General features: G+C 57.3%; 101 protein-coding genes, 11 pseudogenes and 1 riboswitch (1 of these 113 cut by a window edge). Of the genes and pseudogenes, 52 read left to right on the top strand and 60 right to left on the bottom strand.

The window, feature by feature from the left end; translation table 11 throughout:
• From INS80_RS19535 to INS80_RS19215, 5 genes and pseudogenes are all read right to left on the bottom strand, one after another.
• A pseudogene (locus INS80_RS19535) lies at positions 1 to 131 on the bottom strand (DUF736 family protein); the annotation flags it as partial.
• A gap of 154 nt (positions 132 to 285) precedes the next feature.
• Positions 286 to 671, bottom strand: a pseudogene (locus tag INS80_RS19440) (DUF3768 domain-containing protein).
• A gap of 88 nt (positions 672 to 759) precedes the next feature.
• Positions 760 to 924, bottom strand: a pseudogene (locus INS80_RS19435) (DUF6330 family protein); the annotation flags it as partial.
• Positions 925 to 1,017: 93 nt separating this feature from the next.
• Positions 1,018 to 1,908 (bottom strand): ArdC family protein, encoded by an 891-nt coding sequence (locus INS80_RS00835; RefSeq protein WP_226892512.1) that lies wholly within the window; start codon positions 1,906 to 1,908, stop codon positions 1,018 to 1,020.
• A 120-nt stretch (positions 1,909 to 2,028) separates the two neighbouring features.
• Positions 2,029 to 2,515: pseudogene (locus tag INS80_RS19215) on the bottom strand (hypothetical protein).
• Between the two features lie 444 nt (positions 2,516 to 2,959).
• Here INS80_RS19215 and INS80_RS00830 point away from each other — a divergent pair.
• Together INS80_RS00830 and INS80_RS00825 are read left to right on the top strand one after the other, a co-directional pair.
• Complete coding sequence (locus INS80_RS00830; protein WP_027264271.1) at positions 2,960 to 3,310, top strand: MbcA/ParS/Xre antitoxin family protein; 351 nt, start codon at positions 2,960 to 2,962, stop codon at positions 3,308 to 3,310.
• On the top strand, positions 3,310 to 3,828 hold the full coding sequence (locus INS80_RS00825) for an RES family NAD+ phosphorylase (protein WP_226892500.1): 519 nt from the start codon (positions 3,310 to 3,312) through the stop codon (positions 3,826 to 3,828). The genes INS80_RS00830 and INS80_RS00825 overlap by 1 nt, the downstream gene beginning before the upstream one ends.
• Before the next feature lie 167 nt (positions 3,829 to 3,995).
• Here the strand turns inward: INS80_RS00825 and repC are convergent, their stop codons facing one another.
• The 4 genes from repC to INS80_RS00805 form a co-directional block, all read right to left on the bottom strand.
• Positions 3,996 to 5,051: a plasmid replication protein RepC gene (repC, locus tag INS80_RS00820; protein ID WP_085870099.1), complete on the bottom strand. Its 1,056-nt coding sequence runs from the start codon at positions 5,049 to 5,051 to the stop codon at positions 3,996 to 3,998.
• A 240-nt stretch (positions 5,052 to 5,291) separates the two neighbouring features.
• A complete protein-coding gene (gene repB / locus INS80_RS00815; RefSeq protein WP_223229246.1) occupies positions 5,292 to 6,260 on the bottom strand; it encodes a plasmid partitioning protein RepB in 969 nt (322 codons plus the stop codon).
• The gene (gene repA / locus INS80_RS00810) at positions 6,260 to 7,459 is read right to left on the bottom strand and encodes a plasmid partitioning protein RepA (protein ID WP_043754158.1); all 1,200 of its coding nucleotides are present in this window, start codon (positions 7,457 to 7,459) and stop codon (positions 6,260 to 6,262) included. Before repA ends, repB begins: the two co-directional genes overlap by 1 nt.
• Before the next feature lie 342 nt (positions 7,460 to 7,801).
• Positions 7,802 to 8,710 (bottom strand): recombinase family protein, encoded by a 909-nt coding sequence (locus tag INS80_RS00805; protein ID WP_043754160.1) that lies wholly within the window; start codon positions 8,708 to 8,710, stop codon positions 7,802 to 7,804.
• A 226-nt stretch (positions 8,711 to 8,936) separates the two neighbouring features.
• Between INS80_RS00805 and INS80_RS00800 the strand changes: the two genes are divergently transcribed.
• The 3 genes and pseudogenes from INS80_RS00800 to INS80_RS00785 all read left to right on the top strand — a co-directional run bounded on the left by INS80_RS00800 (position 8,937) and on the right by INS80_RS00785 (position 12,232).
• Positions 8,937 to 10,004: a hypothetical protein gene (locus INS80_RS00800; protein ID WP_192963732.1), complete on the top strand. Its 1,068-nt coding sequence runs from the start codon at positions 8,937 to 8,939 to the stop codon at positions 10,002 to 10,004.
• A gap of 314 nt (positions 10,005 to 10,318) precedes the next feature.
• A pseudogene (locus INS80_RS00795) lies at positions 10,319 to 11,500 on the top strand (alpha/beta hydrolase family protein).
• A 9-nt stretch (positions 11,501 to 11,509) separates the two neighbouring features.
• The gene (locus INS80_RS00785; protein WP_226892499.1) at positions 11,510 to 12,232 is read left to right on the top strand and encodes a hypothetical protein; all 723 of its coding nucleotides are present in this window, start codon (positions 11,510 to 11,512) and stop codon (positions 12,230 to 12,232) included.
• Positions 12,233 to 12,238: 6 nt separating this feature from the next.
• Here INS80_RS00785 and INS80_RS00780 read toward each other — a convergent pair whose 3' ends face one another.
• A complete protein-coding gene (locus INS80_RS00780) occupies positions 12,239 to 12,640 on the bottom strand; it encodes a MerR family transcriptional regulator (RefSeq protein WP_278829616.1) in 402 nt (133 codons plus the stop codon).
• Between the two features lie 95 nt (positions 12,641 to 12,735).
• Here INS80_RS00780 and INS80_RS00775 point away from each other — a divergent pair, with 95 nt between their 5' ends.
• From INS80_RS00775 to INS80_RS00720, 12 genes are all read left to right on the top strand, one after another.
• Positions 12,736 to 13,143 carry a mercuric transporter MerT family protein gene (locus INS80_RS00775; RefSeq protein WP_192963728.1) on the top strand — a complete coding sequence of 136 codons (408 nt, stop codon included), beginning with the start codon at positions 12,736 to 12,738 and terminating at the stop codon, positions 13,141 to 13,143.
• Between the two features lie 12 nt (positions 13,144 to 13,155).
• Entirely contained in the window at positions 13,156 to 13,461 is a 306-nt protein-coding gene (locus tag INS80_RS00770) for a heavy-metal-associated domain-containing protein (RefSeq protein WP_192963727.1), read from the top strand.
• A gap of 22 nt (positions 13,462 to 13,483) precedes the next feature.
• Entirely contained in the window at positions 13,484 to 13,774 is a 291-nt protein-coding gene (gene merT, locus INS80_RS00765) for a mercuric ion transporter MerT (RefSeq protein ID WP_192963726.1), read from the top strand.
• 246 nt (positions 13,775 to 14,020) lie between these two features.
• Positions 14,021 to 14,260 carry a mercury resistance system transport protein MerF gene (gene merF, locus INS80_RS00760; RefSeq protein WP_192963725.1) on the top strand — a complete coding sequence of 80 codons (240 nt, stop codon included), beginning with the start codon at positions 14,021 to 14,023 and terminating at the stop codon, positions 14,258 to 14,260.
• A gap of 33 nt (positions 14,261 to 14,293) precedes the next feature.
• Complete coding sequence (locus INS80_RS00755; protein WP_192963724.1) at positions 14,294 to 14,446, top strand: hypothetical protein; 153 nt, start codon at positions 14,294 to 14,296, stop codon at positions 14,444 to 14,446.
• 27 nt (positions 14,447 to 14,473) lie between these two features.
• Positions 14,474 to 15,823 (top strand): dihydrolipoyl dehydrogenase family protein, encoded by a 1,350-nt coding sequence (locus INS80_RS00750; RefSeq protein ID WP_192963723.1) that lies wholly within the window; start codon positions 14,474 to 14,476, stop codon positions 15,821 to 15,823.
• Positions 15,824 to 15,874: 51 nt separating this feature from the next.
• Entirely contained in the window at positions 15,875 to 17,332 is a 1,458-nt protein-coding gene (gene merA, locus INS80_RS00745) for a mercury(II) reductase (protein ID WP_423806104.1), read from the top strand.
• A gap of 4 nt (positions 17,333 to 17,336) precedes the next feature.
• Positions 17,337 to 17,603 carry a hypothetical protein gene (locus INS80_RS00740; protein WP_192963721.1) on the top strand — a complete coding sequence of 89 codons (267 nt, stop codon included), beginning with the start codon at positions 17,337 to 17,339 and terminating at the stop codon, positions 17,601 to 17,603.
• Entirely contained in the window at positions 17,572 to 18,462 is an 891-nt protein-coding gene (locus INS80_RS00735) for a patatin-like phospholipase family protein (protein WP_192963720.1), read from the top strand. The genes INS80_RS00740 and INS80_RS00735 overlap by 32 nt, the downstream gene beginning before the upstream one ends.
• Positions 18,463 to 18,502: 40 nt before the next feature.
• On the top strand, positions 18,503 to 19,204 hold the full coding sequence (gene merB / locus INS80_RS00730) for an organomercurial lyase (RefSeq protein ID WP_192963719.1): 702 nt from the start codon (positions 18,503 to 18,505) through the stop codon (positions 19,202 to 19,204).
• Complete coding sequence (locus tag INS80_RS00725; RefSeq protein WP_192963718.1) at positions 19,201 to 20,043, top strand: cytochrome c biogenesis CcdA family protein; 843 nt, start codon at positions 19,201 to 19,203, stop codon at positions 20,041 to 20,043. The genes merB and INS80_RS00725 overlap by 4 nt, the downstream gene beginning before the upstream one ends.
• Before the next feature lie 705 nt (positions 20,044 to 20,748).
• Positions 20,749 to 22,368 carry an ISL3 family transposase gene (locus tag INS80_RS00720; RefSeq protein ID WP_420824325.1) on the top strand — a complete coding sequence of 540 codons (1,620 nt, stop codon included), beginning with the start codon at positions 20,749 to 20,751 and terminating at the stop codon, positions 22,366 to 22,368.
• A gap of 30 nt (positions 22,369 to 22,398) precedes the next feature.
• Here the strand turns inward: INS80_RS00720 and INS80_RS00715 are convergent.
• Together INS80_RS00715 and istA (INS80_RS00710) are read right to left on the bottom strand one after the other, a co-directional pair.
• Positions 22,399 to 22,842 (bottom strand): annotated as a pseudogene (locus INS80_RS00715) (ATP-binding protein); the annotation flags it as partial.
• Positions 22,832 to 24,361: an IS21 family transposase gene (gene istA / locus INS80_RS00710; protein ID WP_110732346.1), complete on the bottom strand. Its 1,530-nt coding sequence runs from the start codon at positions 24,359 to 24,361 to the stop codon at positions 22,832 to 22,834. The pseudogene INS80_RS00715 and the gene istA (INS80_RS00710), both read right to left, overlap by 11 nt.
• Before the next feature lie 309 nt (positions 24,362 to 24,670).
• On the opposite strand from istA (INS80_RS00710), the gene nthA reads away from it, so the two are divergent.
• Genes nthA through INS80_RS00695 form a run of 3 tightly spaced genes read left to right on the top strand, consistent with a single transcriptional unit; the run spans position 24,671 to position 26,293 of the window.
• A complete protein-coding gene (gene nthA, locus INS80_RS00705; protein WP_192963683.1) occupies positions 24,671 to 25,294 on the top strand; it encodes a nitrile hydratase subunit alpha in 624 nt (207 codons plus the stop codon).
• The gene (gene nthB, locus INS80_RS00700) at positions 25,291 to 25,956 is read left to right on the top strand and encodes a nitrile hydratase subunit beta (protein ID WP_192963684.1); all 666 of its coding nucleotides are present in this window, start codon (positions 25,291 to 25,293) and stop codon (positions 25,954 to 25,956) included. The genes nthA and nthB overlap by 4 nt, the downstream gene beginning before the upstream one ends.
• Complete coding sequence (locus INS80_RS00695; RefSeq protein WP_192963685.1) at positions 25,949 to 26,293, top strand: nitrile hydratase accessory protein; 345 nt, start codon at positions 25,949 to 25,951, stop codon at positions 26,291 to 26,293. Before nthB ends, INS80_RS00695 begins: the two co-directional genes overlap by 8 nt.
• Here the strand turns inward: INS80_RS00695 and INS80_RS00690 are convergent.
• Positions 26,273 to 27,448 (bottom strand): amidase, encoded by a 1,176-nt coding sequence (locus INS80_RS00690; protein WP_226892503.1) that lies wholly within the window; start codon positions 27,446 to 27,448, stop codon positions 26,273 to 26,275. The genes INS80_RS00695 and INS80_RS00690 overlap by 21 nt on opposite strands.
• A 235-nt stretch (positions 27,449 to 27,683) precedes the next feature.
• Between INS80_RS00690 and INS80_RS19210 the strand changes: the two genes are divergently transcribed.
• Positions 27,684 to 28,454 (top strand): IclR family transcriptional regulator, encoded by a 771-nt coding sequence (locus tag INS80_RS19210; RefSeq protein WP_226892489.1) that lies wholly within the window; start codon positions 27,684 to 27,686, stop codon positions 28,452 to 28,454.
• 79 nt (positions 28,455 to 28,533) lie between these two features.
• Here INS80_RS19210 and INS80_RS00675 read toward each other — a convergent pair.
• Positions 28,534 to 28,926: pseudogene (locus INS80_RS00675) on the bottom strand (ATP-binding protein); the annotation flags it as partial.
• A 42-nt stretch (positions 28,927 to 28,968) separates the two neighbouring features.
• Here INS80_RS00675 and INS80_RS19530 point away from each other — a divergent pair.
• Both INS80_RS19530 and INS80_RS00660 read left to right on the top strand, forming a co-directional pair.
• Positions 28,969 to 30,044 (top strand): annotated as a pseudogene (locus INS80_RS19530) (DDE-type integrase/transposase/recombinase); the annotation flags it as partial.
• Positions 30,045 to 30,125: 81 nt separating this feature from the next.
• Positions 30,126 to 31,506: pseudogene (locus tag INS80_RS00660) on the top strand (DDE-type integrase/transposase/recombinase).
• A gap of 159 nt (positions 31,507 to 31,665) precedes the next feature.
• Here the strand turns inward: INS80_RS00660 and INS80_RS00655 are convergent.
• The 6 genes from INS80_RS00655 to INS80_RS00630 all read right to left on the bottom strand — a co-directional run bounded on the left by INS80_RS00655 (position 31,666) and on the right by INS80_RS00630 (position 37,172).
• Complete coding sequence (locus INS80_RS00655) at positions 31,666 to 32,325, bottom strand: ABC transporter ATP-binding protein (RefSeq protein ID WP_192963691.1); 660 nt, start codon at positions 32,323 to 32,325, stop codon at positions 31,666 to 31,668.
• A complete protein-coding gene (locus tag INS80_RS00650; RefSeq protein ID WP_192963690.1) occupies positions 32,325 to 33,110 on the bottom strand; it encodes an ABC transporter ATP-binding protein in 786 nt (261 codons plus the stop codon). Before INS80_RS00650 ends, INS80_RS00655 begins: the two co-directional genes overlap by 1 nt.
• Position 33,111: 1 nt before the next feature.
• Positions 33,112 to 34,005, bottom strand: coding sequence for a branched-chain amino acid ABC transporter permease (locus tag INS80_RS00645; RefSeq protein WP_369411343.1), 894 nt, complete (start codon positions 34,003 to 34,005; stop codon positions 33,112 to 33,114).
• An 83-nt stretch (positions 34,006 to 34,088) separates the two neighbouring features.
• Positions 34,089 to 34,985: a branched-chain amino acid ABC transporter permease gene (locus tag INS80_RS00640; RefSeq protein ID WP_192963688.1), complete on the bottom strand. Its 897-nt coding sequence runs from the start codon at positions 34,983 to 34,985 to the stop codon at positions 34,089 to 34,091.
• Positions 34,986 to 35,134: 149 nt separating this feature from the next.
• Positions 35,135 to 36,424: an ABC transporter substrate-binding protein gene (locus INS80_RS00635; protein ID WP_192963687.1), complete on the bottom strand. Its 1,290-nt coding sequence runs from the start codon at positions 36,422 to 36,424 to the stop codon at positions 35,135 to 35,137.
• A gap of 127 nt (positions 36,425 to 36,551) precedes the next feature.
• Positions 36,552 to 37,172: a pyridoxamine 5'-phosphate oxidase family protein gene (locus INS80_RS00630; protein ID WP_192963686.1), complete on the bottom strand. Its 621-nt coding sequence runs from the start codon at positions 37,170 to 37,172 to the stop codon at positions 36,552 to 36,554.
• Between the two features lie 235 nt (positions 37,173 to 37,407).
• Here INS80_RS00630 and INS80_RS00625 point away from each other — a divergent pair.
• Positions 37,408 to 38,156: pseudogene (locus INS80_RS00625) on the top strand (IS3 family transposase); the annotation flags it as partial.
• Positions 38,157 to 38,212: 56 nt separating this feature from the next.
• On the opposite strand, the gene INS80_RS00620 reads toward INS80_RS00625, so the two are convergent.
• Positions 38,213 to 41,098 (bottom strand): Tn3 family transposase, encoded by a 2,886-nt coding sequence (locus INS80_RS00620; RefSeq protein WP_192963715.1) that lies wholly within the window; start codon positions 41,096 to 41,098, stop codon positions 38,213 to 38,215.
• 94 nt (positions 41,099 to 41,192) lie between these two features.
• Here INS80_RS00620 and INS80_RS00615 point away from each other — a divergent pair, with 94 nt between their 5' ends.
• Positions 41,193 to 41,801 carry a recombinase family protein gene (locus INS80_RS00615; RefSeq protein WP_009824440.1) on the top strand — a complete coding sequence of 203 codons (609 nt, stop codon included), beginning with the start codon at positions 41,193 to 41,195 and terminating at the stop codon, positions 41,799 to 41,801.
• Positions 41,802 to 41,952: 151 nt separating this feature from the next.
• Here the strand turns inward: INS80_RS00615 and INS80_RS00610 are convergent, their stop codons facing one another.
• The 3 genes from INS80_RS00610 to INS80_RS00600 all read right to left on the bottom strand — a co-directional run bounded on the left by INS80_RS00610 (position 41,953) and on the right by INS80_RS00600 (position 44,162).
• On the bottom strand, positions 41,953 to 42,891 hold the full coding sequence (locus INS80_RS00610) for a cation diffusion facilitator family transporter (RefSeq protein ID WP_035253420.1): 939 nt from the start codon (positions 42,889 to 42,891) through the stop codon (positions 41,953 to 41,955).
• Positions 42,881 to 43,642 carry a transglutaminase-like domain-containing protein gene (locus INS80_RS00605; protein ID WP_035253419.1) on the bottom strand — a complete coding sequence of 254 codons (762 nt, stop codon included), beginning with the start codon at positions 43,640 to 43,642 and terminating at the stop codon, positions 42,881 to 42,883. The genes INS80_RS00610 and INS80_RS00605 overlap by 11 nt, the downstream gene beginning before the upstream one ends.
• 91 nt (positions 43,643 to 43,733) lie before the next feature.
• A complete protein-coding gene (locus INS80_RS00600; RefSeq protein WP_035253418.1) occupies positions 43,734 to 44,162 on the bottom strand; it encodes a MerR family transcriptional regulator in 429 nt (142 codons plus the stop codon).
• Between the two features lie 206 nt (positions 44,163 to 44,368).
• On the opposite strand from INS80_RS00600, the gene INS80_RS00595 reads away from it, so the two are divergent.
• The 13 genes from INS80_RS00595 (at position 44,369) to INS80_RS00535 (ending at position 53,225) form a co-directional block, all read left to right on the top strand.
• The gene (locus INS80_RS00595; RefSeq protein WP_439650924.1) at positions 44,369 to 44,872 is read left to right on the top strand and encodes an SCO family protein; all 504 of its coding nucleotides are present in this window, start codon (positions 44,369 to 44,371) and stop codon (positions 44,870 to 44,872) included.
• Between the two features lie 32 nt (positions 44,873 to 44,904).
• Positions 44,905 to 46,037 (top strand): IS3 family transposase gene (locus INS80_RS00590; RefSeq protein WP_226892497.1). Its coding sequence is split into 2 segments (ribosomal slippage): positions 44,905 to 45,172 and positions 45,172 to 46,037, totalling 1,134 coding nucleotides; the frame shifts between segments, so codons are not numbered across the junction.
• A 147-nt stretch (positions 46,038 to 46,184) separates the two neighbouring features.
• Positions 46,185 to 46,607, top strand: coding sequence for a disulfide bond formation protein B (locus INS80_RS00585; protein ID WP_035253416.1), 423 nt, complete (start codon positions 46,185 to 46,187; stop codon positions 46,605 to 46,607).
• Positions 46,604 to 47,263, top strand: a complete 660-nt coding sequence (locus tag INS80_RS00580) for a DsbA family protein (RefSeq protein WP_035253415.1) — start codon at positions 46,604 to 46,606, stop codon at positions 47,261 to 47,263. The genes INS80_RS00585 and INS80_RS00580 overlap by 4 nt, the downstream gene beginning before the upstream one ends.
• Positions 47,264 to 47,309: 46 nt before the next feature.
• On the top strand, positions 47,310 to 47,750 hold the full coding sequence (locus INS80_RS00575; protein WP_035253414.1) for a copper chaperone PCu(A)C: 441 nt from the start codon (positions 47,310 to 47,312) through the stop codon (positions 47,748 to 47,750).
• The gene (locus tag INS80_RS00570) at positions 47,750 to 48,382 is read left to right on the top strand and encodes an SCO family protein (protein ID WP_035253406.1); all 633 of its coding nucleotides are present in this window, start codon (positions 47,750 to 47,752) and stop codon (positions 48,380 to 48,382) included. The genes INS80_RS00575 and INS80_RS00570 overlap by 1 nt, the downstream gene beginning before the upstream one ends.
• Positions 48,383 to 48,590: 208 nt before the next feature.
• Positions 48,591 to 49,745, top strand: a complete 1,155-nt coding sequence (locus INS80_RS00565) for a M23 family metallopeptidase (RefSeq protein WP_370001670.1) — start codon at positions 48,591 to 48,593, stop codon at positions 49,743 to 49,745.
• A gap of 3 nt (positions 49,746 to 49,748) precedes the next feature.
• Entirely contained in the window at positions 49,749 to 50,204 is a 456-nt protein-coding gene (locus INS80_RS00560) for a DUF411 domain-containing protein (protein WP_035253402.1), read from the top strand.
• Positions 50,205 to 50,303: 99 nt separating this feature from the next.
• A complete protein-coding gene (lspA, locus tag INS80_RS00555; RefSeq protein ID WP_035253400.1) occupies positions 50,304 to 50,786 on the top strand; it encodes a signal peptidase II in 483 nt (160 codons plus the stop codon).
• 265 nt (positions 50,787 to 51,051) lie between these two features.
• Positions 51,052 to 51,387 (top strand): DUF1636 family protein, encoded by a 336-nt coding sequence (locus tag INS80_RS00550; protein ID WP_035253399.1) that lies wholly within the window; start codon positions 51,052 to 51,054, stop codon positions 51,385 to 51,387.
• 144 nt (positions 51,388 to 51,531) lie between these two features.
• Positions 51,532 to 51,745: riboswitch (cobalamin riboswitch) on the top strand.
• 34 nt (positions 51,746 to 51,779) lie between these two features.
• A complete protein-coding gene (locus tag INS80_RS00545; protein WP_074964317.1) occupies positions 51,780 to 51,950 on the top strand; it encodes a CbtB domain-containing protein in 171 nt (56 codons plus the stop codon).
• A gap of 4 nt (positions 51,951 to 51,954) precedes the next feature.
• Positions 51,955 to 52,653 (top strand): CbtA family protein, encoded by a 699-nt coding sequence (locus INS80_RS00540; protein WP_035253423.1) that lies wholly within the window; start codon positions 51,955 to 51,957, stop codon positions 52,651 to 52,653.
• Between the two features lie 68 nt (positions 52,654 to 52,721).
• Complete coding sequence (locus INS80_RS00535; protein WP_035253397.1) at positions 52,722 to 53,225, top strand: hypothetical protein; 504 nt, start codon at positions 52,722 to 52,724, stop codon at positions 53,223 to 53,225.
• 138 nt (positions 53,226 to 53,363) lie between these two features.
• Here INS80_RS00535 and mntR read toward each other — a convergent pair whose 3' ends face one another.
• Entirely contained in the window at positions 53,364 to 53,813 is a 450-nt protein-coding gene (mntR, locus tag INS80_RS00530) for a manganese-binding transcriptional regulator MntR (protein ID WP_035253395.1), read from the bottom strand.
• 254 nt (positions 53,814 to 54,067) lie between these two features.
• Between mntR and INS80_RS00525 the strand changes: the two genes are divergently transcribed.
• The 4 genes from INS80_RS00525 to phnE are packed head-to-tail and all read left to right on the top strand — an operon-like array spanning position 54,068 to position 58,174.
• On the top strand, positions 54,068 to 55,804 hold the full coding sequence (locus tag INS80_RS00525; RefSeq protein ID WP_226892496.1) for a cytochrome c peroxidase: 1,737 nt from the start codon (positions 54,068 to 54,070) through the stop codon (positions 55,802 to 55,804).
• Positions 55,804 to 56,664, top strand: coding sequence for a phosphate/phosphite/phosphonate ABC transporter substrate-binding protein (locus tag INS80_RS00520; protein WP_035253390.1), 861 nt, complete (start codon positions 55,804 to 55,806; stop codon positions 56,662 to 56,664). The genes INS80_RS00525 and INS80_RS00520 overlap by 1 nt, the downstream gene beginning before the upstream one ends.
• Positions 56,661 to 57,431, top strand: a complete 771-nt coding sequence (locus INS80_RS00515) for a phosphonate ABC transporter ATP-binding protein (RefSeq protein ID WP_035253388.1) — start codon at positions 56,661 to 56,663, stop codon at positions 57,429 to 57,431. The genes INS80_RS00520 and INS80_RS00515 overlap by 4 nt, the downstream gene beginning before the upstream one ends.
• Positions 57,431 to 58,174, top strand: coding sequence for a phosphonate ABC transporter, permease protein PhnE (phnE, locus tag INS80_RS00510; RefSeq protein WP_046212119.1), 744 nt, complete (start codon positions 57,431 to 57,433; stop codon positions 58,172 to 58,174). The genes INS80_RS00515 and phnE overlap by 1 nt, the downstream gene beginning before the upstream one ends.
• A gap of 240 nt (positions 58,175 to 58,414) precedes the next feature.
• Here phnE and INS80_RS00505 read toward each other — a convergent pair whose 3' ends face one another.
• Both INS80_RS00505 and INS80_RS00500 read right to left on the bottom strand, forming a co-directional pair.
• Positions 58,415 to 58,891: a L,D-transpeptidase family protein gene (locus tag INS80_RS00505; protein WP_046212149.1), complete on the bottom strand. Its 477-nt coding sequence runs from the start codon at positions 58,889 to 58,891 to the stop codon at positions 58,415 to 58,417.
• A gap of 94 nt (positions 58,892 to 58,985) precedes the next feature.
• Complete coding sequence (locus tag INS80_RS00500) at positions 58,986 to 61,334, bottom strand: heavy metal translocating P-type ATPase (protein ID WP_081806556.1); 2,349 nt, start codon at positions 61,332 to 61,334, stop codon at positions 58,986 to 58,988.
• 184 nt (positions 61,335 to 61,518) lie between these two features.
• Here INS80_RS00500 and INS80_RS19195 point away from each other — a divergent pair, with 184 nt between their 5' ends.
• Positions 61,519 to 61,791, top strand: coding sequence for a hypothetical protein (locus INS80_RS19195; RefSeq protein ID WP_081806555.1), 273 nt, complete (start codon positions 61,519 to 61,521; stop codon positions 61,789 to 61,791).
• 73 nt (positions 61,792 to 61,864) lie between these two features.
• Here INS80_RS19195 and INS80_RS00495 read toward each other — a convergent pair whose 3' ends face one another.
• The 17 genes from INS80_RS00495 to INS80_RS00415 form a co-directional block, all read right to left on the bottom strand.
• Complete coding sequence (locus INS80_RS00495; RefSeq protein WP_046212120.1) at positions 61,865 to 62,527, bottom strand: L,D-transpeptidase; 663 nt, start codon at positions 62,525 to 62,527, stop codon at positions 61,865 to 61,867.
• A gap of 388 nt (positions 62,528 to 62,915) precedes the next feature.
• Positions 62,916 to 64,301: a transposase gene (locus INS80_RS00490; protein WP_192963713.1), complete on the bottom strand. Its 1,386-nt coding sequence runs from the start codon at positions 64,299 to 64,301 to the stop codon at positions 62,916 to 62,918.
• A 128-nt stretch (positions 64,302 to 64,429) separates the two neighbouring features.
• Positions 64,430 to 65,506, bottom strand: a complete 1,077-nt coding sequence (locus tag INS80_RS00485; RefSeq protein WP_035252574.1) for a TrbL/VirB6 family protein — start codon at positions 65,504 to 65,506, stop codon at positions 64,430 to 64,432.
• Between the two features lie 12 nt (positions 65,507 to 65,518).
• The gene (locus INS80_RS00480; RefSeq protein ID WP_035252576.1) at positions 65,519 to 65,932 is read right to left on the bottom strand and encodes a hypothetical protein; all 414 of its coding nucleotides are present in this window, start codon (positions 65,930 to 65,932) and stop codon (positions 65,519 to 65,521) included.
• Positions 65,929 to 66,123 carry a DUF4177 domain-containing protein gene (locus INS80_RS00475; RefSeq protein WP_035252579.1) on the bottom strand — a complete coding sequence of 65 codons (195 nt, stop codon included), beginning with the start codon at positions 66,121 to 66,123 and terminating at the stop codon, positions 65,929 to 65,931. The genes INS80_RS00480 and INS80_RS00475 overlap by 4 nt, the downstream gene beginning before the upstream one ends.
• A complete protein-coding gene (locus INS80_RS00470) occupies positions 66,120 to 67,106 on the bottom strand; it encodes an ATPase, T2SS/T4P/T4SS family (protein WP_035252582.1) in 987 nt (328 codons plus the stop codon). Before INS80_RS00470 ends, INS80_RS00475 begins: the two co-directional genes overlap by 4 nt.
• A gap of 4 nt (positions 67,107 to 67,110) precedes the next feature.
• Positions 67,111 to 68,496, bottom strand: coding sequence for a TraB/TrbI/VirB10 family type IV secretion system protein (locus INS80_RS00465; protein ID WP_192963712.1), 1,386 nt, complete (start codon positions 68,494 to 68,496; stop codon positions 67,111 to 67,113).
• Positions 68,493 to 69,188 (bottom strand): TrbG/VirB9 family P-type conjugative transfer protein, encoded by a 696-nt coding sequence (locus tag INS80_RS00460; protein ID WP_058320090.1) that lies wholly within the window; start codon positions 69,186 to 69,188, stop codon positions 68,493 to 68,495. The genes INS80_RS00465 and INS80_RS00460 overlap by 4 nt, the downstream gene beginning before the upstream one ends.
• A gap of 101 nt (positions 69,189 to 69,289) precedes the next feature.
• The gene (locus INS80_RS00455; RefSeq protein ID WP_058320091.1) at positions 69,290 to 69,943 is read right to left on the bottom strand and encodes a VirB8 family type IV secretion system protein; all 654 of its coding nucleotides are present in this window, start codon (positions 69,941 to 69,943) and stop codon (positions 69,290 to 69,292) included.
• A gap of 15 nt (positions 69,944 to 69,958) precedes the next feature.
• The gene (locus tag INS80_RS00450; protein WP_058320114.1) at positions 69,959 to 70,768 is read right to left on the bottom strand and encodes a type IV secretion system protein; all 810 of its coding nucleotides are present in this window, start codon (positions 70,766 to 70,768) and stop codon (positions 69,959 to 69,961) included.
• Positions 70,768 to 71,856 carry a lytic transglycosylase domain-containing protein gene (locus tag INS80_RS00445; protein WP_369411344.1) on the bottom strand — a complete coding sequence of 363 codons (1,089 nt, stop codon included), beginning with the start codon at positions 71,854 to 71,856 and terminating at the stop codon, positions 70,768 to 70,770. Before INS80_RS00445 ends, INS80_RS00450 begins: the two co-directional genes overlap by 1 nt.
• 55 nt (positions 71,857 to 71,911) lie before the next feature.
• Positions 71,912 to 72,079 (bottom strand): hypothetical protein, encoded by a 168-nt coding sequence (locus INS80_RS00440; RefSeq protein ID WP_162841715.1) that lies wholly within the window; start codon positions 72,077 to 72,079, stop codon positions 71,912 to 71,914.
• Entirely contained in the window at positions 72,076 to 74,451 is a 2,376-nt protein-coding gene (locus INS80_RS00435) for a VirB4 family type IV secretion/conjugal transfer ATPase (protein WP_192963737.1), read from the bottom strand. Before INS80_RS00435 ends, INS80_RS00440 begins: the two co-directional genes overlap by 4 nt.
• Positions 74,441 to 74,719: a VirB3 family type IV secretion system protein gene (locus INS80_RS00430; protein WP_192963710.1), complete on the bottom strand. Its 279-nt coding sequence runs from the start codon at positions 74,717 to 74,719 to the stop codon at positions 74,441 to 74,443. Before INS80_RS00430 ends, INS80_RS00435 begins: the two co-directional genes overlap by 11 nt.
• A complete protein-coding gene (locus INS80_RS00425) occupies positions 74,712 to 75,005 on the bottom strand; it encodes a TrbC/VirB2 family protein (protein ID WP_192963709.1) in 294 nt (97 codons plus the stop codon). Before INS80_RS00425 ends, INS80_RS00430 begins: the two co-directional genes overlap by 8 nt.
• Positions 75,002 to 75,616, bottom strand: coding sequence for a lytic transglycosylase domain-containing protein (locus INS80_RS00420; RefSeq protein WP_192963708.1), 615 nt, complete (start codon positions 75,614 to 75,616; stop codon positions 75,002 to 75,004). The genes INS80_RS00425 and INS80_RS00420 overlap by 4 nt, the downstream gene beginning before the upstream one ends.
• A gap of 43 nt (positions 75,617 to 75,659) precedes the next feature.
• On the bottom strand, positions 75,660 to 76,013 hold the full coding sequence (locus INS80_RS00415; RefSeq protein WP_192963707.1) for a hypothetical protein: 354 nt from the start codon (positions 76,011 to 76,013) through the stop codon (positions 75,660 to 75,662).
• A 203-nt stretch (positions 76,014 to 76,216) separates the two neighbouring features.
• Here INS80_RS00415 and INS80_RS00410 point away from each other — a divergent pair, with 203 nt between their 5' ends.
• From INS80_RS00410 to INS80_RS00400, 3 genes are all read left to right on the top strand, one after another.
• Positions 76,217 to 76,477, top strand: coding sequence for a hypothetical protein (locus tag INS80_RS00410; RefSeq protein ID WP_192963736.1), 261 nt, complete (start codon positions 76,217 to 76,219; stop codon positions 76,475 to 76,477).
• A gap of 124 nt (positions 76,478 to 76,601) precedes the next feature.
• Entirely contained in the window at positions 76,602 to 76,859 is a 258-nt protein-coding gene (locus INS80_RS00405) for a helix-turn-helix domain-containing protein (protein ID WP_192963706.1), read from the top strand.
• A gap of 167 nt (positions 76,860 to 77,026) precedes the next feature.
• Positions 77,027 to 77,254, top strand: a complete 228-nt coding sequence (locus INS80_RS00400) for a hypothetical protein (protein WP_192963705.1) — start codon at positions 77,027 to 77,029, stop codon at positions 77,252 to 77,254.
• A 159-nt stretch (positions 77,255 to 77,413) separates the two neighbouring features.
• Here INS80_RS00400 and INS80_RS00395 read toward each other — a convergent pair whose 3' ends face one another.
• The 14 genes from INS80_RS00395 to INS80_RS00330 form a co-directional block, all read right to left on the bottom strand.
• Positions 77,414 to 78,145: a hypothetical protein gene (locus INS80_RS00395; RefSeq protein WP_192963704.1), complete on the bottom strand. Its 732-nt coding sequence runs from the start codon at positions 78,143 to 78,145 to the stop codon at positions 77,414 to 77,416.
• Between the two features lie 199 nt (positions 78,146 to 78,344).
• Positions 78,345 to 79,040: a hypothetical protein gene (locus INS80_RS00390; RefSeq protein ID WP_226892493.1), complete on the bottom strand. Its 696-nt coding sequence runs from the start codon at positions 79,038 to 79,040 to the stop codon at positions 78,345 to 78,347.
• 372 nt (positions 79,041 to 79,412) lie between these two features.
• Positions 79,413 to 80,545, bottom strand: a protein-coding gene (locus tag INS80_RS00385) for an IS3 family transposase (RefSeq protein WP_226892492.1) whose coding sequence is annotated in 2 segments (ribosomal slippage) — positions 79,413 to 80,278 and positions 80,278 to 80,545 — 1,134 coding nt in all. Because the reading frame shifts where the segments join, the coding sequence is not laid out codon by codon here.
• 392 nt (positions 80,546 to 80,937) lie between these two features.
• Entirely contained in the window at positions 80,938 to 82,008 is a 1,071-nt protein-coding gene (locus INS80_RS00380; protein WP_096708181.1) for a sialidase family protein, read from the bottom strand.
• Positions 82,009 to 82,162: 154 nt separating this feature from the next.
• Positions 82,163 to 82,615 (bottom strand): c-type cytochrome, encoded by a 453-nt coding sequence (locus tag INS80_RS00375; RefSeq protein ID WP_027238598.1) that lies wholly within the window; start codon positions 82,613 to 82,615, stop codon positions 82,163 to 82,165.
• A 76-nt stretch (positions 82,616 to 82,691) separates the two neighbouring features.
• Positions 82,692 to 83,132 (bottom strand): c-type cytochrome, encoded by a 441-nt coding sequence (locus INS80_RS00370; protein WP_027238597.1) that lies wholly within the window; start codon positions 83,130 to 83,132, stop codon positions 82,692 to 82,694.
• Between the two features lie 14 nt (positions 83,133 to 83,146).
• Complete coding sequence (locus tag INS80_RS00365; RefSeq protein WP_027238596.1) at positions 83,147 to 84,451, bottom strand: ABC transporter transmembrane domain-containing protein; 1,305 nt, start codon at positions 84,449 to 84,451, stop codon at positions 83,147 to 83,149.
• Between the two features lie 9 nt (positions 84,452 to 84,460).
• Positions 84,461 to 84,994, bottom strand: coding sequence for a cupredoxin domain-containing protein (locus INS80_RS00360; protein WP_027238595.1), 534 nt, complete (start codon positions 84,992 to 84,994; stop codon positions 84,461 to 84,463).
• A 109-nt stretch (positions 84,995 to 85,103) separates the two neighbouring features.
• The gene (locus INS80_RS00355) at positions 85,104 to 85,820 is read right to left on the bottom strand and encodes a copper-binding protein (RefSeq protein WP_027238594.1); all 717 of its coding nucleotides are present in this window, start codon (positions 85,818 to 85,820) and stop codon (positions 85,104 to 85,106) included.
• Between the two features lie 46 nt (positions 85,821 to 85,866).
• Positions 85,867 to 87,225 carry a multicopper oxidase family protein gene (locus INS80_RS00350; RefSeq protein WP_027238593.1) on the bottom strand — a complete coding sequence of 453 codons (1,359 nt, stop codon included), beginning with the start codon at positions 87,223 to 87,225 and terminating at the stop codon, positions 85,867 to 85,869.
• 11 nt (positions 87,226 to 87,236) lie between these two features.
• The gene (locus INS80_RS00345; protein ID WP_027238592.1) at positions 87,237 to 88,700 is read right to left on the bottom strand and encodes a TolC family protein; all 1,464 of its coding nucleotides are present in this window, start codon (positions 88,698 to 88,700) and stop codon (positions 87,237 to 87,239) included.
• A complete protein-coding gene (locus INS80_RS00340; protein ID WP_226892491.1) occupies positions 88,700 to 88,921 on the bottom strand; it encodes a putative periplasmic lipoprotein in 222 nt (73 codons plus the stop codon). The genes INS80_RS00345 and INS80_RS00340 overlap by 1 nt, the downstream gene beginning before the upstream one ends.
• A gap of 73 nt (positions 88,922 to 88,994) precedes the next feature.
• Positions 88,995 to 89,255: a hypothetical protein gene (locus INS80_RS19190; RefSeq protein WP_226892490.1), complete on the bottom strand. Its 261-nt coding sequence runs from the start codon at positions 89,253 to 89,255 to the stop codon at positions 88,995 to 88,997.
• 334 nt (positions 89,256 to 89,589) lie between these two features.
• Positions 89,590 to 89,733: a hypothetical protein gene (locus INS80_RS00330; RefSeq protein WP_175304855.1), complete on the bottom strand. Its 144-nt coding sequence runs from the start codon at positions 89,731 to 89,733 to the stop codon at positions 89,590 to 89,592.
• A 350-nt stretch (positions 89,734 to 90,083) separates the two neighbouring features.
• Between INS80_RS00330 and INS80_RS00325 the strand changes: the two genes are divergently transcribed.
• Positions 90,084 to 90,725 carry a hypothetical protein gene (locus INS80_RS00325; RefSeq protein ID WP_027238588.1) on the top strand — a complete coding sequence of 214 codons (642 nt, stop codon included), beginning with the start codon at positions 90,084 to 90,086 and terminating at the stop codon, positions 90,723 to 90,725.
• Between the two features lie 11 nt (positions 90,726 to 90,736).
• Here the strand turns inward: INS80_RS00325 and INS80_RS00320 are convergent.
• Positions 90,737 to 91,576 (bottom strand): annotated as a pseudogene (locus tag INS80_RS00320) (APC family permease); the annotation flags it as partial.
• Between the two features lie 106 nt (positions 91,577 to 91,682).
• On the opposite strand from INS80_RS00320, the gene istA (INS80_RS00315) reads away from it, so the two are divergent.
• The 5 genes from istA (INS80_RS00315) (at position 91,683) to INS80_RS00295 (ending at position 96,746) form a co-directional block, all read left to right on the top strand.
• Complete coding sequence (gene istA / locus INS80_RS00315) at positions 91,683 to 93,212, top strand: IS21 family transposase (RefSeq protein ID WP_110732346.1); 1,530 nt, start codon at positions 91,683 to 91,685, stop codon at positions 93,210 to 93,212.
• A complete protein-coding gene (istB, locus tag INS80_RS00310; RefSeq protein WP_439650923.1) occupies positions 93,202 to 93,918 on the top strand; it encodes an IS21-like element helper ATPase IstB in 717 nt (238 codons plus the stop codon). The genes istA (INS80_RS00315) and istB overlap by 11 nt, the downstream gene beginning before the upstream one ends.
• Before the next feature lie 53 nt (positions 93,919 to 93,971).
• A protein-coding gene (locus INS80_RS00305; protein ID WP_192963700.1) for an IS3 family transposase occupies positions 93,972 to 95,098 on the top strand; the annotation gives its coding sequence in 2 pieces (ribosomal slippage) (positions 93,972 to 94,236 and positions 94,236 to 95,098; 1,128 coding nt in all).
• Positions 95,099 to 95,119: 21 nt separating this feature from the next.
• Entirely contained in the window at positions 95,120 to 96,118 is a 999-nt protein-coding gene (locus INS80_RS00300) for a hypothetical protein (RefSeq protein ID WP_192963699.1), read from the top strand.
• Between the two features lie 79 nt (positions 96,119 to 96,197).
• On the top strand, positions 96,198 to 96,746 hold the full coding sequence (locus INS80_RS00295) for a hypothetical protein (protein ID WP_192963698.1): 549 nt from the start codon (positions 96,198 to 96,200) through the stop codon (positions 96,744 to 96,746).
• A 79-nt stretch (positions 96,747 to 96,825) separates the two neighbouring features.
• Here the strand turns inward: INS80_RS00295 and INS80_RS00290 are convergent, their stop codons facing one another.
• On the bottom strand, positions 96,826 to 97,154 hold the 3' portion of the coding sequence (locus INS80_RS00290) for a hypothetical protein (protein ID WP_192963697.1). It continues 256 nt past the right edge of the window; the window shows 329 of its 585 coding nt (coding positions 257–585); its start codon lies off the right edge, out of view; the stop codon is at positions 96,826 to 96,828.

The raw sequence follows: 97,154 nt of genomic DNA, 5'->3' as shown, positions 1-97,154 counted from the left end.
ACAGCGATGCTGGCCTTCAGATGCGCGATGTTCTCGGGGTCATAGGTTTCCGGCGAGTGGCTGCGCACATTTGCGGGATGCGAGACCAGATCGCCGATGGCGACGGAGACGGGTTTGAAGCTTGTGGTCATGGCGTTTCCTTTTCGGTGGGTTTGGAGCGGCCCGCGCATTCAGATGCGCGGCCAATCCCCGTCTTCAGGGATCACCACGACAAAAGGCCCGCTTTGCCTTTTTGGGGGCAGCGGGCCTTCATCGTCTGAGATGTCAGGGGAGGCGTCCCCTGCCCTACCAGTCGCGCGCCAGCATGATGGTCAGCACGCGCATGGTGGTGCGGGATTGTCCGGGGCCTCGGCGCCATAGCGGAAGTCGGAATCCGCTTCGTACAAATCCAGTTTCCAGAACACGGTCTCGCCGCGGACCTCGACCGCCGAAATCATGCCATCCTTCGGGATCGTTCTCGGGCTCGAAGGTCTCGAACATGCCCGTGGCCTTCACCGCCTCGGCCATGAAGCCGTCACCGGCATTCATAATTGAGCGGGTGACATGCATGCGCCCTGAATAGACTGGGCGGTTGGCACACCGAGGCACGCGAGCTTGCGAAACGCGTCGTTCTGCGCTGCGATCACACTCGGATCAGGGCGGTCTGTCTGGGGTTGTCCTGTCATGGACATGGGGTGCTCCTTTGAGAAGTTGAAACACCTTCCAAAAGCCAGCTTTTTCTTTTTCCCCTGGCGGCAGGACAGAAGCAGAAGGGGCCCTACCGAACAATCGCTTGGGTCTGTAATTCGGGTTGGGGATGGTTTCGATCCAGCCGCCTTGGTCCGTGATGCTCTCGAGTGCCGCCGAGAGCGGGTAAGCGCCCTCGGACGGGCTCCACCAATAGGCACCGCGTTTGAAGGTGATGATCTTGCGGCGGCCATCTTTGAGTTCGCGCTGGTCCGCGAAGCGGCAAACTGTCCGGGGACAGTTTGAGGCAAGAACGGGCGGAGCCCGGCCACCCGCAGCGTCTTGGGTTCCTTACGTGACATGGGCGTCTCCGTTCTCCCTGTGGTCAGGCGGCCTTGGCTCGGCCCCTGCCCTGCCCGCCTCCGATCTGGCGATCAGGTAATCACAGGCGCGCTGCGCATCCGCGGCGTGCTTGAAGATCGCACCCTTGTCCGACCGAAGAACGCGCAACCAGTTATGGAGGTAGGCAGCATTCATCTCGAGCGTATGCGCCGTAAAGCCGAGCGTCTGACCCAGGAACACCGAGGTCAATTCCGCGACGATCTCCTCGCGCGCGTAAGAGGTGTTGCCAAACTTCGAGAACCCGAAATCACGGTTCAGTCGATGCCGGGCCTTCGTGGCATGGGCCAGCTCATGCGCCCAGACCCCGTAGAAATTGCGCGGGTCCTGGAACCGCGTGATGGATGGCATGTAGACCTTGTCCACGGGGGGCAAATAGTACGCCTCCGTGCCCGTGAAGACGGTCGTGATGTCGATGGCATCGAAAAACGCCTGCATGTGCGGGATGGGCTCGGACGGCGGATGCTCGGGCGCGGGCTCCGGTCTGGGGAAGAAGCTGTCGGGCAGGCCATCGATCTGGCAGGCATTGAACACGCGGTAGGATTTCTGGAAGCGGAAGATGCGGGCTTCCTCGGAGCGATCATCGCCATCGCTGCGGTCGTCCTCGCCGCCCGCGTCTTTCCGGCTTTGGCCGTAATAGACGACGACAGAGGATTCTCGCCCTTGCGGACCTTTGCGTCCAACGCATTGGCCTGAGGCAGAGGTCATCCAGAAGGGAGAGCTGTGGCCCGCCATCACGGTCCGCATCGTCAGCAGGAAGTTGTTCACCCCCTGGTAGGGTTCGCCGCCCACGCGCAGGGGGCGTGAGCTGCCGCCTGCGGTCCAGGGCTTGCGCCACGGCAGGACGCCGCGCTCGATGATGCGGATGATTCGTTTGTGATGACCTCGGAGGCATCGAATTTGGGCGTGGGGGATCGGGCCATGGCTGGCCTCCTTTCGAATGTTTGTGAGAGGGAGTGGTGATCAGATTGACTGACGGGGCCGCGGATCGTTGACGATCCTCGCGCCGAGCCGCTCGACCGTGTCGATGTAGGTGGTCAGCGAGACGCACCTGCCGGCACCTGAAAGGTCAGGATCGACAGATCTGTCCCGCGCCACCCGCGGCAAGTTCGCGAATGCGATAACATCGGTGACGGGTCGGATATCGATGAACGGGGTCCCTCGTGCGACCGCAAGAGCGGCCAAGGGGAAAGCGTTCGATCGGCGCGAAAGTCGACACTGTGGTCCAGCCGAGATGAAGGAACGTCCCACCCTCCCCGCAGATCACATGCGCGTTTGGCAATAATGCCGCCGGCCTGAGGTAGCCAAGATCGCGCAGGACGGTCTCGCGCTCGAGTTGCCGCGATAGCGCCGTATGGCCAGTTCTGCGCAGCTCTCTATGCCGCCACCAGGAGGCGGCGGTTGTGCGGAGCACGCGCAAGACACCTGTTTCCATTAGAATGCCCTTCATTAGGAAAGACAGACCGGAATCCGGTCCGGACCCATCCGAGGGACCCCAAAGGCCCTCATCCGTCAGTCACAAAACCCGAAGGACACTTTTACTTTTCAGCAGCCAACTGGTCCGGGGTAACGGCCGAGGGTCCGACACCACCGCGGACCCCAGTGACGGCATGCAGTAAGTGGCGGTTTCGATCCAAGATCGGCAAGCCATATCGGCAACTCCGGCCCGACTGCTGCAGTCTTTCTCATATTATCAATAGCTTATCTGACGTTCTCGATCGGCAAAAGCGCTCCAACGGTGACCTCTCAGGCCCAAAGATCAGGATTTGCTTCGTTCAGAGCACTGCAGCGTTACGGATAAGCACGGGAAACGAAGGCGCAGCGCCTCCTGTCAGCTTGAATTTCAGCGATGTTGCCGCTATATACCGTCAGTATCACCGTAGGAGCATAGATCATGCACATCACGAACTTTGCTGAAGCTGGGCAATTCGAACCGCGCAAGATCGCCGCGGTGCTACGCACATCAGCAGAAGAGATCGCATTGACCGTCGGCTTGGGCAAAGACGCGTTGCAGAGGCGAGCCCGCATCGGTTCGGACAAGACGCAGCGCCGCCTGCGCGAATTGGTAGAGGTGCTGAACAAAGTTGAGCCCCGCTTCGGCTCGGAACTGATGGCCTATGCATGGTACCGGTCAGAGCCCCTGCCCGGCTTTGATGGCCGGACAGCCATGCAGCTGGTGCAGGAAGGCAAAGCTCAGCAAGTTCTGGAATACATCGATGCGGTCGATGCGGGCGTCTTTGCCTGATGCCGTTGAAAGATGGACGCTACACAGGGCCACTCTATCGCGCCCTGAACCCGGTCTATGCGCGTGAACCTCTGTCCGGACGAGGCGCTGAACTCTATGGAGGGCGCTTTAACGCCAAGGGCACCCCTGCCCTCTACACCTCGCTGGATCCCGCGACCGCTCTTAGAGAAGCCAACCAGGTAGGCAGCCTGCAACCCACGATCCTGGTGTCCTACAAAGCCGACCTTGGGCCTATTTTCGATACCCGCGATCAGGACAAGCTCGAACGGTATGGTGTGACCGAGGCGATGCTTGCCGACTCTGCATGGCGCATGAAGATGCTCGATGGCCAATTGGTACCGACACAGGAGCTAGCACGCGCCCTTATAGCAGATCGGTTTGCGGGGCTTCTGATCCAAAGCTTTGCGAAGGTGCGTCATCAACGGACTTCAACATCGTCCTGTGGGCCTGGACTGCCAACAAGGGTTCTTTGGAAGTGGTGGATGACGAAAAGCGGCTGTCGCGCATGTGAGTTGTGAGACTTGGTGCCGGATCTGTCCACCGCGGTGGACATCGGCGGGTCGGAGGTACATGGATTGACTGTGTAGTATCGCCCTAGTGGAATTTGGCTCTGTCGCTTTGATGCATGTGGCGAGACCGCGCGTCATTGGACTAGTTGATGGCCAGACGTCCACCGCGGTGGACACTAGGCGGTTTGCATAGCAGTTTTGGATAGACGCTTGATCAAAGCCACTGGATCAAACTGGTCTTGACGTTGGCCCAAGGTGATACTGTGAAAGTACGCTCCAAAATCCCTGATGCGTTGTCCAAGTTGTAGCATGATGAAGATCGCGCATGACGCTTTCTGAGCTCCTACTGCATTCTTGGCTTTCTCAAATGTTTCTGGGTGAATCCCCATCATGGGTGCAAGAGTTCGAGCATGGTTTTCAATGTCCAACCAGTCTCTAAGTCTCTCTGTGGAGAACGATGTCGCTTGATCGCAGACTGAGGTTAGCAAGTCTGGTTTCAGAGCTTCATTGCCTGTGTTGCTATCTAAATCTTTTTTTTCTTCTTCAGACATAGATTGGTGCCGGACAGTTTGTCCGTCATTGGCGGGCAACTCCACAGTTTCTGGTGGGTTATCTGGGGTATACAAAGTCTGGCATTCTTTGTCCGTGTCGGCGAGCAGCGCGTGGTATTCGGTAAGGCTCAGCTTCCTGCGTAGAGCTCTCCGTGCGTGGTTGATGAATGTGTTGCTGGGATCATGCTCTTCCAAATGGGCGAGCTTTGTCAGGATCTGTTTGCGGACAAATATCCGATCCCGCCGGTTATTTTCCATCTCATGTGCGATGGCGATAAGCTCGCTCGCACGTTGGAGGAGGGGGGTTAGAGACAGTCCATAGCTGATGCATTCCCCGCTGGATGAGCGAACGCGGTAGCGCTTTCTGTTCGAGCTGTCATTGCGTTTGATGAACCCGAGTTCGACGAAGCGGTTGATGTGCCTGCGGAGTGTCCGTTCGTCGATTCCGCCGACGCGCTGGCAAATCGAGTCGTTGGACGCGAAAACCGTTTCGCCATGGCCGGGCTTCAAGAAACTGAGCATGGCTTGAAGTGTTTGGATATGGCCAGGACGCAGACCGAATACGCTACGTGCATCTCTTAGTGCCCTGAAGATGGTCCAGATGTCGGTTTCAGCCGCAGAAATTGAGCCGCGTGATGCATCAGCATCAGCGGTTCTGATCGATAGTTTTGTAAATGCCATGGTTTCTTCACGACGACCGTTCGGCCCACAACTTCCCAGTCTCTTCCCGAGATTTCGCTCAGAAAAAGGCAATAAAAACCCGTCCACCGAATCGGTGACTCTTGACCGGTTTGCTGGAGGTTGCTACATCATGAGTGCTAATCGAATGATGAGGGCTCTCCAGGGGAAACTTTGGGGGGCTCTTTTCTTTCTGGTCTTCGCTTTTCTCCTCTGCTCGAGTTACTCTGTGTGGCTCGGGGCTTAGGACCCAGAGCCGCTCTCATTCCGCCACTGTTCGAAGAGCTTCAAAAGCGCTGCCTCCGCGCGCTCTTCGATCCATTGGCCGAATTCTGGGTTGTCCTTCTTGGTGATCTTGATAGCGATCGTTTTCTGGTCGACTGTCAGCGTTCCCACAGAGCTACCGTCCCCATCTTTGACAACGGACGTTAGGCTGCGGTTGGCTTGCTTCTTGTCGCTACGCGCCTTGTTCGAGCAAGCCGAGTAGACTGCCTGAAACTTATCCGCGCTTGGAGTGTCGTCGGGCAGGGCGGCGATCACCTCTTTGGCTGTGTTCACCAGATCTATCTTTTTCGACAAAGCGGCCAGGTCACCCCATTGCCGTCGTCCGATGCCATGTGCCGGCCCGATCAGCTGTACAAGCCCTTCTGGCAGTTGCTCTATGACGACGCGATGATTGGACACGCCCTGCCGTGTCAAGCCGAGAGCATCCTGAATGACGTTTGGCTTGTAACCTGATTCCTGCATCTCTTTGATAAAAAGAGATTTCTCAATGAAAGACGGGTCTAGTCGGAGGTTGTTCTCTTGGCCCTGTGCGATCAGAGATGCGTCGTCATCCAGGCTTCGAACGATCGCCTTGACCGTTCCGCCGACCATGCGGATCGCTGCGAGCCTGCGTCGTCCGTAGATGATACGGTATCTGTCCGGTTGCGCTGATGGACGGACCATAATTGGTACTTGTTGCCCATGCTTGCGAATGCTTTCGGCCAACTCATCAATACTGGAATCCTCCAGCACCAACCGATCGCGCAGACCATCCATGTCAATCTGATCGGGCTCGATGTCACGGATCGAATTCGCGGTAATCTCGCGCAAAGAGTCGCGCAATCCGCCAACAGATCCTGGCAGTTTTGCTGCTTTTGGCGGGGTAGGGGAGGGGGCCGCGCTCTCCTTCTCGTCCTTTGGAGGCTGATTGAAGATATTTCGGGCCATCAGCGACGCCCCCATGCCATTTGGATTGTCTGTTCCAACTCATCTCCAACGCCATTCACGCTGGTCAGAGCGCGATCAATCGTTTTTCTAATGAATTGGCTCGGATCAACTTCGTAGACGGTTTGCTGGGTCATACCGGCGTCCGAGATTGCTGTAGATTTCAGCATTGGCTCAGTCATGACCTGTCCGGCCAAGATCGATCTCAGGTAGCCCGCCATCTGGGTCTGAGGCCCGTCCGACGGCTCGTATCTCGTGATCAAGAACTTTACGAAGTCCCATGTAACGCGCCTGCCAATGGCTTCTTCGACAGCCTTTACCGTTTCCGAAGCAAGTTTCAGGAACTGGCTCATTGAAGCAATGTCGAGCATGCCAGGCACGACCGTTACTAGGAGTCCCGTCGAGGCTGCCAACGCCGTTAGGGTCAGAAAGCCAAGTTGAGGTGGGCAGTCGATCAGAACGATGTCGTAATTCGCCTCTACTTCCTCAAGCGCTAAGGCAAGACGCTCCGCAAATATGGGTTGCACCCGGCGGGCGAGGGCGTTTGCCGTCTCAGTTTCGTATTCCGAGAGCATCAGGCCCGCTGGGACCATATCGAGCTTATGGAAGTAGGTTTTTTGGATGACGGCTGAGAGCGGAACTTGTTCCTCATATCTCAGGGCATCATAGATTGTGCCGCCTTCGGCGAACTCGAGCTCTGGCCGAAAGCCGAAAAAGGTGGTCAAACTTGCCTGCGGATCGAGATCCAAGACCAACACTCGGTAACCTCGCAAAGCATACCGTTGTGCAAGATGGATCGTTGCTGTTGTTTTTGACGATCCGCCTTTGAAATTGACGACAGATATCACCTGGAGACGATCGCCTTCACGTCGACCGGGGCGGTAGCTTTCTGCGTTCTTTCCGGTGCGCCCCAGAATGTCGCGCAGCTTATCGATCTCTTGGGCTGTGTAGAACCGGTGTCCGCGGTTGTCTGTATGAACTTCCGGGAAGCTGCCGTCCTTGTGCCGGTTGCGCAGGTTAGATGTGCTAACGCGCAGGAGGCTGGCAACTTCGGTAGAACTGAATCGGCGCAGGGACTTTCGTTCTTCGGGCTCGAAAGCGATCTTCATCTGGCGATCCAAAGATTCAGCCAGATTGTCGGCAAATGCTCCGATGTCGGAAGAGCCTATGCCTTGCGCGTATCCAACGTTACGATCATCCATGTCCTGCCGCCCACTCTCGGCCTCTGTTGAGGCTCTTGGTCATTCTGACGGTGTACAGCGCGACTGACGCGTTTTACCGTCAGAATGGGAATGCCACGATCAAGTGAGTCCGGCAAGAAGAATCTAGATGTAGTGTGAAAGTTATCCACAGCACCAATACGTACAGTCACATCAAGATAACTGCAAGTTGTTGATTTTATGGTGATAAATCCAAAAGACCGTGCTTCAAGCCATTCATGGGGATTGTTTGGATGGTATTGGCTAAACCCATGCAACCAATGGCACAATTGACCTTCTGACGGTGTTTAGAGCGATAGATTCAGCTGTTTGAGCCTCTGCTAGTTACAGTTGGGAGTGAGCCGATTCTGATGAAATTAGGCCAAGCCGCTCCGCTCGTTCGAGCAACATTTTGACCGAAGACGGCTGCCAGCTGGCACGACCTCGAGGGGTCCGTTCGCGCATCGACTCTAGCCGATCGCAGATCGCCTGCAGCGTGATTTCGGGGTCCGCGCCTTTGATCGCTGCGACGATGGCCGGCAGGCGGTCATCGGTTTCGCGGCGTCCGGCGCGGCCAAGCACCTCGGCAGGAAGGAACCCGTCGCGCACATATGCCTTCACAGCGCGGAGCAGTCGGCCTTGTGTCCAATGGTGATCTGGGGGCAGGGGGGCATTGATAATTCGCAGCACGTCTTCCCAAGCCATATCGGGGCGCAGGCGGCGCACATGAGGCACCCAATCCTGCGCGGTCTCGTTCAGGCGTTCCATATAGCCGTCCTGCCGTGCCAGCCGCACCTTGCGCAGCGCGGCGGGATCCTTGGCGCGTAGCCCTGGGTTGCCGCCTACGCGCCCTTTGGCGCGCGCAGAGGCAAGCCCGGCCTTTGTGCGCTCGCGGATCAGAGCGCGTTCGAACTCAGCCGCAGCGCCCAGAACCTGCAACGTGAACTTGCCCTGGGGCGAGGCAGTGTCGATCGGGTCCTGGAGCGAGCGGAAGAACGCCCCCTTTCCCTCCAGTCTTTCGATCACCTCCAGCAAGTGCGACAGAGATCGCGCAAGCCGGTCGATCCGCACAACGACCAGCGTATCGCCGCTCTGGACGCGTTCGAGCACGCGTGCCAGCACCGGTCGCGCGCGATTGCCGCCCGAGGCGTGCTCTTCAAAGATCTCGGCGCATCCCGCAGACTGCAGGGCCTCAGACTGGGGCAGGGGGGTCTGATCCTCTGTGGAAACACGGGCGTAGCCTATCAGGGGCATGAAAACGGGCCGTTTGCAATTTTATGTATCATCAATAAACGACCATTTGTAAACGAATGCAAGCAAGTGTTCTCTCGTCGTGCTGGCGCACAATCCCTTGGTTTCCTTGCGCTGAGCGCGATCTGAGAGGTTCCGCCGGCGGTCGCGCGCGCATACTACATAAAGAGCATGGGCAATGACCATAAAACTGCTTGGGTAATGTGCATAATAATAGTATTTTGCATATATGAAGCCGCAAGCATCTACTTTTCTTGATGATTTCGACGACCCCCTCATCACTGTCGAGGGGGATGAGGAGACTCACGAAGACGACCTCTGGTTCCTGCCGGGGCCGCTCGAAGAGGGACCGGATGATTTGCCTCCCGGGCCACGGGCGGAACCGCCTGATACCGCGGTCATCGACGATTGGGCAAAGGCAGAGGGGGCTCACTCTGCGCGGCTGGCAAAGGTGGCTGGACGCTTGGGTGCGCTGGATGACCGGTTGCTGCGTGGCCCGAATGGCTGGCGAAACAGACTGGCACTGATCGAGGCGGCAGACGTCAGCTGGCTTGCAGGGGATCGGGTGAGTTCTGACCGCCTCGCTCTTTGGATATCAATGCGATTGTCTGGCGCGCAGGATGATCCGGAAGCGCTGGCCCGAATTGGGTGGGCTGTTCGTCGCCTGACAGGTGGTCCCGGCCCGAAGGTCGATCTTGCAGCGTTTCTTGACCGCCGCGATCCCGAGAACATCGAGGACAGCGCCGAGCGTTTCGAAGATCGCGCTCGCGGATGGCTAGCTGTGATGACGGCAGCTTCCGATCTGCACCCAATTACACGCGCCTGTATGGGATATCACCTTTGGAGCATGGCGGGTCTCGGGCAACACGGCGACCAGATCGAAGCGGCCGTCACAGCTGCCAGGATCGCGGCCAGCGACGGAAGCGGTGCCATCTTTGCACCGCTGGCCATGGGTGGGGCAGGGGGGCTGCGTGCCTCCGGCTTGCCGTTAGAGCGGTTGGACCGCTGGCTAGATGGCATGGACAGCGCCATTTTGACTGCGATGCGTCACCTGGATGGTATTGAAGAATGGGGCGTTCGCGCGAAGAGCGCGATGGCGCAACTGTCGGGTCGTACACCTGTAGCTTTGCGCAAAGTCCTCACGGAATGGCCTTTGGCCTCGGCTCCTATGGCCGAGGCCTTGACCGGTGCGAGCCGGGCTGCTGTGCAACGCAATCTGATCAGGCTGGAAGAAAGGGGCTTGATCCGTGAGATGACAGGGCAGCGGCGCTTTAGGATGTGGCGGATCGACATCTAGGTGCTTTGACAAACCCGGCGCCAACCCGGCCTTGCGGGAAACAGCCATTCGTTCTGCGCGCAGATAACGACGGCAGAGAGCCCCAAGTTGTGAATTCGAACTTCTCGCTGCGCTCGCCTGAAGCGAAAAAATGCTGCAGTTGCCAAAAATTTGATGCTGCCAAGCAGCAGAAGAACCGGTCGCTCAAGAAGCGTACGGCGATGCTGGCAATAGCAACCTACACCTTGCGGGACAAATCCGTCCCTACCTGACATTACATGTACGCGCGGTCTTGACGGGTTGAGTGGGCAGCGAAGTGCCCATCTTTGCATCTTATGAAGCAGCTCGCATTTGAAAATAAGGGTAAGGGCTTGATCAGCGCGACCAGATGGACACTGCGCAAACCGGCCCCCGAAGAGAACCCCTTGACTCTGTACTCACTACAGGCCGTAGGACTGCCATTGAGATATTCGGAACTGATCAAATCTGGCAAAGCATTGACGCAACAATATGAAACAACCAACCGTAAACATCGGCGAACTCTTTGGTCCGTATGCCGCAGCTCTGTCGTGTCTGTTATGATAGCCTCGGCGACAGCAGCGTCTGCGCAGCAGGGTACCGAGCAAAACGCGCCCCAAGCGCTCCTGACTTCGACGGAGGTGTCGCTGTCGATTGGAGCCGACGTTCTCGAGACGCTGCCTTTGCTCAACAACGATGCTTTGGCCCGCGTGAGAATCCGGGAAATAACATACGATAGCGGCGGGCTGCCAGTGGCCGGTTTTCTTTTTGAACCAAACGCTCCTGGTCCGCATCCGGCCATTATCTACAATCGCGGCGGATACGGTACATTCGGCATGCTCGCCCCTAATCTAGATTTTTTGCAACTTGTTGATTTGGCGGCGGAAGGGTTTGTTGTGGTGGCGAGCCAATACCGGGGAACCGCAGGAGCCCCTGGCCACGATGGGTTTGGAGGCGAAGATGTCGGAGATGTGCTTTCGCTGATTGATGTGTTGGATCGACTAGAGTCGGTCGATGCGGACCGTATTGGGGTGATGGGCCATAGCCGCGGCGGCTTGATGACATATCTTACCGTGACAAGAACAAATCGTATCCACGCCGCCGTCGTGATGGCCGGACCAACTGATCTTCGGGCAGGATTGGAAGCCCGGCCGGAAATGATGCGGGTCTATGCGGAAGCTATTGACCGGCAAGGTGCGGAGCTTGAGATTGAACTCGATGCTCGCTCAGCACTCAATCTCGTCGATAAATTTCCGTAGACCACTCCGCTTCTTATCCTGCACGGCACCGCAGACTGGCGTGTGCCTCCTTCGGACTCCCTAAGGCTATCAGAAACTTTATTGGACCGCCGCGTGCCCTTCCGGCTCGTTATGCTTGAAGGCGGTGATCACAGCATGTCCGAATTCGAGCTTGAAGTTCAGATCATGGTCCGGGACTGGTTCGATCGCTACCTCAGCCCCGATGCGAAGTTACCCAACCTCGCGCCGCATGGGCCGTAGGTGGTTGCGATGATGAACGAGACTTTCAAGTCGGATACCAAAAGCCAAGGGCAAGAATCTGCAGAGAAGTATTCATCCAAGTCGACGTCGCGGCTTACTTCTTTGCTGCGCTGGTCCGTGCTGATTGCTGCAATCTTGCTGCTCAATTTCCTGCTTGGAAAGGGTTTTACCGAACTTATCGAAGGACAGCTTGATGCCGGATTGTCTTCAGGGGTCTGGTTCGGCGTTGCTGCCCTCGTCGTCTACGCCTTGCTACTGGCAATTCCATTTGTCCCCGGTGTGGAAATCGGAATCGCACTCCTCATCATGCAAGGACCAGCGATCGCGCCCTTCGTGCATGCTGCGACTGTAGCGGGATTGTTGATTTCTTTCGCAATCGGGTGGGCCTTCGCGACAACATTGCCGTGCAAGTTTTTGGACACAATGGGGCTCCACCGCGCTTGCGCCTTTGTAGACGCGATGAAGGTGATGAGCCGTCAAGAGAGGCTAGAGTACCTCAATGCGGCGGTGCCGCGGTGGATTGGGCGATGGATATTGCGGTATCGCTATGTGCTGCTGGCCGTGTTGATCAACCTGCCCGGCAATAGCTTGATTGGTGGAGGTGGTGGAATACTGCTGGTTGCGGGGCTGAGCCGGTTGTTCTCACTGCCCTCTATCTTGGTTACGGTGATCCTAGCGACGGCACCGGTTCCGCTGGCCGTCTGGTTAATTGGCGTGGACATTCTCAAGTGACGTCTTTCATGCCACTTCGGTCAGCGCGTCAATTACGGGACACTCGGGTACGTTGTCGCCGGTGCATTGCGCCACGGTAGAAGACAAGACGTGCTCGATTCGCTTGAGATCGGCAATCTTGGTGCGAACCGAGGTAAGATGCGTATTTGCAAGAACTTGCATTTCGCCACAGGTCTGAGCGCCTCCATCGACAAGCGCCAAGAGATCGCGAACCTCTTCCAGCGTGAACCCCAATTCACGCGAACGCATAATAAAGCGCAGCCGCGTGACATGACTGTCATCGTAGACGCGGTAGTTTTTGCTGGAGCGTGGCGGCTCAGGCATGACGCCTATGTTCTCGTAATAACGAATGGTCTCCAGGTTACATCCTGTCATCTGCGCCAATTCTCCGCGCCGAATGATCTTCACAGGTTTATGATGTTTTTTCAAAATTACCCCCTTGAGCCTGTACCAACTACAGACACTAGTTTGAAAACATCAATGAGGCAAGGACGATTCGAATTATGACTGAAACCACATCTACAGGCCGGGAGACGGCATTCGACGAAACGCCGGGTGCCGATAAAAAGGCATGGGCAACAACCGGTCTGGGGGTGCTGGGCGCGCTGGCGATGACCTCGTGCTGCATCCTGCCGCTGGTGCTGGTGAGCTTCGGCGTCACCGGCGTGTTCATCGCCCAGTTGGGCGCCCTCTACCAATACAAGTGGATCACCTTCGCGCTGAGCGCCGCGTTCATCGGCTACGGCTTTTACAAGGCCTACCGCCCGATACCGGCCGAATCATGTGCCGATGGAACCTGCGCGCGGCCCATGAACCGAACATTCATGCGATCCATTCTTTGGATTGCAACCGCCATCGTCGCCGTCGCGATGATCTTCCCCTATCTCACCCCATACTTCCTGTCCTACTGAAAGGCTTAAACCATGAAAAATCTTCACCTCGTTCTTGCGACGCTTGGAATGTTCGCAGCAATCCCGGCCACCGCAGATGAACAGCGCATCAATGTTGGTGTTGGCGAACTGACCTGCCCGTCCTGCTCCTTCACGGTGGCGGCGGCGATGCGTGGGGTGCCAACGGTCGAAATCGTCGACTTCCTTGAGGGGGAGACGTGGGGGGAAGGCATCTATGTGGTCGCTTACGACGATCAGGCGGCCAGTCCCGATATGATCATCAACGCGGTTCTTGCCAACGGCTATCCAGCTGAAGTGCTTCAGTCAGGCGACTCCTGAGGGTTGAAGGAGGGCGAGGGCCATGGATGACAAGCACATGGGGGGTCTTCTGGCCTTCATCATTGCCGCGCCGATCATGGTGATCTGTTGCGGTGGCGGCGGTGTCATCCTTGCTGCCATTCTCGGCGGCATAGGCGGGTGGCTGACCGGGCTCGGCGGCATCGCCACGGTGGTCGCTGCCTTCGGTGCAGTGCTGCTGGTTCGGGAGATCCGTCGGCACCGCGCCGCAAAGGCCGATGGCGCGCAGGACGAGACCTGCTGCCTTCCCAAAGCCAAGGTCGCGCCCGGCTCCGCCGATATCGGACACCGGTAGGATGTCGGCCTGGTCGGCAATCGGCAAGGTTGCCGGGGTGGTCGCCTTTCCCGTGGTGTTCGGCGGTTGCTGCGGCGGTGGTGGAGCCTTTCTTCTCGGATCCGGCGCGATGAGTGCTCTCGGCACCTGGCTCGGCGGCGGAGGTTTGGTCGCCGCGGTAGGCGTCGGCCTCGTAGTCGCCTATGCAATCAGGCAAGTAATTCGCCGCCGGACCCGATGTTCGGTAGAAACAGAATTGGAAAGTTCATGAGTTCAGACGACAAATCCCCCAATACTCTCCTAAAGGTTGGCGTGATCGGCACGATCGTCGCTGCACTGTGCTGCTTCACACCTGTCTTGGTGGTCCTTTTCGGCGCGGTCGGCCTGGCTGCAGTTGTGGGATACCTGGACGCTGTGTTGTTCCCCGCATTGGGGATCTTCATCCTACTGACAATTTACGCACTTTGGCGGAAAAGCGCCCGCAATTCGGCATCTCAAAGGAACTGACATATGATGAATTCTGCAAATGAAATGATGCCAATGGCACCGCAGATGATGGGGTGCTGCTCATTCGGATTTTTTGGCTTGTTCGCCGGCCTCATCTCCATGGCAACGCCCCTGATCGCGGTTGCCGCGATTGTATACCTGCTTGCAAAACGCCCGCAGGCCGCCGTCCGCCCGAATGAAGCCTAAGACGAAAGCCAGGTAGGTAAGCAGAATATGAAGAGTAGTTACGACCTTATCGTCATCGGCGGTGGAACTGGCGGCAATGGTGTCGCCCGGATGACGGCGAACGCCGGATGGAGCGTCGCCAGCATCGACAGCGAGCCCCATGGCGGCACCTGCGCATTGCGGGGCTGCGACCCCAAGAAGATGCTGATCGCGGTCACCGAGGGCGTCGAGTGGGCGGAAAACATGAAAGGCAAGGGCCTGGAGGCGCAACCTGCGGTCAACTGGCCCGACATGACCGCTTTCAAACGCACCTTCACCGACTCTATGCCACTACGCATCGAAGCCGGGCTGGAAAAGGCGGGGATCGACGTCTTGCACGGGCAGGCACGGTTTACCGGTCCCGATACGATCGAGTTGAACGGCGAGACCCTGAGGGCGAAGTATTTTCATATCGCCACAGGTGCCCGGCCGATGACGCTGAACATCCCAGGCGAGGAGTATCTTGCCACCAGTACCGAATTCCTGGAACTGCCTGAGCGACCGAACCGCATCGCCTTTGTCGGCGGCGGCTTCATTGCCATGGAATTCGCGCATATCGCCAAACGCTCTGGCGCAAGCGAAGTCACTGTGCTGGAGATGATGGACCGCCCCTTGGGTCCTTTCGATCCCGACCTGGTCGCAATGCTTGTCGAGGCGACCGAAGAGCTGGGCGTCGATCTGCGCACTAAGGCGAAGGTGGCAAAAATTGAAAAGCAGGGCGACGAATTTTTGGTCACCGTGGAGCGTCCCGACGGCACCGAAACCGTGACTTGCGATCTGGTGGTGCATGGCACAGGCCGGGTGCCCAATATCGACCGACTGAATCTTGAGGCTGCCGGCGTCGAATACACACGCCGTGGCATCAAGGTGAACACCGCAATGCGCACCAGCAATCCGGCGATCTTCGCCGCCGGCGATTGCGCCGACAGCGGGCTGAATCTGACCCCGGTCTCGGCGGCAGAGGGACGCGTCGCGGGCAAGAACCTGCTCGCCGGTAAAGACGCGCGCAAGGTCAAATACCCGCCGATCCCGTCGGTTGTCTTCACCCTGCCGATGGTTGCCACCCTAGGCTTGTCGGAAGCGGCAGCCAGGGAACGGGGTCTGACGTTCGACACGCATTTCGAGAAGACCGAGGGCTGGTATTCGTCGCTGCGCGTCGGCGCGAAGCGGACCGCCTACAAGGTTCTTGTCGAACGGGGCAGCGGGCAAATACTCGGCGCGCACCTGATCGGACCAGGAGCCGAGGAGCAGATCAATCTTTTTGCCATGGCTATGGGTGCCGGGCAGACCGCAAATCAGATCAAGGCGATGATTTTCGCTTATCCCAGTTACGCCTCCGACATCGGTTCGATGGTGTGAAACGAAATTTGACCGGTCCACGAGGACGGCACCGGTTGTCAAGAAAAGGAAATGAAAATGGACCAAACTGTAACGAAAGACGACTGCTGCACTCCCAGTGAAACCGGCGATGACAATTACGATCTCATTGTCGTGGGTGCTGGCTCTGCCGGGTTCTCCGCCTCCATCACCGCCGCCGAGGCTGGAAAACGGGTTGCACTCGTTGGCGACGGCACAATCGGCGGAACTTGTGTGAACGTCGGTTGCGTGCCGTCCAAGGCGATGATCCGCGCCGCCGAAGCGGTGCACGGTGGCGCATCCGCTGCCCGATTCCCCGGCATCTCGCCATGTGAACATGCCGTGGACTGGCCAACCGTGGTGAAAGGCACCGCCGATCTGGTCGCGGAAATGCGGGACAAGAAATATATCGCCTTGCTGCCCGCCTATGACAACGTCACCTATATAGAGGAAGGCGCGGCGCGGTTGGTCGAGGGCGGCGTTGCGGTCGGCGGACGTGTCCTGTCCGCACCGCGCGTACTGGTCGCCACCGGTTCGCGCCCGCATATGCCGAATATCGACGGGATCGAAACCGTAGAAACGCTAGATTCTACCAGCATGCTAACGCTGCCCACCCGCCCTGAGAGCATCATGGTGCTGGGCGGTGGTTATATCGGTTGCGAAATTGCGCAAATGGCGTCGCGACTGGGCGTGAAGGTCACTTTGGTGACTCGCTCGCGTCTTTTGCCCGGAGTAGAGCCAGAAGTCGCAGAAGCCCTGACCGATGCGCTGAGGGCGGAGGGCATATCGGTGGAGACCGGGTTGACCTATCGCTCGGTGTCGCAAGGCGACGACGGTGTCATTCTGTCGATCGAGCGTGACGGCCAAGTCGAGACACTCACGGCAGAGCGTTTGGTGGCAACCACGGGCCGTGTGGCGAATACCGAAAACCTTGGGCTGGCAGAACTGGGTATCGAGACCAACGCGCGCGGGTCCATCACCATCGGTGAAGACATGGCCACTACGCTGCCCGGTGTTTGGGCAGCGGGGGATGTCACCGACCGCGACCAATTCGTCTATATGGCGGCCTACGGCGCCAAAGTGGCAATCAACAACGCCCTTGGACTGCAGCAGATGCGCTATGACAATGCCACAATGCCCTGGGTCGTGTTCACCGACCCGCAAGTGGCCGGTGTTGGGCTGTCGGAGGCGGAAGCGAAGGCTGCAGGGCACGAGGTCAAGACAAGCGTAATCACACTCGACAACGTGCCACGTGCCGCCGCCGCACGAGACACCCGCGGCGTGATCAAGCTCGTGGCTGACGCCAAAACCGACCGCCTGCTGGGCGGCCAGATTGCGGCACCCGAGGGCTCCGACACGATCCAAACGCTGGCTATGGCGCTCAAGTTCGGGATGACCACCAAGGCGCTTGGCGAAACGATTTTCCCATACCTGACCACCGTAGAAGGGCTGAAACTTGCCGCACAGACCTTCGACAAGGACGTAGCCAAACTCAGTTGCTGCGCGGGGTGACGGGATGAATGAGACTGGTGGCAAGAAAACTCTGGCGGCACTGATCGGGCTCAAGCTGGTCTGTTGCGGCGGGCTCATTCTGGCTGTCGGAGGGTTTTCGCTTGGCGGTTTTTTGTCGCTGATAGATCAGCCAGTGGCCAAAATCGGAGGCGTGCTCCTTCTGGTATTGGCGGCGGGCTGGTTAGTGCGGCGGACGCTTTCGAACAGACCAAACCGTGGGTCGCTGAACGAAGGCGGGCATGCCCATGAACACCGCCGAGACATTGCCTGACGGTGACGCCAGCCGGGTCTGTTTGACCTGCGGCGACACGGCGCTTGTCCTCTGTGGCGGCGGCGGCCACGGGGCTCTGGAAGTCGGATTCGTCCGCGCACTGTCGGATCTTGGCATCGGGTACGACCGGATCCTCGGAACCTCGATCGGTGCCGTGAATGGTGCGTTTCTGGCGGGTGGCATGTCCGTCGATGACCTTTCTGATCTGTGGCGAACGGTTCGGCTGCGACAAATGCTGCGGCCAAATTGGAGTTGGGTTCTGCACCCGCGCTCCCGACCCGGCCTGCTGTCGCTCGGCGCCTTCGGCCAGTGGCTGGAACGAAAGCTTCCCGTTCGCCGGTTCGAGGACTTGCGCATCCCGTTGACCATCGTCACGACTGACCTGATCACCGGCAAGGCCTGTTACTGGGAAGGGTCAGGCGACATCGTAACGCCGCTTCTTGCCTCCGTCAGCCTTCCCGGCATCTTCCCGCCGGTTGAGTTGGGCGGGCATCCGCACATCGACGGTGCCGTCGCCGAAAACGCGCCGCTGGTACGCGCGGCCGCGACCGGGGCGCAGCGGGCATTGATGATCGACTGTGCATGTTCAAACCCCTGCAAATTGGCGCCATCCGGACTGATCGGCACCATTGGCCGCGCCTTCGAAATCGCCCTCGCGCGCAAAGATCGAGCCGAATTCAAGCTGCATCAGCGCCGGATGGAAATTGTCCGGATTGTCCCCGATTTTGACGACGAACCGGGCATATTGAACCTCTCCCGGACGCCGTCCCTGCTGGAGACGGGATACCAGCAATCGGTGGCGGCATTGTCTCGGCTTCCCAAACCGGTCGTCAGAATTGCGACTGCGGACGTTGGTTAGGCCTAGGAAATTCAGACACGTGGAACTTAAGGAGAAACCAGTGACGAACAGCACTGAAAGCATATTGCCAGACACTTCGGTCTTTAAGGACCCGGTACTCCGGAATATCCTGCCCGAGCTAATGAGCGAATCCAGATTTGCAGAGCGCTGGGATGGTCTTTCGGGCGCGCCGAGGCAGGCGCATCTAACAATCCTGCAGTCTTATATGACAAACGGCGCGCCGCCCCCGGCGTCGCAGTTTTCCGCGGAGGTACTTGCCGAACTGGCACGGCGCGATCTCGTGCATGTCCGGAACGGAGAGATCGCTCTCGCATATCCGTTTTCGACCAGCCCAACCGATTTTCTGGTTCGCTTGGGGGATGTCACAGTCTACGCCGTCTGTGCCGTTGATGCGCTCGGCACCCCTGCGATGGTCCGCAAACCTGCCGAGATCGTCTGCAACTGCCCAACCTGCGGGGCCCGCGTCTGCCTGAACGTTTCGTCGGATGGCCTGACAGTCGAAAATGCCTCGACATCCGACCCTCGGGTCTGGGCCGGGGTCGTGGCGGTCGAATCCTGCGCCGCAGACAGCCAATGCAAGTCGATGCTGCTGTTCTGCAGCCCCGAACATCTGGACACCTGGAAACGATCCCAGCCGCAATCCGCGCGGGGGTTTGACCTGTCGCTGGCCCAGGGTGTGCAACTGGGCGCTGCGGTCTTTCGGCCTTTCCTGCATGCCCAAACCAGTACGGCTGCGTCATGAGTTCCCTCGTCATCTATGGATTCACCGCCGGCGCGGTTGCGACGGTCAACCCCTGCGGTTTTGCGCTTTTGCCCGCGTGGTTCGCCCGAGAAATGGCGGAGCACGAAGGTCGTCCTGCAGGAGAGCGCCTAATCCGCGCGGTAATTTCAGCAGGGCTGGTATCGCTTGGGTTCGTCTTGATCTTTGTGATTGCCGGTGTTCTTCTGGCCGCCGGGTCCGAGTGGCTTGGTCCAGCGTTGCCATGGATTGGTGTCGTTCTGGGAGCGATGTTGGCACTGATCGGCATCAGCTGGATTGCGTCGGTCCGGCTTCCTGGGCTTCCCGTCATTGAAACCTGTCGCAAGGTCAGCACGCGCTACGGAGCGTTCGGATTTGGTCTTTCATACGGACTCGCCTCTATCTCCTGCACGCTACCAGTGTTTATGTCGGTTGCCGGGCTGTCCTTTCTTTTGGAGAGCGAAATTTCATTGGCTGGATTTTTGGCCTATTTGGCCGGAGCGACCGCAGTGCTGACACTTGTGGCAGTGGGAGGAACGCTGGTTGGATCGGGTTTATCCACGCTTGTACAAGGTCGCGTCGGCCTCTTGCGACGAACGGCTGGAGCAATGACCTTTTTGGCCGGCCTATATATCGCCCTCTACTGGGGGAGGCTTTTCCTGGATGAAGCTTCATGGGCAGACCAACTTATAAATTCTGTAGTCGGATTTTCCTCACGAGCAAGCATGTTACTATCCTCGGGAACTGGGTTGCTCATCTTGTTTTTTGGAATCGCTGCACTTGTCGTGAGCGGATGGATAGCGTGGGTCAGGAACCTGCAGCGCAAAAAGGCAGATGCCTGAGATACCCAAACCGGTGGGTATCCCGATTTGGTTAGGCGCGTTGGCGATTTCTTGGGCAGTCTACTCGCATCTGCAATCGCGGGTATGCTTGATCGGGGCTAGTATCGCTTGGAGATTGCGGCATTGGCGACCATGTGAACGTTACTCTAAAGCTGGCCAAGTGGCTCAAGGATGAAATCAAAACATATGACATCAGAAGCAGAAATACCGCCAAAGGAAGACAAGGGGCCGAGCCGTGTTTTGATCGGTGGTATCGGGTTGCTTGCCCTGCTTAGTGCGTCGTGCTGCGTTTTACCTATTGGCCTGTCAATCATAGGATTGGGCGGAGCCTGGCTAACACTACTTGGACCGTTTATTGCCTATCGTCTTCCGATCCTCGTAGTGGTTGGCCTCGCGCTGGTTTGGGCCTGGTATCGTATACTCAGACCCAGGCCCTGTTCAGTTGGAAGGAATTCTGCCGTAGTTTGGACGATACTGGCGACGCTTTCATTCCTGATTGCTTTGACTTCACCATACTGGGAAGCTTCGGCACAACGTTTCATGTGGGATCTGTGGAGATCTACTCGGTAAAAACGTAACGGCTTGTATTAGGTTGCCCAACCTATGTTTTCTTCGGGAACTTCTGTCGCGTAGCCCTTAATTGGGTTCTGCCTCAATTTGTGTGGCGCAACTATCCTGAGCTTGGAACATTCGGGAGGGATAGTCGTGATTTCAAAAAAGCACTGGTCGCCCGGGAGCGACGTTTCGGTTCAAGGCGTTAAGCGACGTGATTCCGGCGGGTGGCTTGTATCCGGTGTTTTGGCACCCAGAGGCATCTGCCCAGATTGTGGTTTGCATTCTCGGCGTCGTCACGGGTGGCGGCAAAGGCGGCTACAGGATTTACCTGCACTTGGCGACAAGGTAACAATCGCACTCTGGGTCTGCAGGTGGCGATGTCGCGCTTCCACGTGCCCGCGGCGGACTTTTTCGGACTACACCTCGTCAATTGCGCGTCCATTTGCACGTCGAACTTCGCGTGCTGATGACATTGTAGTTCATCTGGGGCACGCCACGGGTGGACGGCCTGCCGAGCGGCTCTTGCGCCGTTTAGGCGTCGGTGTCAGCAATGACACGGTGCTGCGACACCTCAAGAAGTGTGCGGAAAGCGTCGCCCCGCCGCCAACGGTCATTGGCATCGACGATTGGAGCTGGCGCAAGTCGCAGACTTACGGAACCATCATCGTCGATCTCGAGCGGCAGACCGTAATTGATATTCTTCCGGATCGGAGCGTTGAAAGCTGTGCGAGCTGGCTGCGGCAGCACCCTGAGATTGAAGTCATCAGTCGGGATCGTTGTGGCGGATATGCGAAGGCCGCACGTCAGGGTGCACCGCAAGCCCTGCAGGTCGCAGACCGTTTCCATCTCGTCCAGAACCTGCGCCAGGCCATTGAAGAGCAGATGAATATGCATGGCCGCGCCACCGGGCGGGCGCTATTGTCAGATGCCGAAAACATCAGCACGGCCAATCATCTACTGCGATCGCGTCTTGCTCATCGGAAATCACGTGAGGAAATTTTCCGAAACATCCATGCGCTTCGTGATCAAGGGCTGTCTTGTAGCGAAATTGGACGTCGGACCGGCTTCCCGCGTCGTAGTGTGGCGAAGTGGTTGAGCTCCGACTCGCCACCAGACCGCCGCCGAGCTGCATTGAAGCCCACGTCGCCGTGGTATTTTGAGAGCATACTGGCCGATCTCTGGAAACAGGGTATCCGGTCCGGCCAGGAATTATTGGTCGAAATTCAACGCCATGGCTATGAGGGCAGCTTGTCTCATTTGCAACGTCTGCTGGCCGGATGGCGAAGGGATGAACAAACCGTTCTAGCAGGCCCGACCGACACGCCGCTGCCCCTGGCGCCTGTGCGGGACCCGCAAACCGGTCACGCCATTTCGCCGGTTGTCGCAGCGGCGCTCTGTATCAAGCCGCGACGCAAATTGACCGCAGACCAGGCCCAAAAGGTAGATGCATTGAAGGCCGGATCGCCAAGCTTTGCCACGATGCGGAGCCTTGCCATGCGGTTTCAGGGCATTTTGCGCGGCGACCAGTCCGCCCCGCTGGACGCATGGATCGACCTGGCCATTGAGACTGGCATCCCACCAATCATGCGCTTTGCCCGCACGCTGCACCGCGACATCGAGGCCGTGCGCAATGCCATCGAACTTCCGTGGAGCAACGGTCAGGCTGAGGGCCAAGTCAATCGCCTGAAGACCCTCAAGCGCGCCATGTACGGTCGCGCCGGACCAGAACTCCTCAGAGCCCGAATGCTGCCACTGCGCCACACAGATTGAGGCAGAACCGATTTAAGGGTAACGCGACACCTGCTCCAGCGCGTTGACCAATTCCACGGTCGAGAAGAAGCGCACCTTACGCCGGTGATGTTCGATGGCTTGGACGCCGATTGCTGTGGCTGTGTGGCTCTTGCCCGTTCCGGGACCGCCGATCAAAACGACATTCTCGGCCGCTTCGATAAACTCGCATCGGTGTAGCTGCCGCACTGTCGCTTCGTTGATCTCACTCGATGCAAAGTCGAAGCCCGTCAGATCCTTGTATGCGGGGAAGCGGGCGACCTTCGTGTGGTAGGCGATGGACCGTACCTCGCGTTCGGCGATCTCGGCCTTGAGCAGCTGTGACAGCATTGGTGTGGCAGCTTCGAACGCTGGCGCGCCCTGGGCGACCAAGTCTTCAATCGCATTTGCCATGCCATAGAGCTTAAGACTGCGCAGCATGATGACGATAGAGGCTCCTGCTGGGTCATGACGCATGGCGCTTCTCCTCAGTCTGTCGCAACCCGTCATAGCGACCGACGTTGGCCACTGGCGTTGTCTGCAATGCCAGTGCGTCCGGCGGATCGACCTCGGGGTGATCTGTCGGTCTGCGGTCGATCAATCGATGCAACAGGTTCAGGATGTGCGTCTTGGTGGGGACGCCTGCTTCAAGTGCCAGCTCCACTGCACACAAAACGTCCTCTTCGTTGTGCTGAAGGACCAAAGACAGAATGTCGACCATCTCTCGGTCACCGCCTTCTTTACGCAGCATGTGATCCTGCAATTGACGGAAGGCATCCGGCATCTCCGTGAACGGCGCACCATTCCGAAGTGCGCCCGGTTTGCGTTGGATAACAGCGAGATAGTGGCGCCAGTCATAGATGACCTTGCCGGGCTTGCGATGAGACCGCTCGATGATCCGCGCATGCTTGCAAACCGTTTGCCCTTCAGCGACCACGATCAGCCGTTCGGGATAGACATGCAAACTGACACGGCGGTTCGCAAAGCTGGCGGGAACGCTGTAGCGATTGCGTTCGAAAGTGATCAGGCATGTGGGTGACACACGCTTACTGTGTTCGATAAAGCCATCGAATGCCGGCGGCAGTGCCATCAGCGTAGGCTTCTCGGCCTCCCACACGTCAGCGATGGACCCCGGCAAAGCCTTGTGCGGCGTCTCTGTCCAAAGGGCGATACAGCGATCTTCAAGCCATTGGTTCAGCTCTGCCAGATCGGCGCAGACCGGCATGACCTGCCACATGCGGTTGCGCGCATCCTGCACGTTCTTCTCAACCTGGCCTTTCTCCCAACCGGCCGCCGGATTGCAGAACTCGGGCTCAAACACGTAGTGGCTGGCCATAGCCTTGAAGCGTGCATTGACGTCCCGCTGCTTGCCTTTGCCCACACGATCAACGGCGGTCTTCATATTGTCATAGATCCCGCGACCAGGCACACCGCCGAACACGCGGAATGCATGCCAGTGGGCGTCAAACAGCATCTCGTGCGTTTGCAGCGGGTAGGCCCGCACCAAGAAAGCGCGGCTGTGCGATAGCTTGATATGAGCGACCTGAAGTTTGACGCGCTCACCGCCGATGTTGGCCCAGTCCTCGCTCCAATCGAATTGGAAGGCTTCGCCGGGCGCGAACACCAAAGGCACGTAGGTGCCGCGCCCCGTCGTCTGTTCCGCTCGATGCCGATCTTCACGCCATGCCCGGGCGAAAGCTGCCACGCGTTCATAGGAACCATTATATCCCAGCTTCACAAGATCAGCATGCATTTGCTTCACTGTCCGCCGCTCTTTGCGTGACTTCCGCGTCTGGATTAAAAGCCAGGCTGACAGCCGATCCGCGTAGGGGTCCAGCTTGCTTGGACGCTTGGGCGTCTTGAACTGCGGTTCCACCGCACCTTCACGCAGATACTTCTTGATCGTGTTCCGAGACAAACCCGTCCGCCGGGCAATCTCCCTGATTGGCATTTTGTCACGCAATGCCCAGCGTCGAATGACACTCAAAAATCCCATGTCGATCACTCCTAATCCCCCCAACCAAAACCGTCGGGGAAGTGTGTTCACATGGGTCAATTCTCAGTGACAATTTATAGGGCTACCGGGTCAGTTCTCAGTGACAATCAACAAGTCCACCTTTGATCTTGGTCCTCGAATGCCACAGATGGCTTGCGTAGAAGAGTTACCCTGCCCGTCATGACCATGTCCCGGTTGCGATCTGACGTTGAAAACACCCAAAGTGAAATTCTTGATATTGAATATGCTTCATTATATAGAATAATATGGAATAAAAGATAAATTGAAACCAGCGGTAATCACTTCACGATGTCAGATCATGATCACAAGCACAGCCATCATTCACACCTGACTGAAACCGAGGGACGGGTGCGCGCCTTGGAGAGCGTTCTCAGTGAAAAAGGCTACATAGACCCTGCAGCGGTTGATGAAATCGTACAGACTTACCAAACGAAAATCGGACCTCAAAACGGGGCTCATGTGATTGCCAAAGCTTGGACTGAGCCTGATTTCATGGATTGGTTGAAGTCAGATTCCACGGCAGCAATCCACTCTCTTGGTTATACATCACGCCAAGGAGAACATATCGAGGCGGTCTTCAATTCCGAAGAGGTGCACCATGTTGTCGTTTGCACCCTGTGCTCCTGTTATCCATGGTCAGTACTTGGTCTGCCGCCGACATGGTACAAGTCACCTCCTTACCGCTCCCGTGTAGTCAAAGAGCCGCGAAAGGTCCTTGAGGAATTTGGAACCATAATACCTGCAAACCGGAAAATTGAAGTCCATGATTCCACCTCTGAGATGCGGTATCTCGTGGTTCCGCAACGTCCTGACGGCACTGAGGGGTGGGACGCGCAAAAGCTGGCAACGCTCGTCACAAGAAATTCGATGATCGGAACAGAGTTTGCGCTTAACGCTGGATCCCTTTCATGAGCAGCGCTGCCGATCTGGGCGGCGTCAGGGGCTTTGGAGCCATTGGCCAGGAAGAAAACGAACCCGTGTTCCATGCCGATTGGGAAGCACGCGCCATGGGGATCGTGATTGCTTTGGGAGCCTGCGGACTGTGGAACCTGGATATGTCGCGCAGCGCACGCGAGACCTTGCCAAAACCCTTTTATCTCACCGCAAACTATTATCAGATTTGGCTTGAGGCCGCGATCAAGTTGATGAAAGAACGCGGGATGGTCAGCGATGCTGAGATTGACGCGGCCAAAGCCATGGAACCACCCATAGCCGTTAAGCGCATGCTTGCCGCAGGCGATGTTCAAGCGGTTCTATTCGCCGGTGAGCCTGCGGATCGAAAACCTGAGGGGCGTCCTCAATTTGAAATCGGTCAATCTGTCAGGACCATCAGCGATCTTCCGCAAACCCATACGCGCCTGCCGAGCTATGCCCGCAATAAGCAAGGCATCATCACAAAGATACATGGGTTTCACGTTCTGCCAGACATGAACAGTCAAGGTTTGGGAGAGCACCCCCATTGGCTATACCAAGTGACGTTCTCATCACACGCCCTATGGGGCGCTCAAGGCAATGAGATCGATACAATCACGCTCGACTTGTGGGAGCCTTATATGAGTATTTCCGATGACTGATCTTGATCTGAAACGCCTCCCAGATATCGCGCTAAAAGAAGATGAGCCCGTCTTCAACGAGCCTTGGGAGGCGCAAGCTTTTGCAATGGCTGTCAATCTGCACCAAAATGGACTCTTTGGTTGGAACGAGTGGGCCGACACGCTGTCCGCCGAGATCCATTCAGGTCTGGAACGCTCGTATTATGAACACTGGCTTGTCGCTCTGGAGAAAATTGTGGTGGCCAAAAAACTCACCACCGGCCAAAAACTAATTGAATGTGAAGCCGCCTGGCACCGAGCCGCCAAAGCCACGCCACATGGAGAGGCAATCGTCCTCTCAGCTGGCGACACTGTGTGACGTCATAATTTGCTCACCGAGCGAAACCAATTCTCGATCTGATCCTTTCGGGCCAAGCAGGCTGATGCCGAAGGGCGCGTTATCAACGCTCATTAAGGGCAATGTGATTTGAGGCAGTCTGGCAAGACCTGAAAGACAGAGCAATTGTATCATCTGCAAGCGAAAAGCTTGAAGTTCCGATGCATTGCTGGTCTTCAAAGGCGCGCAGCTGGGCACAGTCGGCAGCAACAAAACGCCATCTTCGCCAAGTATGGTCTCAAGCGCCTCTTCAATTGCTGATCTTTGCGTTGCGACATCCAAAAAATCGTCATGCGTGATGGTTGACCCAAATCGAAACCGCTCCTTGATCGCATCATCAAGATCAGGATTCACGCGACTGACCCAGGGGCCCAAACTTTGCCAAGCCTCATAAGACTGATGCGTGATGAAAATACGTGAGGCCTCTTCAAACGAGAACCCAAGCGATGTGAGGGTCTTTGTCACCTGGAAATGCTGTGTCACCTTCTGTGCCCCGACCTCAAATACGCGTCGCTCCTGAGGTCCGGACAGAAGCGTGTTGAAAGGGTCAAAGGTCAACAGACGGGTCAGTTTGGCGGGCACTGGCGGACCCAGTAGCACATCAGCGACCATGGAATAGGTTTGCGCATCTTTTGCATACCAACCAAAACAATCAAAGCTTGGGGCAAGCGGCATGGCTTTATCGAGGGACAGAACACCATGGGTGGGTCTGAGCCCAATCAATCCACAAAAGGATGCCGGGGCCCGGATGGAGCCGGCCGTGTCCGTGGCCGTTGCCATGTCAACCGCGCCGGCTGCCACAAGGGAGGCAGACCCAGAAGATGATCCGCCCGTCAATCTGTCGGGGGCGCGGCTGTTGACCGGTTGCCCATAATGTTTGTTTGACCCCATCAGCGAATAGCACAGTTCCTCGCACTGACTCTTCCCGACGCATACAGCGCCCGCATTTAGCAGTCGTTGCACCTCAATATGCGTTTCGCGATCAATTGGCGCTTCCGCCAGTCGGCTTGGCTGACCCCACCCATTTGGATAACCCTCTACAGGAAACACGTCTTTCACAGCCAAAGTGGTTCCAGAGAGCGGACCGCTTCCAGCATAATCGACGCTGACCGGAGGGTAGTCACACCACGCGTTCAGCTCATGGCCTCGGGATTGAGGGGCGATAACTCAGCTCCTTGTTGTGTGTTAATGTTCAGTATATCGAATATCATTCTTTATCGCGAAGTGGCAAGCCGTTTCCCGCTTATGCCCCCGTCCACGGCCTGATGATCGTTCATGATTAGATTGCTTTTGATCTCCGACAAGGATAAGAATTCGATATACTGAATAATAATCCTGCGACCTGCCTAAGGGACTGGAAAGAGAACAAAAAATGAAAAGTCCCAAAAAGAGCCCCGCACCGGCACTCAGCAGAGGATTGCACCTGCTGGAATTCATCGCCAAAAGCACAAAACCCCAGAATCTGACAACAATATCAAATCATATGGGTATCGCTATGAGCTCGGCCCATTCAATTTGCACCACGCTCTTGCAGGAAGGCTACCTCGAAAAGCAGAGCGACGGCTCGTTTCATTTGACACTGAAGGTTCTCGATCTCGCCAGTTCGAAAATCAAAAGCTATGAGATCGTTGAACATTTCAACAAAGCCTGTGAAGAAAACGAGCTCATTCGCACAAACGGGGCAACGCTCACAGTCCTGGAAGGCCCTGATGTTTTCTTCATCGCCACGCGAAACAGCCCTCGACCCTTCGGAATTAAGTTCCGGCCTGGTACGCGCTTGCCTGCTTGTTGCATGGCCTCCGGTCGTGCGCTTTTGGCCAATCTTACGGACGACGAAGTCTGTGAGCTTTACCCAGCTGAAGAGATTCCGCAAGTAACCAAGGCCCATCCCAAATTTCGCAGTGAACTATTAAAAATTCTGCAGCAGGTTCGCCAAAACGGCTATTCGCAAGAGATCAAAGGCACCGCGCCAAACATGATTTCTTATGGGGCGCTCGTTGCTAAACCCTCCGGTGAAGCCGTCGCAGGCGTTTCCATCTCATTGCATGAAGACAATGTGACCGACGCGGTATCCCTCGAGGCAATTGAAGCCATCAAAAATCTGGCGGCTCGCCTGTCCAGCTTCGCAGATTTGGTCACATAAACACCCTTGTTGATTTCCGCTGAGAAGTGACCCGGTATTTTCACCGAGATTTGACCCACCCTTGTTTATGTCTCAGCGGTTATGTTGTGGTCGATGTTGGCGTCTCCTTTCTCTTTTTCTTTGCGGCTTCGGAGCTGGCTTTGTAGCGGTAGCTGTCGTTGCCGGTTTCCAGGATGTGGCAGCGGTGTGTGAGGCGGTCGAGCAGTGCGGTGGTCATCTTTGCATCGCCGAAGACCTGGGCCCATTCTGAGAAGCTGAGGTTGGTGGTGATGACGACGCTGGTGCGCTCATAGAGTTTGCTCAGGAGGTGGAAGAGCAGTGCGCCACCGGATGAATTGAACGGCAGGTATCCGAGTTCATCGAGTATGAGCAAGTCGATCTTGGTCAGCATCTCGGCCAATTTCCCGGCCTTTCCAAGCGCCTTTTCCTGCTCCAGGGCATTGACGAGAGAGGTGGTCGCGTAAATTCGGACCAGCGTTTAAGGTGGATCGCATGACGAAAGAGACGATCCAGAATGACGAAGAGAAAGAACCATTCGGCGGAGTTCAAATCCAAGGTTGCGCTTGAGGCCATCCGCGAGGAACTGACGCTGGCCGAGCTGTCGCGCAAATACGGCGTGCATCCGAACATGATCAGCGGCTGGAAACGCGCGGCGATTTCCAACATGGCGCAGACCTTTGAGCGCGGCAAATCCGATGAGGCCCGCGCCTCCGAGGCCGAGATCGAGAAGCTGCATTCGAAGATCGGACAGTTGGTTGTGGAGCGGGATTTTTTGGCGAGTGCCTCGCATCGCCTGACGGCCTCGGGACGCGAGGCAAAAAATGGTGAGCGCGGATCATCAGTTGAGCCAGAGACGGCAATGTGCGCTGCTGCGGCTGACGCGGTCGGGCCTGTATTACCGACCAGTCGGCGAAAGCGCCGAGAATCTGCGGTTCATGGCAATCATCGACAAGCAGTTCCTGGAAACGGTTGCCCGTTGAAGGCGCCATTGGTTCAAGCCCAATGGGCGACGGTACGGATCGCGGCAGATGGCGCGGCACATGCAACGTCAGGGGCACAAATGCGGTCGTCATCGTGTTCGGCGCCTGATGCGCAAGATGCGGCTAAAGCACATGCCGAAAAACCTGAATCACTTAACGCTGCCTGAAATTAAAGATTTCAACGCGTTAAGTGATAAGGCATGCTTCAGGTATTCGGCATGATGCTGTAATGCCGATTTATCAGACGCCCAACACCAGCAAGAAGCACCCGCAGCACAAGGTCTGGCCCTATCTTCTGAAAGGGCTCGCTATCACCCGGCCCAACCAGGTCTGGTGCGTCGATATCAGCTACATCCCGATGCGGCGGGGCTTTCTGTATCTCGTCGCCATCATGGACTGGTACAGCCGCAAGGTTCTGGCCTGGCGGCTATCAAACAGCATGGAAGCCGACTTCTGCATCGAGGCCTTGAAAGAGGCCCTGGCCGCATACGGCCCGCCCGAGATCATGAACAGCGATCAGGGTAGCCAGTTCACCGGCTTCGATTGGACGAATGCGCTGACCGAAGCCGGGGTGGAAATCTCGATGGATGGCCGGGGCCGTTGGATAGAGGTGGCTCGACAAGTCTGAACAGTCGAGTTAGGTGGATTTTCCGCTCTTGATCCGGCAGCGAGCCGGGACGAAGGAGCGAACATGGCAAGACGACCCAGGCGGAACCACAGCCCTGCTTTCAAGGCGAAAGTCGCATTGGCAGCCTTGAAGGGCGACAAAACGATGAGCGAACTGGCGACGCAGTTTGACGTTCACCCCAACCAGATCAAGCAGTGGAGTGAGGAGGAACAGAAAACCATCCGGTGAATGGTTTTCCCGACGAACCAGCTCGTCGACGGCGTGGCGGATGTTTTCGACGACAAGCCGAAGGCGTCGAAAGAGCCCGAGATCGACATCAAATCGTTGCATGCGAAGATTGGCCAGCTGACGCTGGAAAATGATTTTTTGGGATTGAAGAGGGACCGTGGCCCCGGTGGGGCCGCGTAAGCCCGATGAAAGCTCGCCAAGGCCGGTCTGTTGGGGAGCGCAAAGAAATGACCAACCGTGACCACAAGCTGAGCCTCACGCGTCAGGCCGATCTGCTCGGGATCAGCCGCGGCAGTCTCTATTACGAGCCGCGTCCCACCAGTGATGATGATCTCAAACTGATGCGTCGGATTGATGAGCTTCACATGGAGTATCCGTTCGCGGGCAGCCGGATGATGAAGGGCCTCCTCCGTCAGGAAGGCTTCACCACTGGGCGGCTGCATCTGGCCACCTGCATGAAGCGGATGGGCATTCAAGCGCTCTATCGCAGGCCGAACACCTCAAAACCAGCACCGGGTCACAAGGTCTTCCCGTATTTGCTGAGAAAGCTGGCTGTGACACGACCGAACCAGGTCTGGGCGATGCCTTGCCCGGCAGGCGCATCCGCAGGATGCTGCCGAGAGGGACATTACCTACATCCCCCTCTCGGGACCTTGCTTCGCAAGGCCCTGCCGGGCAAGGCATGGCCCGTGGCTTTGTCTATCTGGTCGCTGTGCTGGACTGGTTCAGCAGGAAGGTTCTGGCCTGGCGGCTGTCGACGACGCTCGAAACCGGACCGTGCATAGAAGCTTTGAAAGACGCCATGCGCCGCCACGGCAAACCCGAGATCATGAACACGGATCAGGGCAGCCAGTTTACATCCATCGACTTCATCAAAACGCTGAAGGATGCCGACATCCAGATCAGCATGGACGGCAAGGGCGCGTGGCGGGACAATGTCTTCCCTCTCATCGTTTGCTATGCAAACGACTGCCGGGCAGTGGTCGAACGGCTCTGGCGGACGATCAAATACGAAGAGGTCTATCTGCGCGCCTATGACAGCGTATCGGCGGCCCGCGAAAGCCTGGGCCGATATCTGGCTTTCTACAACGGCAGAAGGCAACATTCATCGCTGGACGGGCAGACGCCCGATCAGGCATATCTCAACCCGTCGTCACCAATCCCCCCTCACGGGACATGCTCCGCATGCCCTGACGGGCAACGGGTGGCGGCATAACCGAGCGGGAAATCCACTTACGAAACGCCTCGAAACTGTTCAAACGAACCGAACCACCTCTCCATGTTTGTCGCTCGTCGATGAACTTTGCTTTTATTCTATGGGTGGAATGTCGGGTGACGGCGAGTACAAGTTTTGTGGTGAAGAAAGAGTGGGCTCTTAGGCTGCTTTGGCCGCTTCCATCAAACTGATCTTGCCTCTCTCAATGGAATAGACCCTGTCAACGACCTTCTGTGAATGTGTGTAGTCAGATTCCGATACGAGAACTGTCAGCTTCTCTGAGCGTAAATCACCGATCACTTCCATCAAGCGTGCTGCGAGTGCGGGGGCTACGCCTTCAAAAGGCTCATCCAAAAGAAGCAGGTTGGAACCGGCGACGAGCGCACGGGCCAAGGCCACAAGCTTTTGTTGTCCCCCGCTCAGGGTGAGCGCTTTGCGGTCAGCAAAACGACCAATTTCGGGCATGAGTTCATACACCCATTTCAGCCGAGATTGGTCGGTGTTTTTGGTGGCCCATAAAGAGACCAGAATGTTTTCTTCAACGGTGAAGTGCGGCACGAGCCTACGGTCTTCGGGCAAGTACCCTATCCCGAACGCTGCACGCTCATGAGACGGTGCTGAATGTAGAGCTGTGTCATTGAACGTAATGCTCCCCTGCTCGACTGGCAGCGCCCCCATGATGGAGCGCATCAAAGTGGTTTTCCCCGCTCCGTTTCGGCCAATCAAGCCACATGTTGTGCCAGTTTCAATTTCCAAACTGACATCGTGCAGGATCGGAACCCGTTGAATGGAAAGACTGATGTTTTTAATGGACAGCATTAGTTGGCCCTCTCTTTGGCTTTCGTCTCTCCGCGGTGGAACTCGCTGCCGATGACGAACTCCCGTACCTTTTCGTTTTCCAACACATCCGCCGTGGGACCATCAGCAAGAATAGTGCCTTCGTAGAAAGCAACGCAGCGTGGCGAGAATTCCTCGACGATCTCCATGTCGTGCTCGATGAACAAAACCGCTGTTTCGGTCTCTTTGAGCGCATTGATCAGGATGCGCATGAACTCCATTTTTTCATCCGCACTGACACCGCTTGTCGGTTCATCAAGGAAAAGAAGATCAGGATCGGCAACAGTTGCCATGGCAATATCGACGAGTTTACGCACACCCTGTGGCAGGACTTGGATTTCCTGGTCAGCATATTGATCAATTTTAAAGCGTCTGAGCATGGTCAACGCTTCTTCTTGGAGTGACGCATCAATGGCTTGCCGGAAAAGCACGGGCCTGTCCTGTTTGGCAATCGTGAGAGCGATCAGCATATTTTCTATCACTGGAAGCTCGGGAAAGAGCTGCGGGATTTGAAACGAGCGACAGATCCCCAACCGTGTAATATCACGTGTTGGTTTTCCTTTGATGTCTTTGCCGCGGTACAGAATGTCTCCCGAACTTGGTTTCAAATATCCCGTCACCATATTTACGAAAGTCGTTTTGCCGGCTCCGTTGGAGCCGATGACGCCCAGGATTTCGCCAGCTTCAATTGAGATATTGACGTCCTTGGCCGCGTAGACCGCACCAAATTTCATTTCCAGGTTTTTGGTTTCAAGTATTGTTGTCATATCATTCACCTGCTGCAGGGGCTGATGCCGTCTGCTGTGGTTTGGATTTTTTCTTGCGGGTGAGCAGCGACCAAAGTCCTTTTGGCAGGAAGATGATGGTCAGGAGCATGACACTTCCCAAAATCATCTGCCATGTGTTTGGCGATATCTCGACCGCGTAGACGCGTACAATTTCAAGGATGAACGTACCGATCAGCGGCGCTGCAACGTTGCCGATCCCGGAAAGGATTGAGACAAAAACAAACTGACCGGAGGTCGTCCAGTTCGTCATTTCCGGATCGACGTGACCAAGAACCAAAGACCACAGCACACCGCCGATGGATGAGACGACCGCGGCCAGCATATATGTGATGTGGACGGCTTTGTGCGCTGATGTGCCGAGATACTCAACGCGCAGTTCATTTTCGCGGATCGCTTCATTCACATAGCCGATTGGGCTTTTCAGGAAACGATTGAGAGCAATAGCGCATCCGATGGCAATGAAGCAGGTCAAGATGTAAAGCGTGATGCGTCCCACTTCACCTGTTGGCGCCCAACCCAAATAGGTCGGTGTTGGCAGGTTGAACCCATCCGTACTGCCAAGCTCTTCGGTGCTGGAAAGCAATCCGAAAAGGATCATGGAAATCGCAAGGGTGAGCATCGCGTAGAAGATTTCTCGGTATCTGCGCAGGAGAAACCCGAGGATTGCAGACAGAATGAGAGCCGCTACGACGCCAATTGCCAGCAGCACGAACAGGTCGGAGATGCCAAGGAATTTGGCAGTCATACCCGCTGCATAGCCTCCCACACAGAAATACAGACCTTGGCCAAACGAGACGAGACCGGCCCGCATTTGGATCATGACGCCAAGGGCCACCATGCCGGTGCCCATCGACACATGGATGTAGTTCACCACCCATTTGGGCAGGATGAATGCGATCAGGATGAGGGTTGGAAGTGCCATCAGAAGCCCGATCTCGGTGCGGTCTAGTTTGGACATCATATCTTTCTGCTTTCTGCCAATGCGAATAGGCCGTAGGGCTTCACGGCGAGAACAGCCGCCATGACGAGGTAGATCGAAAAGAGCTCTGCGGGCGGATAGAGATGGACTGAGGCGGCGCGCGCAAAGCCCACAATCAAAGCGCCGATCATGGCACCTCCGATTGATCCCATGCCACCTATGACGATCACGGCAAAGGACAAAACAATGATCTCAGCACCAATTCCTGGTGAAACGGAAATTTCAGGTGCGGTGATGGCACCACCAAGTGCGCCGAGAACGGCACCGACAACGAAAGTCACGGTGAAGAATTTTGTGACGTTAATCCCGAGGGCTGCGCTGATCTCGCGATCCTCAATAACCACCAAAAGCAACTTGCCGACGCGGGTTTTATTAAGCACGAAATAGAGTGCGATACCGACGATGATGGCAACGGATATGATGATAAATTTGTAGACGGTGTAGGGAATGTCGAAGACATCGATGGTTCCGAAATGAAAAGCTGGCTGCCAGGCAACGTAGGATTCTGTGCCCCAGATCAGCTTGGTGGCGTCTTCAAGAATGAGGAAGATCGCGTAGGTCACGAGAACCATCAGCACTTCATCACGGCCATACATGAATTTGAGAACGCCTCGTTCCACCAGAAGGCCGGAGGCTAAACCGGCGATGAGCGCGGCAAGCGGAATGAGAAGAAACGAAAAGACGATGGGGGAGCCAGTTGTCGCGTAAAGACCAATGGCCCATGCTGAGGAATAAGCTCCAAGCGCATAAAACCCGCCATGGGCGATGTTGAGGATCCTCATCACACCGTAAATCAGTGTCAGCCCCACTGATGATAAAAAAAGCCATGCGGCGAACCCGAGGCCGTCCACTGTGATCGCTATAGCGGTCAGCATTTTTGATACTCCAGTCTAATTTTGAACTCTCCTTTGCTCAGTTTCAGCTTGGAGAAAAACCGGGCTGACCAGTCTTTGATGGACTGGTAACCCGGCAAGTTGGTCGGAAATGGCTGACATCTGTCTGCCAGCCATCTCTCTCGGGAAGTTTATTCGCAGACAGCTCCTTCAAAGCCACCTTTGATCCAATCAACTGAGCCAACATTGGCTGGCGGGTTCACACAGCCAGCGCTGTAGGTACGAACATTCTCGACCGTTCCTTTGCCTGATGCTGCATCGAACTTATATGTGCCGTATGCAGTGGCGGTAATCGCCTGGTGACCATTGGCGAGCGACATGTTCACTTCTCCAGACATCGACTCAAATGTCAGGCCAGCCAAGGCACCGCGAATGACTTCAGGGTCTGACGAGTTTGACTGATCAGCAGCGGCTTTGATGGCCAAAATGGATTGCGCCATTTGATAGGCCGGGCTCACAGGTTCGGTTCCGAAGCGATCAAAATATGCCTTCTGGAACCATTCAGCCAATTCGGTCTCTGGTGCGTAAGGACCATTGAGGCCGCGCGCGCCGATGATAGTGCCGTCTGGAATTTGCGCTCCCAGGCGCGGGATCGCCGTATCGGAAGATGTCAGCACCACTTGGCTGCGCCCGAACAAACCACGACCGGACCCTTGGATGATCAGCGCTTCGAGATCACCGCCCCAGAAGGAAGAATGGACAACATCCGGTTTGGCGTTCAACAAAGCAGAAATTTCTGAACCGTATTGGCCAGCGAAGATCTTCGGAAATTGTGTTTCCGTTTCTGTGACAGAGTCTTTGAGCGACGCAACGGACAAAGAAAAGTCGCGCCAGCTGTCCTGACCCCATGCGTAGTTCTGATTGATACCACCAATCGTGCTCACATCACCCATGGTTTCGACCACGTATCGCGCTGCTGCGACGTTATCCATGGTCGCATGGCTGAGTGTGCGGAACAGATATTGTGGTTCTGTCACGATCTCTTCGAAGATTTGCGGCGTTCCACAAATTGAGAAGACGGTGAGTGTTTTTAGCTTCTCAGCTTCAGGTGCAATCGCTTTACAGCTTCCAGACGATGCATAGCCGACGATCGCATCGACACCGTCTTTTTCGACAAGTTTGACGAAATCAGCGTTCTTTTGCTTTGAGTTTTCGTCGATCACGACGGTCGAAATCTGGGCTCCACCAATGCCAGCTGTGTTGTAAGGCGCCGGAAGTGTTCCTGCATTTGCAGCATCAATAATGAGTTCTGCCGCGTTTCTGGCTGGAATGCCGAACGGGCCGGCTGCCGGACCAGATAGAAATGAGACGACACCGACTTTGAAGGTTTCTTCCTGGGCAGTTGAAGGCGCAGCACCGATCGCCGTGGTTAGCAACATTGCTGAAGCCAATGTGCTCATTTTTTTCATTGTTTTGTTCATGAAAGGACTCCCTGATTTTTCAGTTTTGATTGGATCTATAGTGAGCGGATCGCCACCAGGTCTGGACCGCCAGAAGCGGCTGAGTTGAGTTTTCGACATGTGTCGGCGGAACTGAGCGGGTGAATGTTCATTCGTTAGCATCCACACGATGAGGATCGGTTTTTGGCAGCCCGTGCCGGATGTAATCGCGTGTCTTCCACTCTGGTGGAGGCGGCACACCCTGGCCTTCACGGGGCACATGCGGGGACGGTAATCCCTCAGCGAGGTTGGGAAGGTAACGCGGGCAATTTGGATAGATTTCGCATCCGATCCTGACCACAAACTTGGCCCCGTAGTGCCTGGACAGCGACGCCTCATCATCGTGGATGGATGCGACACCGTTGATGCGTATGCGACGGCTTTTTCCATCAAACTTGGCGAAGAGAAGCGCAATGTTTGGATTTTTACGAATGTTGCCGAGGGTCCGGTACATCGAGTTCCCGTCATATTCGGGATATTCGAGGGTGTTGTCGTCGACGACTTTTACAAAACCGGGATCGCCGGATTTGATGTTGCAATCGACGTAGTCGTCCCAAGTCGAGGCGATGAAAAAGAACGGCGCTTGAGAGATCATCTCAATCTCGTCATCCCAGAAGGCATAGTGCTTGCGATGTTTTTCGATCGCTTCTGCCGTTCGTCGTCCGTCATGCATGTCCTGGAAGTGACGCATGCCTTCATGGAAAAATGGACGGTTCCATGCCTCACTCATTCAGCTTTTTCTCCCTGCGGCACACAGGACGGGTCCGTCCATGATCGCGTTGTTCATCTATATTCGATATTTCGAATTTCGTTCTGTATATAGAATATTAAACAATGATTAATGTCAAGCGCGCGTTGAGAGCGTTGCTATTTGATTGTTAGAGGTGGCTCGACAAGTCTGAACAGTCGAGTTAGGTGGATTTTCCGCTCTTGATCCGGCAGCGAGCCGGGACGAAGGAGCGAACATGGCAAGACGACCCAGGCGGAACCACAGCCCTGCTTTCAAGGCGAAAGTCGCATTGGCAGCCTTGAAGGGCGACAAAACGATGAGCGAACTGGCGACGCAGTTTGACGTTCACCCCAACCAGATCAAGCAGTGGAGTGAGAAGGAACAGAAAACCATCCGGTGAATGGTTTTCCCGACGAACCAGCTCGTCGACGGCGTGGCGGATGTTTTCGACGACAAGCCGAAGGCGTCGAAAGAGCCCGAGATCGACATCAAATCGTTGCATGCGAAGATTGGCCAGCTGACGCCGGAAAATGATTTTTTGGGATTGAAGAGGGACCGTGGCCCCGGTGGGGCCGCGTAAGCCCGATGAAAGCTCGCCAAGGCCGGTCTGTTGGGGAGCGCAAAGAAATGACCAACCGTGACCACAAGCTGAGCCTCACGCGTCAGGCCGATCTGCTCGGGATCAGCCGCGGCAGTCTCTATTACGAGCCGCGTCCCACCAGTGATGATGATCTCAAACTGATGCGTCGGATTGATGAGCTTCACATGGAGTATCCGTTCGCGGGCAGCCGGATGATGAAGGGCCTCCTCCGTCAGGAAGGCTTCACCACTGGGCGGCTGCATCTGGCCACCTGCATGAAGCGGATGGGCATTCAAGCGCTCTATCGCAGGCCGAACACCTCAAAACCAGCACCGGGTCACAAGGTCTTCCCGTATTTGCTGAGAAAGCTGGCTGTGACACGACCGAACCAGGTCTGGGCGATGCCTTGCCGGGGTCGATTCCGGCTGGGGGCAGGATCGTATCATAAGCTGATCCTGACCTACCTTTTCCACCTGTATTCACCGGTGAGCAAGATATGCGCCCATCCGAGGGGTGAGATGTGCGCCAGAAGCTCTGGCGAGCAGTCGAGCCCTTCGCGTTTTCGGGCTTTGATCGCGTGGCCGAGGTGTTTCGTATTCCAGTAGATGATGATCGCAGCCAGCAGGTTGAGACCGGCCATTCGGTAGTGCTGTCCTTCGGCGGTGCGGTCGCGGATTTCACCTTGGCGTCCAATGCGCAGGGCATTTTTCAACGCGTGATGCGCCTCGCCTTTGTTCAAGCCGATTTGGGCGCGGCGCTGCATGTCAACGTCGAGCAACCAGTTCATGATGAAAAGGGTGCGCTCGATGCGCCCGATTTCTCGAAGCGCCAGGGCAAGCTCATGCTGACGCGGATATGAGGCGAACTTCCGCAGAAGTTGGCTGGGCGGCATGGCCCCTGCCGCCATCGTGGCGACGGCCCGCAGGATGACTGGCCAGTTGTCGACGATCAATTTCGCCCGAACCTTTCCGCCGATCAGACCGCGCAGTTCCTTCGGCGCGGCGGCAGAGTCGAAGAGGTAGAGCCGTTTCGATGGCAGATCACGGATGCGCGGGATAAAGTGATAGGACAGCAACGCCGTGACAGCGAAGACGTGATCCGTGAAGCCGCCGGTGTCGGCGTACTGCTCTTTGATTTTGCGCCCGACCTCGTTCATCAACAGCCCATCCAGGATGTAGGGCGCTTCGTTGACGGTGGCCGGGATGTTCTGGGTGGCGAACGGGCCGAACTGGTCGGAGACGTGGGTATAGGCTTTCAGGCCGGGCTCGGAGCCATACTTCGCGTTGATGAGGTTCATGGCCTCGCCCTGCCGGGCGGCAGGGAAGAACTGCCCGTCACTGGACGCGGTGACGCCACCACCCCAGAACTGGGCCATGGGCAGACGGGTCTGAGCTTCGATCACCATGGCAAGCGCCCGGTTGATGGCATCGCTTTCGACATGCCACCGCGACAGGCGGGAAAGCTGGAAGTAATTGTGAGAACTGGTCGCCTCGGCCATCTTGCTGAGCCCAAGGTTCAACCCCTCGGCCAGCAGTACATTCAAGAGCCCAATGCGATCTCTACAGGGAACGCCGGTGCGTAGATGAGTGAATGCTTCAGTGCAGCCGATATCGTCATCGACTTCTTGCAGCAGATCGGTGATGCGGACTGCGGGCAGGCGGCCATAGAGATCGAGCACCATGTCGTCGACATCGCCGGGCACGGTGCCGGTGAGGCGATCCAACTTGAGAACGCCATTTTCAATAGATCCACCTGGGATTGCGCCAGTTCGGGCGGCTCTAGCCAAGCGATTCATGCCTTCCGCCAATCGCGTTTTACGATCTTCAAGCCAGACCTCCGGCTCAAAGGGCATGGTCAGTCGCGGCGACGCCTTCGCCGCCTCCATCGGCACAAGTGCCTGTTTCAGGTCAGCGTAGCGCCGGGAATGCGGGAGCCAGATATCGCCGGAACGGAAAGCTTCTCGGATCTGGAACAGCACGGCGACCTCCCAAAGCCGGTTGTCATCGGGCTCCTGGGCATTGAGGTGGCGATGCCATTTTGACGTGCGGCGCAGGAACGAGGACTGGCGGGGCGCATCGGTCTGATCTTCGGTGAGGATTTTGGCGGCTTTCACCAAAGGCGCAGCCACAGGGGCGTTCCGGACATCGAGCACACGCAGCATGCGTGGCGCATAGCGCCGGAACCGGTGATATCCGTGAACGACATGCGCCAGAGCGTCGGCGGCCATCGTGTCGGTCAGCTCGGCAGCGGTTGCCACCATATTTTCGAGACGTGTCCAACCGCATGCCGCTTCCGTGGCCGCGTCGAGGGATGTGTCATCTCCCTTGGCTTCCAGCAGGGCGGCGCCCAAGTCTTTGAATGACCGCAACGTCTCCTGCAGCGAAGATCTGGCATCGGCGATCCGTGCATCGCATAGTTTCTTCGCGTCCCGCCAGGTTTTGCCAACAATCCGGTCATGGGTCTCGATCACCGCATCAGCGATGGTCGCGGTCCACTCGATGGCGCAGACTGCCAAGATCGCCAGACGCCGGTCGCTGGTGATGTCGCGTAGCCCGTCGGCAAAGTATCTCTCACCCTGACGGCGCAGGCGCGTGACCCGATGGGGCGGAACATCCTCCAGGATTCCGGGCGGCACTGCCAATGCCTGCAGGAATTCCAATCTGTCCAGGAGCCGGGATGCCCCCGCCGAGTTGTTGCCCACCTCGAACTGGCGCAACCAGACGAACCGGCTGACCTTGCCATCGACCATCTCGGTCAGCATCGCGTCCAGCCGTTCCTTCATTTGGTCATCAGCCCTGGCGGCGATCCGGCTTTCTATTCTGCGCTCCGCCGCTACGAGGGCGTCGGCGCACAGCCGCTCGATGACCGAGACACCGGGCAGGATGGTCTGTGTCCGACGGCATTCCTCGACAAACCGGCGCGCCAGGTCTTCGTTGGAACGGGCCGTTTCGGCCTCGCGCTCAAGCCACGCCTTCAAGTCACGCGCACCACGGCCCGAGAACATCTTGAAGCCGTAAATCCGGCGAAGGTCGATCAGGTGCCTGCGCCGTGTCACATCGGTCTCGGCGTAACAGGCAAGGTCTTCGGAGCGTTCGCCAAGCTGTGCAGCGAGGAAGCGGCTCACTTCCAGGGGGATGATCTCCCCCGGCATCAGAAGACGACCGGGATACCGGAACGCGCACAACTGCAGTGCGAAGCCAAGCCGATTACGCGCCTGCCGCCTGGTGCGGATATGTTCGATATCATCATCGGCCAGGGTGTAGTGGTGCAGGAGGGTGGCTTCATCAGTGGGCAAATCAAACAGCGTAGAGCGCTGTCGTTCGGTCAGAATGGACCGTCTTGGCATGCTGGATTGTCCTTGTTAGTCATTAGTCTGTTCGGGACAAAATCTGCACCAGCAAAATCAATGGCTTGCAAGGCCAAAATCCAAGGGGGTTCAAATGGGACAGCGCGCGGCCATTTACGCCAGGGTCTCCACATCCGACCAGTCCTGCGAGCGGCAGGTGGCCGAACTGACCGCCTTCGCGGAACGTGGCGGCTACGATGTAATCGGCGTGTTCAAGGAAACGGCTTCCGGGGCATCGGCAAATCGAGCCGCCCGCAGTCGGGTGCTTGATCTCGCGCAGACCCGGCAGATCGATGCGATCCTGGTCAGCGAGCTCTCGCGTTGGGGGCGTTCCACCCAGGATCTGCTCGATACCCTGAACAGGCTTGCAGGCTGGAAAGTCTCGGTTGTTGCCATGAACGGCATGACCTTTGAACTCAACACGCCCCACGGACGGATGATGGCCACCATGTTGGCAGGCATTGCCCAGTTTGAGCGTGATCTCCTCAGCGAGCGTGTGAAATCCGGCCTCGCCGCCGCACGGGCAAGGGGCAAAAAGCTCGGCAGACAGCCCGGCCAACGTCCGAAATCCGACAAGCTCGCGCCAAAGGTGCTTCAGGCCGTGGAAGATGGTCGATCTTACCGCTGGATCGCCCGCGATCTCGGGATCTCAAAAAACACAGTCACGGAGATCGTCAAACGTCACCGACAGAAAGCCTTATGATACGATCCTGCCCCCTACCGGAATCTACCCCCACTTGGCGCCAAGGTCTGCTACGCGGACAAAGTGCCCTTTCGCTGCAGCAGCAACAAGGTCTGCTTCCACGTCGTCCTAGGTGCCGCCCCAAAGATATCAATCATGCATATCACCTAAGCTATTCGATCTGGTGCTTGTCATGTCCAAACAGCGGCGCCTCGACGTCACAAGCTTCATTACGCTCAAATTCCAGCGTGGAATGATCAATCCCAAACTCAGCGCCAATTTGCGTCTTTAGCTCTGCCTTGATCTGCTCCAACTGGCCCCATGCAACATCTTCGACGACGACATGCGCATCGAGCGCTGGAGCATTCTCTTCCATCTGCCACAAGTGCACATGGTGGACGTCGCTAACGCCCTCTGTTTGGCGCAAAACGGCCACCACGTCACCTCCATCAATGTCCGGCGGGCTGCCAAGCATCAGCGTCCGGATCGGGCCACCAATCTCAGCGAAGGCCAGGTACAGAATATAGAGCGCGATACCAATCGTGATCGCAGGATCAACCCAACGCATGTCATAGAGGATGATCAGCGTGCCACCGACAATCACAGCGACTGAAGCCAAAGCGTCGGAGAGGTTGTGGAGGAACAAGGCGCGGATGTTCTGGCTGCCCTTCTGCATGGAATAGGTCAACCCCGCCGTCAGGGCATCAACCACCAGTGCCAGTCCCGCGATGATGACGACTGTCCACCCTTTCACCTCAGGCGGCTCGATAAGGCGCATGCCGCCTTCATAGATCAGATAGAGCCCGATCACGATCAGCGTCGTGTAGTTGATCAAGGCCGCCACGGTCTCGATCCGGCCATAGCCGAAGGTCATTCGCTCATCAGCGGGCCGCCGCGCGATCTTGCGGGCCGCAAAGGCAATGACAAGCGCGGCCATGTCCGAGAAGTTATGCAGCGCATCCGCGATCAGGGCGAGAGACCCTGCGAAGATGCCGCCGACGATCTGCGCAACCGTCAGAAGACCGTTCGCCCAAATCGCAATTGCTACCCGGCGATCCCCGCTGGACGGGTCCAGATGGGCATGGCTGTGACCATGGTGATCATGCGGCACGGGTCTCTCCCTCATGCTGGTGCGCAATTGAGGCGTCGGGTTTCAGACGGCCTGCGCGGAAGGCCCGCACACGCGCATTCATCCAGTGCCGGATGATGTTCCGATAGAGCCATCCGCGCAAACGCCCGAATTTCTGCTCATGCTCTGCATAGAAAGCGTCGGGCGTGTCGAACGTTCCGAAATCCTGCACGATCCCGGTATCCTGGATATATGTGTCCTGCCCTGTCCACTCGACAGGCGGCGCGTTGAGGCAATCCGTCCCAGCACCGTAACCGCACAGACTCTCGCGGTCGGTAAACGACGATTGCAGAACCTTCAGGAACGCGCTGTCGAGAATGAAGCCTTCGAGATTGATCCACTTGCCGTCCAGTGCGACCTCGATCCACGAATGCAGGATCTCTTCCGGCGCAATCGGGTAGACCAGCTCCGGCACAACACCGCGCTGAAGGCCCTTGTGGATCGTGAACCCGTGGATTCTGCACTTTATGCCCACACCCCGAAGGAGCGCCATAAGGAGCGTGCCCTTCGTATTGCACTGACCATAGCCATCAGACAGCACCTCGGACGCTGGAATGTCGTCGGCGCGGTTGTAGCCGAAGGCGATCTCGTTGCGGATATAGTCATAGATCGCGCCAATCTTGTCGGTGTCGGACAGATCACGCCAACCCCTTGCAGCGATGAGCTCCGCTATGGGCGCCGCCCCAAAATCCAGGATCGGGGTTGCGGTCAATAAAGGGTCATTATGTGCCACGATGGGGCTCCTCGAATCTTTCGAGTACAGAGATAATTGCTACAGTCGCTGTAGGTTCAAGCAAAAACTTCGAATAGTTTTCTGTGCTCACTCACACCCCAATTTGATCGTGCTCGGTCAGACACTCCGAATGGTCTCTTAGCACTTCAAGGACGCGGCATTGCGATGCGTTGCCGCCACTACATTCCTTGACCATGCGTTTCAATTCCGCGCGCAACGCTTTCAAGCGCTCCATTCTCTGCTCAACGAGCTTCAATTGTCGGCGTGCGATCTCATCGGCTTCGTGACAGGGCCGGTCCGGCGCGTCGGACAAATCAAGCAACTCCCGGATCGCGTCGAGCGGAAATCCCAACTGTCTGCTGTGCCGGATGAATGCGAGGCGATCAAGTTCAGCGTCACCATAGCGACGTTGCCCGCCTTCAGTCCGACCAGGTTCCGGCATCAATCCAATCTGCTCATAGTAGCGGATCGTCTGAACCTTGGTGCCGGTCCTCTTCGCAAGAGTCCCAATTGTGAGCATGTCGAAACCCCGTTAATCCTCTAGTGAATGTAGATTTATCTCACTCATGGCGCAACCGCGGAAATCACGTTTTGGCGATCTCTGGCGCGCTCTTTAGAAAACCACTTGAACCTACAGTAGCTAGAGGATGTAAACCGGCTCAAAACCGAGAATCAAACGGGCGAAATAACGTGCGTCTTTCAGTTATTCAGAGACTATTGTGGGGTCTGGCAGGCACAGCGCTTCTTGCCTTTGCGGCATTCCAGTATTTCGAACCTTCGACCGATACCGACGCTAATGCCTCTAACCCTGCGTTTTACGCCGATTTCGAACTGACCGATCATCGTGGATTGGTGCAGACGGATGAGTACTTTGCCGGGCGGTGGATGCTTGTCTTTTTTGGCTTTGCCAACTGCCCAGATGTATGCCCAACGACGCTCGCCGAAGTTGCCGCCGTCATGGAAGACCTAGGAACAGATGCAGAGAAAATACAGCCTATCTTCATCTCGATTGATCCTGAACGCGACACACCCGCTGCGCTGGCCGAGTATGTGCCCTTGTTCAATGCAGGCATCATTGGGCTGACCGGCACGCCGGAGCAGATTGCTGAGACGTCCGAGACCTTTCCGATCTTCTATGAGCGGATCGAGGAGGCCTCAGCACCAAATGGCTACACAATGGGCCACACATCGCATCTAGAGGTGGTCGCGGAAATTCGGACCAGTTGTTAAGGTGGATCGTATGACGAGAGAGACGATCCGAAATGGCAAAGAGAAAGACGCATACGCCTGAGTTCAAGGCGAAGGTTGCGCTTGAAGCGATCCGAGAAGAGATGACGCTGGCCGAGCTGTCGAAGAAGTATGGCGTGCATCCGAACCAGATCAGCACGTGGAAGCGGGCGGCGATCGAGAACATGGCCACGGCGTTCACCCGGCGAGGCGCTGATCCCGGGAAGGGGAAGGAGGCAGAGATCGAGAAGCTGCATTCGAAGATCGGGCAGCTGGTGGTGGAACGGGATTTTTTAGCGAATGCCTCGGTTCAACTGCTCGGGACGCGAGGCAAAAAATGGTGAGCAAGGATCATGAGCTGAGCCAGCGGCGGCAATGCAGGCTGCTGCAACTGTCGCGCTCGACGCTGTATTACCGGCCCAAGGGGGAGAGCGCTGAGAACCTGGCCTTCATGGAGATCATCGACAAGCAGTTCCTGGAGACCCCGTGGTATGGCTCTCGCCAGATGGCGCGGCACATGAAGCGGCAGGGTCACAAATGTGGCCGCCATCGTGTGCGGCGATTGATGCGCCTGATGCGGTTGGTGCCGATCTACCAGGAGCCCAACACCAGCAAGAAGCACCCGGCGCACAAGATCTATCCCTACCTGCTCAAGGGACTGGCGATCAACCGGCCCAACCAGGTCTGGTGCGCCGACATCACCTATATCCGGATGGAGCGGGGGTTCCTGTATCTGGTGGCGATCATGGACTGGTATAGCCGCAAGGTGCTGGCCTGGCGGCTGTCGAATACCTTGGAGGCAGACTTCTGTGTCGCGGCGCTGAAAGAGGCGCTGGCCAAATATGGCCCGCCGGAGATCTTCAACACCGATCAGGGATCGCAGTTCACCAGCAGCGACTGGATCGATGAGCTGAAGGAGGCCAAGGTGAAGATATCGATGGATGGCAAGGGCCGCTGGATCGACAATCGCATGATCGAGCGGTTGTGGCGGTCGTTGAAATACGAATGCGTCTACCTGCGCGCCTTCGAGACCGGGTCACAGGCCCGAGACGGTATTGGGAAATGGCTGGCCTATTACAACGCCGAGCGGCCCCACTCGACCCATGGCATATTGACCCCCGAAGAGGTCCATGTCAGCAAACCGGAACCCATGAAAATGGCAGCCTGATGTGAAACCCTGATCCACCTTAACTGGGCTGCATTCTGGTCGAAAAAGCAGGACCACCTCTCCAAAGGCGCGCTTCACCGACTCTTGGGCTTATGGCACCTCTGCCGAAGAGATACTTACCGATCTAAGAGAGAGGCTCTGACCCAAATGAACCGATTATACGGAGAAACTGCCCTCGGGCTGGCTTGGGTGATCGCCCTCATCGCCTCGCTTGCTGTTCTGTTCATTGGCGAAGTGCTGGGGCAGACACCTTGTGTTCTTTGCTGGTTCCAGCGCGCCTTCATGTTTCCACTGGCGATAATTCTTGGGCTGGGACTATGGTGGCAAGATCCGCGTGTTGGTCGGTACGGTGTCGTACTCGCACTTGGTGGCGCAGCAGTGGCTGCTTGGCATATGGGGTTATATGTCGGGATCATACCTGAACGCGTCCAACCTTGTACTGCGACGGGGCCCTCTTGCACTGACGACAACCAGTTGGTGTTAGGCATCCCCATTCCGCTGATGGCCGTTGTTACATTTGCGCTTATTGGTGCGCTTTCAGTCCTATCTCTCAAGGAGAAAAAATCATGAACCGACGCGGGTTGATTATTTCCGTTCTCGCAATGGGTGCTGCCGGTTTTGGTGGGGCCGCGTGGTATGTAAACCAACCAAAACCGTCATCTGAACGTGCGGTTGTCGCGCCAGAGTTGGCGGACGCTTTGATGCGACCATATTCGCCTGTTTTGGGGCCCGCTGAAGCCCCCGTGACCATCGTTGAGTTCCTCGATCCAGCCTGCGAGGCCTGTCGCGCATTTCACCCCGTCGTAAAAGATATTTTGGACAAAAATCCCGAAGCCGTGCGTGTTGTCATACGATACACTCCGTTTCACGGACCGATTTCGGATATAGCCGTCAAGTTGCTAGAAGCGGCCCGGATGCAGGGCAAGTTCGAACAGGTGCTAAATGCTCTAATGGCTTATCAAGACGCGTGGGCGGCGCATGGGGCGTTTGATCAACAAAAGCTGGGAAAGATCGCGGCCGGAGCCGGGCTCGATCTCGAACTTGCGATAGAGCAGATGAAATCACCCGATATCGTGGCAATCGTCAATCAGGACAAAGCGGACGTAGAAACAATGGGCGTTCGCCAGACCCCAACGTTCTACATCAATGGCAAGCCGCTAGATCCGTTTGGAATGGACGAATTGAGACAACAGGTTGACGCCGAAGTAGCTGCAGTTGGCAGCTAGTGGTCAAAAAGGGAACCGCAAAGTGAAGACAGTACTCTATGGCCTGATGGCCGCAAGCATGTTCGCATCAAGCACAGCGACCCCGGTAGAAGCTGGTTCGGAAGACGTTGTCGTCGAAGATGCCTGGGCGCGCGCGTCAATCGGCGTAAACCGTCCGGGTGTCGCGTATATGACAATCCGCAATACAGGCGACGAGGCTGTGATACTTACTGGCCTCCGCACGGATTTGGCGATGATGCCTGATATTCACCAGACATCCACAAATGCCGATGGTGTTAGCTCAATGGCACCTGCAGGCGAGATCGAGATTGCGCCGGGTGAATCTGTGTCTCTGGAACCGGGTGGCCTTCACGCCATGCTGATGCGCTTGCAGCGACCGATGGCCAAGGGCGAAAGCTTTTCCTTGACGCTCGACTTCTCGGACGGTGGTGAGATCGTGGTCGAGGTTCCAATTCTAGGTATTGCAGCGCGCGGTCCCGAGAGCTAATGACCCGACGGTCGATCCTCAAGTATGCCTTCGCTGGCATCGCGGCGATCATCCTGACACTTGTTGTTGGGTGGTGGCAGGTCGATGGCCCCGGCGCGCCCGAACAAGCGGGGTTGCGCCCGGTTGCCCTATCTGAAATGGAATTCCGCCTGACAGATCACGAAGGTAACGAGGTTGGACCCGAAAACCTTATCGGCAGCCCGTCAATGGTCTTCTTCGGCTTCACCTATTGCCCGGACGTTTGTCCGACGACTCTGTCGGATATTTCCGGCTGGCTTGATGACCTGGGCGAAGAGGCGGAGGGAATGAACGTGGTGTTCATCACCGTCGATCCAGAGCGGGATACTGTCGAGGCAATGGCCGAGTATGTCGGCTATTTCCATCCGTCGATCCGCGGGTGGACTGGCCCGGAAGAGGAAATTGCGCGCGCAGCACAGGGCTTCCGCGCACGCTATGGGCGGGTGCCGACCGAAGGTGGCGACTACACCATGAACCACACTGCCAGCGTTTTCCTTTTCGACGCGAAAGGCCGGTTCAGCACCATGATCGACTATCACGAGCCGAGGGAATTCGCAGTGCCGAAAATCCGGCGTGCGCTCAATAGAGAAACTGGGGGGCAACATGAGAATTAGAACAATCGCGGCAGGTTTCGCATTCGTATCGGTGCTGTCGGTGGGCGGGTTGGCAATATCGGGCATCTGGTCGAAGGATCCGATCCCTCCCGGTCTGGCAGCTGCAACCACTTGGTCGCCACCTCAACTCCCGCTTCCCACTTCTATTGAAACGGAAACACCGCAGGTCGCACAAACACGTGTGGAGCCCGCAATACCACTCCAGTCCATGCCACGTCTGGAGGTTGCGAGCGCCGATACTCTCTTACCGACGATAGAACCTCCGCTCTCCAACTGGTCACGCGATATCGCAACCGGCGAGACGCTCGACACCGTTCTTGAAGAAGCAGGTCTCTCAGCGACTGACCGTGCCGAGGTCGCTCTGGCCCTCGGCGCGGAATATGATCTGAGGCGACTTAGGCCTGGGCATTCGGTCACCGTTGTTTCGACGATGGACGGCAGCCCGCGCAGCGTCGCGCTCTCCGTCGAGGACGGTGTGCGGATCGAGGCGATCTTTGGCGAAGAGTTGGCCACGCAGGTCGTGACCCCGGCTCCCGACTTCATAACATCGGCGGGCGAAGCGGTGATCGACAGCTCGCTTTTTGCCGCGCTGGAAGAAGCCGAGATGCCTGCCCGCTTCGCTGTCGATTTGGCACAGATGCTGGGTGGAATCGTCGACTTCCGTCGTGAGGTGACCGGCGGAGAAACGCTTCGGCTACTGTGGCGCGAGGCCCGTGTTGGCGAAGACAGAATTGGTCAGCCGGAACTTACCTTTGCATCGCTGGAGATCGGCGGCGCACTTTATGAAGTTGTCTGGCCGGTAAGCGGTAGCGATCGGGCAACGATTTACGTCAATGGCACGGTTCTCCGCGTTTTTGCACAGCCTGTCGAAGGGGCGCGATTAAGCTCGGTATTTGGCCGCCGTACGCACCCGGTCTACGGCAATGTCCGGATGCACACAGGTGTCGATTTCGCGACGGCAAGCGGAACGCCGGTTCAAGCGACAGCACCGGGACGGATCAGCTTCATCGGCTGGCGGGGCGGCTATGGTCGCGTGGTCGAAATCGCCCACGGCTCAGACACAATGACACGCTATGCGCATCTCAGCGCTGTGCCCGAGGGCCTGGCACAAGGCCAACGCGTTGCGGCGGGAGATGTGATCGGTCGCGTCGGCGCGACTGGCACGGCGACGGGCCCGAACCTGCACTACGAAGTCCTCGTGGATGGACGCCCTACTGACCCCCTCTCTGACGACAGACTTGCCGAAGCGGCTGAGAGCGAAGCGGATGATACAGCCGCGCTTTTGCGTCTGGTCGAGGCGCGGGCGCTTCTGAATGAAAACCTCGGCAGCGACATTGCCGAAACGACAACCGAAAGGCTCTGACCCATGAGACGCATGATCCAAGCTCTTGCCATCACACTCGCCCTGTTACCGGCGGCGCAGGCCCTCGCGGAGGCAACCCCAATAGACGTCCGCAAGACCAATGGATGCGGTTGCTGTCTGTCCTGGATGAATCATCTTGAGGAGAACGGCTTCGCACCAATAGGCCAGGACATGTTCGGCGGCCTTCTCGTGCGCTTCAAACTCGACAACGGAGTGCCGCAGCGCATGGTCTCCTGTCACACTGGGCTCGTGGACGGTTACGTGATCGAGGGACATGTGCCTGCAGCCGACATCCGCCGCCTTCTGAACGAACGCCCCGATGCGGTCGGTCTCGCAGTCCCCGGAATGCCCTATGGTTCGCCAGGGATGGGGCCGGAAGACGAACGCGATGCCTACGACGTCTTCTTGATCCAGAAAGACGGCTCGACCGAAATATTTTCGAGCTACCCAGCAGGGTAACCGAGCCGAATTATGGAAGTCCTTTCCCCAATCTAGCTAACCTATTCAGCCGCTTCAGCGCAGACCGGCCAATGGTATCCAAAGTAGTTACGTTGCAACATGTTGACAGTCAACAAAACACAAGTACTCGGCATACTAGCTGTCGTCGGCGCCGTCGCCACTGATCAGGTAACAAAAGCCTGGGTTGTCGCGAGCGCCGATACCCTAAAAGACGGGATCGCTGTCTTTCCCGGGCTTAATCTCACGTTCCATCGCAATGATGGCGTAACCTTCGGGCTTTTGGGTGGCGCCCCCTGGTGGGGCCTCTTGCTTCTTGCGCTTATCATTTGTGCCTGGCTCCTGATCATGATGCTTCGCACAGAGAGCAGTATAGAAGCGATTGCGTATGGGGCGATCATAGGTGGCGCGCTCGGCAATGTCGTTGATCGCATCCATTATGGAGCCGTAACAGACTTCCTTGATTTTTTCATTGGATCTGCACACTGGCCGACTTTCAACATGGCAGACGTATTCATTGTCGGAGGTGCCGGATTACTGCTGGTGGTACCAGTGATCCAGAGGCACTTCGAGGGCGATCATTGAAGACATTGCCCCAAGTTTCATTCGGCGGATTTTTTGCCTGAGCAACTGTTTCCTCGATTTGCCGGACAAGAAAAATTTCTCGTGCCACAAGTCTGAATAATCTATGTTGGCATTGTAGGTGCCTACTCCGGCGAGCTTACCGATCGCTCAAGTATTGACTTTTCTAAAGGCACCGCGACAAAACCAAGTTTCGAAATCGAACCAGTAACCACCCGCAGATATTGAATCATAAAGAAGGTTGCTCAAAAAAGGACTTGCTCGGCGCATGCACCTACCAACGCTTACTTTATGCCGAACCTGCCGTGACGCGGATCCAACCCTGTATGATCAAGTGGTATCAACGCTAAAGGCAGCGAATGTGAAGGCAAAATTGCAGCACGTCGATTGCATGTCCGGCTGCATGCGACCACAAACGCTTGCAGTCCGACAGAACGACAAGACTGCTTATCTTTTCGGTGAGATAACTGCTCAAGACCTGCCGGACATCCTGACATTCATCCGGATGTATCAGGAAAGCCCAGACGGTAACTTCGCGGATGCAAGGCCACTTGGAAAGCTGCGTTTCAAGGCTATTGCTCGCATTCCCGCAGATGTGCAGTAAACCACCCGCACCACGATATTAGTAGCTCCTGCGGTGAATTATTGCATTCAGTACAGTGTTGACAGCAGCAGATTTCAAATCAATTTGGCGCTGCGGAACTTAGGCATGCCGGTTTCGTACTTGACCTGCTACCGCCTAATCGGACAGAAACAGTCATTACGGTGCTCAAAGGTGCAAATGCATTAGAGCTGAAACGGGAATGAGGACGGTGGACCAAATCGCGGCACCGAAACCTCAACCGCCCCCGCGACTGTGAGCGGCGAGCTACCTTCCATTTCCACTGGTGCGAGAGTGCTGGGAAGGGGGAAGACGGCATCGACCCGCGAGTCAGGAGACCGGCCGTATATTGAACGTAACTTGCGCCGTCGGGTGTGACGGCAAGGAGGACTAAAATGACGACAAACGCTATCAAAGCATCCGCTGTAGGATCAACCATTCTGCCCGCAGTGTTCGCCCTTATTCTGGGTTTGGGTGTTGTTACTGTGACCGGCCATGCTCAAGCTTCTGGCCTGCATGACGCTGCTCACGATGTGCGCCACGCAACTGGCTTTCCCTGCCACTAAGACCATGTTCAGTCGTATTCTGACCAGCGCGTTGTTCGCTGGTGCTGCAGCGGGGCTGATTGCCGCCTTGCTGCAGCTTTATTTCGTGCAGCCTGTACTTCTCCACGCCGAACTTTATGAGGGTGGCGATTTGGTGCATTTTGGCGCTGATCCTGTGACTGCGCATCCCGAGTTGCCCGGCATGTTCGCCGAGCCGGTGCGCGACGGCCTAAGCATCATCTTCACGATGCTGACGTATACTGGCTATGCATTGGCCCTTGTGGCGCTTATGTCGATTGCCGAACAACAGGGTCGTGAGATTAACGGTCGCACCGGTTTGCTTTGGGGCTTGGCTGGCTTTGTTGCCTTCCACTTTGCGCCTGGCTTGTCGCTGGCGCCTGAAGTGCCAGGCGTAGCCGCAGCAGATGTCGGTGTGCGCCAAGTATGGTGGACTGCTACTGTTGCCACAGCTGGCGTCGCCATGTGGTTGATCGCCTTTGGAGGCAACTTGGTGAGCTATCTGATCGCCGCTGGACTGCTGATAGCGCCTCACGTCGTCGGTGCGCCTGAACCCGACACCTTCGCTGGCCCGGTTCCGACCGAGATCGGCGCGCTATTTGCCGCCCGAGCCTTTGGCATCGGCATGGCCGCTTGGGTGTTGCTGGGAAGCTTTGCCGGATACTTCTGGCAGGCTGAAGGCAAACGCGCGAACGCCGCCGCCTGATTCCTTTCCTCTATTGCTTTCCCGCCGGTCACCGCCGGCGGGAGCTTTCATTTATTGAGGAGGACAAAATGTCCCGTTCACTCGCTCTCTTCGCCATCGGGCTGATTTTTGGCGGCGGCGTCGGCTTTGTGATCGCGGCCGGCAGCGGCAGCACCTTTGACAGCCACGACCATGCTGACCCGTCTCAACATGGTAGCAATGCGGAGATGGCAGCCCATGACCACTCTGCTGTCACTAACTTACCGGCCGACAGCAATGCCCCCAGCGTGGCGATCAAGATGATTAAAGATCCGATGGCAGGTTGGAACTTGCACGTGACACCGCAAAACTTCCGATTTTCTCCTGAGAATGCCTCTACTGAGGAAATACTTGGTGAAGGTCACGCGCATGTCTATATCAACGGCGAAAAGCTGGGGCGCCTTTATGCCAACTGGATACACCTCCCATCACTGCCGGATGGCGACGTTGAGATAAAAGTTTCCCTCAATGGCAACAGCCACAGCCCGCTAATGGTTGGGGGCTTGCCCGTCGAGGCCAAACTAATCGTTCAAGCAGACGATGACGGCTCCTGAGCAAAACTCAGATCTTGACTGAACTTCGGTCGCAGGGGCCTTGCGCCCCTGCATTGCCATGGTTTGCATGTCAGGATCGAATGCAATCCTCCCCTGAGCGCATCATTATGGCAAATGGCAATAGCATGAACCAACTCGCTATCGGCTCATTTTACTCTGTGAAAAATCCTTGAATACGCGAAGCGTCTCTTCGCTTACATGATGCTCGATACCTTCAGCATCGTGCTCGGCCACGTCTTTGGAAATACCCAGGGCGATAAGGAACTCCACAACAATTCGGTGCCGCTTTCGACAAGCCTCGGCCAATCGCCGCCCAGCATCCGTTAGGCGTATTGATCGGTAAGGTTCCTGCACAATGAAGCCCTCGCGTTTAAGCCGGGTCAGGTTCTTGGACACAGTGGGCTGGGTCACGCCGAGCCGCTCGGCAATCTCCACGGGCCTCGCTGAACCGTTCTGGTGAATCAGCTCCGCGATCAGCTCGACATAATCCTCCACAACTTCGCTTTGTCGGGCGGCGCGGGCTGCCTCGAAACCGCTCACCTGGTCGTCAGGTTTACGTCCGAATAGTTGTGGTTTCTGATCGGTCATTCTGCTCTCGGTGTCTATTGCTGGTGCGGAACCCTGCTTGCCGCGCCTTATTGTGTATGCACCAGCGACGCGGGCCTTGACAATGACATAGACTTTTCTACAAAACTTAGCCAAGGCTAATAATTATAGACTGAACCATGAAACACCTGATTGCATCTGCCTTGATTGGCCTGCTTCCGCTTAGTGTGGGGGCCACTGCCATTGAAGAAGCCCCTTGGGCACCTCGGGCCGCAGCCTACCGGCTGAGCCTATTCATGGCGAACTTGACACCCGTTCCCTGGGAGAAGATTGAAAACAATTGGACTGCTCCGGCACCCGGCAGCGCAGTTGCGGTGGAGGCACTGTCACGGGTATCGGATAGCGACGCCCAGAACATTCGTGCAGCGCTGGCTGCGGAAGACCGACAGGCCCTGTTTGCTGCCATTACAACGGCATTGGCCAAAGGTATTCTGCAGCACCTAGAGGCAGCCGAGGCGACACTTGGCCAGCCTGAAGCCGCATTTGAGGTTGCGCAGTCTGCGGCCTTGTACCGCGCGTTCGAGGACGGCATCCTGGCGGCGGACAAGCAGGCCGCACACGACCTAGGTCGCGCCTGGCTGGTTCTGAATTCTTCTCTGGGTAGCACCGGTATTTTGAACAATGGCGCTCAAGACCCGAATGTGGCGCGATTTGCTGAGGCGCAAAAAGTTATCGTGGAGTACATTGAGACAAACTATCTGCCCTCCGTTTTTGTCGAACGTGGCAAGCTGACCCCGGCACCGGAGAGCGCAGTGCGCTCCGGTACGCCGGTAGTGTTGCCCGCCACACTCCCACCGGGCTCCAATATTGCTGATCAGCGCGAGCTACCCCGGCTGGTGCTCCAGTTTGAAGAGGCTGGCGAGGATGAGGCCAACCTGCCGCTTGTGGCCTATGGCGACATGCTGTTCGACAGCCCTGAAATCTTTGGTTCCCCAGCACGTGACCTGGGCATTGCCTGTTCAACTTGCCACAACCGGTCCGATGTGAACCGGGATTTCTTTATCCCCGGCCTCTCTAGCCATGCTGGCGGGATGGATGTGGACAGCTCCTTCTTCAATCCGATGTTCAATGACCGGGAAGACGATCACCTGGATACGCCGTCAATGCGAGGCATCCGCTTTACAGCGCCTTACGGGCGTGATGGGCGCGAGCCGAGCCTGCGCAGTTTTGTACGCAATGTGATCGTGACCGAGTTTGCCGGAGCGGAGCCAACGCCGTTCCAACTCGATGCGATGGTCGCCTACTTGCGCGCCTTTGACTTTCTGCCCAACCCACAGATAGACGAGGCCGGGCGGCTGACTGACAAGGCCTCTGAGGCTGCGAAACGCGGTGAGGTACTGTTCAATACCGAATTTGCCGGGCTTGGCGACAGGTCCTGCGCCTCCTGCCACACCCCGGACCGGTTTTTCCGAGATGGGCAGACCTATGACATTGGCTCGGCCGAGCCGCCGTTCCCGGGCGGCACCGCAACCCCATTCGAAACGCCCACATTGCGCAATGTCAACTTCACCGCGCCCTACATGCATGACGGATCGCTGGCGACCCTAGCGGGGGTTGTAGACTGGTTCAACGATACCAAGGATCTGGGCTTGGATGCGGAACAGCGCGCCGATTTAACTGCCTATCTGCGCGCGGTAGGAGATGGTGAGGAGCCCTACCAGCGCTTTGAAGGCCGAGACAGCGTGTTCCGCCTGTCGTGGGAAGAGCTTACCACTTTTGCTTCGACGCTGGACACACTGATCCCGATGCGGGATGCGGAGAACATCGCCGTATTGATTGATACTGTTGCACCGGATCTGGCGGCAGATGCGAGCGTTATGATCAATCAAAACGCTAAGCCAGAAATCTACCGATTTGCCGCAATTCTTCAGGCAGTTGGCGATGCCAGCGCCGCTGGCGACTGGGCTGAGGCGAGCCTCCAGTGGGACGCTTTCAAAACCATGCAAGCCGAGATTGATGAGAGGATGTTCTGATGCTGTCGCGCCGTACCTTTTTGACCACTGTCGCTGCCGCCCTAACAGTGCCAGCAACTGCCTCTGCGGAAGAGGCACTGAAACTCGCCTTCATTCCGCAAGAAAACCCAGAGAAGCTGTTGGGGGATATCGAGGCGATCACTGCCTGGCTGTCCCAGCAGTTGGAGGTTCCAGTCACCGGCTTTGTTACCTTTGATCATGCTGCGGCAGTTGAGGCATTGCGCAATGGTGATGCCGATATCTCCTTCATGGGTGCCTTGCCCTTTGTGCTGGCAGAAGACCAGATCGGGGCGGTGCCACTTCTGTCCGAGGTTTACCGCGGCCAGCCGAGCTATTCGGGCCGGGTGTTTGTGCGCAAGGACAGCGGCATCGAGACGCTGGCCGACCTGCAGGGCCGTGACATTGCCTTTGCCGATCCGGTGTCGGAGTCCGGCTATCTCTATCCGCTCGACCTGTTTGTGCGCGAAGGACTCGTTGCGGATGCAGGCGATGCGGACCGGTTCTTTGGCCAGAAGTTCTTTGCCGGTGGTTATCAGCAGGCAATGCAGGCTATGGCCAACGGGTTAGTGGATGCTGCGGGTGCCAGCCAGTATGCCGATCTTTATCTGACGCCTGAGCAGCAGGCCGAGGTCAGGGTGCTGGGCGAAAGCGCGCAGATCCCCAGCCATGCCATCATTGCCCGGCCTGGTCTAGATGCGGCCTTGCAGGCCCGCTTCGTGGATGCCATGCTGCGCCTGAACCAGGCTGAGAACCAGTATTTGCTGGCCTATCTCTACGGCCCAGACGGCTATGTGGCAGCAGATCCCAAGGTCTATGACGGGGTCAGGCAGATGGCACGCCGTTACGGCTATCTAAAATGACCCAAGCGCTTGCCCTCCATGCTGTGTCGCATTGCTTTGACGACGCTGAGGCCCTGCAGGATGTGTCGCTGCAGGTGGCACCGGGGGAATGTGTGGCCTTGCTGGGGCCTTCGGGCGCCGGCAAGTCGACCCTGCTGGCCTTGCTGGATGGGCGGGTCCGGGGATGGCGCGGTCGGGCTGAGGTACTGGGCAACCGGCTTCCAAATGATCGGGCACCAGAACGAAAAACCCGGCTAGAGACTGGCTTCATCTTTCAGGAGTTCGCCCTGGTTGACCGGCAGAGCGTTTACCAGAATGCGATGAACGGGCGGCTGGGGCGAATGCGCCTCTGGCCGTCGCTTTGGGGGCGATACGGTGCGCAGGATCACCTCAAGACGACCATCGCGCTGGAGGACACCGGCCTAACGGAGTTGGCACAGCGCCGTGCAGATCAGCTTTCAGGTGGTCAGCGCCAGCGAGTGGCCATCGCCCGCTGCCTGGCGCAGGAGCCTGAGTTGATACTGGCGGATGAACCGGTCAGCAACCTCGATCCAGCCCACGCCGAACGCATTCTGGAACTGATCACCAACACAGCGCGAAATCGCGGCATCGCTGTAGTCTTCAGTTCGCATCAGCCAGAGCTTTCGCGGCGCTTTGCCGACCGTATCGTTGGATTGCGCGCGGGCGCGGTGCTGTTTGACAAGCCCTCCGCGATGGTCGGCAACGATGACATCAGCGATTTGTACCATGGAACAGTACCTGGTGACGGATTGCGGGTGGTGAGCTGATGAGCCGGATCTTGGTTTGGATGGTACTCGGGCTTGCTGTGCTGTGGGCTGCAGGAAACGCTGACATCGGCTTGGAAAAACTGCCCGGAGCGGGTCCGAGGCTAGCAGAATTTCTAGGCCGGATGATACCACCGGACCTTTCTGTCTGGCCGGAAGTCCTTACAGGCCTAACCGAGACACTGAGAATCGCCATTCTTGGGACGCTGTTTGCGGTCGTCCTGTCGGCGGGGCTGGCTGTACTTGCGTCTGAGACCCTTGTACCCGCAGCCATCTGGCGCCCGGTACGTGCGCTGCTGGCAGTGATCCGGTCGATTCCGCTGATCTTGGTGGCGATGCTGATGGTGGGGGCAGTCGGGCTGGGCCCACTGCCCGGTATTCTTGCAATCACTTTTCATGCCACCGGCATGCTGGCCAAATTCTATGCTGAAGCAATCGACAATGTCGGTGCCGCACCACTTGCTGCATTGGAAAGCGCAGGTGCCAGCCGAGCGCAATTATTGCGGTGGGCGATCTGGCCACAGATGGCACCAGTTGTGCTCCGCGACACTGTCTTCCGCTTTGAACTGAACCTCCGCGAAAGCTTGATCTTAGGTATCGTTGGCGCCGGGGGCATCGGTCTGTACGTTCAGACTTACGTGCGTTCGTTCCAATACGACAAAGCTGCAACTGTCACGCTTGCCATCATCGCTCTTGTGCTGCTGTTCGAAGGTCTAAATTCGGTTTTACAAAAGCGGTTTTCGTGACGATTTTGATCAAGGAAGGTCGGAAAATTCAGATTTCGCAGCGTTTTCAGTTTCGTAGTGCCATTCGAAGAGCTTTCCCTACCATTCATCGTTCGCCAGACCCACTGAACTGGGGTTCGCCTATCTTGCTCATTACCTGTGTTCTTCGGTTTGATCAGTCTACCTTGAAACTGTCAGTCTGCCGCACCGACAACAGTTTTTTTGAGAAGCACAGCCGCCACCGTTTCCAGACAAATTCGGTTATGAGTAGATATCAATAGGTGTCCCGTTCTTCACCATTGCATAGATATCTTCTATCTCCCGATCCGAAACGGCAATGCATCCGGCCGTCCAGTCGCGCTTGTTTGTCGGGTCAATGCCAGGGCGCGGCCCCCCATGGATGAAAATATCTCCACCAGGGGAACGGCCCTGAGCCTTTGCGTATGCGATATCCGCCTCGTTCGGGTACGAGATCCCGATGGAAAGATGAAACAGGCTTTCGGGATTTCGCCTGTCAATCACGTATGATCCTTCTGGCGTGCGCCCGTCCCCTTCGAATTGCTTGTGACCCTCAGGCGCAAAGCCAAGGCCCATTGGGATAGTGCGCAAAACACCCTCTGGTCCATCAAGGACAATCATGCGCTGCCCCTTGTAGACCCGCACCCGGGTCACCTCCGGCCCCCTGTAAGTGCGGAATTTGTTTGCACATCCAGAAAGAATTGTCGCCAGAGCTCCCAGGAGGATTGTGCGACGTGTAACTCGAAAATTCACTGCTCAATGCCTCTTTCATGAGGTTTTTCAAACTTGACACTAGCGTGCTGTGCCAGCCCGTTCAATGGCCGTGCGCCAAAGCACCTTCGGCCAGTCTGTCGCCGACGCGGTCACCGCCTTTGGGCGGAGTCTCCGCGTGGTGTCCGTTTAACAGCCTGAGCGCATTTGCGACAACCAGCAGTGACACGCCAACATCTGCGGCAATGGCCCCCCACATCGATGCCATCCCAAACGCTGTCGCCACCACGAAAACGGCCTTGGTTGCCAGCGAGGTTGCGATGTTTTGACGGATGATCGACATCGCACGGCGGGAATGGCCTATGAGCCAGGGCACCCTGCCAATGTCATCAGTCATCAAGGCAATGTCCGCCGTCTCGATGGCCGCGTCGGAACCAACCGCGCCCATGGCGATAGCATAGTGGGCCCGCGCCATGGCGGGGGCATCGTTTACGCCATCGCCAATCATGGCCACCATATCGTGCGCTTCGACCAGGTCTTCGATGGCCGTCACCTTGTCCTCGGGCAGAAGCTCCGCGCGCACCTCGTCGATGCCGACCTCTGTCGCGACCGCGCGCGCGGTGCGTTCATTGTCGCCCGTCAGCATGACGATGGTTTTCACGCCCTGCGCATGCAGACGAGCCACGATTCCCTTGGCGTCGGGGCGGATGCGGTCGCGCAGTTCCAGAATACCCATCACCCCATTTGCATCACCAACAGCCACCAACGTACTACCGGCAACTTCGATACGGTGCCGAAGGTCTGTCGGAATGGCACTTCCAAGCCCTTTTTCCTCGGCGAACCGGTCAGAGCCGAGCCAGACCGCCCGATCCTGTACCCTGCCTTCAAGCCCACGCCCCGGTACGGTCCGCGTATCGTCCGCCGCGGATACATCAAGGCCGTCGACTTCTGCACGTACAAGGATAGCGCGCGCTAACGGGTGGGAGGATCGCGCTTCAAGCGCCGCCGCTACGCCCATCAGATCCTGCGTCGACGCATTCCCTAGCGGATACATTGCAGCAACTTCAGGCTCGCCGATGGTGATCGTACCGGTCTTGTCCATGGCCAAGGCTGAAGTGCGTCCCGGAGCTTCGACATAAGCACCGCCCTTGATCAGCACCCCGGCGCGGGCCGAGGCTGTGAGCGCGGCGACGATGGACACGGGCGTCGAAATGACCAGCGCACAAGGGCAGGCGATCACCAGAAGGACGAGGGCGTTGTAGAACCAGTCATCCCAGGCTCCACCAAATACGAGCGGTGGCAGCATCGCGACGGCAATGGCGAGCGCCATCACGATGGGCGTATAGACGCGCGCAAATTTCGCCACCCATTGCTCCACGGGCGCGCGGCGGGTGTGGGCGTCGCCTACCATGCGGATGATCTTGGCGAGCACCGTGTCGGAGGCCGCCCTGGTCGCGCGTACCGTCAGCGTGCCCTCGCCATTGATCGTGCCCGCATAGACCTCGTCACCCGGCTCCTTCGGCACCAATGCGCTTTCGCCAGTGATCGGGGCTTGATCAACGGCCCCGGCGCCTTCGATCACTTGCCCGTCCAATGGAATGCGGTCCCCGCCACGCACCACGAAATGTGCATCGATGGCGACGGCTGACGCCGGAACATCTGCTTCAGAACCATCTTCGTAGACAACCCTTGCAGTAGGTGGCGCTAGGTCGAGCAAAGCCGAGACAGCGTTCCGCGCCCGCCCGACACTCCAGCTTTCAAGGTACAGCGAGAGAGAGAAGAAGAACGCGACCGTTGCCGCCTCGAAAAACTCGCCAAGGCCGATAGCCCCGGCCACAGCGACCACCATCAAGAGGTTCATGTCGGGCGATACGCGCCGCGCGGATGACCACGCCTTCGGGGCGACAAGCCAAACGCCAGCCAGGATCGCGATAGCAAAAAGCCCCGCTTCGACCAAAGGCATCACTGCTTCTCCATGGCCGGAAAAGAGACCGATCGCACCGCCCATCCCGGTTTCTGCGATGTGATACAGAAATCCTGCCGCCCAAAAGCCTCCGCTCAGCATTGTGAACAGGCGCTGACGGGCAAGATGCGCAGCTTGATCCTCCGAAGCGTTCTCGGCATCCCAGGGTTTTGCGCTCATACCCGTGGTCGCAACCAGTTGAGTGATCTCTCCATCCGACACTGCGGCAGCGCTGTGGAGTATGATCATGCGTCCGTTGATGACATCGAATGCCAGGTGCTCCGCCCCGCCGACTTTCGGTCCAACGACCTTGTTGAGGATCGCCACTTCTTCTGCGCAATCAAGACCGCTGACCTGAAAACTCCGGCCCGCTCCATCTTGTGGCACGGGACCAAACTCTTCGTGTGAATGGCTTCCTCCACAGCAGGCATGTTCACTTGCACATGTTTCTGACTTGGCTCTATCAGTTGGGTGTACTTCAGATACCACAGTTTCAGTTTTGGCGGCCATTCGGCATCTCCAGAATCATTGCTTGGCTGGACCATAACTCCTACAGTCGCTAGAGGTTCAAGAGGTATTTTGTTTCGTATATAGTTTTCGGCTGCCAAGGGGCGCGCGAGTATAAAACCAATCGGCGGACACGCAATCAACGAAGAAAGGCGACAAGGAATTTATGAAGACTCAGCAATTTGCCGGACCGATCGGACTACCGCTACTTGGGGTACTGCTGCTTGGCGCATGCGCGACGACAGATCAGAACGGATCCCAAAAAATCGGAAACGTGCCAGAGGCTATCGTGGAACTGGCTGATCCAAGTCAAAACCTTGCAACAGCCCGGCTCCGCGAAGAAGACGGATGCTACTGGTATGAACACAACGGACCCGTAGAAAAGACCTTGCTTCCCCTCAGAACCGCTGGTGGCAACCCGATTTGTGTTGCTCGGTAAACGTAACGATCTTCCTGACATCTCCGGCCCACGTTGAGGGCCGGAGCGAAGATCAACGCGTCACAATCCTGCACTAGCTGTCCGAAACAACACTCTGTTCGGCAGAATACAGGTATACGGTCGACCCTATGGCGACGTTTGAATAGAGATCATTGATATGTGCCATGACCATCCGGACGCAGCCAGAACTCGCTCGACCGCCAATCGACCAAGGTTTAGGTGTCCCGTGGATGCGAAGGTAAGTGTCTCGGTTGCCAACGTAGAGATAAAGAGCACGTGACCCGAGTGCATTCTTCGGCCCCGGCTCCATCCCATCCGCAAATTCTGCGTTTTCCGGATTTCGTTCGATCATTGACGCTGTTGGGGTCCAGTGTGGCCATTCGACCTTTCGCCGAATGGTGTAGGTTCCTGGTTCGTAGAGATTTCCACGCGCGATCGCCACTCCATACCGCATCGCTGTACCACCTTCTTCAATGTGATAGAGATAGCGGGCGACTGCATCGACATGGATGTCACCTGGCACAAGGCCATCTTTCGCAGCAACACGTTGCGGCAAGAAACGGGGATGCAGCCCCCACGGATTGGATGTCGCCGGGTCATAGTTGCTGGGCGTTACCTGAGAATCCCACGACGCTTTTTGGCCGGTCGTTGGCCAGCTACTGGCCAAAGCCGGTCCCGCGATCGGTAACGAAAACATCGCAGTGGACGTGGAAATGAAATGGCGCCGGGTCAGCATAGGTCCTACTCCAAAGAAATTGTTTGTGCACCTCCAGCCGCGGCTTGGATGCCTCGAGTGCCTTGTAGAACCTCAAGCCACTATAGGTTCAAGGCCTCATTTATGAGCGATGATCAAGTCCTCGTGAAGGGATGGCTCTCCTTCTGCCGCTGGCATCTGACAGATCACAGGCCAATTTTACAAGCATTTTGGATCTTACCGGTGTCGATACTCTGCCACAAACCCTTGGCGAAACTCGGTTTGATTTTGTCACTTTTTCATCCTCGGCTATGAGAGCCTACATTGGAACGCGATGCAGCATTGTTCACTTTGGGCTGATTCTGTGGAAAAACAACGTGTTGCTGACGCAGAAAGCGCGGTGCTGAACATAGCGCGAGCGCCTTTTCTATCAGGCTTTGCGCGTTTGCTGCGGTGCGGGAAAGATCTTTGCCAGTTTGCGGAGGTTTTGGGCGGTTGCGGCGAGGAGGAATTCGTCATTTGCACCGCATGGTCCGCGTAATCGGAGCCGCCCGAGGCCGAGAATGCGTTTGAGGTGAGCGAAGAGCATCTCGACCTTCTTTCGGAGCTTCATTGAGATCTCGTATTGGCGGGTCTTGGCGATGTCGCGAGCGACTTGACGTGCGTCTTCGTGTTCTTCACGTGTGATCTTGCGAGCGTCGGCATTCGGGCAGCATTTGGCCTTTGATGGGCAGGCCTGGCAGGTCAGTTTCAATGCGCGATAGCGGGCTGTGCCTTTGCCGGTGGGTCCTCGGTTCGGGTCGGAATAGTTGCGACGGAACTGCTTCAGCGCGTGCCCCTCCGGACAGATGTATTGATCGTTCTCTGCATCCCATTCGAAGTCAGCACGCGTCCATGTGCCATCGCTGCGGCTGGACTTGTCAAAGACAGGAATGTGTGGGGCGATCTTGCGTTCGACAAGCCAGCCCAACATCGGCCCGGTGCCATAGGCGGTATCTGCGATCAGGCGCTCCGGGTGCAGATCAAACCTGTCTTTCACGCGCCTGAGCATTGTTTTGGTGGACCCAACCTCGGCCTGCCGAATGGATCGTGTGGCCTCGACGTCGACGATGACCCCATAATCCGTATCGATCAGATAATTGTCGGAATAGCTGAAGAATGCAGGACCTTTGCGGGCTGCCGTCCATTGACTGGCGGGGTCGGAATGTGATGTGAACTTCGGCTGCACATTGCTGGCAGCGCCAAAGGCCGCCTCATCCAATGTGTCGAGATACTCTCGAACGGCGCGTGGTGCATCCATGGGATCAATGGTTGTCGCGTCCCATTCTTCCTTCGGTGTCGAGTTCTGCTTGTTGGCGTCAGCCTCGATCAGACTGGCGTCGATGGCCATACGTTTGCCGCTCACGAGACCCTCTGCGATGCAACGGGTAACAGTCGTCTCAAACAAATGGCGCAGCAGTTCGCTCTCCCGAAACCGCCCATGTCGGTTTTTCGAGAAGGTCGAATGGTCGGGCACGCGGTCATTGAGGTCGAGCCGACAGAACCATCGATAGGCCAGGTTCAGATGCACTTCCTCGCACAGGCGGCGTTCGGAGCGGATGCCAAAGCAATACCCCACCAGAAGCATGCGGATCAGGAGTTCAGGGTCGACAGAAGGGCGGCCCGTGTGGCTGTAGAACTCCGCAAGATGGGTGCGAATGCCACTCAGATCGACAAACCGATCAATCGAGCGCAACAGGTGGGCTTGAGGCACATGATCTTCCAGCGAAAACTCGTAAAACAAAGCCGCCTGCGCTTCTTGTCTCGGTCCCATCATCACTCAATCCCCCGTTCAATATGGAAATTGAATCAGTGACTTCGGCCTCGATCAAGGGTGAGTTTTTCAACAGAATAGGCTCCCACCCGACGCTCGCTACGGGATGCCTGAAGGTCGGCTAAGGGCCGTCACCGTCGGCCAAGTCGACCCAGTCTCGCCAGCTGCGCCAGCATTTTTGACCCCGAGTCTGCGGATCCTGTGCCTCCTGCGGAACCCGTCTGCCCCATGCCTTGCCTCACGGGCATCTGCTGCACGCCGAAGAACTGCCGCGCCCTGAGGGCTGCGTATTCTGCGCCACTTGCCCCACCGATCAGGTAGCGATTGTAGGCCTGCTTGCTGCCCATTGCGGCGCGGGCAAAGCTGTAGCCGCCGCCGAGACCACCGGAGAGGGCGGGCATCATGATGTTGCCGGAGATCGCGCGAACGATGAAGGGCGTTGCGATGATGAAGCCCTTGGCCATGAGCACCATCATGAAGAAGGGAATGAGCGCGCCGATGTTTGAGGCTCCCTCCGGGTCGCCAAGCTCGCCGATGAGTGCGGAGGAGACGCCTGTGATCGTCGCGAACACGCCGGCGACGACGATGGGGTAGAGCGCAAAGGAAACCAGCGCCGACAGCCAGCGCGCGAAGTAGTCTTTGGTCACCTCGAAGAGTGTCAGGAATATCATGACCGGCGCGATCCCGATCAGAAGCGCGATCATCAGTCGGGAGGCCACGAGGATGAAGGCGGCGAGCCCGCCGAGGATGGAAAGCAGCAGGACACCGACGATGTCGAGCATGGCGCCGGCCATCCAGTTCAGCTCGGACCCGGCAGCGTTCAGATAGTCCCCCAACTCGGCGATCAACCGGTCGAATTCTTCGGCGAAAGTTCCAGAAGGACCGGGAGTTCCACCACCGACCGAAGCCACGAGCGCCCCCGCAATGCTGTCGATCCCTGCAAGGATAGCGGCGGAAAGCGCGTTGAACTGCACCCAATTGGTCGCAAATATTCCGATCAACCCGATCTTGACTGCGAGCCAAAAGGCCGTGCGCCCGTCCATCGCCTTATACTGGTAGATCATGTTCAGGAAGACGAGGATCACCACCAGAGTTGTTCCCAGCACCAGAAGCGTGCCGACTGTCGCCGCGACCGACCCGAACTGGGTTTCCGCCGCGGTGTCGAGGTAGCCCTGGGAGGTTTCAACGAAGTAGGTGACGACGCTCATCTGGGATCAGCCTCACCAGTTACCTGCGGCTTCGCAGATCGCTTTGGCCGCGAGGCGAACGTCGTTGGCACGACTGTTGTAGGCGTCCGAGGCTTCCAGCATTTCCCATCGTTCGTCGCTGGCGTATCTCTCCCGAAATACCGCTTCTGCAGCGTCCCAGGACGGGAACCGGGTCGCGCAGTCGCAGTTGCCGATCTCAACGACCCGCTCGAGATTCTGGGCGCGATAGATGTCCTGAACCAGAACCCGCTGATAGGCTTGGCGCAGGGGGATCTCATGCATCCAGGCAGGCTCGGTGGGCCGGTCTGCACAGACGTCGAAGCTGCGATCGAGGGTCGGCACCATATTGCGCTCTGCCAAGGCGGGGACAGCCAGTAGGCTCACGGCCAGCGCGATTAGCGCAAGAGTTAGCCGCGCCGAATTCATGCCTTTGCCTCGGCCGCAGTCGTTTCCCGCTTCAAAAATACCGTGTAGCCAACGTTAGCGTATTCCGATGAAGTGAACGACACGACTTCCCATCCCTCTGCGCCTCGGGCATTCAGAACGTTTTTCATCTCAAATTCACCTGTCTTGCGGCTCATCGGGAAGGTCAGGATGTCATATTCAAAGGTCTTCATTGGGAAGCTCCGATCTCGGTTGCGCCGGGGAGGTAGAATTCAGTGATGCCGCGTTTGCCGTCGTGGCGACCGGCCTGGATGATTACGTCGATGGAGTTCTCGATGTACTGGATCATGTCGGCATAGGTCATGGGGATCTCGGTCTTGAGCGCGGCGATGGCCAGACGCTGCACGGCAAGTTGCGGGGTTTCTGCGTGCAGCGTGGTCATTGAGCCGCCATGGCCAGTGTTGATCGCCTCGAGGAAGGTCATGGCCTCCTTGCCGCGCACCTCGCCCAGGATGATCCGGTCGGGGCGCATGCGCAACGTTGCGGTGAGCAGCACATCGGCGGTCTGGAACTCCGCATCGCGATTGGCGATGAGGGTCACGGCATTGGGCTGGGTCGGCAGAAGCTCGGCGGCTTCCTCGATGGTGACGATGCGTTCCTCGGATGGCACGTGCGAGAGGATCTTGCGCGCAGCCACGGTCTTGCCGGTGGAGGTGCCGCCAGAGACGATCATGTTGAGCTTGTTGTCGACGCAAAAGGCCAGCGCATCGTCGATCACGCCCGCGGCCACAACGTCGCGCAGTTCCCGCGTCTTCTCGAGACGCAGTTCTTCGAGCTTGCGTTCTTTGCCATACAGAAAGTCGAGCGCGATGCCATCGAGCGGCAGGCTTGAAAAAAACCGAAGGCTGATCGACATCGCCGAGAGCACGGCAGGCGGGGTGATGACCTGTGCCCGGATCGGGCGGCCCTTGTAGGTGATCGAGACCGAGACGATCGGGCGGTCTTTGCTCATTGTGGTGTTGGCGGAGGAGGCGATCTGGTTGCCGAGGTCCTTCACTTCCGTTGCGGTTAGCTGCCGTTCCAGTTCTCGCATGGAGTGATCGCCCTGGAACTCGCCCCAGCAGCTGCCATCAGGGTTGATGCAGATCTCGATGACATCGTCGCGAGCGGCGGCGTCGATCCTGTCGAGGGAGGTTTCGAGATAGCTCAGCGACATGGACTCAGAATATCTCCAGATCGCGGTCGACCATCACCGTGACGCGGGCCCCTTGGTCGACATAGATGACGGGGCCGATGGAGAGGTAGTCGCCTATGACGCTGTCCGTGGCATCGGCCAGATCATCGCCCACGTCTTCGAGCACGTCCGCGGCGGTCTCATCCTGGACGTTTGCAGCAGCAGCGCTTGGCGCGGCGGAGATCAGCGATATCAACGCCGCTGAGCCGAAACGCTCATCGAAGCGCGTGTCGACAAAGCCGGTCACGCCGGAGCGGCCCAATTCGTCACCCCCGAAAGAGCTGATCTGGATCGTCTGGTTGTCGGGTAGCATGATCCGGTCCCAGGCGATGGTGACCCGGCGCTGCGCGATATCAACGCCGGAGCGATACCGCCCGATGAGGCGGGACCCACGCGGGATCAGGAGACGAGAGCCGTCGACGCTGTAGACATCTTCGGAGACAACTGCCCGGGTCTGGCCGGGCAGGGAGCTGTCGAGGGCGGTTTCCATGACGGCCTGGATCATCGTGCCCTGAATGATGGTGTTGGACGGGTTTGCGATGACCTCGGCTTGAGTCACCGACGTGGGCAGTGCGCCATTCAGCACAAAATCCGTCACTTCGCCGAAGGTGCGTTCGGTCAAGGCCGTCTCATTTGCGCCAGACGTGCCGCCAAAAGCGATGGTGGGCGAGGTGATGCGCCGTTCCTGGAAGGCGCGTTCCTCCGCGGCGCGGCGCTCCAGCTCGGCCATGCGCCGGGCTTCTTCCTCGCGGCGCAGTCGCTCTTCTTCGCGTGCGCGCAGCTCGTCCTCAGATGGGCCCAACGGCGCGGGGGCAGGGCGGTTGGCCTCAAGCTGCGCGAGCTCAAGGTCCATGCGGAGTTGCTCCAGTTCGCGGTCGCGCGCCGTGAGCTCATCGCGAAACTGCTGTTGCGCGGTTTCCGACGCGGCTTGCAGGGCCGCGATCTGCGCGGTCAGCGCGTCAATCGCATCTGCGGCAGCGGTGTCTTCCTCGACAACTGGTTCAGGGGCGTTGCGCAACTCCTCGATCTGGGCCTGCAGCGCGGTGATCTGCGCCAGAAGCTCCGCGTTGGGCTCGACTGGATCCGGTCCGACAAACACAACCTCGGGCTCGGGCTCGGGCGGGGGCAAGGTCTCGATGGCGCCAAAGCCGTCCCCCTCGTTTTGGAAGACATCCGGGGTGGCCGTCGGCAAGGCTTCCTCTTCGTCGGGCTGTGAGAGAAGATAAAGCAGGGCACCACCCGCGCCGATGACGAGGACCACGATCAGCGCGAGAAGGGGCGACCGGCGCTGCGCCGCCGTGGGGGCGCGGGCACTGCCTTTCTCAAGGGCGGCGAGGCGCTTTTCCAGCTCGGTGTTCTCGGTATCGCTCATGAGGCGGCCTCCGCGGGCGGGATCGCCTCGATGCAGACCACCTCTTCGCCAAGTCGCAGGACCCATTGGCGGTTTACGCCGCTGACGCGGATCACGCCGTCTTCAGGAGTTTGCGTGTTGACCGTGCGTTCACGGCCGCCCGCGTAGCGGAAGATCGCTGGCACAGGTGCGTTTCTTGGAAAGGCGAAATACGTGAACGTCCCGTCATCCCAGATGCGGGTTGGCGTGAACTCGGTCCGCGCGCTGGCACCGTAATTGTAGTTTGGTGCTTGGGCGGCGATGGCCCGGGTCGGGCGCGCATCGTCCTCCGGATAGCGGAACTGCACCACGTAGAAGGTTGGGCTGCGGACCTCCTCGACGTTGAAATAGTAGCTGCGCCTGTTCGTGTAGACCGTCACATTGGTATGTACGCCGCGCGCGACGGGTTTGATTGCAAATGCCTGACCACCGGGGACGCCATCGATCTCAAACCCTTCCGTGTCGCCCGCGATAATCGAGCGGATGCTTTCACCCTCGCCGAACTCGATGGTGGTCACATGGGTGAGCGACACGCTGAGGCGGTAGACCTGGCCTTCCTGGTAGGTGGCCAGCCGCACACGACTGTCATTTGGACCACCGCGCGGGATCGCTTCGGCAAAGGCAAGGCCGGGCAGCAAAACAAATATGGCAGCAACAAAGAACCTATTGATCAACCATGCGTTTCCGGAACAAGGAGCGTCGCCAATACCCTGCCGCGCTGCGCGCTCTCGGGACATTGGCGACAAGGTTCTTTGATTTGAATTCCAGAAACGCATTAGTTCTCCAATCTGTCGGAGCGAATGGAATATTCGAGTACGGTGAACCCAAACGGGTTGGTCCAGACTTCATCGATGGACCGGCGGGTTTCGGGGCGGAACTCGAAGAGAAGCGTGGCGGTGAAGAGCCCGGTCTGGGTGCCGTTAATGGACGTCAGGCGCTTGCGCAGGCGGACCGTCGCGCGGTTGGTTCCGATCCGGTTGATGCTGAGGATTTCCACGTCGAGCCGAGCATTGGGGCCATAGACCGTCGGCGGGTAATTCTCGTTGGCGCTGTTCCAGATCTGGCGCAGCCCGCTCTCGGCAGCTCCGTCCGAGCGGCGCAGGACGCTGCGGATGCGCAGATCGTTGTCGAGCTGGTTGTAGACCTCCCGGTCGGTCACATAGCGGAACACCTCCGCCTCGATGATCGCCTGGTTGGCGGTCACCGAGGAGGCGCCCACCGAGGCTTCGGGGAGTGCAAAGCCGGTGGCGGGATCATAGGGGACAACGACGGGGGGCGGGTCGACATCGAGGATTGCGACTGCGGCAGCGCTCAGGCATCCGAGAATGCCGAAGATGAGGCCGATGAGCCCAAGGCGTTGCCAGAGCCGTTCGCGGCGCAGGGCACCATAGACCAGCTCTTCTTCGATGATTTCCTGTTCACTCGCCACGCGTTACACCCCAAGTCAGTCTGCGCGCAGATCCGGCAGCGTGAAGTCCATGAAGCGCTGCTCCTCTGCGATGGTGGCGGCATCGATCACACCGCCGGTGCCATCGCCCACGGTCTGGATGGCTTCGAGTTGCCACATGGCGACCAGCGCAATGGCGAGCTCCGCAGTCACGCGCGTGTTGAGATCGATGCTTTCCTTTAGTTCGTCCATGTCGTCGATGAGTCCGACAAGGCGGTCGACCCGCTCGAGCGATTGGCCGGCATCCTCATAGCTGTTCTGGGCCGCCGCCGAGACAAGGGCGCCGGTGGTGGCCTGCGTCGCCACGCGGTTCGCGCCCGGATTGCCGCTGGTGGCCATTTCCGAGAGGGTGTCATCGTCAAATCCGAGATCGGCCAGTACCCGGTCCATCTGGGTTTCGATCTCGCCCGCGCTGGAGCCCGACAGGCCAGAGAAATCCCCAGTCTTGATCGCCTCAATCGTGGCGAGGATGTCCCCGAACTCTTGGTCGAGCAGACCGTTCAACTCGTCTTCCATTTCCGTCCGGATGATTTCGGGAAGCTCGGCAAGTCGGGTGAGCGCTTCATAGGTTCTTTGCAGCTCCGCGAGTTGATCCGTGAGAAGGCCGAGCTGTTCGCGGAGCTGCGTCAGCTGCTCGTTTTGCAGGATCTCGTCTTCGATCATCTGCCGGAGCTGCTGGATGTTTTGCGCGATGTTCTGGGTGTCGACGACGGGCACGCCTTGCGCGAGGGCAGGGGATAGGGCGCCAAGATGCAGACCGATCCCCAGTGTCGTGGCCAAGGCCGTCCTCAAGAGCAGATGTCCCATCATTCAATCTCCCTGATCGTAAAATCCATGAACGCGCCTTCGGCCATGCGGGCGCTGGCCTGGGCCAGCTCTGCGGCGGAGAGCACGCGGGTGCGGGCGGCCTGAAGCCGGATGCGTGCAGCGACGAGGCGCACGAGTTCGGCGCGGGCATAAGTGTTGAGCGCAACGCTCTCCTGCACATCCTCGGTCTCGGAAATCCGTTCGACGATATCCGCAATACGTAGGGCGGCTTGCCTGATCGCGGCGGGTGAGTTGTTGCCATAGAAGGCCGCGCCGTGCCCAGTGAGCGAGAGGTTGGCATTGGCGAGAAGCGCCGGATCGATCGTGCCAAGTGCGTCGATCCCGCCGATACGCGTCAAATAGAGGTTATAGCGTTCGGGGATCACCTGGACGTAATGCTGGGTCTCGCGGAAGGGCGGCACGCCGCCATACTCGAAAACCCGGCCGGGTCCGGCGTTATAGGCCGCGAGGGCGTTGATGATGTTGCCATCGAATGTGTTGAGCTGGGTCGCGAGATAGCGCGCGCCGCCATGCACCTGTAGGTAGGGGCTGTCATAATATTCCGGGTTGATGCCGAGATCGCTGGCCGTGCCAGGCATGATCTGTGTGAGACCATAGGCGCCGACGGGAGACCGTGCCCCAATCGTAAACCGGCTTTCCTGCCAGATGAGCGCTTGCAGCAGCGCGCGCCATTGGACGGGGGAGAGTCCTGCGCGTCCAACACCCGCAAAGTCGCTGGTCTCCTGAGCCACGCGGATGATGAGCTGCTCGATGTTCTCGGCGGCGTCCCCGAACATCTGCGCACCGCCGGGATTGGGATCGATCTTGCCCGTGCCATAGACCGCCGCCACGGCGCGGTCGGGATCGCCGCTGCCGCTTTCCAGCCCCGAGACCATGGCGGGCAGGCCCTGACCGCCGAAGCTGGTCTGGGCATCGAGGATGCGTTGCAGGGTTTCCAGCTGCTCCCGTTCGATCTCGGCAATGAGTTCGCGCACGGCAAGCTTGTCGGCCTGAACGGCCAAGTCAGCCTCGCGATCGCCAGTCTCGACGATGTCACGCGCGGTCAGCCCACTGTCATTGGTCGGCACGCCCTGAGACAAGGCGAGACCGGGCAGCAGGCAAAGTGCCAGGATATGAGGCAGGCTAGACTTCAATGTCGCCCTCCGGCGCATCTAGAGGCGTAAAGGTGCAATCAGGCGCGACAGGTGCCGTGGACGCGAGGAATGTGAAGCAGTTCGCCTGCGGTTCCTGGTACTGGGCGCAGGAGGCCAAAGCGCCGAGCGCGGTGAGAAGAAACAGGGTACGAATCATGAAAGCCTCCAAAAGTCTGGGCGGTCGCGGTAATCGGCGCCCACGAGCGCCTCGCCTTTTTCCATGCCGCCGAGGATGGTGAGATTGGGCCCGAGGGCGCTCAGATCGGCATCAATGACGATCGAGCCCTGGTCGTCGCGGATGAGGGCCAAGCGGCTGTCGCTGCCAGTGTTGAGAAGCACGTCGAGTTCCTTCTCATAGAGGTTCAGCATCGCGTAGTCGGCCGCATGGGCGCGGATGTTCGGAAGCAGGATTTGCGTCGGCACCGCCTCGACGATGGTCTTGCCGGTTCGGGTGCGCTCGAGCTGGCTGGCGTATTGCGTCATCATCACAGCGACGGTGTTCTGTTTGCGTGCGGTCACGAGCCAGTTCGAGAGCCGCTCGGCGAAATACGCGTTGTCGAGCGCCTTCCAGGCCTCGTCGATCACGATGATTGTGGGGCGACGATCCTCGATCTCGCGCTCGACCCGGCGGAAGAGATAGGAGAGGACGGCCATGCGTTCCTTCTCGGCCTCGCTGTCGAGAATGCCGGTGAGATCGAAGCCGACAACATCTCCTTCGAGCGAGAAGGTGTCTTCCAGCGTCTGCCCGAAGATCCAGCCGTAGCGGCCCTCTTCGGTCCATTCGAGCAATCGCTGGTGCAGATCGCCGCCATCATCTGTTGACACGAAAAGCGATGCGAAATCCCGCCAGTTCCGCAGGGCCGGATTGGAGGCCTGCGCGTTCTGACGCACGACTTCCTGGATGCGGTTGGTCTGTGCCGGCGTCAGCGGCTTGTCGGCGCGATAGAGCAGGGTGGCGAGCCAGTCTGAAAGCCAGGCCGTGCCGCGCGCGTCGACCTCAGTCCAGAGCGGGTTTAGGCCGGTGGGTTGTCCGGCTTTCAAAGACGCATAGCGCCCGCCATTGGCGCGGACCGCCATCTCCATTCCGAGACGGTAGTCGAAGACGAAGATCCGCGCCCCTGCTCGACGGGCTTGCGTCATGAGAAAGGCCGAAAGAACCGATTTGCCCGATCCAGGCCGCCCCAAGATCAACGTATGCCCGCTGGTCGGTTCTTTGTGGGGGCTGCCTTGCTCGTGATAGGAAAAGCGGTAGGCGCTCTGTTCGGGCGTGGGCAGGTAGGTGATAACCTTGCCCCAGGGTGTTTTCTCCGCCGGTTTGCCGAGCTGGGTCCGATGAAACGCCGCGAAATCCGCGAAGTTGCGATTGGTGATCGCACTGGCGCGCACCCGCTTGGGCTGGTTGCCCGGATGCTGGCTGAGGTAATGCGCCTTGGCGGCGACCCGCTCCCCGATCATCTTCACGCCTTCGGCGGCGGCGGCGTTGACGATCTCGGCGCTGAGTGTCTGTAGCTCGTCGAGCGTATCGCAGAAGATCGTCACGACCATGTGGTGCTCGCCGAAACTCTGGCGTTTGGCCTCGAGATCATCGGCGGCGATGTCGAGCGCTTCCATGAGCGAGAGGGCCGCATCCTGGCTGGCTTGCATCTGGCGCTTTTGCCGCTTGATCCGACCCGCCATGAGGTTCGAATTGATCGGCGTGAAAGAATGCGTGACGATCATGTCGACGGGCAGGTTCAGCATGTCGAACATGGTGCAGGAGGTGGCTTCGGAGTATTCCCCGATGGTGAAGCTCTTGCCGTAGCGATGCCCCACGACGCCTTCGGAAAGCTCGAAATGATCCCCCTGAAACGTCACGCGGGTGTTGGCCACGTTGAATGACAGAAAGCCGTAGGTGTTCGCGGGATAGAGCGGCAGTTCTTGGCCGGTGTTCAGCGCGCCCAGAAAGCCGATCAACTCGCCACTCCAGGAAGTCAGCACGCGCGGGTTCAACTCGGCTAGGCCTGACACGAACACGCTCACGGCCTCGCCCAATCGGCGAAGGCGTTTCTCGGTTGCCTCCTTCAGCCGGTCCGGGGCGCTGCGATTGAGGAAGGGCAGAACGCTTTTCGGGGGCGGGCGATGGATGACCGTGAGCGTCAGGGTCTTGTCGCGCAGGCCGCTGCTCTCGAGTTTCGCACGCCACAGGCGGTCAACTTCTCCAGCAAAACTGTCCTCGCGCAGGGGCTCGAGGTCCGGCGTGATCGCTTTTGAGACCTTGTGGACGTAAAAGCTGAACTCCGGTCCCAGCTGCGCAATGATCCGGGCAAATAGCGCGGTCACCTTGTCGAGATAGGCATCATCCGTCGTGTAGCTGTTGACCCCATCGAGGCGGATGCACTGGAAAAGCTCGTTGACCCGGGTTCGCACGGTCCGGTCATCGACCAGGCTGACATAGGGCAGCATATGCGCGAGGCGGGTCTCGCGGGCATACCAGTCGGGAGTCATTGTGCGGAGATCGACCGTTTCGTCCAAGGCTGTACTAGGGTGCATAGCTGTCCCCGCCATGGATTCTACGGTTGCGTGTCGGCGGCGTTTCCTGCAGCGCCGTCATCATCACGTCGATGAAACGGGGGTCCCAATCGGCAGCCTTCCAAAGCAGAGGGTAGAGGACGGCGGCGATGCCAAGAACCGCGATGTGCTGGATCCAGACAAAGAGCAGCACCGAGCCAAAGAGCCAGACCATCGCATACATGATGGGCAGGCCCAGAAGCTTGGGCGGCCGCACGAGACCCAGAAAGAGGGGCGAGCGCTCAGCCACCTGCGAAGACCGCGGCAACGATGGTGGGGGCGGCGGCGACACCGGCGATGCCGACAAGCACCCAAAGCGCCTGGCGGAGATCGATGATGTTGAAGAACCAGCTTAAGAAGACGCCTAAGACAGCGAGCGTCGCGATGACGATGCCAAGCGGGCCGGTCAGCGCATCGACGATGCCCTGCAAAAGGCTTTGGATCGGGGAGAGATCGATGCTTTGCGCAAGCGCAGGCTCCGCGACGAGCAGGAAGAGTGCTAGCGAGGCGACGAATAGATTTGAAATCTGTCTCATGAATTTGATCCTTCCAATCGGGCCACGACGGCCATGACACGGGCCACATGGTTCTGGGTTTCTCGGTAGGGGGGAATGCCGCCATACTGACGGACCGCATCCGGTCCGGCGTTGTAGGCTGCGAGCGCGAGCCGCGGCTCGCCGAACGTCTCCAGCATCATTGCGAGGTAGCGGGCGGAACCGTCGAGGTTCTGCAGCGGATCATGCGGGTCGACGCCCAGATCACGCGCCGTCGCTGGCATCAATTGGCCAAGGCCAACGGCACCTGCACTTGAAATCGCATTCTGCCGATAGGCGCTCTCAACCTCGATATTGGCTCGATAGAGAGCCAGCCAATCCGTCACGGAAAGCCCGGCGCGACGCAGGCCGGGATGGCCGGCATAGCGCAAGGCCGTGGTCTGAATCCCGGAGAGGACATCGGCGCGGGGCAGGGGAATCGGGCGGGCAAGGGCCGCGACTTGGGCGCCCTCTTGCTCGGCCTCTACCTCGCCGAAGATAGCGATCCCATCGGAGACCGAACCCTGACCAATGCCGTCATTGTAGTTCCGGGCAAAGCTATTCTGGGAGCGCGACGGGGTCAGAGAGCCGTCGCGCTCCATGACCAGGACCATTTGCGCTGAGGCAGGTGCTGCGACCAGCCAGAGACAGACGAGGCTAGGTGCCAGTGCCCTTGTCTGACGGCGCAAGTTTGTGTGTACGGCTTGTACCCGCCTCAAGCGGCAGGTCGACATGCGCAAAGCCAAGGCCAATGAAGAAAGACACCACGCCGGAGATCGTCTTGAACTCGCGGATCTTGATATCGTTGTAGGTCGTCCGCGTGCGGGCGGTGACGAGGAGCTTTTCCACGCCCTCGTCAGAGACCACACGCATGATCCAGACCCCGTAATAGCTGGGGCCTTTCTTGTGTGCCGATTCTTGGCACAGGATTTCTGCGCTATAGCCGCTTTCCACGAGTTCGCGGAAACGTGCTTCCGTAACCACATTTGGTGCTTCGATGTCCCAGTTCATGGCCCGGCTCACGCTTTCTCCAATGGCGCGACCCCAGGCATTCCCACTTGAAGCCCAGAGTTACGATAGTATATTATCACCCGCAAGGATATATTTCAGCAGATATGGCTGTATCTCGGTTGCTCAGACTCTAGGCATGGTCATTGGCATCTATCAAGGAAAATAGGGGTTTCAGAAACCTGCGGTTGAGCCGATGGGTTAAGATGCAGGCTGCGGCCTTGCTGATGCTCGTTCCGGTCGCAAGCCAAGCGGAATCCTGTCTCGCCCCCGTCCGGCCCTTCGTGCCAAGCGATTCGCAGGACGCCCGGGATTATGCCGACATCATCCGACGGGACTTTGAGGTCTACATCGCGGACATTCAGGACTACTTCCGCTGCCTCGAGCAGGAGCGAGCGCGCGCTTTCGAAGAAGCCCGTGAAGTCAGTCAGGATTACGGTCGGTTTCTGGAACTGGTGGGGGATTGATGGGCCACGGGGCATGCACCAGGCTAGCATCCCTTGGAAACCAGACGCCGATAACACCCTCAAATATCTACTTTTTAGATAACAGATTTCATCCGCTAGCGACGTCACAAAAGGTATGTGACGCGTGGCAAAGACAATCAGAACAAATGGCCAGTTGGCGCTCGTCCGTGCGTTGGTTGATGCACGTCAAAATGCGGGTCTCAGCCAGCAGCAGTTGGCGGCGAAGCTCAAACGCCACCAGTCATTTGTGGCACGTCTCGAAAGTGGCGAGCGTCGTATCGACGTCGTGGAGTTTACAGTTCTGGCGAGGGTCATTGGTTTTGACAAAGATGAAGTCCTGTCGATTGTCGAAGCCGCCACGGAGCCCGACCACAAGATTTGAGAACTATGTAATTTTGGGGCGTACCGCTTTGGATGTCCCCTCGTGAGATCAGCTACCGCAAGGAAGAGCAGTTAGCGAACATCCACCACGTGCGGCCTGCGACGCAATTGAGCGCCTTAAGACACCATGCCGCAAATTCAGCGCACAGTGCAGGAAGTCAGTAAACAGTGAACGATGATAAAGGTGAGGGCGTCGCGATCGCCAATCTGATCGGGACCGATGGGTGCAGCATTGTTGGTTGGGTTTATCGCTGGACTGCAGGCTCGCATGCGGTGATGTGGGACGTCCACGGGCCCCAGCCGGTGTCGGAAATCCGGCCGGATCTGACTGCGGAACAGAAACTGGAAATCGACTTCGACGGATTGACGCGGATCGGAAGAAGCTGCGGCGGATAGGGTCGGTTGGGAAGCGGTGGTCCCGTTTCACGAAAAGGTCTTGCCAGCATACCGGACATTGGAACAACTGGCAGCGAAAGCCGGTTGAGAGCCCAAACTGACAGATGCTGCACATTGTACAAACGGCTGCTTTGGGGAAAAATGGAGATTGCCTGTTGCCTATTGTAGGTGACCAGATGGCACAAAGACCGTGTTGCCGCCTTCGGCGAGTGTGTTGGTCACAATAGTTGGCAAAGCGCTATGATGGTAGGTAATCGAGCGTACGATTTCTTGTTGCGATAACCAATGGCCGTAACGCCAGTGCCTATTCATGTAACCTGCTGCCCATGTAAGTGGACGCTTGGAACGGCGCTGAACAACGGCGGCAAATTCATCAGGGGCGCCGCCCAGGGTTCTGACTGCGAGATTTCTCAACAAGACCTCGATCTTGGCGTCCCAATTGCCATAGACGGGTTTGATGAAGTGATGGTTCGTCATCATCAGAAGAAAGTCTTCATTTGGTCTGCTAGTGCGGTCGAGTAGTCCCATCTGGCGTAAAAGCGCCGAAACATCTGTAGCAAAATCAGCTCTTTGCCCGGTTCTGTAGTCCAAAGGAACGGTGCCGTACTGCGCTTCAAAAGAAAGCAAGACTTCAAGAACGTCAGCTAGTGCAGGAAGCTCCGTCATCTTTGCAAGACGAGCCTTGTTCGTTATCCAGTCCTTCGGCATGCTCAGCCGGATATACCATCCGTCGTCGGTTGCTGCTCCCAAGTGCTGAAAGCATCGGGACAAAGCTTCGCCCGCAGACATGCACTGGTGCTCGAATTGCGATGAGTCTGGAAAAGCACGCTCCAACAAGAGCCCAAGCATCATAGCCAAGTGTTTGCGTTCGTCGGTCTCGTTGAAGTTCAAGTGATGGTCCTCGTTGCCAATAAATAAAATCTATATTCATTGTGGACGACATGACAGCAGACCTTCACGACTAAGATGCGAACGCTCACTTCGTCCCGCCCTCCGGACCTTACCACAGACAGCAGCGAACGGCTGGTATTTGAGTAACTTAGCACGCTCAAATTTCCGCAGTTTGATAGCGCCGCTGTCTTTGTCAGCGCTAGTAGTTCACCTGTTCGAAGCCGTAGTTGCCCTCATAGTCACGCCAATCGACGAAGACAGATCGGTGATAGATACCCGGGCAATTCTGGCCCCAACGTTCAAGTCCCACATGCGCCTCGGGCAGGGCAGTTATGGAAGATCGCTGCCATGAGAAATCGCCTTGAGTCCCATAGGTGCCGAGAACCACGGTCGCGCTTCGGTTGCAGTCACCGTCACGACCGGATTCATGCTGCCGTGCATAGCGAACATCAAAGACGCGGATGGACCGCACGAAGTTGAACTCAGGTCCGCTGATATCGATGTCCGCGCGATCCTGAACGAACCGGAGTGCCTGGTCGGTGGGAACGAGATCGTCGACTGGCAAGGATTGGAGCGGTCGACGGCTGTCCACCTGGTACAAGGCTTCAAAGATGCGGCCAGCGTTGTTTGATAGCCGATCGCTCTCATAGGACGCGCCCATGGGACAGCGCCAGATTTGAAGCGGCGGTTCCACCGGCCAAGGCGTAATTCGTCGAATGAATTCGGCGCGAGCCCGAGCGCAAGGGACGGAAGCAGGCCAGCCGCCAGACAGGCACAGGAGGATCGCGCAATCGATCGGGTATGTCTGCGCGCGGGCGGGTATCGGCAACGCAAAACCTGTCACAGTCAAAGCGACTGCGGCCGAGGGGAGGAGCTTCTTGATTAGATGGCGCATGCTGCGGAACCTCCGTGAGAGGAGTCCAGCATACATACGATATTATACTATCGCAACACCAAGTATAAAGACGCATAATGAAGTTTATGTTATTTCTTCTCCGGCTAATGCCGACCTTCGCTTATGCTTGGTAAAGGTGCACATCGCGGGACAATGCCGTCATTCGTTTTTCATATTTCGCTGACGCAGCACGGCTTCGCGCATGCGGCAGGTTTGTCGCTGCGTTGCAGCTCAAGTTGCCAATGCGGTCATTCAATCTGGCTAAATGTCACAAAGTCCAAACTCCACCTTCGCTGTCTCTTCGCAGCATGAGAGGTGGTCCTGCTTTTTCGACCAGAATGCAGCCCAGTTAAGGTGGATCAGGGTTTCACATCAGGCTGCCATTTTCATGGGTTCCGGTTTGCTGACATGGACCTCTTCGGGGGTCAATATGCCATGGGTCGAGTGGGGCCGCTCGGCGTTGTAATAGGCCAGCCATTTCCCAATACCGTCTCGGGCCTGTGACCCGGTCTCGAAGGCGCGCAGGTAGACGCATTCGTATTTCAACGACCGCCACAACCGCTCGATCATGCGATTGTCGATCCAGCGGCCCTTGCCATCCATCGATATCTTCACCTTGGCCTCCTTCAGCTCATCGGTCCAGTCGCTGCTGGTGAACTGCGATCCCTGATCGGTGTTGAAGATCTCCGGCGGGCCATATTTGGCCAGCGCCTCTTTCAGCGCCGCGACACAGAAGTCTGCCTCCAAGGTATTCGACAGCCGCCAGGCCAGCACCTTGCGGCTATACCAGTCCATGATCGCCACCAGATACAGGAACCCCCGCTCCATCCGGATATAGGTGATGTCGGCGCACCAGACCTGGTTGGGCCGGTTGATCGCCAGTCCCTTGAGCAGGTAGGGATAGATCTTGTGCGCCGGGTGCTTCTTGCTGGTGTTGGGCTCCTGGTAGATCGGCACCAACCGCATCAGGCGCATCAATCGCCGCACACGATGGCGGCCACATTTGTGACCCTGCCGCTTCATGTGCCGCGCCATCTGGCGAGAGCCATACCACGGGGTCTCCAGGAACTGCTTGTCGATGATCTCCATGAAGGCCAGGTTCTCAGCGCTCTCCCCCTTGGGCCGGTAATACAGCGTCGAGCGCGACAGTTGCAGCAGCCTGCATTGCCGCCGCTGGCTCAGCTCATGATCCTTGCTCACCATTTTTTGCCTCGCGTCCCGAGCAGTTGAACCGAGGCATTCGCTAAAAAATCCCGTTCCACCACCAGCTGCCCGATCTTCGAATGCAGCTTCTCGATCTCTGCCTCCTTCCCCTTCCCGGGATCAGCGCCTCGCCGGGTGAACGCCGTGGCCATGTTCTCGATCGCCGCCCGCTTCCACGTGCTGATCTGGTTCGGATGCACGCCATACTTCTTCGACAGCTCGGCCAGCGTCATCTCTTCTCGGATCGCTTCAAGCGCAACCTTCGCCTTGAACTCAGGCGTATGCGTCTTTCTCTTTGCCATTTCGGATCGTCTCTCTCGTCATACGATCCACCTTAACAACTGGTCCGAATTTCCGCGACCACCTCTATGTTTTCGAAAACAGTAAGGCGCACAACAACTTGAAGCACCTACAACAATCACACCAGTCCCGTAAATAATGACGGGATCTTTATCCATGGTTTACCGACGATCTTGAAGCGATTCCTCGACGGTCCAATTGTTGCGCTCTTGATCTAAAGATTTCACGATTTCGAAGCTCTAGTGACCAGATTGTTTGGCTACGAGATCCTCGCGCAGCGATAAACCTCCAAGGCTAGAATAATCCGTTTGCGGGGTTCTAAGAGTAGGACGGAATATTGACTTTCACCGCCATGGAACAGCCTTGAACCGACTTGTCGCTTTGGTCCTGAAGATTACCTTGCGGGAGACGGTATCGCTACTTCGACACCAACCACGGTTGTCCCCGCCAAGTTGCCCTGTGCAGACCCGGTCCACGCAACGACAACGCCAGCTGCTGATCGCGTAATCCTTGGAAATCCTACCGACTCTCGCCCACGATTGATGTGGAGTGCTTGTGGCGAAGTACACCCGCTCTCCGGCGACACCTGACACACGACTATTGCTTCACCGCCATTCGCATACTCCAACCAAAGAGCAAGTGCTTTGCCGTCACCCATCTGCAAGACATCTACGCGACCTGCGGGTGTGCCGAGATCGAGTTGCAACGGGTCTTCAAAGGATGCGCCCCCATCCCTGGAAAACGCAATTCGAGCCTTTGCCTCGCCATTGGCACCGGTGAACCACACGACTACCGCGTACGTTCCCAACGCATCGATGGCAGGTCCGTTGACAGGGCATCCTGCGATTTCCCAGCCGTCGCCGTAGATTGTTTCGGGGTCGGTCCATTCTTCTTCGACCAACCTGACAACCGAAATATCGCGGATTTCTTCGGCTGTTCGGTCCCTGTAAACCGCTATGATGTTACCTGCTTCCTTGCGGACGGCCGATGTTTGACAGCACGTACAAGCGCGTGGGTCGAGCAGGCTTTCCGGTCCCATTGAACCGTCCGGCGCAATGCGACGTGCGCGGACCTGCATGGCATTCTCATAGCTGTCGTCTGCGGCTTGATTATCGTATGCACGACCATCTAGCCAAAGAGCTGTCAAACCAGCGCTATCATCAGGGATTAGCGACACGAAACCATGTTCACGCTTTGATCGGTCATCGTGGGGTATGATTGGCGTTGTCCAGTTCAAACCCTCATCGAAGGAGAAAGCGATCTTTACGTCGTATTGATAGCTGCCCGGCCCATTCAATTCCAACCAATGCGCTGCAAGCGTCCCATCGCTAAGCCCAACGACTGACGGAAAGTCGGCCCAGTTCACAAACAGTGTCTCAGATTGATGAATTGTACGCGCCTCCGTCCAATAGGTGCCATCGAACAGGGCCATCCGAACGGCGTTGTTACCTTCGGTCCAACTCATCACGATCCGACCATCGGGCAGTGTTGAAAGCGAGGGTTCACGTGCGTGATCCCCAACCGGTGCAACCAGTGGTCTGACTGGAAACAGAGGGGCATCTTCAGCCGCTACAAAGGGCGCACCGAGCATAAAAAGAGCCGTGCAAACGAATAAAAATCTAATCGGCCTCAACCTCCGGTCCAACCGAAACGAGATAAGCCCAGACTGCCTTGGCATCCGTTTCTTTCTTCAATTTGAATGACATGCCAGATTTCGCCTTGCTGTCGTTCAGAAAAGTCGCGAGGAACTTCTTCGGATCTGCAATATAGGCTACGAAATCGCTCTCGTTCCAGACCAAGCCATTCTCGCCCGCTTCACGAATAGAGTCCCGAAATTTATTCCCAAACATTTCTTCGGTCCCTGCTGTTCGGTTGTACACACCATAAAGATTTGGCCCAACCGCGCCACCCTTTCGGATAACGTCACCATCCGTCCTGACGATTGAGTGGCAGGCCTTGCACTTGTTAAATACCTTGTCTCCGGCCGATGCGTCGCCGGTTGCATGTCCATCGGCGAGAACACCTGTTCCGGACAATGCCAATGCTAGCGTTGCGATAAATTTAGGTTTCATTCGTTTCTCTCCCCGTTGATGACAGTTATTATCTACTGGATGGCTGTTATGCTTTTGCCTCAGGTCGACAGGTCACTCAGTTAATTCCGTTTTCCCTTTGAAGAGCCCGTATATATGCCACGATATTCAATACTTCTGCTCGTGTTACGCCCTCGACAGCTGGCATGTTGCCAAACTTCCAATGGTGCGCCCGAACACCATTCTGTGCTGCGAGGACAAACGCCATGTCACCGTGGTGGCCCGGCTCATAAATCTTGTGCACCAGCGGTGGAGCAACGCCGTCCTGACCCTGCCCATTGACGCCGTGGCAGGTCGCGCAGGCCGCACCATAGGCACGCTTGCCGATTTGCTCTTGCTCGGTGAAACTTGGGGGCAGCCTGACAGTTGCAAGCGCACCTGCGGGAAGTGCCATTCTTTCGTCCGTCTGAGTACTCGTCTGGGAGTGGGTCGGCTGCAGGATGTACCATCCTGCCGCAGAAACGGCGATCAGAGCAAAAAATATTGCTGCCCATTTCATGCTATCAAACTCCTTCATTGTGAAGCGAGGTCTCCATGCCCCTCGAAAGGCAAAGTCGTTTTTCTGAGCGGCGATTGCTCGAATTGGCTGACCTTTTCCAGCGTACTGTCATCAGCCTGGGCCACTTCGGACGAGTGGCCTGACCCGGCAAAAAAAGCCGTGATTTCGTGATACCGGATTCGGGTGTCTTCCAAGGTCTGATAGTAGCGGAAAAGTTCCTTCAGCGGTGCCGAGAAGTCCTTGTGCGCTGCCAGGACGGCCACCAGCGCGCCGAGTGTGATCCGCCCTTCGATGACGAAATATCCACCCAGAGAGTAGAACAGGAATGGCGTCAGCGCGGTCAGAAAATTGTTGAGGGCCTTGATGAAGAACTTCAGACGGAAAATCTTCCTGCGCACGTGCTCAAGCTCTCTAAAACTTGCGCTTACTGGCAGCAGCCCGGCCGGATTGACCTGCCGTTCGCGCAATTGATCGCTGAGCTGCCTGCCAAGCTGTCGGACCTCCTTGATCCTGGTGCGTGAAAGCGCGTTGACCCGCCGTTGCAGCTTGGGCAGCAGCACGAGCTGAATTGGCAGTACCGTCAGTGCGGCGGCACCCAAGACAGGGTCCTGAACGAACATGAAAAACAGGATCGTCAGAAGCGTACCGCCTTGCAGGATTGGCAGCGTAAGGACATCTGCCGCGAAGCCACCGATGGGCTCGACTTCCTGTGCGAGAATAGGGACGATCTCGCTTTGGTTTCCGGAGTCTGGATCGCTGCGCCATTGCCGATAGACCAGCAGGCGGAAGCGCCGCAGAAAACGCTCGGCGACATACCCTTTGAAGACGTTAAGGCTATATTTGTTTAGCCCATTCAGGATAATAGCCAAAAGGTAGAGACCGCAAAGAAGCATGAGGAAAACGACCTGGTCGACGTCTCGTCCCAAAACGGCAACTGGGAAACGGCCAGAATCCAGAGCGTTGTTTACGATCTGTTTTGGCAGTTCCAAAGTCAGATAGAGTATAGGCATCGCGATGAGGCTAACCACGATCATCAACGCTTGCTGCCTTCTTGAATAGCGCAAGACGGTGCTGAAAAGACTTCCTTCGAGCCCTCGTATGGGCTCTGGGTGGATCGCAGGCGTGCTGCGGTACTTCCAAAGCTTCAGAATGCCGCGAATAGCAAGATATGAGCCAACACTGATCAGCAGCGCGGGGGCCAAGACCAGTATGAGATGAATGAACGGATGAACCCAGTCCGGCGTGGCATCGCTGTAGTCGTACCCAAGGGCGGCAGCTACGTCGTGTACAAGCAGGTGATACCTATCCAAGAGTGACATTGAAAATGTCTAATCCTTGGACTTCGGCGCAAGGTGATCGTGCACGATGATGACGCCCCACATGCCCGCTTCCCGGTGGCCGGGAATCAAGCATACGAACTCCAGGTTGGTCATATCGGAGAAATCCCAGATCAACTCGGCATTTTGCCCACTAGGGATCGAAACCGAGTTGGCGCTGTCATGCTGCATATCGGGATGTTCGCGCATCCATTGCTGATGTTTTGCGACCTCGTCAAAGGAACCGAGAAAGAACTCGTGATCCAATGCGCCGGTATTTCTGATTGAAAACTGGACAACCGAGCCGCTTTCAATCTGGATCGCGTCCGGCTCGAAAAGCATGTAGCCGCTTTCCGTCTCCCGTATGGATATTTCAATCGTCCTGTCGATCGAGGAGCCATCACCGGGTTTCCCGATCGGATCATGGCCAGGCACTTCGAAGGCTCGCGCGTGAGGCTGCTGGCCCTTGCCACTGGAAGCGCCCACTGAAAAAGCCGGAAGGACAAGCGCAAGGGCGATGGTGCAGGTTCTCAGGAAATTCTTCATGCTCGGCTACCTCCGTAGCGCTTGATTTTATGGGATCTTCTTGCTTGCTTGGGCTAAGCGATTAAGGCGATGGGGCCGGAGTGTTTACCCCCGGCCCCATTGTTAGTAGTTACTTCATCTGCGTGACGGTCAGTTTACCCTTGACCCGGTCGGCAACGAACTCGATGTCCTGACCTTCCGCCATCTTGGCCACCATCGCCTCGTCGGCGCGGAACACCATGGTCATTGCCGGCATATCCAGGTTGACGAGAGGGCCGTGGATAATTGTGACCTTGCCGGCCTTTGCGTCGATTTTCTTGATGGTGCCGCTTGTGTATTCCACGTCAGCCTGAGCCATCTGGTCACCGACTGCGACCTCACGGTGCATTCCCGATTCGTAGTGGCCCGGGATCAGGCACGCTGCTTCGAATGTGCCAGAATTTGCGAAAGTCCAGACAACTTCGCCCGAGGCGCCCGCATCGAGACGGATACGGTTCGGATCGTCATGTTCCATGTCCATCTTGGCCATTTCGATCTTGTGCTCGGCATTACGCTCTACCGTGTCGAGGACGAATTCATGCTCCAGCTCACCCTTGTTGGTGATGTTGAAGCGGATGGTTTCGCCCTCCTTGATATCCATCGGCTCACTCTCGATCAGCATCTGGCCCTCATCGTTTTCGAGCAAAGTGACGTCGATTGTGCGGTCAACCTTGGCGGCGTCACCCGGCATGCCGACCATCATTGCGGCTGGCTTGGTCTCCCCATGTCCGCCGTCGTGTGTACCTGCAGCAAAGGCCGGTGCTGATAGCGCGATCGCGAAGCTTGTCGTCAAAAGAAGATTTCTCATTTTATTGTCCTGTAGGTTGGTTCGGTTGGAGATGACGAAGGGCCGCTCAGCCCTTCGAGGTTGGTTTCGGTGTGAGAATGGTTTTGGGGCTGTTGTTGGAGGCAAAGTCGGGTAATTCGCCAGTCCATTCGTAGGCCATCTCGCCCGGAGGGTTCTCGTACCAGCCGGGATCGGAGTAATCGTCCGCGTCGATGCCGTCCCGCACCTTCACGACCGAAAACATGCCGCCCATCTCGATGGGTCCGTACGGGCCCCAACCCGTCATCATCGGGATGGTATTGTCGGGTAGCGGCATTTCCATTTTTGCCATGTCCCCCATGCCGGACATGCCCATCGGCATGTATTCCGGCTGGAATTGACGGATCTTCTGGGTCAGCGGCTTCTTGTTCACCCCGATGAACGTCGGCACGTCATGGCCCATGGCGTTCATCGTATGGTGCGATTTGTGGCAATGGATCGCCCAATCTCCCAGATGATCGGCGACGAATTCGTAGGCGCGCATCGCACCTACGGGAATGTCGATGCTGACCTCCGGCCACTGTGCTTCAGGCGGCACCCAGCCGCCATCCGTGCAGGTGACCTTGAAGTCATAGCCGTGCATATGGATCGGGTGGTTCGTCATCGTAAGGTTCCCAACCCGTACTCGCACCCGGTCGCCCTTGTTCACGACCAGCGGATCGATGTCGGGGAAGATCCGGCTGTTCCAGGTCCAAAGGTTGAAATCCGTCATCGTCATGATGCGGGGTACATAGGTACCCGGATCGATGTCGAAAGCATTCAGCATGATCAGGAAATCACGATCCACCGGCATGAATGTGGGATCCTTGGGGTGGACCACGAACATGCCCATCATCCCCATCGCCATCTGGGTCATTTCATCGCCGTGGGGGTGGTACATGAACGTTCCGGACTTCACCAAGTCGAATTCGTAGACGAAGGTTTTGCCCGGCGGGATGCTTGGATGGCTCAATCCGGAGACCCCATCCATGCCTGAAGGAAGAATGAGCCCGTGCCAGTGCACCGTTGTGCCTTCCGGCAGCTTATTGGTGACGTAGATGCGCACCCGGTCGCCTTCGACTGCTTCGATCGTCGGGCCGGTGGATTGGCCGTTGTAGCCCCACAAATGCGCGATCATGCCGTCGGCAAGCTCGCGTTCTACCGGTTCGGCCACGAGGTGAAATTCTTTCACCCCGTTGTTCATCCGGTGCGGCAGGGTCCACCCGTTCAATGTGACCACAGGTGTGTAGTCCGGCCCGGTACTAGGACGCGCCGTGATCGCCGTTGCTGCGCTATCCATTTGGGCAGCTTCGGGCAGGCCCATGTTCAGGGTTTGACCCCAGGCTTTCGAAGAGACCAGCGTTGCACCTGCCGCGCCGGCTCCGAGTAATTGACGTCTATTTAGCATGTCAGTTCCTTTCAGTGTCCTGCGCCGCCACCGGCGGCAAGTGTCGCGCCTTCTCCACCAGCACCGCCACCGCCTTCGCCGCCGCCATAGATCGCAGCGGTCAGATCAGCCTGTGCCATGTAGAATTCGCGTTTTGCGTTTGCCGCTTCCAGTGATGCGCCCAGTTTCTCGCGCACGTCTGTCAGCAGCTCGAAAGTGTTGGTGATCATGCCGTTATAAGACAGCAGCCCCTCTTCTTCGACGGTCGTGCGTAGCGGCACCAGAACGTCGCGATAGTGGCGGGCGATCTTATACGCGGCGTGATAGGAGGCTTCAGCACCACGCGCTTCGGACCGGACGTTGACGGCTCTTTCTGCCAGCACGTTGGCTGCTTGCAGGTACGACAATTCCGCCTTGCGCATCCGTGCCTTCCCGGTGTCGTAGATCGGGATTGCGAACTCCACCTCCACCTGAGGGGTGGTCACGGTCTCCGTTTCTCCGTCCTCAATTTCCCGCTCCGCTTCGAACCCGGCAATGAATTCGAGATCGCTGATAATGCGAGTCTGATCAGTCAGACCAAACGCCTTGGCCTGTGCTTCCAGGCCAAGTTTGGCAACGCGCAGATCAACCCGATTTCGCAATGCTTTCGCTTCGATGTCAGTCACACGGCCGACGGAACGCGGCAGCGCAGGAAGAGCATCGGGCACATAATAGTCGACTTCGGTGCCCCACAGCCCCATGAGCCTGGTCAGCTGCTCTTTGGACCGGGTAGCATTCAAGCGTGCCTGGGCAAGTTGTCCGGCGAGTTCGGCATTGAATGCCTGTTCACGGGCCTGCCCGGCTGTGTTAAGCGCGCCGGTCTCGCCCAGTCTCATCGCTAATTCCGATCCGGCGTCAGACGTCGCTTTCGCACGGCGGAGATAACTCACAGCCTCGAAGGCGGCTACGGCATCGACCCATGCCTTCCGCGTCTGATTGGCCAGTGCGAGTGTGTCGTTCACGGCGCTCAGTTGAGCCTGCCGGAAGTTTGCGTCTGCAATGGCCGTACGCTGCTTGCGAGTGGTGGCATCGAGCACGTTCGACCGGATCAGTCCCTCGATCGCCCTGTAGGCACCCAGTTCGGGCGCACCGATGCCCAGTATACCAATCGACACGATTGGGTTTTCCGGCATCGATTGCTGCCAGGCCTCTGCGGCAGACAGGCCGACGTTTGCATAGGACGCCTGCAACCCTTTGTTGTTCAGAAGCGCGACCTGAACGGCGGTGTCCGCCGAAATGGTCTTGCGGTGCACCATTGCGTGCACCTGCTTCTTCAAGGCCTCGTTTTCGGCCTGGGTTTCGGCGAAGGCTGTCCGTTTGCCGAGGGCTGGTGTGACCTGGCTGGAAATATTGGCGAAGCCAGCTTTTGGTTCCGTGTAGATGCCCGGCACAGCGGTAGCACAGGCACCCAGGATTAGCGGAAAGCCGAAAACCAGCGGAAACTTCGATACCCGCATCAGTTGCCCTCCGTCTGTTCTTGATTGACGGAACGCCAGTCGCGGGGACCTGTAGGGCCGCGATAGGTGTAGCCCGCCAAGGGGTCCTGATAGCTGATCGGCGATGAAACTGCCGTGTTGACGACGGCCTGTTGGGTCGCGACGGACGGCAACGGGGTGGGCTCATAGGCGCATGCGCCAAGCCCGAGGGCCGAAGCCCCCATAAGTAGATGAATTTTCATGAAAGTAACCTGATTGGTGAACGTTGTCTCACGCAGACTCTGCGCAAGGCTCACACCCGTTTTGGGCGTCGGTTCAGATCAGGAATCGAGGGGGCCGCAGGAACCCTGCTGTTTCCACCGAATACGTTTGACCGTCGAGAATGACATATTCACTTGTACCAACCGGCTCTGCTTCGATCTTGGTGTCTTCGAGGAAGACGACAGAAATACAGATACCGTTGCAACACTCTTGGGATTGTTGCTCTTTGCCATCCTTGTCGGACGCTGCGATGTCGCTTGCGACCCTAAGCTTCTCATGCGCGTGATGCGCATCGCTTCCGGTGTCATGAGTCATGGCGGCACCAACGACAACAATAGACTTGGCTTGATGTCCGTCATGCATGCCGGACGCCGCGTGAGCGGCAGAAGGTGGTGAAAATACCAAGGCTAACGCAAACGCAATGCACGTAAACGTCTTGAACCAGCATGATATGAAAACTCGAAAGCTCATGCTCTAGATATCGGATACCGAAGCAATCCAGTCAATCCGTCCTGCGCAGGAAGGTTTGTCGCTTTTTTGTGAAAAAGGCGAGATTCGGCCGCTGCCGTCAGAAAATGTTGCATATCAGAAACATATAAAGAGCCAATATTCCCCTCCGGTCAGCGGAGCGATGCTGACGCGTCTTGTGCTACCGAACTTCAGCCAGCTTCTCAGACCTGTAGCCCGCGTCGCTGATCGCTACCGCCAATGCAGTTTCATCCAGAGTGCTGTCGACGCCGACGATAGGTGCAGTCAGATCGCACGAAACTTTTGCATCTGGGTCGGCAGCCATGATGGGCTTTTGCATGGAAGCGGCACGATGGCCGCGATCTCCGCGCAGATTGCAATAGACCCTGAAAGGAGTCCGCCCACTCGGATAGGAATATTCCGTTCTGAAAATTACCGCCAGCGTAAGACATGCAGAAAAGCTACTTTCCAATGCTATCAACATTTCCGCAACTAGGTCCGGCAGTAACCTACCATTTGTTATGTCGCTCGGCCTGCAGTCGAGACATGGAACGCGGTTCAGGAGATTTCGAAACTTAAATTTCATTCGTCCCAAAGACCTGGAGCGAATGCTTGGTTCCCAAACGCAGGTTCAACATCCTCGATCTCAAGCCGTATATGTGCCAACGTTCTAACATGCAGAGGTTTTTCTCCGTCGACATGCCCGGTGTTCAATTTGTGAGCATTGTCTTGGCATTCAGCCTCGCAGCGTTACTGGCGGTCCTCTGCCTTTATATCTTGCTTTCGCCGGGCTTTGCAGCGGCTCTTGCCGCCGGCGGGCCATCGCTGGCCCGCTTTCTGAGGCAAGTTACGACCAACGGTCTGCCCGTAGTTTTTGCCATAAACTATGTCAGTTTTTTTCTTTTCGCGGTGATACAGAAACCAAAGGTCGCCCGCCGAGATACGGCGTTTTTCGTGCTGGTGGATATCTTGCTCAGAGCCATTCTCTTTCCAAGCCTCCACGCACTGATCTACGTTTTGTCTGCCGACTGGTTCGAGTCATTCGGGGGCAGTCGTGCAACCGCGTTGTCGGTCGTTGCCCCAACCCTTGCGCGTTCGGCGTTTTTTGAGAACATCTCCGGAGTTTATCTTTATGCGACAATGATCAGCGCGCTGCCGCTATATGTTTCAGCTTTCGGGCAGTCGGAATTTCTTGGACCGACCGTTCGTCGCTTGCCAATAAAAGCGGGCTTGATGCTGCTCGCCTTGTTTGCGTTTGCCCTGTCGGTCGGATTGATCGCAATCGGTGCACAAGGCATCGCATTCCTTCAGGGCTAAATGATGGCTGGCTATTCACCGTGGGAATGCGCGGCCTGAGGTGCCAACCATCGCGACAAGTAAACGCGCTCGAAAGCGAAGACAGCGATCATTCCGACAGCCGCATACAGAACGATCATCGGGTCGCTTTGAAGCTTCATCACGGTGAAAGCTGCCAGTACAACTACATCGAGCGCCAGGGCAGTCAAAAGCACGATACCTGAGGCGCCGACGTCTGCTCGACGATAGTGGAACACGCCCCAATGTATGATCATGTCCATGACGAGGTAAAAGAAGGCACCGAGGGATGCGATCCGGCCTAAATCAAAGAGCACGGCCAACGTCGCTGCGATGACGACAGTATAGACCAGGGTGTGGCGTTGGATGGGACCTGGCATACCGAAGTGGCTGTGCGGGATCATTTCCATGTCGGTCAGCATCGCCAGCATACGCGACACCGCGAAGACGCTGGCCAGAACGCCGGACGCCGTTGCGACAGCGGCCAGGATCACCGTGAGTATGAAGCCGGTTTGTCCAAGGGCGGGCTGCGCCGCCTGTGCCAGCGAATAGTCACGCGCTGAGATGATCTCCTCGATCGTGAGACTCGAACCGACCCCGTAGGCGACCAACAGGTAGACGACGACGCAGATTCCGATCGAGAACATGATCGCTCGGCCAACATTGCGATTTGGTTCAGTGATCTCGGCCCCGCTGTTGGTGATCGTGGTGAACCCCTTGAACGCGAGGATGGCCAGCGCCGTAGAGGCGATGAACCCCGTGAGCCCGTAGGATTGAGAGGTCTCGGACGCAGCGGCGAACGCAAAACCACTAGACCACAGGGCCGCGATGCCAAACAGAGCTATGCTGTTGATTGTCACTGAGAACTGACCCGGTAGCCCTATAAATTGTCACTGAGAATTGACCCATGTGAACACACTTCCCCGACGGTTTTGGTTGGGGGGATTAGGAGTGATCGACATGGGATTTTTGAGTGTCATTCGACGCTGGGCATTGCGTGACAAAATGCCAATCAGGGAGATTGCCCGGCGGACGGGTTTGTCTCGGAACACGATCAAGAAGTATCTGCGTGAAGGTGCGGTGGAACCGCAGTTCAAGACGCCCAAGCGTCCAAGCAAGCTGGACCCCTACGCGGATCGGCTGTCAGCCTGGCTTTTAATCCAGACGCGGAAGTCACGCAAAGAGCGGCGGACAGTGAAGCAAATGCATGCTGATCTTGTGAAGCTGGGATATAATGGTTCCTATGAACGCGTGGCAGCTTTCGCCCGGGCATGGCGTGAAGATCGGCATCGAGCGGAACAGACGACGGGGCGCGGCACCTACGTGCCTTTGGTGTTCGCGCCCGGCGAAGCCTTCCAATTCGATTGGAGCGAGGACTGGGCCAACATCGGCGGTGAGCGCGTCAAACTTCAGGTCGCTCATATCAAGCTATCGCACAGCCGCGCTTTCTTGGTGCGGGCCTACCCGCTGCAAACGCACGAGATGCTGTTTGACGCCCACTGGCATGCATTCCGCGTGTTCGGCGGTGTGCCTGGTCGCGGGATCTATGACAATATGAAGACCGCCGTTGATCGTGTGGGCAAAGGCAAGCAGCGGGACGTCAATGCACGCTTCAAGGCTATGGCCAGCCACTACGTGTTTGAGCCCGAGTTCTGCAATCCGGCGGCCGGTTGGGAGAAAGGCCAGGTTGAGAAGAACGTGCAGGATGCGCGCAACCGCATGTGGCAGGTCATGCCGGTCTGCGCCGATCTGGCAGAGCTGAACCAATGGCTTGAAGATCGCTGTATCGCCCTTTGGACAGAGACGCCGCACAAGGCTTTGCCGGGGTCCATCGCTGACGTGTGGGAGGCCGAGAAGCCTACGCTGATGGCACTGCCGCCGGCATTCGATGGCTTTATCGAACACAGTAAGCGTGTGTCACCCACATGCCTGATCACTTTCGAACGCAATCGCTACAGCGTTCCCGCCAGCTTTGCGAACCGCCGTGTCAGTTTGCATGTCTATCCCGAACGGCTGATCGTGGTCGCTGAAGGGCAAACGGTTTGCAAGCATGCGCGGATCATCGAGCGGTCTCATCGCAAGCCCGGCAAGGTCATCTATGACTGGCGCCACTATCTCGCTGTTATCCAACGCAAACCGGGCGCACTTCGGAATGGTGCGCCGTTCACGGAGATGCCGGATGCCTTCCGTCAATTGCAGGATCACATGCTGCGTAAAGAAGGCGGTGACCGAGAGATGGTCGACATTCTGTCTTTGGTCCTTCAGCACAACGAAGAGGACGTTTTGTGTGCAGTGGAGCTGGCACTTGAAGCAGGCGTCCCCACCAAGACGCACATCCTGAACCTGTTGCATCGATTGATCGACCGCAGACCGACAGATCACCCCGAGGTCGATCCGCCGGACGCACTGGCATTGCAGACAACGCCAGTGGCCAACGTCGGTCGCTATGACGGGTTGCGACAGACTGAGGAGAAGCGCCATGCGTCATGACCCAGCAGGAGCCTCTATCGTCATCATGCTGCGCAGTCTTAAGCTCTATGGCATGGCAAATGCGATTGAAGACTTGGTCGCCCAGGGCGCGCCAGCGTTCGAAGCTGCCACACCAATGCTGTCACAGCTGCTCAAGGCCGAGATCGCCGAACGCGAGGTACGGTCCATCGCCTACCACACGAAGGTCGCCCGCTTCCCCGCATACAAGGATCTGACGGGCTTCGACTTTGCATCGAGTGAGATCAACGAAGCGACAGTGCGGCAGCTACACCGATGCGAGTTTATCGAAGCGGCCGAGAATGTCGTTTTGATCGGCGGTCCCGGAACGGGCAAGAGCCACACAGCCACAGCAATCGGCGTCCAAGCCATCGAACATCACCGGCGTAAGGTGCGCTTCTTCTCGACCGTGGAATTGGTCAACGCGCTGGAGCAGGAGAAGGCGCTTGGTAAGGCAGGGAAACTGGCTGAGATGCTGACGAAGGTCGACTTGGTCATCTTGGACGAACTCGGCTACCTGCCGTTCAGTTCATCTGGCGGGGCGCTGCTCTTCCATCTGCTCAGCAAGCTCTACGAGCGCACCAGCGTCATCATCACCACAAACCTCAGCTTCTCAGAATGGGCGCAGGTCTTCGGGGATGCAAAGATGACAACCGCGCTCCTCGATAGGCTGACTCACCGCTGCCACATCCTCGAAACCGGAAACTGATCCTCCCCCACTGAAGTGGTCCGCCGTTATGTTTAGGAAAACGGAGGATCAGAATGGCTACGAAGAGACACAAGCCGGAAGAGATTGTCACGAAGCTGCGGCAGGTTGAAGTGCTTGTCGGGCAAGGCATGGCGCGGGCGGATGCGATCCGCGAGGTTCGCATTACTGAGCAGACCTATTATCGCTGGCGCAAGAAATACGGCGGTATGGGAACCGACCAACTCAGGGAACTGAAGCGCCTCCAGAAAGAGAACGAACGGTTGAGAAAAGCCGTCTCGGATCTGACTTTGGACAAGCTGATCCTGGCGGAGGCGGCAAAGGGAAACTTTTGAGCCCCGCTCGCCGCCGTGCCTGCATCGATCACGTTCGCACCCGGTTCCATCTGTCCGAGAGACGCGCCTGCCGTGTCTTGGGTCAGCACCGATCCACGCAGAGGAAGGTGCCGCATGGCCGTGCCGATGAGGAGCGTCTGGTCGCGGACATGGTCGAACTGGCGCGGCAGTATGGCCGTTACGGCTATCGTCGGATCGCGGCTTTGCTGAGAGATGCGGGCTGGGAGGTGAACGACAAGCGGGTCGAGCGCCTATGGCGACGAGAGGGGCTGAAAGTGCCAATGAAGCAACCGAAGAAGGGACGGCTCTGGCTTTATGACGGATCCTGTGTCCGGCTGCGCCCTGAGTATCGCAACCACGTCTGGAGCTATGACTTTGTCCACTGCCGGACGGAGGACGGAAAGGTCTTCCGGACGCTCAACATCTTGGACGAGCACAGTCGGGAATGCTTGGCGATCAAGGTGAAGCGCAAGCTGAACTCGGGTGACGTGATCGATGCCTTGAGCGACCTGTTCATCATGCGGGGTGTGCCGGATTACATCCGGTCTGACAACGGCCCGGAGTTCGTGGCTCAGGCCGTTCAAGATTGGATCAGGGCCGTCGGCGCCAAGACCGCCTACATCGCGCCCGGGTCACCTTGGGAGAACGGCTACTGCGAAAGCCTCAATGCCAGGTTCCGCGATGAACTGCTCAACGGAGAAGTCTTCTACAGCCTTCGGGAAGCGGAAATCCTGATCGAACAATGGAGGAAACACTACAATACCAAACGACCACATAGTGCCTTGGGCTATCGCCCTCCCGCCCCGGAAACCATCATCCCGATGGACCCGAGACCGGTCATGCACTAACAATCAAAACGGACCACTCAGGTGGGGCTGATCACCGCTATTTTAGCGTCCAACCCTCATAATACACAGCCCTGGCAAATCTCTATCGATGACGGGAGTTTTGTACTTCATGCGGATACCACAAGACACCTTGGAGCGTTTGACCCTTATCGTCGAGAAATGTGGATCGGCCTAGGGTGTGCAATCGCAAACGCCGAAATCGCGGCACCAGGGTTTGGATTCGCGACCGAAGAGCCCGTGATTAGGGAGGGGTTAAATGGATTCGGCACAATAACGCTTAAGATTGACAAACAGGCACCGAAGCTTCACCCGCTTGCTGCATCAATCTCAAAACGGCGGACAAATCGTGGCAAATACGAAACCAAGGCAATTTCAAAAGATATCCTGAGCTTGGTTACTACAGAAATGGGTGAAATATCAGGCGCAAGAGTGGTCTTCTTTGACAGAGACACAAAGCGTGGTGGTTCATTTGCTGAAGCCACATTACGCGGAACCGATGCCATCAATGCGGACAAGGAAATGAGCCATGACGGCCATCTTTGGTTCAGAGGCACAGCGCGCAAGGTTGCAAGATATCGAGACGGCGTTTCTGTTCCCACCGCCGGTTTGTCACCTTTCATCTCTATAATGGGTCAAATATTGCCGGAAGCGGACGTTGAAACCTCGGGCAACTACTGGTTCGCTTCCACCAAACGCCAACTGGAATATGCGGGAGGTTTTGGCCTCATCATGGTCGATGATCTATACAGCCGATCCGGACAATTGGCAGCAGGCCGATTATGGCAAAGGATACATCTTGCTCTCACGAAACACGACCTGGCAGCGCATCCGATGAACCAACTGCCCGAACTCGTGGATCGCGATAGACATTTAGGCACAAATCGAGGCTGGAGAGAAACACTCACTGCGATTGCAGGAGAGGATGGTCATGCGACGTTCGCTTTTCGATATGGAGTGCCTACAGCCGACGTCCCACATTCCGCTCGGCGTCCACTAAGTTGGATCAATGCGCCTTTATGAATTGGATCCACCCTGTTCGTAAGTTGTTTACAACAATCAGTTTCCTTTTGATGCAAATTTGACAAAAGTGAGAGTTATATTGAAGCAAGAAAAACCAATCGTTTTTGAAAGGACAGCTCAATCGATCGCTAGAGGCAAGATGTTTTCCGCGTCTATTGCATTGGTCGTTGCTGTAGCCTTTGGATCGATTTTAGCATTGGTCGACGATCTTCCGATCATTGTCTCGACCGCAGCGCTTGGGTCCGCTGCAATAGGTCTGGTTATATTTTTCAAGATAGTTAAGGAAGCACGTGATGTGTTGAAAGATGGAAGATCCTGGCGTGTAGAGATTACCGAGAACAAGCTTATCTGGGCTTCTCCGGTCGATCACATCATGAAGCCATTTGAACTTAATCTGGACGACATCCGCGGTACCAGGCGGCTTTTTATCATTCGGAAGAATTCGAAGGTCAGACCTAAGAACGAGTATTTCATTGACTTACGGGATGGAAGTTCCATGAAAATATCTGACCAACTTTCCGCGATCCCTCCAAAGACCGTATTTGAGGCATTGCAAGAGCGCGGCATTGACTTTCAGGAAGAAACGCTCCGTCAAGGCGATAACTTAAAAATCTCATTGGGAAACTAAGTTGGTATTTTTGCGCGAGTCCCTAGCCCAAACTTTGGAAATGTCAGCTGATCACTTTGCCCGAAAACAGACGAATGCCCTATTGGGCTGCCGCAGACCGCGCTTCTGTCAGGCAGTATCCATCATAGTCACCTATGAAGCCCCAGCAGCTATCGATCTGATTGCCATTTTCGTCTTCCACGACGTAGCCATAAACGGCGCCTGAGACATAGTCGCTGAAGGTCTGGACTTCGTTGCGTAGATGATCAACGACGGCTTCGCGACGCTTTGCTGAAACTCGCTGGACTGAGTATTCCGTGCGGATGTCGTCCAACGTCATGTAGATGAATCCGACCTGACCGCTGTCCCAGGGACAGTGAAACCCCGTTGTGTTCATCGCAAGTCCGGAATGGTCGTAAAGGTAGACTG

Source organism: Phycobacter azelaicus (assembly GCF_014884385.1).
GTDB lineage: Bacteria > Pseudomonadota > Alphaproteobacteria > Rhodobacterales > Rhodobacteraceae > Phycobacter > Phycobacter azelaicus.
Note: the sequence above shows the minus strand (reverse complement) of the source record. Positions and strands in the feature narration are given on the sequence as shown.

Bases quoted from the DNA above. Each gene is read 5' to 3' on its own strand.
- INS80_RS00830 (WP_027264271.1), top strand. From the start codon at position 2,960: ATGCACATCACGAACTTTGCTGAAGCTGGGCAATTCGAACCGCGCAAG.
- INS80_RS00825 (WP_226892500.1), top strand. From the start codon at position 3,310: ATGCCGTTGAAAGATGGACGCTACACAGGGCCACTCTATCGCGCCCTG.
- repC (WP_085870099.1), bottom strand. From the start codon at position 5,051: ATGGCATTTACAAAACTATCGATCAGAACCGCTGATGCTGATGCATCA.
- repB (WP_223229246.1), bottom strand. From the start codon at position 6,260: ATGGCCCGAAATATCTTCAATCAGCCTCCAAAGGACGAGAAGGAGAGC.
- repA (WP_043754158.1), bottom strand. From the start codon at position 7,459: ATGGATGATCGTAACGTTGGATACGCGCAAGGCATAGGCTCTTCCGAC.
- INS80_RS00805 (WP_043754160.1), bottom strand. From the start codon at position 8,710: ATGCCCCTGATAGGCTACGCCCGTGTTTCCACAGAGGATCAGACCCCC.
- INS80_RS00800 (WP_192963732.1), top strand. From the start codon at position 8,937: ATGAAGCCGCAAGCATCTACTTTTCTTGATGATTTCGACGACCCCCTC.
- INS80_RS00785 (WP_226892499.1), top strand. From the start codon at position 11,510: ATGATGAACGAGACTTTCAAGTCGGATACCAAAAGCCAAGGGCAAGAA.
- INS80_RS00775 (WP_192963728.1), top strand. From the start codon at position 12,736: ATGACTGAAACCACATCTACAGGCCGGGAGACGGCATTCGACGAAACG.
- INS80_RS00770 (WP_192963727.1), top strand. From the start codon at position 13,156: ATGAAAAATCTTCACCTCGTTCTTGCGACGCTTGGAATGTTCGCAGCA.
- merT (WP_192963726.1), top strand. From the start codon at position 13,484: ATGGATGACAAGCACATGGGGGGTCTTCTGGCCTTCATCATTGCCGCG.
- merF (WP_192963725.1), top strand. From the start codon at position 14,021: ATGAGTTCAGACGACAAATCCCCCAATACTCTCCTAAAGGTTGGCGTG.
- INS80_RS00755 (WP_192963724.1), top strand. From the start codon at position 14,294: ATGGCACCGCAGATGATGGGGTGCTGCTCATTCGGATTTTTTGGCTTG.
- INS80_RS00750 (WP_192963723.1), top strand. From the start codon at position 14,474: ATGAAGAGTAGTTACGACCTTATCGTCATCGGCGGTGGAACTGGCGGC.
- merA (WP_423806104.1), top strand. From the start codon at position 15,875: ATGAAAATGGACCAAACTGTAACGAAAGACGACTGCTGCACTCCCAGT.
- INS80_RS00740 (WP_192963721.1), top strand. From the start codon at position 17,337: ATGAATGAGACTGGTGGCAAGAAAACTCTGGCGGCACTGATCGGGCTC.
- INS80_RS00735 (WP_192963720.1), top strand. From the start codon at position 17,572: ATGCCCATGAACACCGCCGAGACATTGCCTGACGGTGACGCCAGCCGG.
- INS80_RS00725 (WP_192963718.1), top strand. From the start codon at position 19,201: ATGAGTTCCCTCGTCATCTATGGATTCACCGCCGGCGCGGTTGCGACG.
- istA (WP_110732346.1), bottom strand. From the start codon at position 24,361: ATGGGATTTTTGAGTGTCATTCGACGCTGGGCATTGCGTGACAAAATG.
- nthA (WP_192963683.1), top strand. From the start codon at position 24,671: ATGTCAGATCATGATCACAAGCACAGCCATCATTCACACCTGACTGAA.
- nthB (WP_192963684.1), top strand. From the start codon at position 25,291: ATGAGCAGCGCTGCCGATCTGGGCGGCGTCAGGGGCTTTGGAGCCATT.
- INS80_RS00695 (WP_192963685.1), top strand. From the start codon at position 25,949: ATGACTGATCTTGATCTGAAACGCCTCCCAGATATCGCGCTAAAAGAA.
- INS80_RS19210 (WP_226892489.1), top strand. From the start codon at position 27,684: ATGAAAAGTCCCAAAAAGAGCCCCGCACCGGCACTCAGCAGAGGATTG.
- INS80_RS00655 (WP_192963691.1), bottom strand. From the start codon at position 32,325: ATGCTGTCCATTAAAAACATCAGTCTTTCCATTCAACGGGTTCCGATC.
- INS80_RS00650 (WP_192963690.1), bottom strand. From the start codon at position 33,110: ATGACAACAATACTTGAAACCAAAAACCTGGAAATGAAATTTGGTGCG.
- INS80_RS00640 (WP_192963688.1), bottom strand. From the start codon at position 34,985: ATGCTGACCGCTATAGCGATCACAGTGGACGGCCTCGGGTTCGCCGCA.
- INS80_RS00635 (WP_192963687.1), bottom strand. From the start codon at position 36,424: ATGAACAAAACAATGAAAAAAATGAGCACATTGGCTTCAGCAATGTTG.
- INS80_RS00630 (WP_192963686.1), bottom strand. From the start codon at position 37,172: ATGAGTGAGGCATGGAACCGTCCATTTTTCCATGAAGGCATGCGTCAC.
- INS80_RS00620 (WP_192963715.1), bottom strand. From the start codon at position 41,098: ATGCCAAGACGGTCCATTCTGACCGAACGACAGCGCTCTACGCTGTTT.
- INS80_RS00615 (WP_009824440.1), top strand. From the start codon at position 41,193: ATGGGACAGCGCGCGGCCATTTACGCCAGGGTCTCCACATCCGACCAG.
- INS80_RS00600 (WP_035253418.1), bottom strand. From the start codon at position 44,162: ATGCTCACAATTGGGACTCTTGCGAAGAGGACCGGCACCAAGGTTCAG.
- INS80_RS00585 (WP_035253416.1), top strand. From the start codon at position 46,185: ATGAACCGATTATACGGAGAAACTGCCCTCGGGCTGGCTTGGGTGATC.
- INS80_RS00580 (WP_035253415.1), top strand. From the start codon at position 46,604: ATGAACCGACGCGGGTTGATTATTTCCGTTCTCGCAATGGGTGCTGCC.
- INS80_RS00575 (WP_035253414.1), top strand. From the start codon at position 47,310: ATGGCCGCAAGCATGTTCGCATCAAGCACAGCGACCCCGGTAGAAGCT.
- INS80_RS00570 (WP_035253406.1), top strand. From the start codon at position 47,750: ATGACCCGACGGTCGATCCTCAAGTATGCCTTCGCTGGCATCGCGGCG.
- INS80_RS00565 (WP_370001670.1), top strand. From the start codon at position 48,591: ATGCCACGTCTGGAGGTTGCGAGCGCCGATACTCTCTTACCGACGATA.
- INS80_RS00560 (WP_035253402.1), top strand. From the start codon at position 49,749: ATGAGACGCATGATCCAAGCTCTTGCCATCACACTCGCCCTGTTACCG.
- lspA (WP_035253400.1), top strand. From the start codon at position 50,304: ATGTTGACAGTCAACAAAACACAAGTACTCGGCATACTAGCTGTCGTC.
- INS80_RS00550 (WP_035253399.1), top strand. From the start codon at position 51,052: ATGCACCTACCAACGCTTACTTTATGCCGAACCTGCCGTGACGCGGAT.
- INS80_RS00545 (WP_074964317.1), top strand. From the start codon at position 51,780: ATGACGACAAACGCTATCAAAGCATCCGCTGTAGGATCAACCATTCTG.
- INS80_RS00540 (WP_035253423.1), top strand. From the start codon at position 51,955: ATGTTCAGTCGTATTCTGACCAGCGCGTTGTTCGCTGGTGCTGCAGCG.
- INS80_RS00535 (WP_035253397.1), top strand. From the start codon at position 52,722: ATGTCCCGTTCACTCGCTCTCTTCGCCATCGGGCTGATTTTTGGCGGC.
- mntR (WP_035253395.1), bottom strand. From the start codon at position 53,813: ATGACCGATCAGAAACCACAACTATTCGGACGTAAACCTGACGACCAG.
- INS80_RS00525 (WP_226892496.1), top strand. From the start codon at position 54,068: ATGGCGAACTTGACACCCGTTCCCTGGGAGAAGATTGAAAACAATTGG.
- INS80_RS00520 (WP_035253390.1), top strand. From the start codon at position 55,804: ATGCTGTCGCGCCGTACCTTTTTGACCACTGTCGCTGCCGCCCTAACA.
- INS80_RS00515 (WP_035253388.1), top strand. From the start codon at position 56,661: ATGACCCAAGCGCTTGCCCTCCATGCTGTGTCGCATTGCTTTGACGAC.
- phnE (WP_046212119.1), top strand. From the start codon at position 57,431: ATGAGCCGGATCTTGGTTTGGATGGTACTCGGGCTTGCTGTGCTGTGG.
- INS80_RS19195 (WP_081806555.1), top strand. From the start codon at position 61,519: ATGAAGACTCAGCAATTTGCCGGACCGATCGGACTACCGCTACTTGGG.
- INS80_RS00495 (WP_046212120.1), bottom strand. From the start codon at position 62,527: ATGCTGACCCGGCGCCATTTCATTTCCACGTCCACTGCGATGTTTTCG.
- INS80_RS00490 (WP_192963713.1), bottom strand. From the start codon at position 64,301: ATGATGGGACCGAGACAAGAAGCGCAGGCGGCTTTGTTTTACGAGTTT.
- INS80_RS00485 (WP_035252574.1), bottom strand. From the start codon at position 65,506: ATGAGCGTCGTCACCTACTTCGTTGAAACCTCCCAGGGCTACCTCGAC.
- INS80_RS00480 (WP_035252576.1), bottom strand. From the start codon at position 65,932: ATGAATTCGGCGCGGCTAACTCTTGCGCTAATCGCGCTGGCCGTGAGC.
- INS80_RS00475 (WP_035252579.1), bottom strand. From the start codon at position 66,123: ATGAAGACCTTTGAATATGACATCCTGACCTTCCCGATGAGCCGCAAG.
- INS80_RS00470 (WP_035252582.1), bottom strand. From the start codon at position 67,106: ATGTCGCTGAGCTATCTCGAAACCTCCCTCGACAGGATCGACGCCGCC.
- INS80_RS00465 (WP_192963712.1), bottom strand. From the start codon at position 68,496: ATGAGCGATACCGAGAACACCGAGCTGGAAAAGCGCCTCGCCGCCCTT.
- INS80_RS00450 (WP_058320114.1), bottom strand. From the start codon at position 70,768: ATGGGACATCTGCTCTTGAGGACGGCCTTGGCCACGACACTGGGGATC.
- INS80_RS00440 (WP_162841715.1), bottom strand. From the start codon at position 72,079: ATGATTCGTACCCTGTTTCTTCTCACCGCGCTCGGCGCTTTGGCCTCC.
- INS80_RS00435 (WP_192963737.1), bottom strand. From the start codon at position 74,451: ATGCACCCTAGTACAGCCTTGGACGAAACGGTCGATCTCCGCACAATG.
- INS80_RS00425 (WP_192963709.1), bottom strand. From the start codon at position 75,005: ATGAGACAGATTTCAAATCTATTCGTCGCCTCGCTAGCACTCTTCCTG.
- INS80_RS00420 (WP_192963708.1), bottom strand. From the start codon at position 75,616: ATGGTCCTGGTCATGGAGCGCGACGGCTCTCTGACCCCGTCGCGCTCC.
- INS80_RS00415 (WP_192963707.1), bottom strand. From the start codon at position 76,013: ATGAACTGGGACATCGAAGCACCAAATGTGGTTACGGAAGCACGTTTC.
- INS80_RS00410 (WP_192963736.1), top strand. From the start codon at position 76,217: ATGCAGGCTGCGGCCTTGCTGATGCTCGTTCCGGTCGCAAGCCAAGCG.
- INS80_RS00390 (WP_226892493.1), bottom strand. From the start codon at position 79,040: ATGCGCCATCTAATCAAGAAGCTCCTCCCCTCGGCCGCAGTCGCTTTG.
- INS80_RS00380 (WP_096708181.1), bottom strand. From the start codon at position 82,008: ATGAGTTGGACCGAAGGTAACAACGCCGTTCGGATGGCCCTGTTCGAT.
- INS80_RS00375 (WP_027238598.1), bottom strand. From the start codon at position 82,615: ATGAAACCTAAATTTATCGCAACGCTAGCATTGGCATTGTCCGGAACA.
- INS80_RS00370 (WP_027238597.1), bottom strand. From the start codon at position 83,132: ATGAAATGGGCAGCAATATTTTTTGCTCTGATCGCCGTTTCTGCGGCA.
- INS80_RS00365 (WP_027238596.1), bottom strand. From the start codon at position 84,451: ATGTCACTCTTGGATAGGTATCACCTGCTTGTACACGACGTAGCTGCC.
- INS80_RS00360 (WP_027238595.1), bottom strand. From the start codon at position 84,994: ATGAAGAATTTCCTGAGAACCTGCACCATCGCCCTTGCGCTTGTCCTT.
- INS80_RS00355 (WP_027238594.1), bottom strand. From the start codon at position 85,820: ATGAGAAATCTTCTTTTGACGACAAGCTTCGCGATCGCGCTATCAGCA.
- INS80_RS00350 (WP_027238593.1), bottom strand. From the start codon at position 87,225: ATGCTAAATAGACGTCAATTACTCGGAGCCGGCGCGGCAGGTGCAACG.
- INS80_RS00345 (WP_027238592.1), bottom strand. From the start codon at position 88,700: ATGCGGGTATCGAAGTTTCCGCTGGTTTTCGGCTTTCCGCTAATCCTG.
- INS80_RS00340 (WP_226892491.1), bottom strand. From the start codon at position 88,921: ATGAAAATTCATCTACTTATGGGGGCTTCGGCCCTCGGGCTTGGCGCA.
- INS80_RS19190 (WP_226892490.1), bottom strand. From the start codon at position 89,255: ATGACTCATGACACCGGAAGCGATGCGCATCACGCGCATGAGAAGCTT.
- INS80_RS00330 (WP_175304855.1), bottom strand. From the start codon at position 89,733: ATGGCTGCCGACCCAGATGCAAAAGTTTCGTGCGATCTGACTGCACCT.
- INS80_RS00325 (WP_027238588.1), top strand. From the start codon at position 90,084: ATGCAGAGGTTTTTCTCCGTCGACATGCCCGGTGTTCAATTTGTGAGC.
- istA (WP_110732346.1), top strand. From the start codon at position 91,683: ATGGGATTTTTGAGTGTCATTCGACGCTGGGCATTGCGTGACAAAATG.
- istB (WP_439650923.1), top strand. From the start codon at position 93,202: ATGCGTCATGACCCAGCAGGAGCCTCTATCGTCATCATGCTGCGCAGT.